The sequence below is a fragment of the Tunturiibacter empetritectus genome, assembly GCF_013410875.1.
Classification (GTDB): Bacteria; Acidobacteriota; Terriglobia; order Terriglobales; family Acidobacteriaceae; genus Edaphobacter; species Edaphobacter empetritectus.
Genome location: NZ_JACCCU010000001.1, coordinates 229918 through 342392, shown reverse-complemented (window position 1 = coordinate 342392; position 112475 = coordinate 229918). Strand labels below are relative to the sequence as shown.

Sequence of the window (112475 nt, the reverse complement as noted above, 5' to 3'; positions counted from 1 at the left end):
CCCCTGTGCAGACTGGATGGCTCGATATGCGAGACGTCTTGCTTCGGCGCGCACGCCCGAGATAAAGCCGGGGGCCTCGGCAGGCGGTCTTTTTCCAGCGGTGTGATAGGGCTGACGAAGTTCATAAGTGAAGGTTTTGACGAGGTGAGGGTGCTCACGCAGAAGCACCAGCGGAGAGCCGTCTTCAAGCGATATCGCGACAAGAGCGGTCCATCCGGAGTGGACGCGAAGACCAAGGACGGCGTGCTTCATAGAACTCCCGCCAGACCAATCCGAGTACGCGGCGAAAATAACACGCAGGACTCACAACAGCAAAGGAGAGAGATCACTTGATGGAAGATCGCCAATTAGCGGATACAAGAACGAAAGGCGGATACCGGTCATCCACTTCCGGATGGTCGGCAAAGGGGAGTGACCCGATTATCTCCGGTTAGACGTCACTTGCCCGGAATCTGGGGGGCTTTTGAATCACGACCCCTCAAAGACGCTCCTATCTTAAGACGCTCATCCCTTGAGAAACGCGAGTAGATCTGCGTTGATCGTCTCCGCATTGGTAGTAGGCATACCGTGCGGGAATCCTGGATAGAACTTCGACTTAGAGTTTTTGAGCAGCTTCGCTGAGAGGGGACCGGCGTCGGCGAATGGCACAATCTGATCGTCTTCGCCGTGCATCACCAGCACTGGTACCGTGATCTTCTTCAGGTCCTCGGTGAAGTCGGTTTGGGAGAAGGCGACGATGCCGTCGTAGTGCGCCTTGGCGCCGCCCATCATGCCCTGGCGCCACCAGTTGTCGATGACCGCCTCGGAGGATTTCGCGCCGGGGCGGTTGTAGCCGTAGAAGGGACCGGCGGCGATGTCGCGATAGAACTGCGAACGATTGGCGGCGAGCTGGGCCTGAAATCCGTCGAAGACCTCCTTGGGAAGGCCTCCCGGATTGGCCGCTGTCTTGACCATGAGCGGCGGCACCGCGCTGATGATCGCAGCCTTGGCCACGCGGCTCTCTCCGTGCCGTCCCAGATAGCGCACTACTTCGCCGCCGCCGGTGGAGTGTCCGACGTGGATGGCGTTCTTCAGATCGAGATGGGCGGTCAGCGCTGCAAGATCGTCGGCGTAGTGATCCATGTCGTGGCCGTCGGCTCCCTGGCTGGAGCGTCCGTGGCCGCGGCGGTCATGGGCGATGACGCGATAGCCGTGATTGAGGAAGAACATCATCTGGGTGTCCCAGTCGTCGGCGGAGAGGGGCCAGCCATGGCTAAATACGATGGGCTGTCCAGTGCCCCAGTCCTTGAAGTAAATCGATGTTCCGTCTTTGGTCCTGATCTCGCTCATGGGAGTTGCTCCTTGATTTATGCGAAGCGTGTGCTGAACAGAGTTGTGATGCGATGATCTTTGGAAAGGTGGCATTTTTACTGTTCCGGTCCGAGAGATTATCAGAGCCGAAAGATGTGCTGTCTCAACCCTTGAAGTAGACAGAAGCGATGGCTGTTGCAAACAGGCACAGACGGCAAAATCAGAGGCGAGTGGCATGGTGGCGGTGGGGAATGCCGAGGGCTTTTTGCTGACACTGATGCATTGGAAGCTTCAAGGAGTCGCGGGCATCGGCGTGGGTGGGGGTTGTACTTTGTAAGCCTTGCTGAAACGGACGCGGACGAGCCAATAGATCATCAATGGGAAGGGCAGGACGGCGAGGATGGTGAGGAAGGTAGAGCCGCGCAGGAAAGCGGGAAAGACCTGTTGCTGGCCGAGGAAGAAAGAGCCAGTGGCGATAAAGAGTCCAAAGCACATGCGCCAGAGGTGACGCGTGATGCGCTGTCGCCCGGCGATTCCGCCTCGAGTGAGCATACGGATGTCTCCGGCGGCAGCAAGCAGGAGGACGACGCCGAAGAAGAAGCACATGCCTGCGGGGGCGTTTTTGTCGGGGTGGTGGCGGGTAAGGACGCCGAGCGTGATGACGGCGGCTGCTCCACCGAGGCCGACGAAGAGCGCGGCCCAATCAGGCTGGCCTATGTTTCTGCGACGGCCGGCAAGCCATGCGGTGGTAATCATGTAAAAGGTGACGATGCTGCCGATGATGTTGCCACGCTGCGATTTGAGTATAGCGAGACAGAAGCCGCTCGACGCCAAGGTCAGCATCGCGATGGTGAAGACGTTTCCCGAGGCACGATGTAGTCGGCTGCCTTTGCGGACGGCAATGGCAAAGGTGCCGGACAGCAAGCCAATGCTGCCACCGAGGATGTGCAGAATTAAAAGCGGGAGTCGCATGCTTCACCGCGTTTCAGCGCCTGCGAATGCAAAGATCGCCTGTGAAGAGAGTCTACGCGGTTTGTGGCGGAGACGTAGTTTGGCTGATCGGGTTACTCGTAGGAGAGGGCGTCGATGGGGTCTTTGCTGGCGGCTTTTAGGGCTGGGTAGAGTGCGCCCAGCAGAGCTCCTATGAAGGCTATAAGGGTGGCCTTCCAGACGTAGGGGACGTTGATGACGAAGTCGAGTGTGGGGAAGCGGGACTCGAGCGCGGCACTGAGAGCAAAGCTGGCTGCGATGCCGATCACGATACCGATGGTGGCGAGGACGCCGGTCTCGCGGAGAACGATGCCTACGATGTAGGAGCGGGAGGCTCCCATGGATTTGAGGATGCCGATCTCGCGGGTGCGCTCCATGACGGCGGTGTACATGGACTGAAAGATGACGAGGAAGCCGATGATGACGGCGATGCCGATGACGACCTGGAGGCCGATGTTGAAGCCGGGGAGGCGGTCGGGTGAGATGGAGGAGAGGTACTCTTCGGCGGTGGCGACGTTGTAGGTGCTCATGCCGGGGGTGGCAAGGATGTCTTTGCGGACTTCGTCCTGGTACTTCGGCTGGTCCTCGGTGCGGAGGTAGAACATGGTGGCTTTGCCCTCGGTGCCGGTGAGTGCGCCCATGGTGTCGATGGGGACGAACTTGCGGCCGCCTTTGCCGTGGGCGACGATGCCGCAGATGCGGAAGGGGTGGTTGAGGATGCTGATGGGGTCGCCGACCTTTTTGCCGGCGGCGGCGTAGTCGTCGAGGATGACGTCGTCGGGGCCCTGGAAGGGGGTGCCGGAGAGAAAGACGAAGGGGAGAAGGGCGTCGAAGCTCTTGAAGTCGATGCCGTAGATGGTGTCGAGGGAGCTGTTGATCTGGACGTTGACGGGGGCGGAGACGATGACGTGGGGGACTTTGGCGAGGATGTCAGCGACCTTGATGGAGGCTCCGGCGGGGCTCATGCCGATGAGGTTGCTGGCGGTGTTGGGGCGGACGAACATGTCCATGCCGATGCCGTTCTGGCGGGTCTTGAAGCCGTTGAGTTTGCCCATGAGGATTGCGGTGATGGAGAGGATCATGATGACCTCGATGGCGATGGCGAGGCAGCTGATGAGCGAGCGGAGGGGGCGATGGACCAGATTGCCGACGACTAATTTGTTCATGCTTGTACCAGTGTATGGGAATGTCCTGCCGGACGGGCCTCCCGCGCAGGGATCCCGTCCGGCAGGACAGATGTCAAGAGGCGGGATTCTGATCCGGCTTTGGCGGCGGCGGGAGGAGCAGCCGGCCGGCGATGCTTCGAATCGAGGCTCCGCGGCGGAGTTCGATGCCCTCGGGTCCGATAAAGAGGGTCCCGATAAGAGGAGCAATGTAGGCGCCGACAACCGCGGCAAAGACGATACCGAAGGCCGCGTAGGTTGCTGTGTAGACCATGTTGCCGATGTCGCCTTCTGGAGCGGTGTGGGTGTAGAGGACCAGGACCAGAAGTCCCCATGGGGTCTCTCGCGTATCTCCGCAGAGGGATTCGAAGACGAAGAAGAGGAGGAACCAGATGGCCGGTGCGAGGAGGAAGATGCCCTTCCATCCGATGAGATGGAAGGCGGTGGCGGTGGAGGAGAACGATACGCCGGTGGATTCGTCGTTTTCGCCTAGAAGGCCAACCTCGTGGGCGTAGATATTTCCGGCCAGCAATGCGGGTTTATTGGGCCAGATAAAGTGGGGGACGAGATTCTCGAAGGCTTCAACGATGGGGTAGATGCCAAAGTTTCCGAACTGCGCTGTGTGGTTGATGAGAGCGTCGTCGATCGAGATCATCTCAAGGCGGTCAAAGAATCCCTGGGAGTTGTTGTAGTAGCCGAGGATGCGTTCATCGTAGGAGCCGGCGGAGGTCAGGAGGTATTGTTCGCGGACGTACCCGAGATTGGAAAGGAGAGAGAACACTGTGGAGATGCTGACGCCGCCATTTTCTTCTCGATAGGTTCTTCCATATTGGGCATAGGGGACCAGGTACCGGAAGATAAAGATGGTGACGAGAATTCCGCCGAGAATCTGCGCTCGATTGAGTTTGTACTTCTGAGAAGCTATCGCCAGGAGCCAGCAGGCAAAGGGGGATAACATGCCTTCTTTGGAAAAGCCCAGGACGCCGAAGGCGAACATGAAAGATCCGGCGAGCAGAACCGGCAGATTGACGCTGCGCTTTCCGCCGCTGCGGCGGATGGTGTTGATGACCCCCAGGACGACCGCCAGGGACCAGAAACGATTGAGCTGGTTGAGAGCGCTGAGGACCGATCCGCTGCCGGCGGGGAAGACGACAAAGGCGATTTGGAGCAGGACGCCCGCGATGAGACTGCCGACGGTGGCTGTCTGCATCTTGGCGTCGGAGACCATCTTTCCCAGGAGCGCATGCCGTGGGGCGGATCTTTTGGTGAAGTAGACGGCGACCAGCATCATGCACATGCCGGCGAGTAGAACCCGGATGGTGAGCTCGGGGTCAAAGAGATTGGAGTCTGCCGCTTCGTCGAGGTACGCCTTCATGCAAAGGCCGACGATGACGCCGAGGACGGAGTTGAAGAAGATGAAGGCTCCGGAGGTTCGGGTGAATCCTCCTGCGACGTTGAAGGCATGCGTAGCGACGAGAATATAGAAGAAGCAGCAGAGCACGAAGGTAGGGCTGGTGCCTTGAGCGAGCTGGATGACCATGAGGGTCACCGCAAAGAAGAATACGGGGACGATCGGAATGCGTTCAGGAAATGGGAGGCGCACTCATTCTCTTTCTCAATCGGGTCGATTCCGCGAGGCGTGTGCTGGCAGGTGCGAAGCGTGCGGGTGATCGTCAAAAAGCTTTGGAAGAACTGGATCGAGGCTTCACCAGCGATGATAGCGATTGGCCGGGGGATCGTCAAAGCTATCCCACTTAAGGGGAGTATGGGGGATCACCGGGAAGTAACCGTTCTAAGTACCATGGTTCCAATGGGGTAGGCGAGTAGAGCATCCCCCAAAAGTGGCTTTGACTTTGACAAATGCTCAGGTCTATTCTTCGATCAATTAACGTGCGTTGGACTGGAGTTGTGGCGGTTCGCGCCGATTAGGGTTAGACGGAAGCCAAATGGAACGATTCGGCGTCGAGCTACGAAGGGAGCGCGAGAGACGGCAGGTCTCGATGGAGCGGGTCTCCACGGAGACCAAGGTTTCGCTGCGCCATCTGGAGGCGCTGGAGGCCGGGGAGTATGGCGAGCTGCCTGGTGGGGTCTTCCGAAAAGGTATTGTTCGCGGCTATCTGACGGCGGTGGGACTGGAGGAGTCGCCGTGGATGGAACGATTCGAGGCTAGTCTGCGGGAGAGCGGAGCAGATAGCCAAAATACCGACTGGACGGAGTTTGCTGAGAATGTACGGCGAAACCGAAGCGGCGGCGGGCAAAAGACGAACATGCGCTGGATGGGCGTTGGCTCCATGGTGACGATGCTGGGGGTTCTGGGCTGGGCGGTGTGGAAGTTCGCTCTGCATGGACGATTGATCCCGTAGCGCGATTCCTTTAGCTCGATCCAGAAGAGTTGCGGGAAGCTTGCATTCAGTTTCGGGTCTGGGTGGGCAGGATGAGTGTTTCGTGGAGTTCCCTACGATAAACGGGCGCGGCGTTGCCGCCTGATGCTGACCGCTTGATGCAGAATATGGCCGTTGAATGATCGTCCGACGCCGATGGATGTGTCTCTTTGCCCGGTTGACCTTTGCGCGGGTAAAATGAAGGGATGCATGCTGCTCCGGGCTAAGTGTCCGGGCAGGTACTCTTTGGAGGAGTTTTGGCTAAACGCGACCGTTTTCTGTTTACGAGTGAGTCTGTCACTGAGGGGCATCCGGATAAGATTGCCGATCAGATCTCCGATGCGATTCTGGACGCCTGTCTGGCGCAGGATCCCTATAGCCGCGTGGCGTGCGAGACGCTGACCTGTACGGGTCTGGTGGTGATCGCCGGGGAGATTACGACGAAGGCTTATGTCGATTTTCAGAGCCTGGTGCGGGGCACGGTTGCCGCGATTGGGTATGACAATGCGCTGTATGGGTTCGACTCGAATACCTGCTCGGTGATCTCGACGATCAATAAGCAGTCGGGCGATATCGCGATGGGCGTGGATACGGGCGGAGCGGGCGACCAGGGCATGATGTTCGGGTATGCGACGAACGAGACGCCGGAGCTGATGCCGACGCCGATCTCCCTGGCGCACAAGCTGGCGTACCGGTTGAGCGAGGTTCGCAAGAATGGCCTGATGGCTTACCTGCGGCCCGATGGCAAGAGCCAGGTGACGGTGGAGTATGACGCGGACAATAAGCCGAAGCGGGTGGATGCGGTTGTGATCTCGACCCAGCATGCTGAGAACGTTGGGAACGAAGAGCTGCGCGGGGATATTTTGAAGCACGTGATTCAGGCTGTGATTCCTGCGGCGCTGCTGGACCAGGATACGAAGTACCACATCAATCCGACGGGGCGGTTTGTGGTCGGCGGACCGATGGGCGATACGGGTTTGACGGGCCGGAAGATCATCGTGGACACGTATGGCGGCATGGGACGGCATGGCGGCGGAGCGTTCAGCGGTAAGGATGCGACGAAGGTGGACCGTTCGGCGGCTTATATGGCGCGGTATGTGGCGAAGAACATCGTCGCAGCTGGGCTGGCGGATCGCTGCGAGGTGCAACTGGCCTACGCGATTGGTGTGGCTGAGCCGGTGAGCGTGTTGGTGGATACGTTTGGCACGGGCAAGATTGACGAGTCGAAGTTGGAGGATCTGGTGCGGAAGAACTTCTCGCTGACGCCGAAGGGCATCATCGAAGGGCTCGATCTGCGCAAGCCGATCTTCAAGGCGACGGCTGCGTATGGTCACTTCGGCCGCAAGGGAGAGGGCTTTACGTGGGAGAAGACCGATAAGGCCGCTGCGCTGGCGGAGCAGGCTGGGGTGAAGCAGTTGGCTTCCCACTAGATTTTCTTCTGGATGGATTTGGAAAAGATGGCGGGTCTTCGGGCCTGCCCTTTTTTCTTGTCGTAGTCCTTGTTGTGGTCTAGTTTGAGGTTGGCCACGCCAACATCGCTACAGCGGCGACAGAGGACAGCTTTTCCCGATTGGAACCGTCGCGAGCCAAGGTGGACATGCCTTGAATGACGGCCATGATGTGACCGGCCAGGGCGTCTGCGTCGATCTTTGGCGTCAGCTTTCCTACTCTCTGATCTTGAAGTATTTTGTCTCGAAGACGCTTCTCGATGCGGATTCGAATCCGGGACAGAGCCTTCTGCACATCGGCCGCGACAGGCGAGCAGCTGATGGCCGAACTTGCCAGCAGACATCCTGCAGGAGTGGCTTCGTCCGTGAAGCCGATCGTGGCAGCATGCAGCAAACCGGCTGCCGCCGCCCGTGCCGTAGGGGCTTCCTCGATGATCGACTTTGAAGTCACCGGGCCGGAGACATAGCGATGAACGGCATCCAGGAAGAGTTGCTTCTTGTCACCGAAGGCGGTGTAGAGGGAGGGCGGGGTGATCCCCATAGCTTTGGTCAGATCGTTCACAGAGGTTGCTTCATATCCGTGCTGCCAGAAGAGCAGCATCGCCTGGTGCAACGCTGCTTCGCGATCAAACCCCAACGGCCTTCCAGGCTTGCGCCTAGCTGTTTGCTGAAGCGTTTTCATAGTTATTACTATTAAACACCTTGACATCATCTTGCAAGCGGAGTGTACTTATTTTCATAGCGAACACTAAGGAAACCATTATGCCTTTTACGAACTATCGCACTCTTGGCCGTTCCGGCCTCGTCGTCAGCCCAATCGCTCTTGGCACCATGACCTTCGGCACCGCACGGTGGGGGATGGATGAAGCTGGATCGAGCGCTGTGTTTAACGCCTATGTGGAGGCGGGCGGCAACTTCGTCGACACGGCGGATGTGTACGCTGGGGGCCGCAGTGAAGAGATGCTCGGTGGCTTCCTCGCTGAGCGGAAGTTGCGTGATCAGATCGTGGTCGCGACTAAGGCCGGGTTTGCGGCAGGCCAGGGTGTCCACGTGGGCGGGAATGGCGCGAAGCATCTCCACGCCGCTCTCGAAGGCTCGCTGAGACGGCTGCGAACCGACTACGTTGACTTGTTCTGGATTCACGTCTGGGACTCGGTTACGCCTGCCGAGGAGTTGCTCGAAAGCATGACCGCGCTGGTACGAGCGGGCAAGATCCGTTACTGGGGGATGTCGAATGCGCCTGCCTGGTATGTCGCGAAACTCGCGACGCTTGCCACGGTTCGGGGGCTTCCGGGTCCTATCGCCCTGCAGTATTTCTACTCTTTAGTAAATCGCGACCTAGAGGATGAGCATGTGCCGCTTGCGAAGGAGTTCGGGATGGGAGTTGTGCCCTGGAGCCCGCTTGCCTATGGACTGCTAACGGGCAAGTACGACCGCGCGACCGTTGAGGCGGCAGCGCCACGAGCGGGTGGGTTGCCACGAGATGCGGCTACAGGGAACGCGAAACGTCCTGATGGCGACAAGCGGCTTGATGGAGCAAATCCTTTCGGCAATTCGCTGTTTACGGAACGCAACTGGAAGATTGTGGAGGAGCTGAAGCGGGTTGCCGGAGAGGCTGGCCAGAGCCCTGCTCGCATGGCGCTGGCCTGGGTTTGCGGGAGGCCGGGCGTCACATCGACTCTGATGGGAGTGAGCCGGGCCGAGCAGGTGACCGACAATGGTGTGGCTTTGGACATCGTTCTTTCACCGGAACATCGCGCTGCACTGGATGCAGTGAGTGCACATGCCGATCCGAAGCTCTATAGTCTCTTCACACCCGCAGTGCGCCAACAGGTTGTGTTCGGTGGGAGTGCTGTCACGGCTTGGACATAAAGTCACGGCCTGAACATAGACCCGATGGGTTGGCGCGAAGTTCAAGTCCACAAAAGCGCATCGTTGCGCCTATGGGTTTGAGCCTGCCGGTTGATCTGCTTTTTGGTGGTGGGGTATTGGGGGAGATGCAGTAGACTGCTGGCTATCGCTTAATTTGCATCACACTTTAATACCAACCCCAGTAGAAAAGAGGGTATTGATGCTCGTTAAGTCTGAATACGATATTCAATTTCATCTTCCTATGCCTACGCCGATGGTGGCTATGCTGCATCTGCACCCTTCACTGAAGTCCCAGGTGAGGGCGGGCAATGAGCTGAAAGTTGAACACATTAACGGAGAGACTAAAAGCGATGTTCCGGTGTCGGAGTATCACGAGACTGATGTTCCGGTGTTGGAGTATCACGATGTGTTTGGGAACCGTTGCACGCGTTTTATGGCGCCGGCTGGTGGCATCCGATTGAGCGGGACCAGTGTTGTTGAGATGGAGGGGTTGGCGGACCCGATCAATGCGTATGCCCAGCAGGCTGCGGTGGAGGATCTGCCTTCGGAGGTGCTGCAGTTTCTGCTGGCGAGCCGGTACTGCGAGGTGGATAAGTTTGGGCCGATCGCGCAGGATCTGTTTGGGTGGATGACGCCGGGATGGACGAAGGCTTCGGCGATTCGCGACTGGGTGCACGAGAAGGTGATGTTCAACTACAAGACGGCACGGCCGACGAAGACGGCGATGGATGTGTTTACGGAGCGGGTGGGGGTGTGCCGGGACTATCAGCACCTGGCGATTACGCTGTCGCGTTGCCAGAATATTCCGGCTCGTTATGTGACAGGGTATCTGGGGGATATTCGCGCGCCGTTTAGCGGGCCGGGGGATTTCAGCGCGTGGTACGAGGTGTTTCTCGATGGGCGCTGGATGACGATGGATGCGCGACATAACGAACCGAGGATTGGACGGGTGTTGATGGCGGCGGGGCGGGATGCGGCGGATGTGGCGATTACGACTTCGTTCGGGAATGCGATTCTGACGAACTTTTATGTGGACAGCTACGAGGTGCTCGAGGATGGGACGACGGTGCCGAGTCTGCCGGGCACGATTGCGCAGGAGCCTATCGTGACTTCGTCGAATCGCGGCTCGGCGGGGGCGGTTCAGGGCTTCAGCGAGTAGCTCAGGGCTTCGCGGAGTAGAAGGTGTAGGTGGCGGTGTAGGGTACGCGGGCTACGGCGTCTGCGTGGCATTCATCACAGCCGGTGGTGGGGGCGATGCCGCCGTGGGTGTCGGAGCGACGGATAAAGTCGACTTTAGTGAGGATGCCGGTGCGGGCGGGGTTGACTGCTTTGAGAAGGAGCCAGGGAATGGAGGCAGGGTCGGGCGATGGGACTTTGACCTGGACGATGCCCTGGATGGAGCTGCTGTCCTGATAGTTCCAGACGGGGCCGTCGCCGTGGGTGGCGACTTCGTTGCCGGCGTCGTTGAAGAGGCGGGCAGCGGGTGCGGTGAAGAGCCATTGGTAGGAGTTTTCGTTGCGCTGACAGAGGTAGATCTGGGAGCCCTTCGCGTGGAGGGTAAGGATCGGCTGCTGGGGTAGCGGGGGGATGGTCTTGTCTTGGGCCCTTGCGGTGAGGGAGAGGGCAGAAAAAGTTGTGGCGAGAGTGACAGTTCGAATCATGCTTCGCATGAATTGAGTTTAGCTTGGACCGCGCGCGCGATTGAAGTGATCTGCATGATGTGAGTTTGGGTGACCGAAACGGAGTGTGCAGATTTGGCGGGGATGGGAGGATACTGGAATGACAGAGACCATGATGATGACCAGTGCAGCGAAGAGCGATGTGACGGTTCCGAGTTACTTTCCCGGGAAGCAGTGGCAGCAGGTGCTGGGGCGGGATAGGAGTGCGGATGGGCAGTTTGTGTATGCCGTGAAGTCTACGAAGGTTTATTGCAAGCCGAGCTGTGCGAGCCGGCGGCCTTCGCGGAAGAATGTGACGTTCTTCCCTACCCCGGCCCTGGCTGAGGCTGCTGGGTATCGTGCTTGCTTGCGGTGTGAGCCTGACCGGACCGAGGCGAAGGCCGATCCGCAGGCGGATGCGATTGCGGCGGTGACGGAGTATATGCGGGAGAATGCGGGCTCGGAGACGCGGACGCGATTGGCGGATGTGGCGAAGGCTACGGGCGTGGGCCGGTTGACGATTCTGCGCGGGTTCAAGCGGGTGCTGGGGGTGAGTCCGGGACAGTATGCGAAGGAGGCTCGGCTGGAGCGGTTCAAGACTAAGGTGAGAGAGCCGAAGAAGGTGAAGGCTCCAATTACGGATGCGATCTATGAAGCGGGGTTTGGGTCGAGCAGCAGGCTGTATGAGAAGAGTGCGGCGACGCTGGGGATGACTCCGCGGGTGATGCGGGAGGGTGGGGCTGGGCTGCTGATTCGATACTGCACGGCAGCTAGTCCGCTGGGACGGATGCTGGTGGCGACGACGGATGTGGGGATCTGCTCGATTGCTTTTGGGAAGGATGACAAGGAGTTAGTTGCTGGCTTGCGGGAGCAGTTCTCGAAGGCGCAGTTGGTGGTGGCTAAGGGAAATACTGGTTGGCTTGCGGATGCTGTGGCGTTCGTGTCGAGTCAGTTGGGGGAGCATCCGCTGGCGGCTACGTTTCCGTTGGACGTGAGGGCTACGGCGTTTCAGCAGCGGGTTTGGAAGGCACTACAGGCGATTCCGCGGGGAGAGACGCGGAGCTACTCGGAGGTGGCGTTGCAGCTTGGTGCGCCGACGGCTTCGCGTGCGGTGGCTGGGGCTTGCGGGGCGAATCCGATTGCGATTGCGGTGCCTTGCCATCGCGTGGTGGGCAAAGATGGGGCTATCACTGGATATCGTTGGGGCGTGGAGCGGAAGCGGCGGCTGCTGGAGGCGGAGCGAGCGTGATGAGCGTGGTAGGCTGCATAGAGTTGGATAGGGTCCACTGATGAGCGCGGTGATGAGTAAAGCGATACCGGATGGCGCGAAGAAGTGGCTTGTGGCGTTTCTTGGTGTGCTGCTCTTCTCTTTGCTTTTGGTGTTGGGAGATATTGTTGCGGCGTTCGTCTACTTTGCGGATAAAAGCAATCCGCTTTGGGTGACGTTGTTGGGTGTCGCGGGGGCATTTGGAGTTGCGGTTGGCTTCGGCGGATTTTTTCTGCTGATGGCAATCGCGGGTTGGCAGTCGCTTCGCGAGGCGCGGCGCGTGCAGGTGATTCCTCCTGTTCATCACGGCGGATCGACGAGTTAGTACGAAGAGGATCGGATGGAATCGACGGCTGCGGTGGATGGGCGGGCGCTTTACTCGAAGATTACGTGGCGGCTGATTCCTTATATTTTTCTGCTTTACATTGTGGCTTATCTGGATCGGGTGAATGTGGGGTTTGCTGCTTATGACCTGCAGCGGGATCTGCACTTCAGCAATACGGTGTATGGGACGGGCGCGGGGATTTTTTTTCTGGGGTCGGTGCTGTTCGATCTGCCTAGCAATTTGATGTTGACGCGCGTGGGGGCGCGGATGTGGATTGCGCGGATCATGATCTCGTGGGGCGTGATCTCGACCTGCATGATGTTTATGCACTCGAAGGAGTCGTTCTATGTGCTGCGGTTTTTGCTGGGGGTGAGTGAGGCGGGATTTTTTCCGGGGATGATTATCTATCTGACGTACTGGTTTCCTACGCAGGAGCGGGCGCGAGCGGTGGCGAAGTTTATGACGGCGACGTCGCTGGCGGGAGTGGTGGGTGGGCCGCTGTCGAGTTATCTGCTGAAGCTGGATGGTGTGGGTGGGTTGGCGGGGTGGCAGTGGTTGTTTGTGTCGGAGGGAGTTCCTACGGTACTGCTGGGGATTTCGGTTTTGTTTGTGCTAAAGGATGGACCGGCGAATGCGGGTTGGCTGCGGCCTGAAGAGCGCACATGGCTTGAGGGGGAGTTGCAGCGGGATAAGGAGCTGTCTGGTGCTTCGACACACCATCGGCTGCTCGATGCGTTTCGGCTGCCAGCTTTGTGGGTGCTGGCGGGTGTTTATTTTGTGAGCCAGGTGGGCGTGTATATCGTGAACCTTTGGATGCCGCTTATTCTGCAGAGCTTTTCGCATGGTGGGGACAGGGATGCAATTTTGATCGCGCGGTATGCGACGTTTCCTTATCTTGCTGCGGCGGCGATGACGGTGGTGGTGGGGTGGAGTTCGGATAAGCGGAAGGAGCGACGATGGCATATCGCTGGGTGCCTGACGTTGTCGGCGGTGGGGTTTGCTTGGGCGGCTTGGGCACATGCGCTGGTTGTGGCTTTGTGTGCAATGACGCTGGCGGCTATTGGGCTCTGGAGCATGATGGGGCCGTTCTGGACGCTGGCGACAAGCATGTTGAGTGGGACAGCGGCGGCTGGGGCTGTGGCGATTCTGCAGATGGTGGGTGGCGTAGGCGGATTTGCGGGCCCCTATATGACCGGGCGGCTGAGGGATGCTACGCAGAGCTTTACCGGCGGCCTTTATTTGATTAGTGCCATGGCTCTTGGTGCGGCGGGGCTGGCTTTGGTGGCTAGGAATCGACAGACGCCGATTGTTAATACGACTGCGCAATGATCGCTAAGCATTCCTGCCTTATGAGTTTTGTTGCTCATTGATTGCCGAAATTCTGGGTGACAAGTCCAGGCCTGGTCATCTCACTGAAAAGACTCAGGAAGAGTTCGATAGGGCAAATCGCTACTGCGCCTATTTCACGAGGGAGAAAAGCTGCGATGGTATTCTGGAGTAAGTAAAAATTCAGCATTTTGAGGTTTTTAGACATGGCGACAGCGACAGTCGATAAGGCAGCAGCAGGGGCGGATTACAAGGTAGCCGACATTTCTCTGGCGGATTTTGGCCGGAAGGAGATTGAGATCGCCGAGCAGGAGATGCCCGGGTTGATGTCGATCCGCAACAAGTATGCCGCGGGAAAGCCGCTGGCTGGCGTTCGCGTGACCGGCTCGCTGCATATGACGATCCAGACGGCTGTGCTGATTGAGACGATGGTAGCCCTGGGCGCGAAGGTTCGCTGGGCGAGCTGCAATATCTTCTCGACCCAGGACCATGCAGCGGCTGCGATTGCGGCGGCGGGTGTGGCGGTGTTTGCCTGGAAGGGCGAGACACTGGAGGAGTTCTGGTGGTGCACGAATGAGTCGCTGAAGTTTCCTGACAGTAAGGGCGGATTGCTCGGACCGCAGCTTGTGATCGACGATGGCGGCGATGTGACGCTGCTGATCCACAAGGGCGTTGATATGGAGAAGGGCGATAAATGGATTGATTCGCCTTCGAGCTCGACCGAAGAGGATGTGATCAAAGCTCTGTTGAAGAAGGTGCATGCGGAGACTCCGACACGTTGGCAGGATGTAGCGAAGGAGTGGCGCGGCGTTTCGGAAGAGACGACGACGGGCGTTCACCGGTTGTACAAGATGCTGGAGAAGGGCACGCTGCTGGTTCCTGCGATCAACGTCAATGATTCGGTGACAAAGTCGAAGTTCGATAACCTGTATGGCTGCCGCGAGTCGCTGGTGGATGGCATTAAGCGCGCGACCGATGTGATGGTTGCGGGCAAGGTCGCTGTGGTTTGCGGATATGGCGATGTAGGCAAGGGCTCGGCGGCTTCGCTGCGTGGTCTGGGGGCGCGAGTGATTGTGACGGAGATCGATCCGATCAATGCGCTGCAGGCTGCGATGGAGGGCTACGAGGTCACGACGATTGAGGAGACTCTTGGTCGTGGCGATATCTACGTGACCTGCACGGGGAATGTGGACATTATCACGGTGGAACACATGAAGCTGATGAAGGACCAGGCGATTGTGTGCAACATCGGCCACTTCGACAACGAGATTCAGATGGAGCCGCTGAATGCGCTGAAGGGCGTGAAGAAGCTGAACATCAAACCGCAGGTAGACAAGTACACGTTCGAGAACGGCAACAGCATCTTCGTTCTTGCTGAGGGACGGCTGGTGAACCTGGGCTGTGCGACCGGGCATCCGAGCTTTGTGATGTCGAATAGCTTTGCGAACCAGACGCTAGCGCAGCTTGATCTGTGGAAGAACAAAGATACGTACAAGATCGGAATCTACATTTTGCCGAAGAAGCTGGACGAAGAGGTTGCACGGCTGCACCTGGAGAAGATCGGCGTGAAGCTGACGACGCTCTCCAAGAAGCAGGCAGATTACCTGAGCGTTCCGGTGGAAGGACCTTACAAGGCGGATCACTACCGGTACTAAACTTCAAGACGAAACAAAGGGCCGCTGAGGAGTTCCTCGGCGGCCCTTTTGTTTTGCTGCATGGAGAGAACTAGGCAGATTGATTCAGTGTTCAGGTTTTCAGTTGAAGTTGCACCGTATTAGCGGGCCTTGTTGTTGTGCTTGTCGCGGTAGATGCGGCGGGACTCCTGATTCTGCTGGTGGTGGAGGGTCTGGCGATCGGATTTGGTGAGGTGGCCGTTGTCCTGGGCGCGCATGCCGCGCTCTTCCCGGTTGATGCCGGCTTCCTGATGCTCGAGGTGCGAGGTTTCGCCGGCAGTGAGTTGGCCGCTCTGAACACCCTGACCGATGCGCTGCTGCTGGTCGCCTTTGCGCTGGTTGATGTTGTAGTCGTTCTGGCCGGGGGTTGGAGTCTGCGCGAATATGGCAGCGGGGGCGAGAGTGAGAGTGGCGATGAGGGCAAGTTTGGTAAAGCTCATATTGGCGCTCCTGTGATCTTCCTGCGGCGGCTTCGATCTTGCTGCTGCCGCCTACGGAGGGAATAGACACAGGGGTTTTGCGGGTGTTGTGGTGAGTCGGAGAAGTATATTTTTTTTAAATGCCGCGACTTTAGAGCTTTCTGAGGGTATGCGCGAGGCTTATAGGGGGTCGTTCGGTACTGGTCCGGGGCTAATTGGCGGCGGGATCAAAGTCGCTGGCCGTGATGACCTGGAGGCCAGGTGCGGAAGGCTGCTGCGGGTCGATAAGGATGATGGTGCGGGCGGCACCTGAGGGATAGGTGACCTGAGGGCCGCTGTAGATCGCGAGAGACGGCGTGGGTGGAATGGTTCCGGCGGGCATCGCGACCAAGGAGTAGGCGCCCGCCGGGAGGTTGAGGTAGCCGGTGTTGGCTCCGAAGAGAGTGTTGGCGACGGTGGGGGCGACTGCGACGAGTCTCTGGCCGGCGGGGACGAGGTAGATGTCGATGGGGCCGGAGTGGGTGGCCTGGTTGAGGAAACGGAGTGCGATCTGGCCGGCGGGTGCGGGCTGGCTCTGGTCGGTGAGGGTGAGCTGCTGCAGGCTGGCGGCGGTGCTGCCGATCAAAACCGTGTACTGGCCGGAGGTCGCGAAGTTCGCCTTGGATGCGGAGAGGACCTGCCTGGTTCCGGCGGTGTTGGCGGCGATTGTTTCGTTGCCGGGCGAAAGGGGAATGTAGGAGGTGACGGTGCCGAAGCCGAGATTGTGAGCGAGTGCGTTGGGGCCCTGGTAGATATCGAGTCTAGGAGCGTCGGGTGAGGCCGTGACGACGCGCAGCTGGGGCACGGGGGTACTGCTGATGATGGCGCCGCAACCGGTAAGTGCGAGCAAGAGCGCTGCGGCTCCAACGACACGGGTGATGGGACGGACGAGTGAAGTGATGTTGAACATAGATCGTCGAACCATTTAAATCCAGAAGGACATCAGGGGACATCGGTGCTGTGTCGGTTGAACTTTGGCTGCCCTGCCTTCACTCTACTTGATTTCGTCGCGCCGGCGAAGGCAGAGTGAAGGGCGGTTATGACCCATCTGTGGGATTACGAAGGATTTATCGATTTTTATTGATGGCGTCTTTTTTGCGGCCGGACTAAGCGTGGGTGCGGCCGATGGTGCAGACGAGGAGAGTCATGTCGTCGTGTTGAGGAGCTCCGTCGGTGAACTTATCGGCGGCGTCGAAGATGCAGGTGAGGAGTTGGTCAGCGGTTGTGGTGCAGTCGGGGCGGGAGAGGAGGTGTCTGGCGGAGGCAAGCATGTTGTCTTCGCCCCACTCTTCGTCGCTGTGGTTCATGGCTTCGGAGATGCCGTCGGTGAAGGCGAGGAGAACATCGCCGGGATGTAGTTGGAGGGTGGCCTGGGAGTATTCGGAGTGAGCGAGAAGGCCTACTACCGTTCCGGTGGCTTCGAGAGCGATGGTTTCGGCGCCACGGAGGACGTAGGGCGGGTTGTGTCCGGCGTTGACGTAGGTGAGGAGATGGTTGACGGGATCATATTCGGCGTAGAAGAAGGTGGCGTAGCGGCTGGCGGTGGAGGACTCATAGACCATGTCGTTGACGCGGGAGATCAGAGTACCCAGATCACCCTGCCGCAGGCCGGCGATGCTGCGAAGGCTGGCGCGGAGGCTAGCCATGACAAGAGAGGCGGAGATGCCCTTGCCTGAGATGTCGCCGAGTGCGAGAGCGAGAGGAGCTTCGTCTGCGGAGGTTGAGGGAAGGAGAAAAAAGTCGTAGTAGTCGCCGCCGACGACCTGCGCTGGACGACAGAAGCCAGCGAGGTCGACGCCGGAGACTTTGGGACAAGTCTGCGGAAAGAGGCGCTCCTGAACCTCACGGGCGATCTCGAGCTCGCGGGAGATGCGTTCGCGATGAGTGACCTCTGTGGTGAGGTTTTCAAATAGCTCGGCGTTTTCAAGAGCGAGGCCGGTTTGGGAGGCGATGGTCTGGAGAAGCTGGCGGTCGGTTTTGCTGTACGGCTCCTGGGAACTCTTGGGGCCGAGAGCGATGACTCCGGCGAGACGGGTGCGGCCGGGCAGAGGGACGAGAAGTTCGGTGGAGAGATCGTTGAGGGCGTTGCGTTCGGCGTCGGTGGCGTCGATGAGCCAGCTGGAGGGGTCGTCGCGATAGACGTTGGCGGGGGCTTTGGCGCGGCTGAGTGTGGTGATGGTGGTTGAGGCCGCCGGGAGTGAGAAGATCTGGGCTGCGCCGGCGACCATGGGCATTCCGGTGGCTAGCTCGAGATGATAGGTATCACCGGAGCGAAGGAAGACGGCGATGCGGTCGATGTGGAGGGTGGAGCCCAGGCGGCGTGTGATGGTTTCGAGGAGCGGGGTGACTTCAGTGAAGTTGCGGGCTTCGTCGGAGAGCTCGGAGAGGAGCTGCTCGGTGGAGTAGGCCTCGCGGAAGAAGCGCTGGTCAATCATCTTTTGCAGGCGATTCGAGAGGAGAAAACGGAAGGCGAAGAAGACTCCGATGATGAGGAAGATGCGGATGATGTCGTTGCGCTGATGATCCGGGTGTCTGAAGAAGTCGTTGAGGGAGAAGGCCATCCAGATAGCAAGCGCAACTCTTATCATCGTGAGAGATTCGCGGGCGAAGGCGTAGCGGGTTCCCTGGCGGATGATGATGCGAAGGTCCATTGCACGTTGTACGACGACAACGTAAGCAAGAGAGAGCGGGAACAGAAGAAGAATGAAGAATACAGCGATATTGACCCACTCAGGTATGCCCTGACCGAAGTCGGTTCGTTTGTAGAGGCAGTACAGGAGAACGAGAAAGAACGGCGTGAGACCGATAGAAGCCCCAAAGTAGAGGATGCGGAGGCGGCGGCGGGCATCTCCGGTAGCCTGCCCGATCTTTGGACCCAGATTAAAGAAGAACCAACTGATTGCCAGGGCGCTGAGGATATTTTCAGCTATGTTGATGTCGAAGATATAAGGCGCTATCCACGAGATCGAAGCAAAGCTCCACATGTCGCCGTAGTTGGCGATGAAATCCGTGGAGGTCAGGAGCATGAGCGGAATCGCTATGAACCATTTGACCCAGGGCAGTTTGATATCGAGTTGTGAACGCTCGGGAAAGTAGACCCCGAAGAACATGAGGCAGATTGGCATGGCAGATTGAGCCACGATGTTCCAGATCAAAGCGACGACCAGAAGATAGGGTCCGGTGATCAGGGTCGGGTTGATGATGAGAGCGTTGAAGTAGCCGAGAACGCCCAGAATCAGCCAAGCGTTTAGATTTCTCGGACGAGCAAAGACCACCCACATACCCAGGAGAAGACAGAAGAAGGGCAGTACGGGGACCACCACGTTGATTGCGTTTTCGAGGGGCGACCGCTTCCTGTACTGGACCGCAGCCAGCCGAATGCTCGTCGATCTGATTGCTGCGTCGGCGCCGCGGCGATAGGTAATGGACATTGTGTCGCCCGGCGAAGTGCTACGAATTTGACCGAGAAGCATACTGCGGCTGGTGTACGGCTGGCCGTTGATTGTGAGCACGGTATCGAAGGGTTTGAGGCCGGCGGCAAGAGCCTCTTCGCGGAGGTTGGTCGTTGTGGCCAAACGCATGCCACTTTCGAATGGGGCTTGCACAATGGACTGGCCATGTACCAGGACGTCGAAATCGCGAATTCCAGCACCGTAGGCATGAAGGAGCGCGAACGCGGCTACCAGGGCGAGAAAGAAGTATTGGAGGCGTGCGGATCTCTGGGGCATAGGCCAGTTGGAGAGATGGTAGCAGCGATGTCAAGGGTTGAAGAGGGTTAAAAGAGACAGGCATCCTTGCCTGGATGCCCGTCCGTGTAGCGTTCTACGTGCGCCTATTTCTTGGGGTGGCTGGCGATGATCTGGTCCTTGATCTTGTTGTAGGTGGCCTGCGGGAGGACGCCCTTGGTGACGAGCTGATTCTTTGCGGTGTAGGGGCGGCCGTCGATGATGCGCTTGGAGTAGGCATCGCCAATACCCGGGAAGGCCTTGAGTTGGTCGGCGGTGGCGGTGTTGATGTCCAGCGGTGCCGTGGCTGCGGCTGCGGCGGGTGTGCCTGCTTTGGATCCCTGGGCGACCGAGAAAATCGGGGCGACGGAGAGCAATAGTGCTGCGGCGAGAAGTTTGTGGCGCAGATTGAGCATCTTGGAATCTCCTACTTTGGGCTGAATGCTTTACAGCGGAAGAGTACGAGAGTGTACGGGCTGCGTCAACGGACAAGTTTCGGGACTGCTGACTTTAAAGCTACGGTCGGGCTGGTGCGGTTTGACTTCTCCAAGGTTTGACTTCTCTGGGCTTGAACGCTACCCTGAATGGGAGATGAGCAGGTTGCACCTCCATCACGGCCATTCGCATCATCACGCAGAGAGCGTGTTGGCGGCTATGTCCGGAGTGGCGAAGTAACGAACGCTTACTAAGGATTTCGAAAGGCCCGCTGACGCGCATACCGCGAGCGGGCTTTTTTGTTGCGTGGCGCGGCCAGGGAATGCATCAAGGAAGACAGAAAGGATCGATACCGTGACGATAGATTTTGCAAAGATGGATGGGCTGGTTCCGGGGATTGTTCAGGATGCGAAGACCGGGGAGATGCTAATGCTCGGTTTTTTGAATGAGATGAGCTACGTGAAGACGCTTGAGAGCGGGTTTGTCACATTCTGGAGCCGGACTCGGCAGAAGCTTTGGATGAAGGGCGAGACGAGCGGCAATCGGCTGCGGGTGATTGAAGCCTCGACCGACTGTGACAACGATGCGCTGCTATTCAAGGTGCAAGTGGAAGGGGATGGGCTGGTTTGTCACGAGGGTACGGTGAGCTGCTTTACGAAGAATATTGCAATGGAGGCGAAGTGAGCGAGACGAAGCGACTGAAGCTGGGAGTTCCGAAGGGCAGTTTGCAGGATGCGACGATTGCCCTGTTTGAGCGGGCTGGTTGGCGGATCTTCGCGAACGGGAGGAGCTACTTCCCTTCTATCGACGACGCGGAGATTGAGTGCATGCTGGTGCGGGCACAGGAGATGGCGCGGTACGTGGAGCATGGGGCGCTCGATGCTGGACTGACGGGCAACGACTGGGTGCTTGAGAATGAGACCGACGTGAAGTATGTCACGAGTCTGACGTACTCGAAGCAAAGCCGGCAGAAGGTGAAGTGGGTGCTGGCGGTGCCAGAGGATTCGCCGTTCCAGAAGCCGGAGGATCTGGCGGGCAAGATTATTGCTACGGAGCTGGTTGAGTTTACGAAGCGGTACTTTGCCGGAAAGAAGATACCGGTGACGGTGGAGTTTAGCTGGGGGGCGACGGAAGTGAAGCCTCCTACGCTAGCGGATGCAATTGTGGAGGTGACAGAGACGGGTTCGTCGCTGCGGGCGAACCGGCTGAGGATTATCGAGACGCTGATGGAGAGCGAGACGCAGTTGATTGCTAATAAGACGGCGTACAAAGATGCGTGGAAGCGGGAGAAGATTGAGAATATCTCGCTGATGCTGAATGCAGCGATTGCTGCGCAGGGACGGGTCGGTTTGATGCTGAATGCGCGAAAGGCTGATCTGGAGAAGATCGTAGGTGAATTACCTGCGTTGAATTCGCCGACTGTGTCGCAGCTGAGCGATCAGGAGTGGGTTGCGCTGAATACGATTTTGGATGAAGCGTTGGTTCGCGAGGTGATTCCGAAGCTGAAGGCTGCGGGAGCTACTGGAATTGTTGAGTATCCGCTGAGTAAGGTTGTGTTGTAGAAGATCGTTTCTGGATTCGGTAGTGATTTGTCTCTGGAGTTGCGGGATGAAGATGGTAAAGACCTTTGGCCGTGGCAAAGCAGCGGCGGATGCGTTGATTGAGTCGCTGGAGCGGCGAGGCGCGATGAACACGGCGCGCGTGGAGCCGGTGGTGCGACGCATTCTCGCAGCGGTGCGTAGGGGGGGCGATCGAGCTTTACTGAAGTACGCTGCGGAGTTTGATGGGCTTGCAAAGGGTCAGTCGCTGCTGGTGTCTCGTGATGAGATGAAGGCTGCATGGGATTCGACTGCGCCAGCGCTGCAAGCGGCGATGATGGTGGCGCGGGGAAATATTCTGGCGTTCGCCGAGGCGCAGTTGCCCCGGGAGTGGACGATCTCTCCAGTAGATGGAGTCAGGACGGGACAGATTGTGCGGCCACTGGGCAGCGTTGGCTGCTATGTGCCGGGAGGACGCTATCCGCTGCCTTCAACGTTGTTAATGACGGTGATCCCCTCGCAGGTCGCAGGGGTGGAACGGATTGTGGTGTGCTCGCCGAAGCCTGCAAAAGAGACGATGGCTGCGGCTTGGTTGGCTGGGGTGACGGAACTTTATCGAGTTGGCGGGGCGCAGGCGATTGCGGCGATGGCGTATGGCACGGCTACGATTGAGCGAGTCGACAAGATCGTTGGTCCGGGAAATCTGTATGTGACGGCGGCGAAGGTGTTGGTTTCGGATGAGTGCGGGATCGATATGCCGGCGGGCCCAACGGAAATTGTAGTGACGAGTGAATCTGGGGACGCAGAGGGGATCGCGGCAGATCTGGTTGCTCAGGCAGAGCACGACCCGGAGACGCTGGCGGTTTTGATTACGAGTAAAGAAGCTTTGGCCAAAAGCGTTGCAGCTGAGGTGAAGCTGCGAGCGCGCAGCAATTCCATCGCAAGGCAGTCCTTGGCGGCGCGGGGATGCATATTTGTAACATCTTCGGTTCGCGATGCGCAAGAGCTGACAAATCGGCTCGCACCGGAACATCTGAGTGTTGACTCGGAGACTGATCTGAAGTGGGTTCGCAACGCTGGGTCCATCTTTGTTGGCGAGTACACGCCGCAATCGATGGGAGATTATGTCTCTGGCCCTAATCATGTGTTACCTACAGGACGCTACGGACGAATCCGGGGAGGCTTGAGCGTGATGGATCTTGTAAAAGTGATTACGGTTCAGCAGTACACGAAAGCGGGGTTAAAGAAGATGGGACCCCATGCAGTTACGCTAGCTGAAGCTGAGGGACTGAAAGGGCATGCAGAGAGCGTGCTGGTGAGGATGAGATGAGTCTTGTTACCGATATGGTTACAGGTAAAAATATTGTGCAGCCGCGTAAAGCAGTATTAGAGATGCCGGAGTATTACCCGCCGCTCGCTGGACGGGATGCTTTACGCCTGGACTTTAACGAGAACACATTCGCTCCCTCGCCGCGTGTGATGGAGACGTTGTTGGCGCTGACGGCGGAGGGACTGACGAAGTATCCCGAAAGGGAACCGGTGGAGAGAATTGTCGCAACGCACTTCGGATTGAAGACAGAACAGGTGCTGCTGACGAACGGCGTCGATGAAGCGATTCACCTGATGTGTGTGGCGTTTCTCGAGGCGGATGACGAAGCGCTGATTGCCACTCCAACGTTTTTTATGTATGACGTGAGCGTCAAAATGATGACGCCTCACCTGCGAAAGGTACAGGCGGATGCGACGATGGAGTTTCCATTCGAACGCTTCATGTCTGCGATTACGGAGAAGACAAAGCTGATCATCATTGCTTCTCCGAACAACCCGACGGGTGCTGCAGTGAGCAGGGAGAACCTACTGGCGATCGCCGCTGCGGCGCCTCAGGCTGTAGTGATGGTTGATGAGGCTTACTATCACTTTCACGGCGAATCGACGATGGAAGATCTGGCGACGGTGCCGAATCTGATCGTGGCCAGGACGTTTTCAAAGGCTTATGGACTTGCGAATCTGCGCGTTGGCATGTTGGCTGGGAATGCAGAGCTTCTGAAGAGTGTGCGGAAGGTGTCTTCTCCGTACAACGTGAATGGAGTAGCGCTGGCTTGTCTGCCAGCTGCGATTGCCGACGAGGGATACCTTTCCTGGTATACCGAGCAGGTTCGTGCTGGCCGAGAGCGCATGATGGAAGGGCTGCGAGAGCTGGGGGTTCCCTTCTTTCCCAGTCATGCGAACTTTGTCTTGATGAATATTGGGCCAAGGCATGCGGTGCTGGTGGACACGATGAGAAGGCACGGTGTTCTATTGCGCGATCGATCTACTGATCCTGGATGTGTGGGTTTTGTGCGTATCACTATCGGGGTCGAAGACCACGTAACGCTTGGACTGGCGGCGCTGAAGGCCTCGCTGCGGGAGATTGGATGGAAGAAGGAGCAGGCGAGCGAGTCGGCGAGTCAGCAAGTCGGCAGTGAAGATAGGGAGTTTGAGTGATGGCGGAGCGCATTCGGACGGCGACGGTAAAACGAGATACGAACGAGACGCAGATTGCGTTGGAGCTCGTCGTCGATGGACAGGGCGTGTACAAGGTGTCGACAGGGATTCGTTTTTTTGACCACATGCTGGAGTTATTTACACGCCATGGGGGGTTCGACCTGACGCTAAAGTGCACCGGCGATCTCGATGTCGACCAGCATCATACCGTGGAAGATGTGGGGATTGCTTTGGGGGAGGCTTTTGGCAAAGCACTGGGCGATAAGAAAGGCATCATGCGCGCCGGATACTTTGTGATGGCTATGGATGAGACGCTAGCTGTCGCGGCGGTGGATCTTAGTGGACGAGTTGCTTATGTTGTCGACGATAAAGTGAAAGTTCGTTTAGTCGGAGATTTCCAGAGCGAGTTGCTGGCCGATTTCTTTGATGGATTCGCTCGTGGGGCGAAGGCAAACGTTCATGTGAAGACGATGTATGGACGCAGCAATCATCACAAGATCGAGGCGATCTTTAAAGCGTTCGCACGGGCGTTGCGCGGAGCTTGTTCGCGAGATGAGCGGATGAGAGAGATGTTACCGAGTACCAAGGGACTGCTTTGATTTTGTGTTTACCCATGAGAAATGGGCAAGTAAGGCTCTGTCATGATTGCGATTATCGATTACAAAGCGGGAAACCTGGCCAGCGTGGTGAAGACGCTGAACTACCTTGGCGCGCGCGACATGGTGGTGACTCAGGATCCTGCAGTGGTGCGCGGAGCGGCAAAGGTGATACTGCCAGGGGTCGGACACTTTCAGGCTACTTCCCTGTTGCGCGAACTTGGATTGAAAGACGCGGTGCGGGACAGGATTGCTAAAGGTGCGTGGTTCCTGGGGATATGTGTTGGGTTGCAGTGGCTGTTTGAGGGATCAACCGAGGCTCCGGGGGCGGCTGGGTTGGGACACTTTGCGGGGATGTGTGAGCGGTTCCCTCCTCAGTTTGAGGGTGTTGAGTTGAAGTCGCCGCATGTTGGGTGGAACTCGCTGGAGAGGTTGAGCGCTGGTTCAAGATTGCTGCGCGGGGTTGAGCGTGGTGGTTTTGTTTACTACACTCACTCGTGGCGTGCTCCAGTGATTCATGCAACTGCTGCAGTTACAGAATATGGCGGGACGTTTACGGCGGTGGTCGAAAAAGACAATGTGATGGGCGTGCAGTTTCATCCCGAGAAGTCTAGCGCAGTGGGATTACAGGTTTTGAAGAACTTTGTGGAGTTGTGAATTATGCCTTTTTTGTATGAGTTGAAGATTGCGGCGGAAGAACCTTCTTATACGTTTGTGCAGCAGCTGGTGCCGGCGGGATCGCTTGTCGGGACGGGACAGGCGGTTTGTACTCTGACGGATGGGGGTATGGAGTTCCATGTGCCCGCGCCGCGGCAGGGTTTGCTGGTGGAGTGGTTTGTGGAGCATGGTGCGGTGATCGAGAATGGGGACTCATTGGCCAGGATCGTTTGTGAGGGCGAGTTGGTGGCGGTGCCAGCGGCTGCGCCGATGAGGTTGGGATAGACGATGCTGACGAAGCGGATTATTGCTTGTCTCGATGTGCGCGACGGACGCGTAGTGAAGGGTGTGCAGTTTGTGGACATCGTCGATGCGGGGGACCCAGCGGAGCTGGCGCATCGTCATGCTGCGGCGGGAGCGGATGAGATTGTGCTGCTGGATATTACGGCGACGCATGAGGGGCGAGGGACACTGCTCGATACGGTAAAGCGGACGGCTGCGGCGCTGTTTGTGCCGTTTACGGTCGGTGGCGGGATTCGAAGTGCGGAGGATGCTGCGGCGGTGTTCGATGCGGGTGCGGACAAGGTGAGTATCAATTCCAGCGCTATCGCGCGGCCGGAGTTGATTGGGGAGATTGGCGGGAGCTTTGGAGCGCAGGCGGTGATTGTGGCTGTTGACGCTCGTCGCATCGAAGGCGCTGGCATTGAGCAGGCAGAAGTTTTTGTGAGTGGCGGGCGGAAGGCGACGGGGCGGCGGGTCTTGGATTGGGTTCGTGAGGCTGAGTCGCGGGGTGCGGGGGAGATTTTGCTAACTTCGATGAATACCGATGGGATGCGGGGTGGGTTCGATTGTGAGTTGACCGCGATGGTGAGTGGGGCGGTGCAGATTCCGGTGATTGCGAGTGGTGGGGCGGGGACTGCGGGGCACTTTGTTGAGGTGTTCGGGCGAGGGCGGGCAGATGCGGCGCTTGCCGCTAGTATCTTTCATTTCGGGGTGACCGATTCGCGGGAGTTGAAGGCGGAGTTGCAGCGGGCTGGGGCTCCGGTTCGGCTCCCTTGCTAGGGAATACCTCTTCTGTCCTGCCGGACGGCCCACTACGCTCAGTCACCCCACAAACGAAGACCTGTTTGTGGGGACCCCGATTCGGCGCCCACTTCGTGGGATGTGTACCTTGCGTTGCCCGGGTGGTCGCTTGGTCCTCCCGTTGGTCGGATGATGATTGCTATGCTTCCATCGCGCCGGAGTAGACGGCCATTCCGGCTACTGCGTCTACTCCCATGGCGTCTAAGGCTTCGATTTCGCTCTGTTCTTTGATGCCTCCGGCTACGATTAACTGTTTGGCGGTGCACGCTCTGAGGATCGCGGCTACGTCCAGGGGGAAGCCCTGCATGGTGCCTTCGGTGTCTACGTGGGTGTAGAGAAAGGCGGCGCAGTAGTCTTCGAGCCAGGTGATGGCTTCTTCGGGGGTGAGGTCTACCGAGTCTTTCCAGCCTTTGACGGCGACTCTTCCGGCCTTGGTGTCTACGCTGAAGACAAGGGCTTCTTCGCCGAGGGCGGACTTGAGGCCTTCGGCAAACTCGAGATAGATGAGCTTGTGGCGGCGGATGTGGTCGGGTTCAGCCGGGCGGAAGAGGCTGGAGCCGTAGATGACTCGTTTGGCTCCGGCTTCGAGGAGGAGCTTGCCGTCTTCGGCGGTTTTGAGGCCGCCTCCTACCTGACAGGGCAGGCGCTTGGCGATCATCTCGATTAGGGCGCGGTTGTTGCCCAGACGCATGGCGGCGTCTAGGTCGATGAGTTGGACCAGAGGGTACTTTCGGAAGCGCTCGATCCAGTACTCGAAGTCGTCGAAGGCTAGTTTGAGCTTTTCGCCTTGGACTAGCTGGACGATGCGGCCGCCCATGAGGTCGATTGAAGGTATCAGCATTCTTTCTTCTTTCTTTTTCTCTACATGTTCTGCCCGGACGGGCGTACTACTATGTCCTGCCGGACGGGCCCACTGCGCGTGGGGCGGTCACTTCGTGACGTGTGTACCCCTCCCGTTGGTCGGGAGTTTCATGACTAACTGAAGCCTACGACTGGGTGGGGGATGTAGGGTTCTTCGAGGGAGGTAATCTCTTCCGGCGTGAGTTTGACTTCGAGGGCGGCTGCGGCGTCAGTGAGGTGGTTCGGCTTGGTGGCTCCTACGATGGGCGAGGTGATGTAGGGCTTGCTGAGCATCCAGGCGAGGGCCAGGGTGGCGCGGGAGATGCCTCGTTTCTCGGCGAGTTCTCCCAGGCGGTCGATCACCTTTTTGTCGGCTTCTTCGGTTGGGGTGTAGATGGCTTTGGCGAACTGGTCGGTGTCGTTCCGTTTAGTGGTCTCGGCGTTCCAGGCTCGGGCTAGACGGCCTCGTGCCAGCGGGCTCCAGGGGATGACGCCGATGCCTTCGGCCTGGCAGAGGCTCATCATCTCGCGCTCCTCTTCGCGGTAGAGCAGGTTGTAGTGGTTCTGCATGGAGACAAAGCGGGTCCAGCCGTGGAGGTCGGCGATGTAGAGGGCCTTGGCGAACTGCCAGGAGTACATGGAGGAGGCTCCGATGTAGCGGACCTTGCCGGACTTGACGCAATCGTGGAGGGCTTCCATGGTCTCTTCGATGGGGGTGTCGTAGTCCCAGCGGTGGATCTGGTAGAGGTCGACGTAGTCGGTGCCGAGGCGCTGGAGGCTCTGGTCGAGCTCGTAGAAGATCTGCTTGCGGGAGAGACCCTTCGCGTTGGGGTCGTCGCGCATGGCGTTGAAGAGCTTGGTGGCGATGACGGTGTCTTCGCGTTTGGTGTTGGCCTTGAGGAAGCGGCCGAGGAGCTCTTCGGAGGAGCCTACGGTGTAGATGTTGGCGGTGTCGAAGAAGTTGATGCCGAGGTCGAGGGCCTGCTTGAAGAAGGGCTGGCTTTCGGCTTCATTGAGGGCCCAGGCGTGGCTGCCGGGGCGCAACGGTCCGGCGGGAGGAACTCCGTAGGACATGCAACCGAGGGTGATGCGGGAGACTTTGAGGCCGGTCTTTCCTAGATTTACGTAGTCCACATTGGCTCCTTGGTTCGGGGGGTACCCCCCTCCCCTGTGGGGTATTTTGGGCGGAAAATACTTGTATTCAATGATTTACAGAGGGGTGGGGTCTGCAAAGTATTCAATACAAAACGGTTATGCACAAAATACTTGTTGTCAATAAGTTAGGAGTTGGCTGTCGCGCTTTGCCTTCTGCTCTTTCTCTCTGTATTCAGTATAGCGGTTGGGAGCTAACAAAATGCCATGCGAATGTCATTGATTTGTAAGGAGTTGCGTGGTTATGGGGCTTGACATGCGATTTTTGGGCGGAAAATCGCGAAAAAAAGCAGCGCAAATTAGTTTCGGGTTTGAGGGGCACCCGAAGTACGTCTACGTGCTCTCCGTTGCGGATGCGTTTGAGTTGGCGGTTGAGCTGGGCGGCGGGGTCGTCTGGGTCGCCGTCTTCGGCTTCGGTCTGGCGTTGATCTAAAGCGGTTCACCCACAGCGCGACCGATGTGAAACTGGTCCGGCTTCGTCCAAGTTCAGCGACAAACGCAGATCCCCTTCGGGGATGACAACCAAAAGGACAGACAACAACAACGGCAACGACGAAATACGGGGATCCTTCGACTGCGTGGCTCACACGGTGCCGTGAGCCACTTCGCTCAGGATGACGGTGGTGGTGAGGGGTAGGAGCGTTCAGTAGAACGCGGAGGGCAAAAAGCAGATCCCTGCGGGATGACAAACAAGATGACAAACAAAAAGGACAACCAAGGGAGCAGCAACGGCAAGGACACAAGAACAAAGATGGGCCGGGAACTTAGTCGTCTTTGCCGAGGGCGTCGGCTATGGCGTAGTAGCCTTTGCGGGCCTGAATCTTTTGGCCGGGCTGGCAGGTTATGTTGAGGGTGCGGAAGGTGCCGTCGATCTTGGTGTTGGTGGGGGTGAAGCTGGCGAGGTACTGGGTGCGAAGCTCGTCCTGAATCTGGTCGAAGGCCTCTTCGAGCTTCTTGCCGTTGTTGCCTACGTTGATGACGCGGCCTCCGGTGTCGGTCGCCATCTTCTCCATGTCGCGAGCGCCGGTGTCGCCGAGGTTGATGCCGAAGCCTCCGCCGTAGAAGCCGCGGTCGGCGATGAGGATGACGTAGACGATGGCGTTGGCTTTTTGTGCGGCCTCGGTGGCGGTCTTTAGAGTCTCCTGCGAGCCCTGGTCGCCTCCGTCGGTGAGGAGGACGAGGATCTTGCGGCCGGCCTCCTGGCGGAGCTTGTCGTGGGCGGCTAGGTAGACCGCATCGAAGAGCAACGTTCCGCGGGCGGTGCCGTTGCCTGTAACCGAGCCGGTGCCGGCGCCAGTGTTGATCTCGGCGGAGTCGATCGAGTGTTTGATCTCGCGGGGACTGTTGGTGTAGTCGGAGAGGAGGTTGACGTTAATGTCGAAGGAGATGAGGAAGGCTTCGTCCTTGGGGGTGAGGACATCTTTGAGGAACTCGGCTCCGGACTGCTGTTCGAGGGGGAGTACGTTCTTCTGGCTGCCGCTGGTATCGAGCAGGATGCCGATGGTGAGGGGGAGGTTTTTTTCCTGGGTGAAGTTCTTGGTCTTCTGGAGGCCCTTGTCCTCGTAGATGCTGCAGTCGTCTTTGTGGAGGTTGGTGATGAAGCCGCTCTTGTCGCGGACGGAGAAGTAGACGTTGACGAGGTTGACGTTGACTTTAAGGGTCTGGGTGTCGCCGATGTCGACGGGCTGGGCGGCGGCGTCGCTGGCGGGGGGTGGGCCGCCGGGGGAGGGTGCCTCCTGCGCGTGGAGGGCGGGGGTGAGACTGAGAGCGAGGGCGACGGCGGCGAGGCTGAGGGGGCGCATACCGTATTAGACGACGAAGTTGGGGTGAGTTTGAGGAAAATGTGCAGAAGCTGACCGCGGATTGGCACGGATGATACGGATTTGTAGTGATTTTAGGAACGGCGACGGCTGAGAACAAGCAACTGCCAAAAAAAAATGCGGGGGTTCTTCGCTGCGCTCAGAATGACCAGCTTTGTTCGTGGTCGTTTTGACAAGCAATCAGTTCGGTCAAAGCAATCGCTTCAGTCAAGATGATGCTTCTTTAGGCGTTTGGGGAGGGATGGCGACCTGGGCGCAACGTTGTGAGGGGATGAGGCGTCCAAAGGCATGGCGGTGCGACTGGGGTCCTGCGGGATGGGGATGGCGGCGGGGATGTTGCGCTGATAGTCTGTTAGTTCGTGAAGCTTTGGGTTATGAAGGCCCGGCTGGAAGAGATGGGGGATTTTCGCTTGGTTAGGAACGGTATATTGGCGGGAGCTTTGGCGTGCATGATGGCTGGACAGCCGGCACTGACGCAGGCGCAGCAGGATGCAGCACAGCAACAGCCGATCTCACAGGCGATTCCTGATGGGCCGAAGCCACAGGCGATTCCGGATGCTCCGAGGCCGCAGGGGCTGCCGGTTGGGCCGGTGACGCCCGGTGCTGGGACGACGCCAGAGTCGGCTGGAGATAACTCGGCTCCCACGCAGGATGGCGGTGTGCCTAGCAGGCTGCCGGAGACCGCAGCGCAGAAGCAGGATGATGGACCGCCGCCTGAGATTCCTGCTGCGGGGCAGGGGCCGGGGGAGTTTACGCTGCGGGTGCAGACCAACTTTGTGGAAGTGCCGTTTACGGTGAAGGACAACAAGCAGCGGCTGGTGCCGGGGCTGACGTGGCGGGATGTGCGGGTGTATGAGAACAACCTGCGGCAGAAGCTGGATCTGTTTACGGTCGATCCGTTTCCTCTGTCGGTAGCACTGGTGATCGACCAGAGTATGACCTACGACAATATGGCGAAGGTGAATAACTCGCTGTCTGCGCTGCAGGGGGCGTTTACGCCGTATGACGAGGTCTCGGTGTTTACGTATAACAACGGGCCGAAGATGCAGACGGACTTTACCGGGGCGCAGAGTGCGCGTCTGGAGGCGGTGCTGGAGCGGTCGAAGGTGACGGGGCGCGAGCCGATCTACTACGACACGACGGGGCCGCTGGGGCAGAACATCAGCATCAACGGCGGGCAGGATAGCCATACCGATCCGAACACGAATGCAACTCATGGAACGAGCATCCTGGGAATTCAGAACGTTCCGCGGGATGTACATACGCTGAACGATGCGATTCTGGCGGCGGCGACGGCGTTGTCGAAGACCAAGACCGGTCGGCGGCGGATTATTTATGTAATCAGCGATGGACGGGAGTATGGAAGCACGGCGAAGTTTTCGCAGGTGGTGAAGTATCTGAACACGAACAAGATTGCGGTGTATGGAACGCTGGTTGGCGATTCGTCGCTGCCGGTGATTGGATTCCTGGATCGGATCCATCTGCCGTTGACGATGCGGGATAATATTCTGCCGGCGTATGCGAATGCTACGGGCGGAAACTTTGATGGCGAGTTCCGGCAGAAGGGTATCGAGACGAGCTTTGCGAAGATCGCGGAAGAGGTGCGGACGCAATACACGGTCGGCTACTACACGCATGAGCCGTTTATCGATGGCAAGTACCGGACGCTTGAGGTGAAGGTGATGCGGCCGAACCTGACGGTGATCGCGAAGAAGGGCTACTACCCGACGGCGGGCGACTCGCGGCCTGCGGGGATTGTGTCGGTCAAGTAAGACGCGTGGCCTGATCGGAATCTGATGGAGATGATGGTGCATGGAAATGCGCTGCTGGCGCTGGCTGCCGCAGTGCTGTGGGGTGGTGGGGATTTTGCGGGCGGCATGGGCGTGAAGCGGGCCGGCGGCTCGATGGGTGCGGCGTTGCGGGTGATTTTGCTGAGTCACTGCGCGAGCATCAGCTTGCTGGTGCTGGCGGCGTGGGCGCGGGGAGATGCGTTTCCGCATGGAGCTGCGCTGCTGTGGGGAGTGGTGGCAGGCGTGACTGCTGGGGTTGCGTTGGCTTGCTTTTACATTGCGCTGTCGCGCGGGGCGATGGGGGCTTCGGCGGCGTTGAGCGGGTTGCTGGCGGCGACGATTCCGGCGGCGTTTTCTGCGGCGTGGGAGGGGTCGCCGGGGATGTTGCAGCTGGCTGGATTTCTGGTGGCTGGGGTTTCGATCTGGCTGATTGCTGCGGGGGAGAATGCTGAGGCGAAGCCGGCAGACCGGAGTACCTTCTGGCTGGCGGTGATCGGCGGCGTGGGGTTTGGGATTTACTTCACGGCGCTGAAGGTGGCGGCGGCGAAGACGGGTGTGATCTGGCCGCTGGCTACCTCCAGGATGGGGAGTATTGGGGTTTGTGCGCTGATGCTGGCGGGGATGTCGCTTCGGTCGAAGAAAGGCGAGGGGCAGGTGCGGGTGACGCGGCCGGTGGTGTTGTGGGCGATGGCTACGGCGCTGCTGGATACTTCGGGGAATCTGTTTTATGTTGCGGCGACGCGGGCGGGACGGCTGGATGTGGCGGCGGTGTTGGCTTCGCTTTATCCGGCTTCGACGATTTTGCTGGCGGCTTGGACGTTGAGGGAGCGGCCCACGCGGAGGCAGGCTTGGGGGATGGCTGTGGCGGCGGCGGCGGTGGTGATGGTTACGGTTTAGTAGATTTAGCTGGGTGGGGTTAATTAGGCTGATAGGGAGATAAGAACAAGCAACGGCAAAGGCAATATTTTGTCGCTTCGCCCCTTCGGGCTTCGCTCCGGCCTTCGGCAGAGAGGAGGCCGCTTCGCGGCGGGATTAGACGCAGGCCTGAAGCCCTGCTCTACCTCAGAAGCAACAGCAAGTGCAACGGTAACAGCAAGAACATCGGTAACAGCAAGAACATCGGTAACAGCAAGAACATCGGCAACAGCAAGAACATCGGCAACAGCAAGAACAACAGAAAGTGCAGCGGCAACTGCAACTGCAAAAACGAACAGCAGATCCCTACGGGATGACAAACAAGAGGACAGACAACAGCAATAACACCAGCAACAGCAACAACAGCAATGAAAGCCGCGACAGCGACAGCGGTTAGAGCTTGATGGTGGAGGCGTCTATGGTGGGCTCAGGGAATTTGAGTTTCAGGCTTTGCATGACGTCTACGAGGATGGTAGAGATGGCGATGTTGCGATACCACTTGTTATCGGCGGGGATGACGAACCAGGGGGCGTGTTTGGGGCTGGTGGTGGAGAGGATGTGGTCGTAGGCGTCGATGTACTGGGGCCAGAACTTGCGTTCGTGGAGGTCGGCCTCGGAGAGCTTCCACCGCTTTTTTGAGGCGTCGATGCGGGATTGGAGGCGCGCGGTCTGCTCGTCTCGTGAGATGTGGAGATAAAACTTGAGGATGAGGACGTCACTGTCGACGAGCATGCTCTCGAAGGTGTTGATGTTGTCGAGGCGGCGACGAACGGTCTTTTCGGAGATGAGCTTGTGAACCCGTGGGGAGAGGACGTCTTCGTAGTGGGAGCGATTGAAGATGCCGATCATGCCGCGCGGCGGAACCTGGGCGTGGACTCGCCATAGAAAGTCGTGACGGGCTTCAAGCGGGGTGGGGACTTTGAAGGAGGCGACGTCGCAGCCTTGGGGATTGATGCCGGAGAAGATGTGGTTGATGGTGCCGTCTTTGCCGGCGGTGTCCATGCCTTGCAGGACGATGAGGAGGGCTTTGGTCTGGCTGGCGTAGAAGACGTCCTGCAGGGCGGCGAGCTGGGTGCGGTGCTTGACCAGGACGGCTGCAGCGGCTTCCTCGGACTTGTAGTTGCCGGTGTCTAAGGTGGATTTTTTGGTGAGCCGGATGTGCGCGTTTGGCTTGATGAGGTAGGGGGATTTGATCTTCATTCGGATGGTTCCCTCGTTTTGTCCTGCCGGACGGGCGCCCTGCGCGGGCAACGGTCACTTCGTGACTTGTTTACCGCTTCGCTTGGCGCTTCCGTTGGTCGCAAGCTGAATTCTACGCCGACCAACGGGAGGACCTGTGCCGCTCATTCCGCCAAGACCGGTATACAAGTCACGAAGTGACCGCCGTCCGCGCAGGACGCTCGTCCGGCAGGACACAGGACTTAGCTTTTAGCAAGAGGAGTTGTATCGCGGGAGGAGGTTGCGTTATTTGACCGATTCTTCAGGCTTGGGAGTGACGGCGTGGGTTGTCTCGGTCGGCTTGTTGACCTCGTCGTTGACGCCCTTCATCCCGTCCTTGAAGCCGCGGAGACCTTCGCCGAGGCCTTTGCCGAGCTCAGGCAGCTTCTTGCCACCGAAGAGGACCAGGACAACTACGGCGATAACGATGAGATGTGTTGGTGTAAATAGTTCGCCCATACTGTTTCTCCCTGCAGCCTGGCACATGCACCGACTGCCACCCACTATTGTCGCACAGGTGCGCGCTATGGATAGATACGCCGCAGCGGCCGAAGCAGATGTTGGCTGAACGTTATATCTTGGTATGTGTACACAGGGTAAGTGCACGAAGAAAACTGAAAGAAGTGCAGTTGCAGATGCTGGAAGAGATGCGGAGACGGATGTTGCGATTGAAGACGAGTGGTGCATGGAAGTTGACCGGGGCGCGGAGGACAGGGCAACGCGCCTTCTTTGGAGTGTTGGCGGCGGGTTTACTGATGACGGGCGGGACGCAGAGCCGGGCGCAGGCTACTTCGTCTTCGGCGACACAGCCGACGCAGAACACGGTGCCGATCACGAATACGAAGATCGCTCTTGCGGCGCCGGCGACCTACGACAACAAGTATGAGATCTACGGCGGCCTGAACTTTATGAACTTCCAGGCTGGGCAGTCTTTGCCCAACCGTATGAACCTGGGCGGCGGCGAGGTGCTGGGCACGTACTGGCTGCCGGGAGATCACTGGTTTACGCGGGCTATCGGAGTAGGGGTTGACTACCGGATCGATGCGGGAACGACACCTGTGTTCGCGAACTCGGGAATTACCCGGCCGACGAGTACGACGGGCGGTACCGGCATCAACAACCGGCCACTGGTTTACCTGAATACGATCATGGCAGGCGCGCAGTATCGCACCAAGTACAGGAACCATTATGCCGCGTTGAACTTCCATGGCTACGGCGGCGTGTCTCACGGAACCTTTGACTACAGCTTTAAGGATCTGGTGGTGTCGAAGGCCGAGGCGTACGCGGCTACGGGCCTCTACTCCAACCGTACGAAGCCGATTGCGGCGCTGGGAGCGAGCATCGACTTCAATCGCTCGAAGAACTGGGCGATCCGGATTTCGCCGGATCTGATCCTGGAGCACTTCGGGACCGAGACGCGGGAGTTCTTTTCGGTCTCCGGCGGCGTGGTGTATCGGATTGGCAAGCAGTAGGTTGTCGCTAAGTTGAGCGTAAGAGAAGCGGGTCGCCTTATTGGGCGGCCTGTTTTTTGCTTCTTTGAGTGCGCCAAATAGCAGCCACCTGTCCTGCCGGACGGGCCCACTTCGCGTGGGGCGGTCACTTCGTGACTTGTATACCTTGTCTTGATTGATTGGCGTAGGTTGTCCTCCCGTTGGTCGGGAATGAGACTGCCTCTTATTCTGCTAGGCCTACGTTTACGGGCTTGCCTGGGACGTCGCGGTTGAGGAACTCCGGGGAGACTGGGTTTTCGTAGACGGAATAATCGCGAGTGACGACGGTAAGGCCGCTCTGGGAGACGAAGTAGTTTTTCTTGTCCTCGTTGGGGTCGTAGCCAATGACGGTGCCGTCGGGGATGTGGACGTCGCGGTCGATGATGGCGTGGCGAATGCGGCAGTGGCGGCCGATGTTGACGTGGGAGAAGACGATTGAGGAGTCGACGTCGGCGTAGGAGTTGACGCGAACGTCTTGCGAGACGACGGAGTTGCGGACAACTGCGCCCGAGACGATGGAGCCGGCAGCGACGATGGAGTTGATGGCCATGCCGGTGCGGCCAGGCTCGCCGAAGACGAACTTGGCGGGCGGGTACTGGTAGGGCCGGGTGCGCATGGGCCAGGACTTGTCGTAGAGGTTGAAGGTAGGGGTGACGCCGGCGACGTCCATGTTGGCCTCGTAGTAGGCCTCGAGGGTACCGACGTCGCGCCAGTAGAGGGCCTTCTGCTTGTTCTCGTCGACGAAGTTGTAGGCGTGCATTTTGACGCGGCCGAGGATGTTGGGCAGGATGTTGTGGCCGAAGTCGTGCTTGGAGTCTGGGTCTTCGGCGTCTCTGATGAGTTCGGGGAGAAGGATGTCGGTGTTGAAGATGTAGATGCCCATGGAGGCGTCGACCATGTCGGGGTTAAAGGGCGAGCGAAGCTTGGTTTCTTTTGGCTTCTCTTCAAAGCCGGTGACCTCTCCGTTGCGCGCGACTTCGACGACGCCGAAGGAAGATACCTCTTCCGGCTTGATGGGAAGGGTTGCGATGGTGACGTCGGCGCCTGAGTCGGCGTGCTGCTGCATCATAAGGGCGTAGTTCATCTTGTAGATGTGGTCGCCGGAGAGGATGAGGACGTATTTGGGCTCTTCGGAGCCGATGGAGTAGATGTTCTGGTAGACGGCGTCGGCGGTGCCCTGGTACCAGGACTTGGAGACGCGCTGCATGGGAGGGAGAATCTCGATGAACTCGCCTAGCTCGTTGGCTACGACGGTGCCCCAGCCCTCGCGGATGTGGCGGTTGAGGGAGAGCGCCTTGTACTGGGTGAGGATATAGACGTGGCGGAGGTCGGAGTTGATGCAGTTGGAGAGGGTGATGTCGATGATGCGGTACTGGCCGGCGAAGGGGACAGCAGGCTTTGCGCGATCGCGGGTGAGGGGAAAGAGCCGTTCGCCTGCACCACCAGCGAGTAGAACACCAAGGGTATCTCTCATAATCTTACGGACTCCGAGTTCTGCGTTAGGCGGCTGAGCTTCGTACCACGTCAGTCAGATGCACAAAGCGACCCACGTGTTACAGGGAAACGCGAGTCTACCATGCAGAGATTGACTTTGGAATGTGGGTGGGCCGGAGGCTTCGGGAAGGGATGTTTTGGTGGCTGGGGTCTCGGGCGAACGCGGGTGTGCGCTGTCTCGAATCTGAGACAGCGGCTTTCGTGACTTATCGCCACTCTACTCGACGAGGAGGTTGCTCTAAGTTCTAGTCACCGTCTTCAGGTGCAGTTCGCGCATCTGCTGATCGCTGACCGGCGTGGGCGCGTCCACCATCAGGTCGATCGCCTTGGCCGTCTTGGGGAAGGCAATGACCTCGCGCAGGCTGGTTGCGCCTGCGAGGATCATCACGATGCGGTCGAGGCCAAGCGCGATGCCGCCATGCGGGGGGGTGCCGTACTCGAGTGCATCGAGGAAGAAGCCAAAGCGCTGCTTCGCCTCGGCGTCCGACATGCCGAGCGAGCGGAAGATCTCGGCCTGCACATCCTGGCGGTGAATACGGATCGAGCCTGAGCCAAGTTCGGTGCCGTTCAGAACGATGTCGTAGGCGAGGGCTCGCACTGCGCCCTTATCGTTGGTGAGGCGGCCGGCTTTGATGTCCTCTTCATGGGGTGAGGTGAAGGGATGATGTGCGGCGTTCCATACTTTGGTCTCCTCATCCCACTCGTACATGGGGAAGTCGGTGACCCAGAGAAATTTGTAGTCAGCTTCGGTGCCGGTCTTTTCGAAGAGCTTGTGTTTGTCGGCGAATTTGGCCGCAAGCTGCAGGCGCAATGCGCCTACGCGCTTGTAGATCCACTGCGGATCGTGGTTCCACTTTGCGGGCGTGCCGAGTTTGGGGGTGATTACGATGACCAGATCGGCAGCGTCCACCTGCTTCGTGGCTGCTTCAAAGCGAGTCTGTTCGTCTGAGAGCTTCGCTTCGATGGACGCAGCCAGCGAAGCGAAGGCCTCGTTGGTCTTCAGCCGCGCCACGTCGAGAAAGTCGAGACCACTGTCGCCGAAGGTTGCGCGGATCTCCTCCACCAGCGCGCGCTTCTGCGTTCCACTGAGCGTGCCCGCCTTGGGAATCACGAATCCAAGTACCGGCAGGTCCTTCTCGATCTTCAGCGAATCGCGCAGCTCTGGCGTCAGCACGTCGGTCAGAGAAACCATCGCGGGCAGTCGCATGTCCGGCTTGTCGATGCCGTAGTTGCGAATCGCGTCGTCGTAGGTCATCTGCACAAAAGGTGTCGTCAGAGAGATGGAAGCTGTCTTGAACGCGGCGGTGAGAAATCCTTCGACTACGCGAAAGACCTTCTCCTGCTGGGGGAAGCTCATCTCGAGGTCGATCTGGGTGAACTCGGGCTGGCGGTCGGCGCGAAGATCTTCATCGCGGAAGCAGCGCGCGATCTGGAAGTACTTGTCGAAGCCGGAGATCATCAGAATCTGCTTGAAGATCTGCGGCGACTGCGGCAATGCGTAGAAGCTTCCCGCATGCACGCGGCTGGGGACGAGGTAGTCGCGTGCGCCTTCGGGAGTCGATCGTGTCATGAAGGGCGTCTCAATTTCGAGAAAGCCCTGGTCGACTAGGTAGTTGCGGATCGCCATTGCGACTTTGCTGCGCAGCTCGAAGTTGTGCTGCATCTGTGGCCGCCGCAGGTCGAGATAGCGATACTTCAACCGGACCTCTTCGTTCGCAATCGCATCTTCGGCGGGCGAGAACGGAGGAGTTTTGGCCTCGTTGAGCAGCAGCAGTTCGCTGGCGACGACCTCGATCGCGCCGGTCGGCATGTTGGGATTCTTGAGCCCTGCACCGCGCCGGCGAACCTTGCCCTTGACCGCGACCACGTACTCGGATCGCGCAGCCTCGGCCTTGGCGTGCGCCTCGGTGGAGACCTCTTTATCGAGCACGACCTGGGTGATACCGCTGCGGTCACGTACGTCGAGAAAGATGAGGTTGCCGTGGTCGCGGCGGCGGTTGACCCACCCCATGAGGACGATCTCATGACCGTCCTGTTCGATACGAAGTTCACCGCACATAAGTGTGCGCTGCAGAGTGCCTAAAAAGTCGAGTGTCACGATGTTCCTATTGTACGGAGTTCTTGCGATCTAAATAACGAAGAAGTCTTTGCCATGGCCGATCTGATAAGCCTCAAATCGCGGGTTGTCGTCCAGGACCCTCAACTTTCCGTGCGTCGGGAAAGTGAGTGTCAGGGTTCCATCTACAACCCATTCGACATGCTCTACAGTGCCACCAATAAATTTAGTCAACTGATTGGCGAATTGATGAATGTTCCGTTCACCGGACTCAGGACCAACGACATATTTTTCAAAGACTCCGTCAGCCTGCTCGAACTCGAAGGACGACTCGACGGAGATATAAGTACTCTCTTCATGAAAATGAAGTTGAACCTGAAATTCTCCGAAACAGATCTGGGTCAGCAACTTTCCCTTTAGAAAGCTGAGATCTGCATCTGCTGCCAATCCGTGCATGACCTATCCTCGCAACACTTCGGCCAAATCTGCTCTAGGAACCTTTGTCTGTTCGCCGGCGCTGAAGTCTTTGACCGTCAGGATACCCGAGGAAACCTCGTCTTCGCCGACAATCACCATCCGCCGTGCGAGCTTGTCGGCGGCTTCGAAGGACTTCTTCAATCGAAAGGTTCCGTCTCCCACCTCAACGGCGAGTCCAGATCGACGAAGCTCCTGCGCCAGCGCGAGTGCGGCGGCGTTCTGCGCGACTCCCATTGGAGCGAGAAACGCATCGAGCTTCTGCGCAACAGCAGCCGATTCCTGGGCCTGCAACGTTAGGATCAGCCGGTCTTCTCCGATGGCGAAGCCTATTCCAGGGGCCTTTGGTCCGCCGAGCATCTCGGAGAGTCCATCGTAGCGACCGCCTCCTAACAGAGCGTTCTGTGTCCCGAGTCCACTTCCATCAGGGACGGTGAACTCGAAGGTGGTTCGGGTGTAGTAGTCCAGGCCGCGAACCAGGCGCGGGTTGATGGTATAGGCAACGCCGCAGGCATCGAGTGCGGCAAGCACTTGGGCGAAGTGCTCCTTGCTGGCGTCATCGAGGAAGTCCGCGATCTTCGGGAGGCTGTTGATGATCTCCTGATCGCCAGCATCCTTCGAGTCGAGCACGCGCAGCGGATTGGTCTCGGCTCTGCGCTGATTGTCCGCGCTCATTCGATCCTTCACGGGAGCCAACGCCTTTCGCAGAGCCGCGATGTACCTGGGCCGGTCGGTCGAGGAACCCACCGAGTTGACTTCGAGCTTCCAGCCCTTTACGCCGAGCTCGTTCAGGAAGGTCGAGAGCATCTCGAGAACTTCTGCGTCGCGCAGTGCGCTGTCAGCGCCTGACCATGCTGGTCCGAGGACCTCTGCGCCGATCTGCCAGAACTGCCGATAGCGTCCGCGCTGTGGGCGCTCGCGCCGGAACTGGGGGCCAATGTAGAAGAGCTTCTGCAGCATGCCTGTGTCTGCGAGCTTGTGCTCGATGTAGGCACGTACTACGCCGGCGGTGTTTTCGGGTCGGAGCGTCAGGCTCTGCGCGCTGTCGCTGTCGGCTCGCGTGCGATCCTCCCAGGTGTACATCTCTTTGGAGACGATGTCGGTCTCCTCGCCTACCCCGCGCGCGAACAGCGCAGTATCCTCGAAGATCGGGGTGCGAATCTCCCCAAATCCGTAGCGTGCAAAGACGGCTCTCGCCGTAGCCTCCACATAGTTCCAAAGCGCCGTCTCGGGAGGCAACAAGTCCCGAGTCCCGCGTACTGCCTTCAAAGTAGCCATCTCTCTCAGTGTAGCGAAGATGGAGCCGCTAGTTACGTTCCGGAGGCTTCTGCCAGGTAGATCGCGGTGTAGTCGAGGTAGTTCTGCGCGTACTTGAGGATTAGCTCGCGGTCCATATCGCCGAGTGTTCGCCGCACCTTGCCGGGAACACCTGCAACGAGTGAGTTGGGTGGAACCACTGTTTGCTCTGGGATCACGGCACCTGCGGCGATGATCGATCCCTCGCCGATCTTTGCGTTGTTGAGGATGGTCGCGCCGATGCCAACTAGAACCATGTCTTCCAAGACGCATCCGTGCACGGTGGCATTGTGTCCGATGGTCACCAGTTCGCCTACGATTACCGGATAGAGATAGCGCATGCCGTGAAGGACGGCGCAGTCCTGCACGTTGCTTTTCGCGCCGATGCGGATCGAATTTACGTCGCCACGGACGACTGCGTTCATCCAGATACTGGCTTGTTCGCCGAGGGTAACGTCACCGATGACTTGAGCCGACTGGTCGACATAGCAGCTGGCAGGAATTTCCGGTGTGTGTGCCTGATAAGTGCGAATCATGTAACAAATTCTACCTTTGGAATGCAAAAGATTTCAGAGTGGTATCCGGCCTCGAATTACCAACGATTTATGTGATTTTCTTGACGAAACGGCGTATTCTTGATGTATCCCCATTGGGAGTGGTTGGAGGTGTATTTTTCTTGGCAGAGGTTCGAGTACAAGAAGGCGAACCCCTTGAGAATGCCCTGCGGCGCTTTAAGCGCAAGGTGCAGACAGAAGACATTATCAAGGAAGTCAAGCGTCACTCTTTTTATCTGAAACCAGGTGAGAAGAAGCGTGTGAAAGAAGCGCTTGCACGTAAGCGCAATCGCAAGAAGGTCCGTAAGGAGCAGGATTAGTCAGCTCCACAACCAGGATGTGCCGCCTCTTCCTCGATCAGAGAGTTTGAAGAGGCGGCCATTTGAACCGCTAGAGGTGGACTCCCGCCATCGACTAGCCCCGGCAGATAGAACCTGTTTCCTGGGTTCGCATTGACCGGCAAATCGTAGCAAATTCCACGAACTCGCAGTTTCGGGCCCCCTTCAAAATCCAAAGCGTAATGGTCATCAGTAAAGGTAAACCCCTTGCGGTGTTGCCACGATCAGGCCCCTCGGGTGTTCTTCCTTTCCGTAGGACGGGAGAAGCGGCATGGAATTTCTGGATCGGCTATTAACCTGCGCAGATTGCGGTGGCGAGTTCATCTTCACCGCCGGGGAACAACTCTTTTTCTTCGACAAACAATTCAAGAATGACCCGAAGCGGTGTAAGCCTTGCAAGTCCAAACGGTCCGGGGTGGGACTGAAGGCAGGGGCGGGGCCGGCGGCGGCGGGTCTGTCGCGCACGGAGACGCGTACGGAATGCTCGGAGTGCGGGGTGGAGACCACGGTGCCGTTCAAGCCGACACAGGGGCGACCGGTGCTCTGCCGGCAGTGCTTCCAGAGCAAGCGTGCTCCTACGACGGGGGCGCTGGTGACTGCGGCCGAGACAGCGGGGATGGTTGCGGGTGCTCCTGGGGAGCACGTTGCGGCCAGCGTCGAGCTGCTGGCGGCTTCGCGGGTCTAACTCTTACCCTTTGCCTGTCTCCCTCACAGTAGGATGTGGGTGAGGGATCTATGGGCGTTGGTGACGGGATTGGGCTGCGCGATGCGGCTGAGGAGCTGGTTCGGGCGCGGACTGAGGTTGGGGAGTTCGAGCTCATCGTATGCACGGATGGGACCTATAAGCTCGATGGCGGCGCCATGTTCGGTGTGGTGCCGAAGCCGTTGTGGGAGAAGCGGGCCCCGGCGGATGAGCAGAACCGTATTCTGCTGGGGCTGAATACAGTGGTGGTGCGGACTGGTAAGCATACGGTGGTGATTGAGACCGGAGTCGGCAATAAGCAGCCGGCGAAGATGCGGGAGATCCAGTGCAACCAGGAGCTTCTGCCGCAGTCTCTTGCCGCGGCTGGGGTGAGGGTTGAGGAGGTGGATGTGGTGGTGAACACTCACCTCCACTTCGACCACTGCGGGTGGAATACTACGCTGCATCCGGATGGCTCGGTGACTCCGACGTTCCCGAATGCGCGGTACTTTGCGCATCGTGGCGAGGTGGAACATGGACATCTGCAGCTGGATCGGGATCGGGTCAGTTATCTCTCACCGAACTATGATCCGCTGGTGGAGTCGGGACAGATGACGCTGCTGGACGAGGCTGGAATCAGGGTGAATCCGGAGATCTGTCCGGGCGTGAGCGTGGAGGTTTTTCCCGGTCATACGGCGCAGTTGATGGCGGTTCACGTGGAGTCGAAGGGACAACAAGCCTGCTATATCTCGGATTTAATTCCGACCAGCGCGCACCTGGATCCGACGTGGGTGATGGGGTATGACCTGGACCCGGTGGAGACAATTGCGCAGCGGAAGCGGTTCTACTCGCGGGCGATTCCGGAGAAGTGGCTGGTGCTGTTTACGCATGACCATGAGACGCCGATGGGGCGGATCGGGTTTAATGAGAAGGGCAAGCCTGTTCTGGTGGCGGGCGTTCACACGCCTTTTTGAAGCTTCGCGTGATCCTCCCGTTGGTCGGAATCAACTTCGTTTGCGACCATCGGGAGCGCCAACCAAAGGGGTATACACGTCACGAAGTGACCGCCGCCCGCGCAGGGAGCCCGTCCGGCAGGACAGTTTCTGAAATAGAAAACCCTGCACTTGGGCAGGGTTCTCAGGTGCAGATTGTGGTGACTTGCTGGTGACTTGTGGCCAGTAGCTGGTGACTTGTGGCGACTAGACAGGAACGGAGGTAAGCTCGGCTGGGTCGACGTTGACGAAGCGACCCTGCTGTCCCTTGTCCTGGAAGCGGACTATGCCGTTGACCTTGGCGAAGAGGGTGTCGTCTTTGCCGCGACCGACGTTGGCGCCGGGCTTGAGCGGGGTGCCACGCTGACGGACAATGATGCCGCCGCCGAGGATGGTCTGGCCGCCGAATACTTTGACTCCGAGCCGCTGGGCGTTTGAGTCGCGGCCGTTTTTGGAAGAACCTAATCCTTTTTTATGTGCCATTCGATTGCCTCTTTCGCGCTGCCCTCTGGGCTCTGGCGCTTATTAAAATTTGCCGGGAAGCTTTACTTTGCTGCTTCTTCCTTGAAGCTCTTGCCGTTGACGAGGATCTCATTGATCTTGACCTCGACGAAGTTCTGGCGGTGGCCCTGCATCTTCTTGTACTGCTTCTTGCGCTTGAGCTTGAAGACGAGGATCTTTTCGCCGCGGCCTTCGCCGACGACGGAGGCAAGCACCTTGGCGCCGGTGAGGTCGGACTCGAACTTGCCAGCTTCGCCACTGACGGCAAGGATGTCGGAGAACTCGATGTTGCCGTTCTCGTGGGCGGTGGTTTCAATCTTCAACTTCTCGCCAGGGGAGACCAGATACTGTTTGCCGCCGGTGCGGATGACTGCGTACATGACTAGAACCTCAAGCGAGTCGCGTGATGCTGACCGCTTTCTTCAGAAAATAGATTGTGCTGCATGGGCGCATACAGGAGCACTACAGTAAGCCAACCGGTCAAGCCATCGCAGTCTCGGGTTTCCAGTGACCGCCGGGCCTAAGCCTGTCGTCCCTGCAACCCTCGAGATCATCTTGAGATGAAGACAGACGGGCTGCAGCGCCAAACTTAATGAGTGTATCGCGTTCCTAGATGGGGGTCAACGATGTTCCCTTCTGACTCCTGGCTCCTTGCTTGCCGTGTATGACCCCCTCCCCCCTGGTAGTTGGGTATTTTGGGAGTAAGTCTAATGCTTGCATAGGTTTACGGTGAGGGTATGGCTGCAAGCTGTTGATTGTAGGAGGCTTGTGCGCAAAATATTTATTTTGTTGCAGTTGCCTTTGCCTCCTGCCTGATTGGGTTTTGCCTCTTCTTTAATTGTACTGGTTTGAGCTGGGGAATACGCCACGCGAAAAGCCGCGGCTGGAGCGGGTTTTGTAGTGGTTGGGGGTTGACATGGGTTTTCACGGGCAAAAAGGCAAATGCAACAGCAACAGCAACAGCAAAGACAAATACGGGGATCCTTCGACTGCGTTGCTCACAAAGTGCCGTGAGCAACTTCGCTCAGGATGACGTGGCTTTTCATGGGGCTGATAGGAAAGGTGACGGCAACGGCGACGGCAACAGCGACAGCGACAGCGATGGCACAGACACCGGCGACGGCAACAACAATATAGGCAGCAACGATGGCGGTCCGACTGCATCTGGCAGAGTTCAAGGATGCGAAGGGGTAAGCGCGGTTTGCGGCTTTGCTATGTGAAGTGAATCATGCGGCGGAGTTCTGCTTTGATCTCTTTGCGGAGATTGGGCGGTGCAATAGCTGCAGCGCGAGAGCCGAGGCCCAGAATGACGAAGCGGGCTTGCTGGTAGCTTTCAAACTCGACGTGAAAGAGATGCCAGCCCTTAGGCAGGGTGCGTGATGCGCGATGGTTGAGTGCGGGAACCATAGGACACCAACGCTCGATGGAGGCGACGCCTTCGTCTGAGAGTGCGAGGATCGTGGCGACGGTCTGTTGGCGGTCTTTGAGTGCTGCGGTGCTTTGTTTCCAGTAGGCGGCGAGATCGAAGCCGGACGGTCTGAGGAATGGGAGTGCGAGGACTACGACCTCGCGCATACGAGAGATGCGGTAGGTGCGAGTGCCCGCCGAGGATTGCGCGATGAGATACCAGACGGTTTGTTTGCAGACGATGCCGAGTGGATCGACGGTGCGGGAGCTGGATTCGCCGTCGGCGCGGGTGTAGAGGAAGGTGAGCTTGCAGTCGCGGGCGAGGGCATCCTGCACAAGGGGGAGCATGGAGAGGTCTTCGGGGGTGGGTCTCCAGCCGGTAGGGTCGATGTGCAGGCGAGCCTGAATGGAGTGGGCCTGAAGGCGCATGGCGGTGGGCATGGAGGCCATGAGTTTGTCGAAGGCGCGCTGGGCGGCGGCGGTGAGTTTGCGGTCGCCGAGAGCGCTGGGCTGGGCCATGAGGAGGGCCTGGAGTTCGGCGTCGTCGAGGCCGGGGACCTTGGTGCGCCAGCCTCTTTGCAGCTCCCAGCCGCCGGTTGCGCCGCGATGGGCGATGAGGGGAATGCCCGCTGTACATAAGGCTTCCATATCGCGATGGGCGGTGCGCTGGGAGATCTCGAGCCGCTCGGCTACCTCGCGGGTGGAGAGACGGCCGTGGGCCTGAAGGAGCATGAGGGTGGAGAGGAGGCGATCGGACTTCATGGATTTGTCTGCCCTCCTTTCCTTTCAAATAAAGTTATTTCTTTAATATGACACTAGATGTCATATATAGGAGACTAACTTTCGAAGTGAAAGCCCGAGGCTTTCCAAGGAGGAAGTGCGATGGAGTTCAGGAGATATTTTCTGGAGCAGTTGGAGAGCGAAGCTGAGGCGTCAAGAAAGGCGATTGAGCGGGTGCCTGAGGGGCAGAACTCGTGGAAGCCGCATGAGAAGTCGATGGAGTTGGGAAAGCTGGCGGCGCTGGTGGCGACGATGCCTGGCTGGGTGGCGCTGATGATCGATCACGATGAGCTGGATTTGAATGGGAATGGAAGGAATTTTCAGACAAAGGCGGTGGAGACGCGGACGGAGTTGGCTTCGCTGCTTGAGGAGGGACTCAAAACTTCGCGAAGGGCGCTGGAGAATACGACCGAAGAGCATCTGATGAAGACCTGGAAGCTGAAGATGGGGGATCAGGTGCTTTCTGAGGGGCCGAGGTATGTCACGATTTCGAATGGCGCGCTGAGCCACCTGGCACATCATCGCGGACAGCTTACAGTTTATCTGCGGCTGAATGATGCGAAGGTGCCGGCGATCTATGGGCCGAGCGCGGATGAGTTTCACTAAAGAATGGGGCAGATAGCAGGTCGAACTCCTGCTATCTGTCTTCAGGCGGCTTCTCTGTTCGGTGTGACGATTGGTTCGGCACGAGGAGATTCCTTGGGATCAAGCTTCAAGCTTGAATGGCCAGACTTATGGACCGTGGATGGAAGCTGGCAGAGTTGCGGATGAGGAAGAGATAGCGGTCAAGTTTATCCTTACCCCTCTGGCCATAAAGATCTACAGATCCCATGACTACTTTGTGCGAGTCTGAAATTTGACGCGTTGGCGGTCTTGTTGCATAAAGGAGAGCAAAAGGAGGAGTCCATGGACGTCAAAGAGAAGATGACCTCGATTGGCCCACCAGTGCCGGAGTTGCCGGTCGCTGATGTTGAACGCGCACAACAGCGTTACAGAGATGTACTGGGCTTTGAGATTGGATGGCTTGAACCGGATAAAGGGATTGGAGCCGTGTCCCGCGGTAAGGCGGCGATCTTCTTTCGGAAGAGGAAGCTGCCGTTCGACCCTGCGGTGCACTGGATGTTCGCTAACGATATCGATGCGACATACCAGGAGTTGAAGTCGTCAGGTGCGAAGATCGTCGATCCTCTGGAAAAAAAGCCGTGGGGATTGCGACAGTTCACTGTCATGGATCTGGACGGGAACCTCTTCTACTTCCACCATGACTAACGTCGCATGACTTCGGCTGGACCGACCAAGCCAAGACACGACAGAAGCCGTGGACCACGGTCGCATGAGAGGGCTACCTGGACTTCTGTGATCAGCCGTTCGTGGTCAAGTCTTCTGTGTGTCAGCCTTCGGTACAACTGCGGTGCTTAGGCTTCGGTGGTGTCGGTGGAATCGGTATCGTCTGTCGACTCGTCTTCAGTGAGGCTGATGCGCAAGGACTTCAGAAAGGATACGTCGTTTGAGGTGAATGGGCCCGTGGTGCCTTCTTCGGCGCCTTCAGTGGCCTCGTCGGCTTCTGCCTCAACCTCGTTGAGACCGATGGTGGCCTCAAGCATGAGGAGGACATCAAAACCCTGTTCGCGGATGTTTTTGACGACGCCTGCTATATCCTCCGACTCCGAGACGGACTCGTGGATCGCTTCGCCAAGTTTCTGTATCAGGTTTTTGACCTTCTGATTCAATGCCACCTCCGGGCTGCCCTATCGTTCGAACTACTCCACGCATCGGGTATTCCCAGCGAAGGTGACCGGCGGGAACGGCATTGCGGGTATGTCGGCGTCACTGGCTTCTGGTTAAAGAATACGCCCATGGCGGTGGCCGCCGCAACGGCATTTCTTCAGGGACCGGGTGATGACTCTAAGTGGTTTCAACAACAGTGTGATGGTCGGCCCAGGCGTCTTCTAAGCGGTGAGCGAGAAGCTCTACGGCTGGGGTGCGGCGGCATCCCAGGACCAGAAAGCCAGCGGCGGCGGCACAGAACCCGCCGATCATCCAGAGCGTGCTCTTCATTATGGGGCTCCTCTGTTTGCTCTGATTCCAATGCCGGGAAAAACGATGCGTTGTGGGAGTCGAAATTCTAGGGAAAGTGGCGGATGCGGTGATCGTGGGAATGATTTCGCCGAGTGATGAGGAACGGCTACACTCTTGGGTATGGATTCGGTTCGGTTCGGTCGCACGCTTGGGATTGGGGCTCGGCTGGCGGCTAAGACGCTGGTGACGGCGGTGGATGCGGCTACGGCGCCGAATCCTTCTGTCGCGGGGAAGGCTCCGAGTGCTTCGGCTGCGGGGGCTGAGACTTCTGCGGCGAACGCTGCCCGGAGTAAGGCGGAAGTGTCGGGCGCTCGGCTGGGGGGAAAGACAGCGCGAACGACGGCTCAGGTGGTCGAGACGGGCAAGGGGCTAAAGCGCGGCGGGAAGCGGTTTGGCGAGGCGGTGTGGGGGCCGTTTGCAAAGGCTTCGAGTCAGCTCTGGCTGGAGTTTACCGGGGTCTTCTTCGGGATCTTCGCGGCGTTTGCGGTGAGCAATGCGTGGAAGATGCGCGGGGAGCTGCATGAGACGGCGGGGAACCATGAGGCGCATGGACATCTGCTGCTGGCGGTGGCGATGGCGGTGGTGTTTGGGTACTTCTGCGTGAGCAGCTTTGTGAAGGCGAACCGCAGGGGTAAGCGGAGCTAACGCTTCTTCGGTGTTGATGTGATGCGAACAATGTCGCTTCCCACTCTTCGCAAAGAGCGCGAAGGATAGGGCACCCGGTCATCACAGTCTCTTTGAAACTGCGCTGACTGCAGCAGCAGTGTGCGGACGGGTACACTTGTTCGGCATGTCTGACGAGAAGAAAAACAACTTGAAACAAGCGGACTCGAAGCAGCCGGAGACGAGCTCCGGGATTCCGGTGGAGCTGGTGTATCGGGCGGAGGATCTTGCGGGCGTCGACGCGGCTTATGCGGTGGGGGAGCCGGGGGAGTATCCGTTTACGCGGGGGATTCAGCCGACGATGTATCGCGGACGGCTGTGGACGATGCGGCAGTATGCCGGGATGGGGGATGCGGAGGAGTCGAATAAACGGTATAAGTTTTTGCTGGCGCATGGGACGAAGGGGTTGAGTGTGGCGTTCGATCTGCCGACGCAGATTGGGTACGACTCGGACTCGCCGCTGGCGCTGGGGGAGGTGGGGAAGGTTGGGGTCGCGATCGATTCGATCGAGGATATGCAGCGGCTGTTCGATGGGATTCGGCTGGATACGATCTCGACGTCGATGACGATCAATGCGACGGCATCGATTTTGCTTGCGCTGTATGTTGCGGTGGCGAAGCGGACGGGGGCGAAGGTCAAAGGGCTGAACGGTACGATTCAGAACGATATTTTGAAGGAGTACATTGCGCGGGGGACGTATATCTATCCGGTGACGCATGCGATGCGGCTGGTGACGGACATCTTTGCGTGGGCGGCCGACGAGGTGCCGGAGTGGAATACGATCTCGATCTCGGGGTACCACATGCGCGAGGCTGGATGTACGGCGGTGCAGGAGGTGGCGTTTACGCTGGCCGATGGCATGACGTATGTGCAGGCCGCGATTGACGCGGGGCTGGAGGTGGATGCGTTTGCGCCGCGGCTGAGTTTTTTCTTCAACTCGCATAACAATCTGCTGGAAGAGGTGGCGAAGTTTCGTGCGGCGCGGAGGATGTGGGCGCGGATTATGCGGGAGCACTTTGGCGCGAAGAACCCGCGGAGCTGGATGCTGCGGTTTCATACGCAGACGGCTGGATCGACGCTGACGGCGCAGCAGCCGGAGAACAATATCGCACGGACGACGCTGCAGGCGCTGGCGGCCGTGCTGGGTGGGACGCAGAGTCTGCATACGAATGGGTTCGATGAGGCGTTGTCGCTGCCGACGGAGAATGCGGCGCGGATTGCTTTGCGGACGCAGCAGATTCTGGCGCATGAGAGTGGGGTGGCGCAGTCGGTGGATCCGCTGGCGGGGTCGTTTTATGTGGAGTCGCTGACCAATGAGATTGAGCGGCGGGCCGAGGAGTATTTGGCTACAATTGCGCGTTTCGATCTGGGCGGGAAGTATGGGATGCTGCGGGCGATCGACCAAGGATATGTGCAGCGGGAGATACAAAATGCGGCTTATGGGTATCAGCAGGCGGTGGATGCGAAGGAAGCGATTGTCGTTGGGGTGAATGAGTTCGCGAGTGAGCAGGAGGTTGCGGTGCCGATACAGCGGATCGATGAGGCACTGGAGGGACGGCAGGTGGAACGGGTTCGTGCGATGCGTCTGCGACGGGATGCAGGAGTGCATGCTGCGGCACTGCGGCGGGTGGAAGATGCGGCGCGGGGTGGAAGCAATCTGATGCCGCAGATACTTAACGCTATAGAGAGCTTTGCGACGGTGGGGGAGATTGCAGATGTGATGCGGAGGGTGTTTGGTGAATATCGCGAGTCGGTGACGGTCTAGGCGTGTTGGTCGTGACGAGGCTGCTTGGCTATGCGAAACATTTGTAACTTGTCGTGCGTCTGATGGAGTGCGTGGACGGATTGTGCTTTCGCGACACGGCACTCTCGGTTCGCAGGGAGAGGACACTACGATGATCCGGATTCGGTTGGTTGTGGGTTTTTGTGTTGCTTTGGTTCTGTTTCCGTTTGGGGTTTTTGCGTCCGGACAGGAGCCTGTGACTCCGGATGCGGCTCCGGTGCCGGCTTTGCTAGTGAATGCGAAGAAGGTGTTTATCTCGAATGCGGGGGCCGATAGCGGGCTATTCCCTCACCCGTTCAGTGGCGATCCGGATCGGGCTTATAACCAGTTTTATGCGGATATGTCGAGCTGGGGCCGGTATCAGTTGGTGAGCACGCCGAGTGAGGCAGACCTGGTCTTCGAGCTGCAATTGACGGCACCCAATGGTCCACAGAACGCGAACAAGCAAAATGGAGCCTCCGATCCGCTGCCGATGTTCCGGCTAGTGATCTACGACAGGGCGACGCACTTTGTGCTTTGGGCGCTGACCGAATCGGTGGCTCCTGCGGCGCTGCAGAAGACGCATGATCACAACTTCGACGAGGCGCTGGCTGAACTTGTGCTAGATGCGGGAAGACTTACGAAGTCGCTGCCGAGCGGAATGCACTGAGAAGCTGCACGATAAAGCTGGTGGATGAAGTTTCATCGGATCGTATCGATTTGAGGGCCAAAAAGAGGTTGAGAGGCGGGTGACTCTAGACTGAGTCTATGGGTTGGAGAGCGAAGCGTCCTATCAGCCGCAATCTGTCGTTGGCGCTGCTGGCGGTAACCGGACTGATGATCGTTCCTTGTGCTTCGGCGGAGCGGATCCCGGAGGTTCGTGGCACCTCGTTTGCGAATCAGGCGGTGAATCTACCTGCGGCGTTGCAGGGGAAGACGGCTGGGATTCTGGTCATCGGATTCAGTCGCGGCTCCCGAGAGGAAGTGACGGGCTGGGCGCGAAGGATTGCGGCGGACTATCGGACCTCGCCTGTCGTGGCGTACTACGAGTTGCCGGTGGTGGCTGCAGTGCCGGGATTTGTCCGGGGGGTTGTGCTGCGGTCGATCAAGTCGTCGACGCCGGAGCGGGCGCAGCCTCGAGTTGTGCCGGTTGCTAACAATGAGGCCGGATGGAAGGCTATAACGCACTACAGTCAACCGGACGATGCTTATCTTTTGGTCGTTGATAATCAAGGGAACGTGGTGTGGCAGACACAGGGGCAGCCTACCGATACAGCCTATGCTGCTCTGAAGCAACAGGTTGAATCTTTGAAGACGCGCATGATGCCCTGAATTAGCAGCAGTTGCGATTACGTCTGCCTACGTTTGTTAAGACGTGGGTGCAGAGAGAGCGTCCGACGCGTCTGGGGCTTTGGAGTCGATGGTGAAATCAAAGACGACAGTGGAGAAGGTGTTCGCAGCCTTCGGCACGGGCTGGAGTGCATATTCGCCGGGAGCTAATGGCTCTTTGGGAACGATCTTGAACCAACCGTCATCAAGCTTTTCGATACTCGCATCTACCTGGAAGGCATTTCTCTTAGCGTTTCCCGTAAGTTGCGTGAAGTTGACCTGGGAAAGGATGCGGCGATCTTTATCGATGCTGGCGCGAACGATGGCCCAGTTGGCGGCAGACGCGGACGAGTCGCCGCCGGGATCATCCATGACGTGGACATAAAAGACAGGTTTATCTGTATGAAGAGCAACCCTGGCGTGTGCGCCGTTTACCTCTGTCGTCATCTTGGGCTTATAGAAGACGCTTCCAGCGAGCGAGCCGGCGACGTTTGCCCCTTTGTGATTGTTGACCTCGACGCTCGTGTGATGGATCGGCACGATCTGTTGTCTGCCTTCGTAAAGATCAAGGGCCCATGGGATGCTGCCATTAGGTATCCGAACGCCCGGAATAGGCTCAGGTGAGCTTTGAGCATGCACGAACGGTGTTACGGACAGGAGAGAAGCAAATATGGCAAGGACACGAAGAGATTGCAACGAAGCCTCCAAATGGTGACGAGTCAATGAAGGATGGCACAGTCTTATTATCCTGACAATCCCCCGCGTTGACCTTGAGGTGTCCGCACTCTACGATAACGATTGGAGACGATTATCTTGTCAGAACTGCAAATACCACTTCGTAAGACGGCATTGAACGCGGTGCACCGGGCGGCTAAGTCCAAGATGGTCGACTTCGGCGGATGGGATATGCCGGTGGATTGCTGCGGTTTGATTGCTGAACATATGGCGGTGCGGACGGCGGTGGGCGTGTTCGACGTGTCGCACATGGGAGACATTCAGCTGCGCGGGCCGGGATCGCTGGCGGCGGTGCAGCAGCTTTGCATGAACGATGCTTCGAAGCTGGCGGTGGGACAGGCGCACTATTCGGCGATGCTGTATCCGAATGGCACATTTGTGGATGACGTCATTGTGCATAAGCTTTCCGACAACGACTACCTGATCGTGATCAATGCCGGCACGCGGGAGAAGGATGTCGAGTGGGTGCGGAAGACGATCGGGCATATGCCGGGCGTGCATGTGAACGACTTCAGCGACTACTACACGCAGCTTGCGATCCAGGGGCCGAGAGCCGCGGAGACGCTGCAGAAGCTGACCTCGACGGATTTGAGCACGATCAAGAACTACTGGTTTACGTGGGGGCAGGTGTGTGGTCTGCATAACGTGATGATCGCTCGGACGGGGTATACGGGCGAGGATGGGTTTGAGATTTATATTCCGTCGGACGAGCCGACGAGTGCGCGGGTATGGGGCGAGGTGCTGGAGGCGGGCGCGGAGTTCGGGATTCTGGCGTGTGGGCTGGGGGCACGGAATACGCTGCGGCTCGAGGCTGGGATGGCGCTCTATGGGCATGAGATTTCGGACACGATCAACGTGCTGGAGGCTGGGCTGGGGCGATATGCGAAGCTCGAGAAGCCGGAGTTTGTGGGGCGCGCCGCGTTGGTGGCGATAGAAGCCGCGGGTGGGCCGGGCCGCAAGCTGGTGGGGCTGGAGATGATCGAGCGCGGGATTGGGCGGGATGGGTATACGGTGTTTTCGGTTGAAGGAAAGCGGCTTGGCGAGATTACCAGCGGATCGCCTTCGCCGTTTCTGAAGAAGAATATTGCGATGGCTTATGTGCCAGTGGAGTACACCGCGCTTGATACCGAGGTTGCGGTGGAGATTCGCGGCCAGATGGTGAAGGCCAAGGTTGTTCCGCTTCCCTTCTATAAACGGGCGAAGAAAACCGCGTAGCCCGAGCATCTACAATTGAGTCACACACACTTTCTCTGGAGAACGATGAATGGCTTACCCTGCGGACTATCGCTACACGAAGGAACACGAGTGGATCAAGGTCGACGGCAACATTGGAACCGTCGGCATCACGGACTACGCGCAGAACTCGCTGGGTGACATTGTGTTTGTCGACCTGCCGAAGGTGGGCGATTCGGTAGAGGCGTCAAAGAGCTTCGGTTCGGTGGAGTCGGTGAAGGCGGTGTCGGACCTGTTTGCGCCGGTGTCGGGCAAGGTGACGGCGATCAATGAAGAGTTGAAGGACGCTCCGGAGAAGATCAACACGGATGCGAATACGACCTGGCTGCTGAAGGTTGAGCTTGCGGATGCGAAGCAGGTCGATGGGCTTTTGACCGCGGCCGATTACGAGAAATTTACTGCTGAAGAGACCGGACACTAAGAGATGCGCTATTTGCCGAAGTCCCCCGTGGATCGCGAGGAGATGCTTGCCGAGATTGGCGTGGCGTCGATCGACGATCTGTTTTCTACGATTCCAGCGGAGTTTCAACTGAAGCGCGATCTGAAGATTCCACGGCAGCATGGGGAGTCGGAGATTCTGGATCGCTTTCGCGAGTTTGCGGACAATAACGCGGTTGGTTATTCGAGCTTTCTGGGCGCGGGTGTTTATCGGCACTATCGGCCCGTGATTATCGATTCGCTGGTGCAGCGTGGTGAGTTTCTGACGAGCTATACGCCGTATCAGCCGGAGATCTCGCAAGGAACGCTTCAGGCGATGTTCGAGTTCCAGACGATGATCTGCGAGCTGACGGGGATGGAGATTGCGAACGCGTCGATGTATGACGGCTCGACCGGCGCGGCTGAGGCGATCATGATGGCGGTGCGCGTGACCGGGCGCGATGGCGCGGTGATTGCGCGGACGGTGCATCCGGAGTATCGCGAGGTGATTGCGACGTATGCGCAGCACCAGGAGATTCCTACGGTTGAAGTTGGATACTCGGCGAATGGGCGCGTGGATCTGGCGGCGCTCGATGCTGCGATCACGAAGGATACGGCTTGCGTGTTGATTCAGTCGCCGAATTTCTTTGGCACGATTGAGGATGTTGCGGCGATTGCTGAGATTGCTCATGCGAAGGGCGCGCTGCTGATCGTTTCGATTGCGGAGGCGGTGTCGCTGGGGATCGTACGACCGCCGGCTGAGGCGGATATTGTTTCGCTGGAGGCGCAGTCGTATGGCGTGGCGGTTGGATATGGCGGGCCTTACTGCGGCGTGATTGCCTGCAAGGAGAAGTTTCTGCGGCAGATGCCGGGAAGGCTGATCGGCGAGACGAAGGATAAGGATGGCAAGCGCGGGTTTGTGCTGACGCTGTCGACTCGTGAGCAACATATTCGGCGGGAGAAGGCGACCTCGAACATCTGCACGAATCAGGCGCTGGTTGCGATGATGACGACGATCTTCTTGAGCGTGTACGGCAAGCAGGGGATGAAGGATTTGGCAGAGCAGAATTTGGCCAAGGCGGCTTATTTGCAGAGCGTGCTTGGTTCTTCTGCTGGCGCGAAGGTGCTGTTTGATGGGGCGCCGCGGTTTCATGAGTTTGTGTTGGAGCTGCCGAAGAGTGCTGAGGAGACCAACGCTGCTCTCCTTGGAGACAAGATCATTGGTGGATTGCCGCTACAGAAGTGGTATCCCGAGCTTGGGCCGAATGCGAGCCTGTGGTGCGCAACCGAGCTGACGACGCGGAAGCAGATGGATGCGGTTGCGGCGTCGCTTGCAGGCAAGAAGGCTTAACGATGGATGTGTCGGCGATTGTTGGCGAAGAGTTGAAGGCGGTTGAGTTCGTCGAGGATTTCCTGCAGCTTCGGTTTGAGGCTCCTCTGCTGACGTTGCATGCGTGGCCGCATGTTTTGTTTCCGGAGTTTTCGGTGGCTTATGGTGAGCCGGAGTATCGGAATGCTTTGTGCGCGCAGATCAATGACAAGGTTGTGCAGGCTACGCTTGAAGAGGGCGACGCGCTGACGATTGAGTTTGAGAATGGCACGGTGTTTGGGCTTTCTTTGCGGGAAGAAGATTTGGATGGGCCGGAGTCGGGGAGCTACTCGGAGACCGGAAGCGCAGCGGATGCGCAGGAGTTCTAGGTCATGAAATTAGAACGCGTTTTAAGTTTCACTATCGCGATGCTTGCAACGGCACACCTAATGCTTGCCTTTCTATGGAAAAGCTCCTCAGGCCTTCACGCAACTTTACGAATCGTCATCGATTTGCTCATTATGGCCATAAGTTTCTTCTGGTTTACAAAAACCCGTCAAGCAAAACAGCAGACATTAGCAGAGAGGCGCAAAACAAATGGCAGATAAGTTTGTAGGGACGCCGAAGAAGGCTACGACGCACACGAATCAGAACGAAGACCTGATGTTCGAGAAGTCTTCGCCGGGGAAGAAGGCTTATCGGCTGGCGGAGCTGGATGTGCCGGCGGTGGATTCGGTGGCGCTGCTCGGGGATTCCGTGCGGACGGATCTCGGCGTGATGCCGGAGTTGAGCGAGATCGAGATCATTCGGCACTTCACACGGCTTTCGACGTGGAACTATGCGATCGATCTGGGGATGTATCCGCTGGGAAGCTGCACGATGAAGTACAACCCGCGCGTGAATGAGGCCGTGGCGCGGCTGGAGGGGATTGCGGAGGCGCATCCCTATCAGCCGGAGTCGCTGTCGCAGGGCTGCCTGGGGATTATGAAGACGCTGTCCGATGCGCTGATTGAGATTACCGGCATGGACACGATTACGCTGCAGCCGGCGGCTGGCGCACATGGTGAGTTTACGGGCATCCTGCTGGTGCGGGCATATCACGAGTCGAAGGGAAATCCGCGGAAGAAGATTCTGATTCCAGACTCGGCGCATGGGACAAATCCGGCTACTGCTGCCGTATGCGGATACGAGGTTGCCAATCTGAAGTCGAATGCTCAAGGCATGGTGGATGTGGCTGAGTTGGAGCGGATGGTCGATGAAGATACCGCTGCGCTGATGCTGACGAATCCTTCGACGATTGGTGTGTTCGAGAGCGACATTCATAAGATTGCGGACATTCTGCATGCGAAGGGCGCGCTGCTGTATATGGACGGCGCGAATATGAACGCGCTGGTGGGCAAGACGCGGCCGGGAGATTTTGGCGTCGATGTGATGCATCTGAATCTGCACAAGACGTTTTCTACGCCGCATGGTGGCGGTGGTCCGGGGTCGGGGCCGGTCGCTTGCAAAAAGATTCTGGAGCCGTTTCTGCCTACGCCGATTGTGGTGACGAAGGCTGATGGAAAGCTGGGGCTGGAGTACAACCGGCCGCAGAGTGTGGGGCGCGTGCGGATGTTCTACGGCAACTTCGGGATGTTTGTGCGGGCGCTGGCGTACATTCTGGCCAATGGGCCGGATGGGCTGCGGCAGACGACTGAGGATGCCGTGCTGAATGCGAACTACATTCGTGCGAAGCTGGAGGGCACGTTTGAGCTGCCGTACAAAACGCGGTCGCTGCATGAGGTTGTGTTCTCGGACAAGCTGCAGGCGAAGAACGGCGTGAAGACGGGCGATATGGGCAAGCGCCTGATCGACTACGGCTTCCATGCGTATACGGTTTCGTTCCCGCTGGTGGTCAACGGCGCGATGATGATTGAGCCGACCGAGAGCGAGAGCCGCGAGGAGCTGGATCTGCTGATCGATGCGCTGAAGCAGATTGCGCGGGAGGCGGAAGAGAATCCTGAGCTGGTGCAGACGGCGCCGCATACGACGCGGCTGCAGCGGCTGGATGAGACGACGGCGGCGAGGAAGCCGATTCTGCGCTGGAAGGCTCCTGTGGCTGCGGAGCCGGTGCTGGTCGATACGGCCGCGAAGGAGTGGTAGCGTGTCTGTCTTCTATGATCGGCAGGATGAGCTGGAGAAGTATGAGTTCATGATGGGAGAGGCGCGCGGACGGCTGGCGGTGACGCTGGATGTGCTGACCGATGCGCTGGTCCTGATTGGGCAGCATGGGGTTTACTGCGCGAGCACGCGGAATCCTGCGGTTCCGGCGCTGGATCTGCAGGCAGTGTTGATGAATTTGAATGGAGCGAAGGAGCTGGTCGCTTCGGTGATGGAGCGGTTACGGCTGGATCGGCTCGAACTGGAGAAGGAAGCGGCGAAGTAGGTTTTCTGTTTCGCGCTTCGACTTCTCCGGCCGGCCTTGCTTGGCTGAGCTGACTTACTCGGCTGGCTTACTGGGCTTTAACAGTTACATATTCGTCGGTGGTGGCCCATTTGACGTGGAGTTCCGTGGTGGCTCCTTTGGTGTGTTCGAAGGAGATGGACATGTTCTCCTGCGATGCTGGAAGGGTTTTGCTCGTCATGGGGGTGCGGCCGAGGTCCTGGGCTTCGGAGTATTCGGTGCCCCACTGGCCGGTCTGCTTGTTGACGATGAGGAGCCACTGGCTGGCGCTGGGCAGGGTGTAGAGGGTGTAGGTGCCGGCCGGGACGTCGAGGGTGCCGATCTTCAGGTTTGTCGCGGTGATGAAGGTGGTGGCGGGGTTGGCTCCGGTGCGCCAGACCTGACCGTAGGGGACGATGGTGGTGCCGATGGTGCGGCCTTTGAGGCGGGGGGAGTTGTACTTGATGGTGAGTTGCTTGCCGTTGAGGCTGGCCTCGGCGGTGGCGGCTGGGCTGGCGAGGGGCTTGGCATCTTGAGCGGTGATCTGGAGCGTGGTTGCGGTGGTCATGAGAGTGCAACAGGCGGCTAAGGCTAGGGAGCGGAGGTGCATACTTGGTCTCTCTTTCGTGATGCGCTGGGCTGCGGTTGGGAAGGCTTTTCAGTGCTGGAGATGATGCTCCACCGAAGGGCCGCGGGCTGTCAACCGGAAGCGATCGTGCTAGGCTAGAGGTATGCGCCCGTAGCTCAGCTGGATAGAGCGGCAGCCTCCGAAGCTGTAGGTCAGAAGTTCGAATCTTCTCGGGCGCACCATTCCCCCCACATCAAAAGAGATGGTCTGTAGTTTCGGAAAAACGAACACTGGAAGCACTACGGATTACTAATGGGTTGCGCTTTACTGGGCCGCGATATTCTTGAGAGCAGAATTACTTCTTGTATCCGGCCATCGGACATCGGTCAATTCTTCTGAGACATCCCAAAGTCGTGTGGCAGTGGCAGGATCCTTCGCTTTGCCGGAGACAATCGCTGGCCCGACTGCTCCCTTGAGCTCGAACAGTCCTTTCGGGCCGTAATAGCTCATCGGTTTCGCGTCGGGTGAGGTTGCCGCATAAAGGGTTGGCAGTGCGCCCGCAGCGGCGGAGTGACCTATCAAAGACACAAATTTCATGTTGAGCGGCTTGTCCATTCCGGCGCCATTTGAAATGAGGTCGGTGGTCGCCGCGCCGGGATGTGCTGCGTTGGAGATTAAACCCCACCCATTCGCGTTACTTCGCCGCTGCAGTTCGAAGGTGAATAGAAGATTGGCCAGCTTCGATTGCGCATAAGCCGCATTTGGCTTGTACCGGCTCGTCCACTGCAGGTCGTCGAAATGGATGTCACCGCCCATCCGGTGCATGAGGCTGCTTACTGTGACGACGCGGGGTTGATCGCAACGGAGCATCAGCGGCAGCAGGCGTCCAGTGAGAGCGAAGTGGCCCAGGTGATTGGTGCCAAACTGCAACTCAAATCCATCGATGGTGGACCCCCGCTTTGGGGGCGCCATCACTCCAGCGTTATTGATCAGAATATCTATGGGTCGGCCCTGATTGAGCATCCGGCTTGCAAACGCCTTGATCGATTCGAGACTGCCCAGGTCTGCATCTTCAAAATGCACCTTTGCCGAGGCTACCTGCTGCCGTATACGTTGTGTCGCAACGCTGCCCTTCTCCTTGTTGCGACCTGCAAGGATGACCTCTGCGCCCGCCCGCGCAAGTTCCAACGCGGTCTCGAATCCCAATCCCCCCATCGCTCCAGTCACGATAACTAATTTGCCGGTCTGTGATGCAATGTCCGCCGCCGTCCATGTTTGCATAGAAGATCCTCGGTGTATTTTCTCGAAATACGTGCTTTTTAGTATTCACAGCCCATTTAGTAGATGGGTCTACCACTAAGATAGTAGACCCATCTACTATTGTCAACGGTCTACACGCCTCGACTTATCCGCAAGGATCTGCCGGAGAATGCTACTGAACCGGCGCGAGCAGCTTTCCTGCAATACGGCGGAAGTCGTCGACGTCTCGACTATCGAGCGTGCGGGCGAGACGCTCGATGACCTGATTACGCATCTTCCCTAACTCCTTCACCAGCTTGCGGCCAGCCGGAGCGAGGGAGAGGACATACGCTCGTGCGTCTTCGCTACTGCGTTCTCTAAGGAGCCAACCTCGATCGATCAGTGTTTGCAGCGCCCTGCCCGTCAACGCTTTGTCCGTGTCAGTCGCCTTCGCGAGCTGCGATTGTGACACTCCATTGTGTTCGGCGAGATATTCAAGCAGGCGAACCTGGGTAGGGCCCAGTTCCCAGGGCGCATACATCTGCGTCTCGGCCCAGCCTTTTGCTCGCTTGACGGACGAAAAGAGGTCGAGCATCTCGGATGCCTTGGCGCGACTGATCATAACTTGTATCCAGTCTATCGAAGGATGTTATTGGCAAATAGGCTCGTTGTCATCGACACGCTGTAAAACAGCACCGAGAGTCCCGGGTCGTCGGCGATCCGGAAACGAACCTAGCTGTGGTTGCTTGTTTATTCTTAAACTTCCCGCAAAAACTGCTAAGCAGGCTGGTAACGTTAGAAAAATATTACGTCGATCGGCCTTAGGAGGAGATTGAGTTTATTCGGCGCAGCTTTGCATGGAAAGAACGTAGCTAGTGGAGTTGGCTGGGGATGACGGCGTATTGGATGAGGAGTTCGAAGGGGACGATCTTCAGGGTGTTCTCGTGGGTGGCTTCGAGGATGATGGGGCAGGCTGCTCCGGCTTGCTGGACTTGCAGCCAGCGAGCGGCACAGACGCACCAGCGGTCGCCGGGTTTCAGGCCCTCAAAGCCAAACTGCGGCATGGGCGTGCTGAGGTCGTTGCCAAGGGCCTTGGAGGCTTCGAGGAAGAGTGCGTCGACGACGCAGCAGATGGTGTGGACGCCGTGGTCGTCAGGGCCGGTCTCGCAACAGCCGGTGCGGTAGAAGCCGGTCATGGGCTCGCAGCCGCAGAGGTCGAGGGGTTGGCCGAGGACGTTTTTGCCGCGATTTTTGATGGGTTCTACGGTGGGCATGAGACTTCTAGTATCCCACTTTTTGGGAAGGATATGTCCTGCCGGATGGGCGCCCTGCGCGGGCGGCGGTCACTTCGTGACTTGTATACCCCTTCGGCTGGTCCTCCCGTTGGTCGGGGGAGAGATTGATCTTCGACCAACGGGAGGACCGTGGAGGTTCATCTTGCCGGGACCGGTATACGCGTCACGAAGTGACCGCTCGGATCGGGGCCCCCGCGAACAGGTCTTCGTTCGAGGGGTGGCAAGCGTAGCGGGCCCGTCCGGCAGGACCTTATTTTGCGACGATGGCGAGCTGCTGCTGATACTCCTCGTAAGGGCCTTTGTGGTCGGTGATGTGGAAGTCGGTGGGGCCGCCCTCGAAGTGCCAGATGCGCGTCCCGGCCTCTTCGATGAGATCCTGGTCGTGAGTGACGAGGAAGACTGTGCCTTCGTACTTCTGGATCGCCTGATTGAGCGCGTTGATGGCTTCGAGGTCAAGGTGATTGGTGGGCTCGTCGAGGACGAGGACGTTGGGCTTCTGCAGCATGATCTTGCAGAAGAGCAGACGGGCAGCTTCGCCTCCGGAGAGAGCGTCGGTCTTCTTGAGACCCTCTTCTCCCTTGAAGAGCATCTGGCCGAGGATGCCGCGAATGTCTTCCTTGGTGGCCTGGGGATCGAACTGGTGGAGCCAGTCGCTGGCTGTCATGCCGAGCTGGATGGAGCCTTTGTGGTCTTGGGCGAAGTAGCCAATGGAGACTTCGTGGCCCCATTTGACGGTGCCGGAGTCGATTGAGACAGATTTGTCTTCGAAGCCTAGCTCGTCAATGCCGGGGCCGTTGGCCAACAGAGCTTTGAGGAGGGTGGTTTTGCCCTGGCCGTTGCGGCCCATGAGGATGACTTTGTCGCCGCGTGTGACCGAGGCGGTGAAGTTGTTGATGACGTGCTCGGTCTTGCCGTCCTTCTGGACGTAGGACTTGTTGACCTGCTCGAACTCGAGGACGTTTTTGCCGGAGGGTCGCTCCATCTTGAAGCTGATGAAGGGGCGGGCGATGTTGGAGCGGGCGAGTTCGCTGGTCGCGAGGCGTTCGACTTCTTTCTTGCGGGAGTTCACCTGCGAGGAGCGTGTGCCGGCGGAGAAGCGGGCGATGAAGTCGTTGAGTTGAGCGATCTTCTTTTCGCGCTGCTCGTTCTGGCTCTCGATGCGGGTGCGGACGCTGGTCTTCTGGAAGACCATGTCGTCGTAGCCGCCGTTGTAGGTGATGATGGTCTCGTAGTCGATGTCGGCGATGTGGGTGCAGACGTTGTTGAGGAAGTGCCGGTCGTGCGAGATGGTAATGACGGTGCCGTTGTAGCGGATGAGGAAGTCCTGAAGCCAGTGAATGGACTCGAGGTCGAGATAGTTGGTGGGCTCGTCGAGGAGCAAGGCCTGAGGATTGCCGAAGAGGGCTTGCGCGAGGAGCACGCGGACCTTCTGGCCGCCCTGTAGCTCGGACATCTTGCGCTCGTGGAGCTCGTCGGGAATGTCGAGGCCCTGAAGGAGGACGGCGGCGTTGGACTCTGCCTCGTAGCCGTCTTCGTCGCCGACGATGCCTTCGAGTTCGCCGAGGCGGGAGCCGTCTTCGTCGGTCATCTCGGGCTTGGCGTAGATGATCTCGCGCTCTTCAAGAGCGGCCCAGAGGCCCTTGTTGCCCATGATGACGGTGTCGACCACGCGGTAAGCGTCGAATTCATACTGATCTTGTTTCAGAACGCCCAACTTCTTTGGGCGTACGACGGTTCCCTTTTGAGGGTCGATCTCGCCGGTGAGGCACTTCATGAAGGTGGATTTGCCGGCGCCGTTGGGTCCGGTGAGGCCGTAGCGTCGGCCGGTAGTGAAGGTGACTGAAACATCCTCGAAGAGGAGCTTCGAGCCATAGCGCATAGTGACGTTGGATACTGAGATCATGGTATTACTTTCATTTTAGCTGGGGTGTACATCAATTTTCTCGTTTTGGGTGTGAATATTCGCCGCTTTTGGTGTTCCCTTGCGGAGGTGCTGGGTCAGGACTGGCCGATGAGAACGCCAGCGGCGAAGACCAGACCACCACCTACGATGACCTGAAGGCAGGAGAGCGCGAAGCTGGTCTTGAAGTAGCGATGGCGGATGAGAGCGATGACGACGAGTTCAACGCCGACAACTCCGTACGCCCACGTAAGGGCCGTGTGAACGTTGGGGATGAGAAACGGTAGCGTGTGAAGAAAGCCGCCGATGAAGGTCATCAGGCCGGTGACGATACCGCGAAAGATGGGATTGCCGCGCCCGGTGAGTTCGCCGTCGTCGGAGAGGCCTTCGGAGAAGGCCATGGAGATACCAGCGCCGACCGCGGAGGCCGCGCCGATGAGGAAGACGGTGCGCGAGTTGTGCGTGGCGAAGGCAGTGGCGAAGATGGGCGCGAGGGTAGAGACGGAGCCGTCCATAAGCCCGGCCAGACCAGGTTGAACGATGCGCAGGACAAAGTTCTTGTCGTTGGCGACGATTTCGCTGAACTCGGTCAGGTTAGGGAGGTTTTCCGACATAATTTTGATCTCAATGAAGTTTGATGAATCTAACCGATGGCCGGCGTCGGCTTTTACGAGGGCTGTTTCACGCAGTCATAAAGAGACCGCTAGAGTTTGCCAGTTCTCTGATAGCGGGCCTCAATAAAGCGCCGTGTGCGGAAAGACGGACGCTCCACTCTGCGGCTGGTTGGCTGGCAGAGCGGAGCGTCTTTGTGTCTGAGTGCCGGAGTTACTGGCCGCGGCGAGCTGGGCCGGAGCGGCTGCTGCCGGGGCGGCTGTTGCTGTTGGGACGGCCACCGGGGCCACGGCCACCGGAGTTGCGTCCGCCAGAGAAGCCGCCGCCACCGTTGCGGCTGCGGAAGCCACTCTTGTTGCCGCCATAGTTGGCGTTGGGCGTCGTCATCGGTGTGACGGGATCGTTGCCCTTCCAGGAGCGGGTTTCAAGCTGCATGAGGTCCTGTCCCTGAGCTGTTGTGTCGAGGGGTGCGTTGCGGACTTCCTTCTCAAGGTTCTTATCGGCTTCGCGCCACTCAAACTTTATCTTCAGTTCGCGCTCGAGCTTGCGGGCGTCGTGACGCTCCTGAGGCATCACGAAGGTGGTGGCTACGCCCTTCTTGCCGGCGCGGCCAGTGCGGCCGATGCGGTGGACGAAGTCGTCCGAGGCATTGGGCAGGTCGTAGTTGACGACGTGTGCGATGTCCTGCACGTCGATGCCGCGAGCGGCTACGTCGGTTGCAACCAGGACGCGGTGACGGCCGGTGGCAAAGCCCTTGAGAGCAGCGGTGCGCTGCGACTGGCTGCGGTCGCCGTGGATGACGTCGGCATCGTGGCCCAGCTTCTCGAGCTTCTTCGAGATGCGGTCAGCACCATGCTTGGTGCGTGAGAAGACGAGGAAGGTTCCCTCCTCCTGGCGCAGCATCTGGTCGAGCAGGCCAAGCTTCTGGTCCTGCATGACGGTGTAGACGCGGAGTTCGACACGGTCGGACGGCTTTGAGGTCTGGCCGATCTCGACGCGGACGGGCTTGTTGACGTAGTCGCGGACGATCTCGCGGATGTTCGCGTCAAGGGTGGCGGAGTAGCACATGGTCTGGCGGGTCTTCGGCAGCGCGCCGACGATGCGGCGGATGGCGGGAAGGAAGCCCATGTCGAGCATGCGATCGACTTCATCAAGCACGAGCATCTCGACGGAGTTGATGTTGATCTCGCGACGGCGGAGGAAGTCTTCGAGGCGGCCAGGGGTCGCGACGACGAGACGGGGGCCGCGGTCGAGCTGATCGAGCTGGTTGTTCTCGGAGAGGCCGCCGCAGACGAGCACAGCGTCGCTCTTCGAGCCGGGGACGAGCTTCCAATAGGCCTCGAGGACCTGCATGGCGAGTTCGCGCGTCGGCAGCAGGATGAGGGAACGGATGGGACCGCGCTTGCCCTTGGTGCTGGGGACGGAGTTTGCGTCCATGCGCTGGATCATCGGGATGAGGAAGCTGAGGGTCTTGCCGGTGCCGGTGGAGGCAGTGGCGAGGATGTCGTTGCCTTCGAGCGCGGGCGGGATGGCCTTGGCCTGCACCGGGGTCGGCATGGTGAAGCCGGCGTTGGTGAGGCGGGTCTTAAGCGAATCCGAGATGTTGAAGTCGGTGAAGCGAACATCCTCAACGAGAGGGAGGCCTGCGGGATTCGCGACGGCTGTGCTGGCTTCCGGGGCGGAGTGCTGGTGTTTCGAAGTGATCTCATTATTCTGTTCTGTTGCGTCTAGAGTTGCGGAGTTCAAAGTTTTTCCTGTCTGGTGGCCCGGATAGAGGGCGTTATAGAGCGGCATAGGGGTGCAGAGATGCCAGCGTGGCATCATGGATTTCAATTAGTCAGCATTGCTGTCGGGAATCGAAGCGCTGCTGCTGCACGGCGAGACTCGTCCATTGACGAGCCTTCCAGCCAGAGCAACCAGCGCGGCTTCCAACGTTCGGGAAGGTATGCGGTGGGAAGAGGCGAATCGCAGTCTCTGGCCAAACTCCGAAGTCCATGAAGAGTCTTTGCCTGCGATGCCCGTACTCCTTTTAGTCAGAGTACAAAATAAGTATACCACAGTGGCAGTGCGGTTGACGATGGAGGTTGTGCCGGACGTAACGGATCAGTTTTGGAGTGCATGATGAGGCTGCTGACAACCCAACTTTCTGGGGACTGCGAATCAGAGATATAGGCGGCACCGGTAAACGAAAGCGCGCTTATCAGGACTTCCTCATAATGCAGTCGGCATGCGAGAAACATTCGGTTACTTCGTAGCGTCTGGCTCCAGCGGGAACAGGAATGTAACCGCGGGACCGAAGCGTTCTCCCCAGTATCTGGGCTGATGCTGCCCACCCGGCTCGACCGTCAACTTTACCTTCGGATGGTTCATCAAGCTCTTCTTCACGTTCTCGGCGAGCGTCCGGCTCATCGCGACGAAGGCAACATCGAAATCAGGAAATCCATGCGCAGCAGCTTCCGCTGGTGGCACCTCCGTCGTACCCACTCCGATGGAGACGCGAGACGGTCCTTGCACGATCGTCGAGGTATCTTGCAGCATTCTGCCATTCCCAACTTGCAGTGAAGTGCTCTCAAGCAAGCCCAGGCCGAACGTATCTGGCTGGTCCAGCAGAAGACTCAACGCGGCGACTGAACCCAGCGATGAACCACCCACACCCCGGTGAGTCCGGTCCGCAATCGTCCTGTAACGCCCATCGATCAGCGGCAGGACTTCTCGCGTCATAAACGCCGACAGCTTTTGCGGTGCGTCTGCCATCGCGCCATACCTAGAGTATTCTTCCTCACGGCGGCCCGGGCCAGCGTTGTCGATTCCGACCACAATCAATGGCATCACAGTTCTGTTCGCGATCAAATCCGTCAGGGCTTCGTCGACGTGCCACTCATCTGGAAACGGCTGAGAGGTGCAGCGGTCAAAAAGGAACTGCCCGTCAAAGAGGTAAAGCACTGGGTACCGCTTCGCGGGAGCCGTAGAGCCGGAATAGCCGCTGGGCAGCCACACCCGCAGAAGACGTTTATCCCCATACACCTTGCTCTCTAACGGAACCACTTCAAGTGTCCCGGTGACAGTGCTCTTACAAGGCGGCGGCGGTGACTGCGCCGTCAACTCGGGTGCGCTCGTTAGAACCAGAACCAGTAGGCTGATGGAAGCTATAAGACGAAAAATCATGGTGCCCTCCCACAAGCTGGACCTAATTAGGCAGGCTGCTCCCGAGAAATATAGAACACAACATAGGATGCCGGGATAAAGACCTCGGTCATGCGACACTCCGATGACGAGAGGAAGGCCCATGCTCCACCGGTTCGCTGGGCCACGCTGATTCGCTCTGTCTTCTCTATGAACCGTCGAACAGAAAGCGATGCTCTGCGCATTCGTAACGAGAAGTCGGCTTCCCATCTGTGATCCCGAACTGACTCGACATTCGGTGAAAACAGGTTTTCGGTAACCTGTTGTCGTGAATCTCAAACTAACCCATGCCGGCCTATGAATTCGTTGAGGTCGCGTCCGCAAATGAACAGGCGGCTCCATGGATGAACAGCTCTTGAAGTAGGTGAAGTCAGACGCTCCTTTATTTGTAATGGGTTGGGCGTGCACAGGATTGGTAGTTTAACTGCTGTGTGCTTAACTGCAAGCTCACCGAAGCAGCGTGTCACTCGTTTTTCGGGGAAAGGCAGAGATGAACTCCTTCTTGCAGGACCTTCGCTTTTCGCTTCGCCAGATCCGCCGGTCGCCGGGATTTATGGTGACCGCTGTACTGACCCTTGCGCTGGGCGTGGGTGCGAATACGGCGATCTTTTCGCTGCTGGACCAGGCGTTGCTGCGCTCGCTACCTGTGCGCGCGCCGGAGCAACTGGTGGTTCTCGAGGGAACTGGAAAGGTTTGGGAGGGTCATTTCAGTAATCACGGAGGAGACGAGGAGGCCTATTTCTCTTATCCGATGTACAACGACTTGCGGGATCAGAATCAGGTGTTCGACGGAATGCTGGCTACGGCTCCGGCAGACATTGGATTCGTCTACAACGGCGACCCGCAACATGGCAGAGCGGAGCTTGTCAGTGGAAACTACTTCACTCTGCTCGGCGTCAGGCCGGCGGTGGGTCGACTCCTGACGCAAAGCGACGATATGAAGCCTGATGCGAATCCTGTTGCAGTCGTTAGCTTTGATCTCTGGAAGAACCGTTTTGGTGCAGACCCTGCAATCGTCGGCGCCACTGCGTTGATCAATGATCATCCTTTTCAGATCGTGGGAGTTTCGGCACCGGGCTTCCGAAGCGCTATCTGGGGCGAGACGCCGGATGTCTTTGTGCCTATGTCGATGCTTGACCAGGTTATGCCAGGCAAAGGGACGCGACTAGCCAATCACAAAGATCGATGGATCAACATTCTTGGCAGGCTCAAGCCAGGAGTATCGCGCACTCACGCCGAAGCTTCGATGAACCCGCTATGGCACTCCCTTCGCGCGGAGGAGTTGAAGGCACTGGGCACACAGTCGCAGCACTTCACCGATGAGTTTCTGACAAACAGTCGCATGAAGTTGTTGCCGGGATCTAGAGGCTTTTCCTACCAACGGGATTACTATCGAAGACCGCTCTTCGCAGTGATGGGAATGGCGTTGTTGGTTCTGTTGATGGCTGCGGCCAATGTTGCAAGTCTGCTTCTAGTCCGCTCGGCGGTGCGCGCCCGGGAGTTTTCTGTGCGGAAGGCTCTCGGCGCTGGATCGCTTCGTATTCTGAGGCAGCTTCTCCTCGAAGGACTTCTGATTGGACTTCCCGGAGGCCTGCTTGGAATGTTGGTCGCCCCCTTTGCCATGCGCGCGCTCATCCATCAACTCGCCGGGGATACTGCATATATTGCCTTTGCCTCGTCGGTAGACACGCGTTTGCTTGGCTTCAATCTCGCCATCGCAGTTACGGCAAGCATCTTCTTCAGTCTTGCTCCCGCGCTTCAACTTCGCCGGTCTGACCTGACCAGCGAGCTGCGGCAACAGAGCGCCACAGGCACAGGAAGCAGGCTCGGCTTTCGGCGCTCGGTAGTGTGTCTCCAGGTTGGCCTCAGCGTTATTCTGCTGGTCGGCGCGGGCCTCTTCGTACGCACCATGCAAAACCTTCGGCATGTCGATGTCGGTTTTACTACCGGGCACCTGGTCACATTCGGTATAAACCCGGTGCTTGCAGGCTATGCCCCATCGTCGGTTGCAGCTTTACATCAGCGTGTCATGGATAAGTTGTCGACATTGCCCGGCGTTCGGTCTGTTGCGGCAACAACTGACGCCGAGCTTGCAGGCGACGATACGATGGCCAACGTTTCGGTCTCTGGATACACAGCGCCACCTGATGATGACTTTCAAGTAGAGAGTTCATTTGTCACTCCATCGTACTTCTCAACGCTGGAGATTCCTGTAATCGAAGGACGATCCTTTACTGAAGAGGATGACCTCGCTCATCCATCGGTGGCGATCGTAAACGAGTCCTTCGCAAAGCACTTCTGCGGCAACACCAAAAGCTGCCTCGGACGACAGATGGCTGGCGGCGGTGGAAATAAGGCAAAGCTGGATACCGAGATCGTCGGAGTCGTTCGGGATGCAAAGCACGAAGGCATTCGCGATGCAGTGGCCCCAACCCGTTTTCGCCCATTGAAACAGAACCCCACTCCTGCAATTCTCTTCCTCTACTTGAGGATGTTCGGCGATCCGGCGCAGGAACTCCCAACAATCCGACGCTCCATTCAGCAGCTCGATCCGAAACTCGCGATCGTATCGCTACGTACGATGGACGCGCAGATCGACGACGATCTCTCCGACGAGAGAATGATCTCTTTGCTGGCAGTATCCTTTGGAGCTCTGGCGACATTACTGGCAGCGGTTGGTTTGTACGGGGTACTGGCGTACTCAACGGCACAGCGCACACGGGAGATCGGCATTCGCATCGCGCTTGGGTCAACGCGGTTGGGAGTATCGCGTCTGGTGCTGGCCGATGTGCTGCGTCTGGCGGGAATTGGGATCGTGTTGGCGATTCCCTGCTCAGTGCTGCTGGCTTGGCTGCTGCGGAGTCAGCTCTACGGCGTGTCATCCGCAGATCCGCTTACGCTGGCCGGTGTGACTTTACTGATTGCCGTAGTCGCGATGATTGCGGCGATTGTGCCTGCGCGACGTGCGTCCTCGGTTGATCCAACGACTGCGCTGCGTGCGGAATAAGTTTCTCTGGCATGCCGGAGATAGAAAACGGCGGCAACGAATACATGGAATCGTTGCCGCCGTTTTTGATTGTGTTGAGACGAGGTTAGATGTGGCAGCTCACCATGCCACGCTTTTCGAGATATCTCTGGTGATACTCTTCCGCCTTCCAAAAATTGGTGGAAGGAACAACCTGGGTTGCGATTGGTTTGCGATAAGAGCCAGCGGCGCTGAGCTCGGCGATCTTGGCTCGGGCCTGGGCGAAGTGCTCGTTGGTGTGGGTAAAGATGACGCTGCGATACTGTGTGCCCCAGTCCGGACCCTGGCGATTCACCTGGGTGGGATCGTGCAGGGCGAAGAAGGCGTCCAACAACGTTTCGTATGAGACGCGGGATGGATCGTAGGTGACTTGAACGACCTCCGCATGGCCGGTGCGGTCGGTACAAACTTCTTTATAGGTTGGGTGTTCGAGGTCGCCGCCTTCGTATCCTACGACCGTGTCGATAACACCTGTGATCTCGCCAAAACGGGCTTCAACTCCCCAAAAACATCCTGCTCCAAATACTGCTTTTTCGATTGCCACTCTGCTGCTCCTTGACTACATCCTTGTTGCACCTATTGGATGCTCCCGGGTTGCGATTGTCATCACCCGAAAGGTTAATAGCGCGAGTATTCTGAGCGTGTCGAGAGAGGTGTGTCAAGCGATCAAATGTCGTAGAAAAACAGGGGTACCAACCAGGTACTTCGTTAGACAAACGTTCTCTGAATGTGGTTACGAAGGGGTGAATGTCGGATGGACAACAGGCTAATTTGGACGACGCGGACGACTTGCGGACTTGCTGCCGGTGGGCTGTCGGCGCGGCTTGGTAAACTTTTTCTTGGCAGGAGATTTAAGCTGCGCAAACTCGGGCGTCTTCTTTTTCGGGACAACCTTCTTGCCCTTCGCCGCGCGGTCGAGTGCCATCACTTCGCCGAGTGTGAGCTCGCGGAACTCGCCTGGCGGGACGTCGAGGCGTAGCGCACCGTAGCCGATGCGGCGGATCTTTTCGACGTGGTGGCCGATCTCTTCAAACATCTTTCTGATCTGGCGATTGCGACCTTCGATGAGAGTAAGCTCATACCAGGGGTTGTCGCCGCCGCGAACGAGTTCGACTTTTGCAGGCGAGGTGATGATGCGGTCGCGACGGCCGCTGCGGACCTCGTCGAGACGACCGCGGTCGATCATGATGCCGCTGCGGATCTGCTGGAGGCCGGACGCAGGTGGCGTGCCACTGATCTTTACGAGGTAAGTCTTCTCTACTCCGGCTGCGGCCTTTGAGAGCGCGTTGGCCAGGTTGCCATCGTTGGTCATCAGGATGAGGCCCTCGCTGAGATAGTCGAGACGGCCTACGGGGTAGAGGCGAACGTTGTCGCCATGGGGGCCGGACTTCTGCTTGGCCATCAACTGCATGACGGTCGGGCGCTTCTCAGGATCGTCGAGCGTGGTGACGTAGCCACGAGGCTTGTTGAGCATATAGTAGCGCTGCTGCTCGGGACCGTGGAGAAGCTTGCCATCTACGCGGATGTGATCTTTGAGTGCGTCGTGGCGGGTGCCAAGAGTGTTGACGATGACACCGTTGACCTGCACCCGGCCTTCAAGGATGATCTCCTCGGCTTTGCGTCGGCTGGCGATTCCCGCCTGCGCGAGGATCTTCTGAAGGCGGTCGCCTTTGGGTTCTTCGTTGGATTTGGAGTTGGCGTCGGGCTTTGCAGCGGAGGGGGACTTCGTCATGATGTTTCCGGCTTTCTGACTGCGGGGCTGCTCATCGCGGTCGGGTACTGCTGATCCGATTGTACCGCGCGGAGTTCGCAGTGGGTCTCGATCGGCCTTCTACTCTGTAGCATAGAGGCGGATGATGTAGGAGATCTGATAGAGGATCGACAAGGCAAGAAGCGTGAGCTGCGTGCGCCGATTTTTGGTGATCATCGCTATGACACAGAGGACGAGGTAGACACCGATTCGGATGGGATACTCGAGGCCGAAGGAGTGCAGGTAGGCTGCGCCTTTCAGGCTGGTGTCGATGATATCGGCGAGGAAGGTGGCAGCGAGAAAGCCGAAGAACCAGCGGCGCCGGGAGAGGAAGTAGTCTTCGTAGCCGGTGTAGTCCGCGAGGTCCGAGGGAAAGAGCAGAGTGCTGAGGAAGTAGAAGAGGATCGCGTAGAGGATGACGAAGAAGTAGATCGCGAAGGTCCACTGCTGCACCATGGCGAGACGAAACTCCCACCACCAGAAGTGAATGATCCAGAGCAGAAGCGATGCCGCCCAGCCGAGATGCAGGAGCGAGGCCCTGGCGCGTTTAGGATGCTGGACAAACTGCGCGAAGCCTTTGAGCAGGGTCGTGATCCCAAGGCCGACGATGATCGAGATGACGACTTTGACGTGCGAGTAGAGCTCGGGATTGGGTTGCGGAACGGCCGCGGTGGTCAGAGCGATCATGAAGTACCCGTGGGCGGGATTTGGATCGTGCGACAGACGAAGCGAGTCAGCGAGGAAGTAGCATCGCGCGAAGTTGGACTGGCAAGAGCAGCAACAGCGTAGCAGAGGCGTTTCGCGTCCAGCACTTTAGGCCGGGTTACTGCTTTGTTCGCTAGAGTTTGTTGGTGTTGATGAAGCGTGTCCTCTGCATGCCTTCGGGCGCTGGCTTGAGGGGAGCGTCGGGGAGGCCTTCGGCATCTCCCTCCGGGGTGGCAACGGTGTCAGGCTCGTTATCTTCCGGGCTGTCGGGAGAGTCGCGCGGATCGGGTTCCGGGTCAAGGTTGAAAGTGGTCATCGGTTTATCAGCCCTCCTCGGAGTGGTGGCGTTGTTCGCTCTGGATCTCGGCGTCGAGGGCGGGAGAGTCTTCGCCGTCGACGGTCTGGTCGGTGTCGTAGTTCGGCGGCAGACCGGAGAGCCGTCCGTCGACGATGGCCTCCTCGCCTGCGGTCTCGCTGTTCTCACCGCCATCATTGTCTCCACTGCTATTGCTGCCTTTGCCGCTGTCGTTGCCTCGTCCGCTGTCGCCATCGGCCTGGGGTTCGGTCTGGTTCTTCTCCCGTTCGAGGTCGCCTGCGGACTCGGGTGCGTGGTGTTCCATGGGAATCTCCTCCTGTTCGGCCAGCTCGCCGGCCATCTTCTCAAACTCTTCGATGCTGGGAAGCTCGTTGATGTCTTTGAGGCCAAAACGGAGGAGGAAGTCGCGGGTGGTCTTGTAGAGGATGGGGCGGCCGATGACCTGTTTGCGGCCGGCGGTGGCAACCAGTTTGCGCGTCATCAGGGAGCCAAGGACGCCTCCGGAGTCCACACCGCGAATCTCAGAGACCTCGGGGGCAGTGACGGGCTGCTTGTAGGCGACGACGGCGAGGGTTTCGAGGGCCTGGAGAGAGAGCTTCAGGGGTGGCTTGAGGGATTTGACGAAGCCGCGGACGGCGTCGTGATACTCGGGCTTGGTGGCGAGGCGGTAGCCGCCGGCGACCTCACGAATCTCAAGGCCGCGCTCGGAGGTGGCGTAGTCGGCGATGAGCTGGTCGAGGATGGTGCGGAAGTATTCGCGGAGGCGGCGCTCCTTCTCCCTGGCTTCGCGGGCAGGCTTTTTGTCGTCCTTGTTCGCGGACGCTGATTCGGCAGAGGGGTTGCTTTCCTGCTCGGTTGCGGCGGATGCTTCGGTGGCCTCGGCTTCTGAGACCGCGTCTGTGGGAAGGTCGGCCTTGGCTGGAGCTTCCTGGTCGGCTACCAGATCGGCGTCCAGATCGTCAGCGGTGCTCATGGCGGCGGCATCGGCTGCGGCGTGCTCGCGAAGGGCGCGGGCATGGGCTGCCTCCTGTGCGGCAGCCTCGTGCAGATGGCGATGGAGCTCTTCAGCGTGACGTGCGTCGAGTTCCTCCCCCTGCGGCTGCGATTCGGCGTCAGGCTCTGCTTGAGCATGAAACTCAACCTGGTTCGCGGCGGCTCCAGTGAGCACCTCGCTGTTGAGATCGTCTTCGTCCAGAGAGCGTGGCTCCAGCGAGGAGTCGGCTGCCTCGTCAAGCGCCAGGGAGTGCTGCGCGGAGTCGAGGTGGTCCAGCTCAGCCTGGGCTTCATGGCCGAGGAGACCGGCCAGCTGGGCCAGCGTTACTGGTTCTTCTGAGGCGTAGATGACGGCTTCGATCTTTGCTTTAAGGCTCATAGTCTCGTTGGTGTACTTCTAAGCATACCAACGCGAAGGCTCCCCTTCCCTACGACTCAGATAAGTCGTTGTAAAAGACCGTGTAGCCGGAGTTGGAGGCGTATCGGGGGGCCGGCTGCGAACGGGTTCGAGCGGCCAGCAAAAAAGAAGACCCGCTGCTTCGCGGGCCTCTCTTCACTGCGTATCCTAAAGAGTTATTTTGTGACCGTGTTGAAGAGCCAGAAGAGGCAGCCCGAGAGCAGCGCCGCAACCGGCAGGGTGAAGACCCAGGCCAGGGCGATGTCGCGCAGGGTGGACATCTGGAGGCCGCTCTTGTTCGCAGCCATGGTACCGGCGACGCCTGAAGAGAGCACATGCGTTGTGCTGACCGGCAGACCGTACTGGTCGGCGGCAAGAATGGTCAGCATGGCAACCAGCTCGGCGGAGAGCCCCTGCGCGTAGGTCAGGTGAGTCTTGCCGATCTTTTCGCCAACGGTGACGACGATGCGCTTCCAGCCGATCATGGTGCCCAGGCCAAGCGCGAGGGCAACCGCGACCTTCACCCACGGCGGAATGAACTTGGTCGAGTTGTCCAGCAGGCCCTTGTAGTTCTTGAAGATCTTTTGATCCGCATCGCTAACCTTGGGGCCGTACTTCGGCATCAGGCGCAGCGTCTCGCTGGTGAGATACATCTGGTTGCGAACGTTGGCCTGCATGTTCGACGGCACAGCGCCGAGCGACTTGTACTGCGTCGCCTCATTGCGGATATCGCCGACCATCTCCTGCAGCGCAAGCATGGTGTGCGGGGAGAACTTGTGGCTACTGACGAAGGCCTCGAGTTCGGGACCGCTGTCGGCCACCGTGGTGTTCGGATCAATATAGTTGCCGATCGCTCCGATTACCTGCTGCGAGACCGCCGCGAAGGTCTGAACCTGGTTGACACCGACGGTGTGATTCAGAGCGTAGGCCGTCGGAACCGTTCCGACCAGGATCAGCATGATGAGACCCATGCCCTTCTGGCCGTCGTTGGAGCCGTGAGCAAAGCTGACGCCGGTGCAGGTGAGCACCAGCAGCGCGCGGATGTAGAACGGCGGAGGAGCAGCTCCCTCCGGTGCTTTGTAGAGCCGCGGATCCTTCAACAGCGCTTTGAGCAGCAGGAAGACCAGAGCCGCGCAGCCGAAGCCGACCAGCGGAGAGATCAGCAGCGCCTTGAAGACCTTGGTGACCTGCTCCCAGTCGACGCCGCTGACACCGCTGGTACCGTGCATCAGCTGGTTGGCGACACCGACCCCGATGATCGAACCGATCATGGTGTGAGAGCTCGACGCAGGCAGACCCTTCCACCAGGTGGCTAGATTCCAGAGGATGGCCGCGATCAGCAGCGCGAAGACCATCGCAAAACCTGAACCTTTGCTCACCTTCAGGATCAGCTCAACCGGCAGCAGGGAGATGATCGCAAAGGCCACGGCGCCGGAGCTGGTGAGCACGCCGATGAAGTTCCACAGGCCCGACCAGACCACCGCAACATGGGGTTCAAGCGCGTGGGTGTAGATGACGGTCGCGACCGCGTTGGCAGTGTCGTGGAAGCCATTCACAAACTCAAACCCGAGCGCGATGAACAACGCCAGACCGAGGAGCAGGTAGGGGAAGATCGAACCCTCGTGAACGGGCAGCAGATCGGAGTAAAGGCGGTTGGCGATGTAGCCGAGACCGCCGATCAGCAGGACGCCGAAGATAATGCCGCCGATCTTGCCGGGGGACGACTTTCCCATCTTCTGGTCGAGTAATGATCCGGTGGGGTGTATTACAGGAGTGGCCATTATGGTTTCGCCTAGGATTCAAGATGAGTGCGTGAGGCTGACGATAGGCCCGCTATGCGAATGGAGTGTTACAAAAAGGTGAAACATGCGTTCTTTTGATCTCCTGAAGATTCGTGGTCAGACCGCGACGTGCAGCCACGGTAAAGGACGATCTCCGATTGTTTGCAAGACCTTGCAGCATGAGCAACGTCTGACGAAGGGTCTACAGGCGCTACGGAATGGCAGGCCATAAGCATTCGGGTTGTAACGGAATCGCTGTAATCAGCACTATTCCCTCCAAACGGCGGTACACCTCCTTTTAGCCGAGGCACCGAGCTACAACTATCGTTCGTCGCCGCATCCAAAGACCGACACTATAATTCAACTTTTCGAGGGTCATTTCTATGAAACGTCCTGCACACTCGCTTCGTGCCTCGGCCGCCCTTCTCGTAGCAGCCACGGTTTTTGTCTGCCCAAAACCGGCAGCCGCGGATACATACACGATCTACGATCTGGGCAACGCCAACGGACGGGGCATCTATGGCATCGATACCGCTGGAGATGTGGTGGTCTCCCAGACCTATGGGTGCGGCCTCGCGAGCTTTACCTGTTACGTGACCTATGTGGACGGCGTAGCGGGAACCCCGAGCTCCTCTCTCCCGGACATGGTCTATGACGATGGCACACCGTGCAGTTCGACCCCGTCGGGCTTTGACGCCTTAAAGAATGTCTGTAACCAGGGCGTGGTTGGACTGGGAACGGTGTACAACCCGAATGGCAGCAGAAACGGGACCTATATCGGATCAGGGAATAATATGCAATTTCTCAGCGGCGGTTCGGCTGACCAGGCGTTTCTCAACTCTGTGGGGGACTTCGCCTGGACTGATGGGCAGGGTGAAGAGATCTTCGAGGCGATTGATACCTCTGCTACAGCGGTTTCACCAATCCCTGAGCCCGGAAGCCTGTTGCTGGTAGGGACTGGTCTGCTATGGTTCACCGCTGCTGTTCGGCGCCGGGCGAATCGCTAAAGTGCGCCCTGCGCGGGCAGCGGTCACTTCGTGACTTGTATACCCCTTCGGTTGGCGCTCCCGTTGGTCGCGAAGGGAGATCATGCCGACCAACGGGAGGACCACGCGAAGCTATAAAAAGGCGTGTGAACGCCCGCCCCACGCGCAGTGAGCCCGTCCGGCAGGACCGTTCTTACCGCCAGTCGTCCCGAGCCTGAGCCTGATCGGTAAAGACCTGGTCGAAGTTTTCCGTCTTCTTGATGAGAATGTCGCCTTGCGCATCCGGCTGATGGAGCAGCACGGCCTGCAGCCGCACGAGTTCTAACATCGCAAGGAACATGCAAATCAGAGCACGCTCGGTGTGGGTGTTATGGAGCAGCCGCTTGAGGCTGATCGGCTTGTCTTCCATCAACAGACGGCGTTTGACATAGTCGATCATCTGCGCGACCGTGACCGACTCTTCGTCAACGTTGAGGATGGGGCGCTCGCGCAGACGGAGGAGGATGTCCTGAAAGACGCGGACCAGATCAACGGTGTCGGCGTCGATCTCGCGGTCTTCGTCGAGCGTGGGAGCACCGGCTTCACCAATATCCTTGCGAAAGTTTCTGAGGCCGGAGTTGGTCCAGGTCGCCTCTTCGATCTGCTGTTTCTGCAAGAGCATCTGGGCGGCAGCTTTAAAGCGCTCGTGTTCGAGGAGCCGCTCGACCAGTTCGCGGCGCGGGTCTTCGGGGTCGCCGCTGAGGACGTCAGAGGGATCGCGCGGGAGCAGTGTCTTCGACTTGATGTGGATCAGCAGCGAGGCCATGTAGATGAACTCGCCTGCGGCGTCGACGTCGACCTGTTTGAGGTGATGGGTGTACTCGAGAAACTGGCTGGTGATGCGCGCGATGGGGATGTCGTAGATGTCGATATTCTGCTTGCGGATCAGGTCGAGGAGAAGATCGAGCGGACCGTCGTAGACCTGGCCGACGGTGACGGAGAAGGGCGACTGTGAGGCCTCCTCTTTTTCCTTGTCCTTCTCCCTGGCGACGCGCTTGGGGTCAGGCGCCGGGGGTGGGACAGGCGGATGCTGGAGCGCGAAGGGTTCGCTGGCCCCTGAAGTCGCCGGTTCCGTCCCGCCGGTAGAAGAAGCTGCCGGGGTGCTGTCCGGGGCGTCGGAGACAACATTCTCCGACACGGCCTCTTCAGCTGCGGCTATCCGCTCGTTGGGCTTTGCCTCTTCTGTCACGAATTGGGGAGGTAGAGTTTCGTCGGGCATGGTCGTTACTCGAGGCCGATAGCCTGCCGGACGTGCTGCAGGGTCTGAATGGCGCGTTGGCGGGCGCGGGCGGAGCCATCCCATAAGATGGCGTCGACCTGGCCGGGGTCGGCTTCGAGGGCGCGCCGACGCTCCTGGATCGGGGCGATCTCGCGGACGATCGCATCTGCAACCCAGCCCTTGCACTCGATGCAGCCGATGCCTGCCGTCGTGCAGCCCTCGCGAACCGCAGCCCGCGTCTCCTCCGTGGAGAAGACCTTGTGCAGATCGAAGACGGGACAGATATCGGGATTACCGGGGTCGGTGCGGCGGATGCGCGCCGGGTCAGTGACCATGGTCTTCAGCTTGGCGCGGAGATCGGCCTCAGGCTCGGAGAGCATGATGGTGTTTCCGTAGCTCTTGGACATCTTGCGGCCATCGAGACCAGGGAGCTTGGGCGACGGGGTCAGCAAAACCTTCGGCTCGGGCAGGATGCCGTCTACGACGGTGTTGGCGGAGAGCTCAGCGGCGAGAATCTCCCGGTCGGAGTGGTCTTCGCGAGCCTTCTCGATGGCGGGGGTTGGCTGCGAGCAGTAAAGCGCATTGAAGCGGCGGGCAACCTCGCGGGTCAACTCCACGTGCGCGACCTGATCCTGTCCTACGGGGACAAAGTCGGGCTGGTAGAGGAGGATATCGGCGGCCTGAAGCAGGGGATAGCCAAGGAAGCCGTAGGTGTTCAGGTCCTTCTCGCGGAGCTGCTCCTGCTGGTCCTTATAGGTAGGGACGCGCTCGAGCCAGGGCAGCGGCGTGAACATGCTGAAGAGCGTGAACAGCTCAGCGTGCTGGGGAACATGGGACTGGATGAAGATGGTGCTCTGCTCCGGGTCAAGACCGGCGGACAGGAAGTCCAGGGCCACGTCGCGGATGCTCTGACGGAGGGTAGTCGGGTCGGCGTAGTCGGTGGTGAGAGCGTGGAGGTCCGCGATGAAGAAGTAGCAGTCGTACTGGCGCTGGAGCTGGACCCAGTTGTAGAGCGCGCCCATGTAGTTGCCCAGGTGGAGACGGCCGGTGGGCCGCATGCCGCTAAGGACGCGGGGACGTGAAGATGGCTGTAAAGATGTCTGTGAAGATTTCAAGGAGTCGTTGTTTTTTTCAGTCATTGCGATCAAGTGCTAAGGGTAAATGATTCGGGCCGACAATGGCGCCAGCGCCCCGCGTAGGGAGGACCTTCCGGCAAAAGAAGGCAGAAAAAAGGGACGACCTACTTCGGTAAAAAGCAGCAGCGAAAAATAGTTGAGATTCGTGGCGTATTTTTTCAGCGTCGGAAGACGACGGTCAAGCCACCACGTCTACCACGCACTCCACCACGATCTCACCACAAAAAAACCACGTCGAAACACCCGCTTTTTCCAAAACACCCCTCAAAAACTCCAGAAAATCAACGGAAAACCCGTCCGGTGCGGCTCCACTTTTTTTCCGCAAACATCCGCTCTACAAGGTGAACAGAATGTGGTTGAAGGTGTTCAAAAGCGGAGTAAAGAAGACGCCGAAGATGAAGCTTCCACCCACCAGAAACAGAAGGATCATGCCGAACATGGCGAAGCGGTCATAGACCTGAAGGACCCTGTAAGGCAGAAAGTGCCGTAGAACGTGGCTTCCGTCGAGCGGCGGGATCGGGATGAGGTTGAAGACGAAGAGCAGCAGATTGATCAGGATGACAAAGTAGAGAAAGAGCGCGATGGGAAAGAGCGCCGGAAGATTGTCGGTAGCGATGCCGGGGATGTGCGAAGCCAGCGCCATCGCGGTGCCGATCGCGAGAACTCCGCCAGGGACAAGGTGTTTGATGAGCACAAGAAGAAGGAGCGCGACGGTAGCCGAAAGCAGGTTGCTGACAGGGCCTGCGAGGGTGACGAGGATGTCGTCGCGTCGGTAGTTCTTGAAGTTGCGCGCGGTCACCGGAGTCGGCTTGGCCCAGCCGATGAGCGGCCAGTGATAGACCAGGGCCAGCAGCGGCATGAGGACAGAGCCGAAGGGGTCAAGATGCTTGAGGGGGTTGAGCGTGACGCGTCCGAGCATCTTGGCGGTGGGATCGCCGAGACGCCAGGCGGTCCAGGCGTGGGCCGACTCGTGGATGCTGAACGCCAGGACCAGAACGACGACCTGAAAGACGATGAGGACAACTTCCTGATTCATACAGGCTCGAGTTTACTGAAGTTCGCGTGAGGAGACCGTAAAGATGCTGTGCCGCATTCAAGCCGTCCTCTCTCGCAAAAATCTGCGAGAGAGGACTAAGGTGCTTTGCAGGCGGCAAATCTGCAGGCAGCCTCTAGGACTAAAGCGTTTCGGCGGCGAGTTGGGTAGCCTGCTTGCGGGTCTTTGCCTTGGCAGGGATGCCGACCGAGACGGTCTCCTGTGGCACGGGTTTGGTGGCGAGCGCCATGGCTCCGAGCATGCCGTCTTCGCCGATGTTGGCTCCGGCGAGGACGGTGGCGTGATAGGTGACACGGGCGCGGGGGCCGAGTTCGGTCACCTTATTGGTGATGTTCGATTGATTGTTGATGTCGTGGGTGTGCGAGTAGACGTTGGCGTAGTCGGAGACGCTGGTGCCCTCATGCAGGATGATCTCGCCGCGGTCGTCGAGCAGGACGTTCTTGTGGATGGTGCAGGAGTCCTCGATGGTGAGGTTGTAGCCGTAGGTGAACTCGACGTTGTGAAAGATTTTGACGTGCTTGCCGAGGTGCCGGAAGATATGGCGGCCAAGCATGCAGCGGAAGCGGAAGCCCAGCCAGTGGTTGAGGCCAAGGGGGGAACGATCGAACATCTGCCAGAACCAGATGAGCGGCTTGCGGATGGCGTACTGCTCGGCGTCGATGTCGCCGTAGTACTCGGGTTCGAGCGTAATGTTGCGGGGGTCGAAGCTCTCGGAGAGGCAGTACATGGCGAGTTCGCTGTTGAGGACCGCCTTGATGTGCCCGCCGTGGGGCCGGCCGAAGTAGATCTGGTAGAGCTCGTCGCGGACGACCTCGGAGCGGCGGTCGGGCGATTGCTGCCGGGTGAACTCGTCGTTAAGCTTGGCGAGCCAGCGACGATAGAGGGCCTCAGCTTCGGGAGTGGGTTTGAGTTCGCGGTACGTATGGATTGGCATGGTTCCCTCGCTGTCTTTCGTCCGATGCCGGACTGGCGAATCTTTGGTTCGCCTATTCTATGGCGAAGACGGCATAGACGGTTGCTGTTTTTTCGATCTGACGTGGGTTGATGGCCAGGGGCGCTACGTCGGTCTTGGCCATGGGAGCAGCAGCCATGGCTCGCATGAGGGGACGCGGTGGCTCCGCCTGGGTTTCATTGCTGGCGTAGAGGAGTGTGCCAAGTTTTGCGTTCAGGCCCTTCGCCATCTCTTCAGCGACGATACGCGCGCGCTGGAGCGCTTTGGTGGCAGCTTCGGACTGCGGGGCGTTCTCGTCCTTGAGGCTCCAGTCGATCTGTCCGGATTGGTTGGCCCCGGCTTTCACCGCGAGGTCGAGGACTTTGGCGGCATCATTTGCGCTGGTCCGGACGGTCCAGCTCTGCGTGACCTGGAACTTGCGCTGGGCCTTCTCGGCTGGTGTGAGCTTGTCGATCTGGTACTCCTGCACCGGGGAGACGTTTTGATTTTCGCTCTCGATGGAGTCGTTGGGGACGCCGGCGGAGGTGAGCGCCTTGACGATGGCGTTGGAGGTGCGGGAGCCGACGGCGTAGGCTGAGTCGCTGTCCGGGCCGTAGGCGATGAAGCCGATGTGGAGCGTCGCGACGTCGGCGAGAACGAGAACCTTGTCGGTGGCTGTAATTGCGATAGTGCGGTTGTCTTTGCTGACCTGAATGGTTTGAGCGTGGACTGTCATGGCGAAAAAGGTAGCACAGAGGGCAAACGGAGCGAGGCGGGGGATGGTCATTGATCTTCTCCTGTGGAGTTGAGCAGGTCGGCCAGGGTTGGCTTGTGTTTGGGACTGGCGGCCAGCTTTTGTTTGGGGTCGGGAAGGACACGCTCTGGGGGCGGAGTGCCGACGCGCTCGCGGGCGTTGGCTTTGACGGCCTTGATCTTGGAGAAGACCTGCTTTTTGGGCTTGCTCATCCGTCTTCCTTCCTCGAGTTTGGTTCCGGGCTCGGAAGCCCCTCGTGATTATGCATGACTCTTGCTTGTCAGGGGGCATCTAAGGCAGGATTGCAGAAGAGATTCGACCTCAGGTTGGGGTCGAGGATCGGATGAGGTGCTGGATGGAAGAGCGGGACTTTTTTGATGAGCGGGCGGAGCAGCGGACGCATGTGATGACCTGCCCCCACTGCGGGCAACAGGGGGAGTACCAGATCGAATGGGTGGTGCGAAGGAAGAAGGCGCAGCTTCCGCGGGGTGCCGACGATCGCGACCGGGCTCGTTTTGCCAAGGCTCAGAGTTATATGGTTCGCCGCGATGATCCGATGGGATGCAAAAATATCCGGTGCCGTAAGCGGTTCGATGTGGTGGGGATTCAGTCAGTCGCATTTATTTAGTCGATCGCGGGACGGCTGGATGCTGATTTGGGCCCTCCGGCAAAGAGTTTTTACACCGGCTCGGTCGATCCGGGCAGGCTGTGATTTAATACAAACTTAGGCCGATGCTTCGGAGACTTTGCCCGGCTCGGGCTGTGATAAACAGGAAAGACCAGGGAGACCAAGAACGCGATGGCGAATGCACTGCTTCCAATCGAAGAACGCAACTTGACGCCGGATGAGGTGGAACGACTGGATAAACGCCGACGTCGCGGCCAACTCTTCCTGGTGCTCAGCTTTCAGAGCCTGATCGTGGCTACGCTGCTGACGTTGTGGAGCGGACAGGACCTGACTTTGTCGCCGGGCTGGGCGCATCCGGTCGTTTATTGGAACGCGATCACCTTCACGGCTGCGCTGGTCTTCGCCATCGTAGGGGTTCGATTGAAGCGCGGTAGCAACGAGTTTCTCAGCTACTGAAGTGACAGAACGCCCTACCCTTGAGGGTCTACATGACTTAGGAGTTGGGCGTTTATAAATGCTGTTGCCAATCGTCGTGATGCTGATATTCTTCGCGTTAGGGTCAGGCGACGCTGATGCCAGAGATGCAACAGCGTTTTCTGCTTAGAGGAATCCCGGTTGCTGAGCGATTCTGTGGCAGCACATCCGTATTGCGCCAAAAGATGAAATCACAAAAGTAGCCCCACGATCGGGTGCGGCTTGAGCATAGCCGTCTGATCCACTGATTCTGCAGAGATTCCGGCTTTATTTAGCTTCGCTTTTTGAGCCATTTGCATCTAAAGTTTGTAGATATTGGCAGTTGGCATCCGGGTACGTTTTCTTGATGATTAACGATGGAAATACCGCGATTCTGGAGCTGGAAGAGCAGGCGTTTCAGGTTCCGGCCAGACTGCGAGACAAGTTTGGCAGGTGCATTACCGACCTGCGTGTCTCGGTGACTGACCGCTGCAACTACAAGTGCGTCTATTGCCGGACTGGTAATGAAGGAGCCCAATTCGCCGAACTTCCGATTGAAGACTATCTGAGGATGGTGCGGGTCTTCGTCTCACTGGGAGTGGAGAAGGTGAGGCTGACCGGAGGGGAACCTCTACTGCGGTCGGGCCTGATCGAGATGGTTCGCGAGCTGTCCGAGATGCGGACGGCATTTCTACCCGATGGAAGCCCGGCAGGCAATCAGGGTGATCCGTTGGATATCGCCCTTACCACGAACGGTCATCTGCTGAAGGGACTTGCTCAGCCGCTGAAGGATGCAGGGCTGAATCGTGTCACGGTCAGCATGGATGCGGTGGATGCGGAGACGTTCGGTGCGATCACACGCGTTCCGCAGAGCTATGAAAGGGTGCTGGCGGGAGTTCGTGAGGCTCAATCGGTGGGGCTGGGACCGGTGAAGGTGAACTGCGTGCTGCTGCGCGGGTTCAACGATGGACAGATTGAGCAGTTCGCGGAGTTCTCGCGGCGTGAGGGAGTGATCGTTCGGTTCATCGAATGGATGCCTCTGGAAGAAGACCGAAGCTGGAAGAGGGAGTCTGTCGTCTCATTGGACGAGATCGTGGAGCGGCTGAATGCGTACCGCCCCCTGGTGGAGATGGCTCCGCACGCAGCCAGCGAAACAGCGAAGCGGTTCACCTTTGATGATGGGCTGGGAGAGATCGGGATTATTGCGCCGGTGTCGCGTCCATTCTGCGGGCACTGTAGCCGAGTGAGGCTGACCTCGGATGGGAAGATACGGACTTGTCTGTTTTCGCAGAGCGACCACGACCTCTATGGCGAGATGGTGCGAGGCGGAACGGATGAGGAGCTGGCTGCGTATATTCGCAGGATCGTGATGCGGAAGGAAGCGCGCCATCACATTGGCGAACCGGGTTTTGAAAAGCCATCGCGAAGTATGGTTCATATCGGTGGGTGAGCAACGCAGTCACTATGTCGTCTCTGCCGTGGACTGTTGAATTATGGCGAGAGCTATGAGAGGCTGATATGTGATATGTGCAAAAAAATGCACATATGCATGAGGACAGCGATTGAAGGATCGACGGCAGTTTGAAGTGATCGAAAGTCGTCAAATGGACCACCTTCGAGTGTTCCACGACGTGGCACGTGCGCTGACTTCGAGTCTCGAACTGGAAGAGATTCTGGGGGCCATCATGAACAAGATGGCGCAGTTCTTCGGACCCGAGCGGTGGTCGCTATTGATGGTGGATGATAAATCGGGCGAGCTGTACTATGCGATCGCGGTGGGAGAGAATGCGGAGACTTTGAAGGGGCTGCGGGTCCCGATGGGGGAAGGAGTTGCCGGATGGGTAGCGGCGACGGGGAACCCATTGGTGGTTCCGGACGTGGCGCTTGATCCGCACTGGTCTGCATTTGCGAATAAGCATCCTGATCTGAAGATCCAATCGATTGCCTGCGTGCCGGTACGATCGGGCGATAAAACACTGGGCGTGATTCAGTTACTGAACAGCAAGCTCGACCTGCTATCTGAACATTCGATCTCGTTTCTGCGGATTCTTTGCGACTACGCTGCAATCGCGATTCAGAACGCACGGTCGATGACACTGATTCAAGAATTGACCATTACGGACGACGTGACGGGACTTTTTAATGCTCGGCACCTATACACCATGCTGGAGGAAGAGGTGAGGCGCGGGCAGGTCTTCAGTTTGATGTTCGTCGATTTGGATCACTTCAAGTCGGTTAATGATACCCACGGCCATCTGATTGGGAGTCGGCTATTGGCGGAGGTCGGCGGGTTGATGAGACGCAGCCTGGGGCCGAACAATGCGGCTTTTCGTTATGGGGGGGATGAGTTTGTCGCACTCCTGCCGGGGATAGGGAAAGCTGCGGCGAGCGGGACCACGATGGCGCTGTGCGAGGACTTGCGGTCGGCGCGCTTTCTGGAGGGTGCAGGGCTTGCGCTCGGCCTCTCGGGAAGCTTTGGGCTGGCGAGCTTTCCCGAGGACGGGAATACGGTTCAGACGATTCTGCGGGCCGCCGATACGATGATGTATGAGGCCAAGTTGACGCGGGACAACGTCGCGGTGGCGGGTAAGGGTACGATCGGACGCGCAGGGTCGGCCAATCTCAGCGGTTCGCGCAGAGAAGTCTCGGGAATGTTTCTTGAGCGCGACTCCATTCCCCGTCAATAGGCAGCTTCTCTACTGAATTTACTGACAGTTTCTAGTTTTGGCTGGGGCCGCGGTGTTCTAGCGTGACTCCCCGACGGGGTTCGGGCTTTTGGACATCGCGGTTTTCAGGGGAGACAGGGTGGACGCCAAAGTCCCAGACGCCGAGGTTGACGGCCTTGTCGGAGAGAACCTCCATGAGGGCGAACTCGCCGAAGTCGAGGGGTTCCTTTGGACTTATTTTTAGCCAGTGCCCCCCCGGCAGCAGCTCGGTGGTAGTTTCGACGACGTCTTCCTGGCGTTGGACCCCGCCGAGGAGGCCGATGCGGAAGCTGGCGATGACCCGGGCCCCCCGGCGGACGTCGGCGCGGACGATGACGTAGCGGCTGGTGGCGGAGCCGCCGGTGGGGTCGTTTCCGGCTCGGGTGGTGGCGCCGTGGGTGTCGACGGTCAGGGGCGTGCCGGCGGTTGCGCCTACGCTCTCGTCACCGATGCGGAGGTAAAGGACGGGGTCTTTGACGTGGAGTTGGATGGGCGAGGATTCGCCTTTGATCTCGACGATCTGGTGGGAGGCCGAGAGGGGGTTGACGGCGGCTTTGAGGAGATTGTGGCCGGTGTTTCGATTAAGGTCGCTGTCGGTCTGGGCGAGGGGGACCAGTTCGGGGGTGCCGTGGTAGGTGTCTAGGGCGAGAGTGCTGTCCTGTTCGGGGAGGCGGAGGTCCTTGGCGACCTCGGGGGTGAGAGCGGCGCGGTCGGCTTCTTCTTTTAGCAGTTCGGGGTCGATGGCGGGGGGCTGGGGGTTGTCGGGGTTGGCGACGGGCTGGGAGTGCTGACGGTCCCAGCGTTTGGTGGCGTCAAGGTCTACAAGGGAGAGGGGGATCTCCTCTTCGGCTCCGCCGCGTTCGGCGCTGATGTAGTGAACTACGTTGCCGGCGATTCGGTAGCTCATGATGACCTGGTAGCTGCCGTCCTTGAGGATGAGGCGAGTGCGGTGCGGAGCCCCATCATCAGGCTGCAGCGCTGTGGTGTGTTGCAGCACAGCGTGGACATATTGTGGCGCGCTGATGGTGGCAGCAAGGAGAACTGCGGCGAGTTTTGCGGAGCGGCGTGGATGTTCCATCAGGTGATTCCACAGTTTAGACGCAGGTTCGAGTTTGGCAGAGTAGAGCTACCCCCTCCCCCCTGAGGTTGGGGGTATTTTGCAGCGATGTCTATTCTTTTGTTTGGCTTGCGGGAGGCCGGCGTCCGCAAAATATTCCATCGAAAGGACTTGCTTGCAAAATATTCAAAAGAAAAGAGTTGTACGGCTTGGATAAAGAAGCCCCGGAGTTCTTCCCCGAGGCATGTCTTTTGTGTTCCTTTACTACCTTACTTTCCATTATAGCGGCCGGAACAGGGTGAATGCGCCAAGCGAATCTGCCCGTCTGGAGCGGGTTTCGAGCGATCAGGGGCTTGACAGCTTTTCCGCCCTCGCCTATTCGGTGCGCAGCGCGATCATTGGGTCCACCTTCGAGGCGCGACGAGCGGGGATCAGACAGCCGAGCACGGCGACGGCGAGGAGCAGTACGGCGATGGCGATGAAGGTGCTCGGGTCGTCCGGTTTGATTCCGAACAGCATTGTTGCCAAGACGCGAGTCGCGAAGGCAGCGGCCAGCGAGCCCATTGCAAGGCCAATCAGCACGGGGAGCAGGCCGCGGGTCAACACGTTGCGCAGTATGTTCTGCCTGGTTGCTCCCAGAGCGATGCGAATTCCGATCTCCTTGGATCGTCGAGCCACAGAGAGCGCGAGCGTTCCGCTGACACCGACAATGGTGATGAAGAGAGCAACAGCCGCGAAGAGGCTGAGAAGCACGCTGGTCACACGGGGAGTGCCAAGCTGTGCACTGCGAATCTGCTCAATGGTCCGAACATCGGCGACGGGTTGTTGCGGATCGATCTTGTGAATGATCTTCTCGATCTGAGCGGCCAGATACATCGGGCTGCCCGAGGTTCGGACTAAGAGCGAGCCGTTGGACATTCCAGCCTGGTCAGGGGCAAAGTAGATCGTCTCCGTGGGTGCCTTGTCCAGCCCGTACTCACGAATATCACTGGTGACGCCAACCACAGTCGCCCACTTCCTTTCCTTCTCTGATCCGAAGGCGACACGACGTCCGATGGGATTCTCATGCGGCCAGTAACGGCGAGCCATCCGGTCGTTGACGATAACCACTGGTGGGGCATCGACTGCATCACTTGCCAGGAAGGGACGACCTGCGAGCAGAGGAGTTCCGAGTACGCGGAAGTAGTCAGGACTGACGATCGCGAAGTCGATCTGCGGCAGGGGTTCGTCCGGGTGCACGGGCTGCCCTTCGATCAGGACACCTGCCTTCATCGGGCCCATATCGCTGTTCAGCGGAACCGCCATGCTTACTGCGGCGCCCTGCACTCCCGGCAACACCTGAACCCGTTCGAGTGCCTGATGGAAGAAGGCTCTGGAGGTCTCGCTCTTCTGATACTTCGTCCAATTCAAGGACAACCGCATCGAGAGCACATTCGCGGTTTTGAAGCCGGGATCGACCGACAGCAGGTTGTAGAGGCTGTGCAGCATAAGGCCAGCACAGAGGAGGAGTACGAACGAGATTGTGACCTGCGACGCGACGAGTATGCTGCGCATCCTTGTGCCGGTACCGCTTCCCGTAGTGCGCTCCCCAGAGTCGCTCAAGCTTGTCAGTCGAACCCGGCTGGCAACGTATCCGGGGAGAACTCCAAACAGCAGACCTGCCAGCAGCGACAGGCCAAGGTCGAACAACAGAACGCGCCCATCCACGTGAATTCCGTCCGCCAGCGTGGTCATACGTGCGGCGTAGTCGATCAGGAGCCTGGAGCCGATTGCTGCGATGCCTATACCCAGCACCCCGCCGGCCAGCGCAATCAATAGACTCTCGGTGAGCAGTTGAGAGAACAGGTTCCATTGGCTGGCTCCTGTCGCCATGCGAATGGCCATCTCGCGCGACCGCTGCATCTGCCGCGATAGGGCGATGTTGGCGAGATTGGCGCAGGCGAGCAGGAGAACAAGGCCGGAGGCTCCCAGCAGAATTAGAAAAGTTGGCCGCGCCGCGTGTGTCAGTTCGCTCTCGACGGCTGCAGTCAGCGGAGCGATGCCTGCAGAGGCGGGATACGACTTCGGATACTGAAGAGCAAGCCGCTGGGTGAGTGCGGCAAGATCAGAGTTCGCCTGGGCCAGGGTGACTCCGGGCTTCAACGTTGCGTAGCTGGTGACCATTCGCCCATCGCGATTCGCAATCGTCGCCGGCGCGGAACGGAACGGGCACGACGTCGTGGGCATGTAGACATCATTGGCGTCGGGATACTCCGGTAGTGGCGGAAGCACGCCGACGACTGTATGGACACGATCGTTCATCTCGAAGGTGCGTCCGATGATGTTTCGATCGCCGTTAAACTCCTTCTTCCAGTAGGCGTAGCTCAGCATTAAAACTGGAGGAGCGGTTTGACTTTCGTCGGAGGCAACGATGAGGCGTCCCAGTAGCGGCTTCACTCCGAGGACGGTGAAGTAGTTTCCGGAGACGACGCCAGTCGCCACCCGCTCCGGTTCCTTCGCTCCGAGCAGGGTGAAGGTCATCGCGTGGTATTCGGCGAGGTCAGAAAAGACGTGGTTCTGCTCCCGGAAGTCTCTTACTTCCTGAACGGAGAGCAGGAGAGGATCAGGGCCAAGCTTCGCCGAAGTTAAATCCACGTGGACCAGTTGCGCCGCATTGGCGTAGGGCAGAGGCCGCAGCAGAACACCATTGATGACGGTGAAGATGGCTGTATTAGCACCGATGCCGAGGCCAAGCGTAAGGATGGCTAGAAACGCGTAGCCGGGATTTCGCGCCAGCATGCGTCCTGCAAAGCGCACGTTTCGAAGTAGAGTCTCAAGCGGTGCAATGCTGTTGCGAGTCCATGCCTGCTCACGAACCTTCGTGGGGCTTCCGAACTTCACATAAGCTCTTCGCGACGCCTCTTGAGGGGGTATGCCTCGTGCGACGTTTTCGTCGATCTCCTCGGCCAGATGAAGGTTGATCTCCTGAACTAACTCTGCATCCGCCGGACGGCGGCGAAAAAATCTGCGCCAACTCATTCGTTTCCTCCTTCGGACGGCATCTCCCCCATGACCAGAGCGATAGCCCGGGCCATCTGACGCCACCGGCTTGTCTCCGACGTAAGTTGCTTCCTGCCCACAGCGGTTAGCCGGTAAAACTTTGCTTTGCGGTTGTTCTCGCTGACACCCCAATGGGAGGAGACCCAGCGCCTGTCCTCCAGCCGATGAAGCGCGGGATAGAGCGAGCCCTGTTCGACCTCGAGCATGTCTTCTGAGGTCCGCTCGATGACTTTGGCAATGGTATGGCCGTGAGCATCGCCCGCAACGAGAGTGCGGAGGATCATCATGTCCAGCGTTCCTTTCAGCATCTCATTGTTGTCACGCTTTATCTTTGCCACGTTTCCCGCTCTCCACTAGAAATTCTATGCAAGACAGATCATAGACCACTCGAATTTCTATGGGAAGACAGAAATCAAGTTTTTTTGCTGGATCGAGAGAGGACAGTCTGAGTGGAAGAGTTGACTTGACTAGACGACCAGTCTATTATTAGTGGGTTATGAGCACTGCTCTCTCAACCCGCGACCATCTGCTTGCGGTGGGCTTGGAGCGGCTTCGTTCGACCGGATATACCGCGACCGGAGTGAAGGAGGTGCTCGATCTGGCGCTGGTACCGAAGGGCTCGTTCTATCACTACTTTCCGAGCAAAGAAGAGTTTGCCGTGGAGGTGTTTCACCTTTACGCGCACGGTGAGGCGGAGCGGTCGGAGCGAGTACTTGGAGATCGCAAGGTTGCTCCCTTGAAGCGGCTGCGCCGGTACTTCGAGGAGTTGATCTCGGTCTATGGGCAGTCCGGGGAGATTAGTGGATGTTTGATGGGGAGCCTGAGTCTGGAGGTGGCGGACCACAGCCCCAGGATGCGGTCGGAGCTGCAGGGGGTCTTTGCGGTATGGCAGCAGGGTATTGCAGATGTGCTGCAGGAGGCGATTCAGCGGGGAGATTTGGTGAAGTCGATGCGGCCGGATGCGCTCGCGCAGTTTCTTTTGAACAGCTATGAGGGGGCGCTGATACGGATGAAGGCGGAGAAGAGTGATAAGCCGCTGGAGAATTTCCTCCATTTCGCGTTTGACGTGTTGTTGAAGAAGTAGCAGGTGTGCGCGGTTGAGTTTGGAGATGGACTCGGCTTCTGCTGGGCTATGATCGAGTCGGCCGTTGGCGGCGGATATCCTCTCCAAGAGTGACTATGATGCGAACCCGGATGCGAACTCGCTTCACCTCGTTTGTTTTGGCTTGTGCCCTGCTATCGGCAGTGGGTTTTGCCCAAGCTGAGCATCACGGCTCTTCAGAAAAGCTGGGGACGGTTAACTTTAAGACATCGTGCGATAGTGCTACGCAACCGCAGTTCAATCGGGCGGTGGCGCTGATGCACTCGTTTCAGTTTGCGAGTGCGATTGAAGCGTTCCATGCGATTCTTGAGAGCGATCCGGCGTGCTCGATGGCTTACTGGGGCATTGCATTGAGCGACTGGGGCAATCCCTTTGCTACGGGGCTGAAGTCGCAGACTCAGCTTGATGCGGGTCTGAAGACAGTCGAACAGGGTCGGAGGTTGCCTGCTAAGACGGAACGTGAGCGCGCTTATCTCGAAGCTGTTGCGCATCTCTATACGGATAGCGCAACCACCGATCAGCGCTCCCGGAAGCTGGCCTATGAGAGCGCGATGGCTGCGGTGAGCGCTGCTTACCCTGAGGATACGGAGGCGGCCATCTTCTATGCGCTGGCTGTGTCGGCCGCCGCAGATCCGGCTGATAAGACTTATGCCCGGCAACTGAAGGCTGGCGCGATTTTGGATCGCCTGTACGTTCAGTATCCCGATCATCCTGGGCTGGCGCACTACATCATCCACACGTATGACGTTCCGCCACTTGCGGCACGGGCGGCTGGGGCGGCACAGCACTACAGCGAGATTGCACCATCGACTCCTCACGCGCTGCATATGCCGTCGCATACGTTTACTCGAGTGGGCGACTGGCAGGCTTCGATTGACGCGAATGTAGCTTCAGTGGCTGCTGCACGCAGCGCGGGACAGCCGGCGGACGAGCTGCATGCCAGCGATTATCTGGAGTACGCCTATCTGCAGACGGCACAGGACAACGCTTCGAAGGGAGTTGTGGAGTCGGCCGATCAGATTTTTTCGCGTTTTGATCCGAAGATGCTGATTGGTGGAGCGGGCGGGGCGACGGCGGCCTACTTTGCGAGGGCGGCGATTCCTGCTCGGTATGATCTGGAACGGCGGGATTGGGCTAGCGCGGTAAAGCTCCAGCCGCTGGCGAGTCCGTTTCCTTATACAGAGGCCATGACTTACTTTGCCCGGGGTCTGGGGGCTGCACATTTGAAGGCTGGGGTGGGGGCACGGGCTGCAATCGACTCATTGGCGCAGTGTCGCGACCGGCTGAACACTATGAAAGAAGGTTTCTGGGCGAACCAGGTGGAGATTCAGCGGCTGGAAGTGGTTGCATGGCTGGCGTCTTCGCAGGGGCAAACCGAGGACGCATTGGCCGGGATGCGCAGAGCTGCCGAGATGGAGGACGCGACCGAAAAGAGTGTGGTTACGCCGGGGCCGCTCGCTCCCGCTCGCGAGTTGCTGGCGGAGCTTTTGCTGGAGTCGAAGCGGCCCGCTGAAGCGCTTTTGGAGTTTGAAGCGACGCTCAAGAGGGAGCCAAATCGCTTCTGGTCACTCTATGGGGCGGCGGAGGCAGCGAAGGGGATCGGCGATCAAGAGAGGGCGAAGAAGTACTTCAACGAGCTGGTCCGGGTTGCTGAGCGAGCCGACCGGCCTGGACGGCGGGAGCTGATCGAAGCGCGGGGTAGTTTGTCCGGGCAGGATTAGAAGAGGAACGGCGTGGGAAGAGAACTTTGTTTAGGGAGAGTATTTTTGAATCTACTAACCAACCGGTCTACTCTAAGTAAGCGAATCAGTTTTCTGGTTCACACTTTTCGCAGGACGGAGATTTTTATGACTACCTCAGCTACTTCTTCAAAAGGCACTGCTCTTGGCACTGCTCTTATTACTGGCGCATCGACAGGAATCGGTGCAGTTTATGCGGATCGGTTAGCACGCCGAGGCTATGACCTGATCCTGGTGGCTCGCAATGGCGAGAAGCTGAAGGAGCTGGCGGCTTCGTTGAGTTCGGCTACTGGCCGTTCGGTTGATGTTGTTGCCGCGGACCTTACAAACAAGGCGGATCTGCGCAGGGTTGAGGAGCGGTTGCGCTCGGATGAGTCGATTACGACGCTGGTAAACAATGCTGGCTTCGGCGGGACGACTTCGCTGGTGGACTCGAAGATCGACGAGTTGGAGAACATGATTGAGCTGAATGTGACGGCGCTGACGCGACTGACCTATGCTGTGTTGCCGGGGTTTCTGGCGAGGACCAAGGGCGCGATCATCAACATCTCTTCGATTGTGGCGGTCGCTCCAGAGCTGCTGAACGGCGTGTACAGCGGTACGAAGGCTTATGTGCTGAATCTTACGCAGTCGCTTCATAAAGAGGTGGCTAGTAAGGGGATTCAGGTGCAGGCGGTGCTGCCGGGCGCTACGGCGTCGGAGTTCTGGGACCGCGCGGGGATTGGCGGGCATCAGAATCTGCCGTCGGAGATTGTGATGAGCTCGGAGGAGATGGTGGACGCTTCTCTCGCGGCGTTCGATAGCGGCGAGTTGGTTACGATTCCGGCGCTGCCTGATGTTGCGGATTGGGAGAAGGTCAATGCGGCGCGTGTGGCGCTGGGGCCAAACCTTTCGCATAAGCATTCGGCTAGGCGGTATGGCGTACGGGTGTAAAGCACACTGTCCTGCCGGACGGGCTCCCTGCGCGGGAGGCGGTCACTTCGTGACGCGTCTACCGGTCTTGACAACACAACAGCATAGGCCCTCCCGTTGGTCGGAATCATCTTCCTTCGCGACCAACGGGAGCGCCGAGCGAAGCGGTATACAAGTCACGAAGTGACCGCCTCCCGCGCAGGGAGCCCGTCCGGCAGGACCGTTCGTTTAGGCTTTTGCGGCCAGAGTGATGCACTCCTCAAGGATGTCGAGGGCGATGTCCGCTTCCTGCTGGTTGACGATGAGTGGGGGGCAGAGGCGGATGGTGGTTTCGCCGCAGCCAAGAATGAGAAGGCCGCGCTCGAAGGCTAGATCGACGATCTTGTCGCGCATAGAGCCTACGGGTGTGCGCGATTGTTGATCCTTCACGATCTCTACGCCGATCATGAGTCCGCGACCGCGAACATCACCTACCGTGGGGTGTTTGGCGACCCAGGGACGGAGACGGTCAAGCATCTTTTCGCCTATGGTGGCGGCGTTCTGGAGACCTTCGCGTTCGAGGATGTCCATGGTGGCGAGGGCCGCGGCGATGCAGATGGGGTTGCCGCCGAAGGTGCTGGCATGCGAGCCGGGTACCCAGTCCATGACGTCGGCCTTCGCCATGCAGATGCCTAGCGGCATGCCGGAGGCGATGCCTTTGGCGATGCAGACGATATCGGGCTGGACGCCGGAGTGTTCGATGGCCCACCACTTCCCTGTTCTTGCGGCGCCGGACTGGACTTCATCGGCGATGAGGAGGATGCCGTGGCGGTCGCAGATGCGGCGAATTTCCTCAAGGAAGTTGGTCGGCGCGACCACATAGCCGCCTTCGCCCTGGATAGGCTCGAGGATGATGGCAGCGACCTCTTCGGGCGGGAGGATGGTCTTGAAGAGCTTCTCTTCGATGTAGCGGGCGCAGCCGAGGGCGAAGGCTTCCTCTGCCTGCGGTCCGCCACTACAACCACGGTAGGCGTAGGGGTAGCGGACGTGGTGGACGCCGGGGACGAAGGGGGCGAAGCGGCGCTTCTGCTGGGGCTTCGAGCCGGTGAGCGAGAGCGCGCCCATGGTGCGGCCGTGGAAGGCACCGAAGAAGCTGATGATGTTCTGCCGGCCGGTGTGGTAGCGGGCGAGCTTCATGGCACACTCAACTGCCTCTGCGCCGGAGTTGCCGTAGTAGAACTTATGCGGGCCGGGCATAGGCGCGATAGCGGAGAGGCGCTCGGCGAGGGTGGTCATGTTCTGGTAGTAGAAGTCGGTGCCGGACATGTGGATGAGTTCGGCGGCTTGATCTTGAATGGCCTTCACTACTTCGGGATGGCAGTGGCCGGTGGAGTTGACGGCGATGCCGGCGGCGAAGTCGATGAACTCGTTGCCGTCGACGTCGGTGACGCGGATACCGCGGCCGGACTTGGCGACCATGGGGTAGCTGCGGGTGTAGCTGGGGGAGATGAGGCGGTCATCATCAGCGACGATCTTTTTGGCATTGGGGCCGGGGAGCGCGGTTTTGAGCTTGGGGCCGAACTCGGCGTAGTGCTTGGAGCGGATGGCTTCGCCGGCGGCGGGAGTGACTCCTTGCGCGGAGTTTTGCTTGAGGTCTTGCAGGGTGTTTTCAGTGAGGGTCTTTTCGGTCAGGGTGGACATGCGAATCTCTCCTTAGGGGCAGCGGTGCGTTTGGTCTTTCCGTTCGTGCTCGACTCCGTTCCAGGTGTGGACGGCGGCGCTCTGTGGTTGCAGAGAGAACGGTTTGCGCTGGTGGCGAGGACTTCGCCGGCTGGAGGGGTGGTGCGCTTAGTCGCCGGCGAAGAGACTAGGTCGCGTGAGGCTGGGCAGGACGCGGAGATGGCGGCGCGGCATCTGGTGGCGCGGCATCTGGTGGTGTCCAGAGCGGCACTGGAAGGCTGCGCTGCGATTGGTCCGGGCTGTGTCGAACAGCGATCTCATGGGGAGTCTGCCTTTGGCGGTGAGTATACCTTATCGGGATAACGCTCGAAAACCTAGTTTGTAAACCGCTACGGGTCAATCAGTTTGAAGTTGGTTGTTTCGGCCAGGTCCATGCGTGCCAGACGATTAGTGCGGTCAAAGTCATCTCTATCAGCCCATAGAGAATGTAGAAATGCCAGGTGCCTTTAATCGCGAGCACCATAATCGCGGTGTATATGGCGCCGAAGACGATGTTCATCCAGCGGTTGGCTTTTGCGGGCAGGAGCAGGGACAGAAGAGGCATGAGACTCGGAGCGATCATGATCGCTGACATACCCATTAAATTCCCTTGAGAGACGGGGCCGAATGGAGTTCTGCCGGCGATCATGTCCCGCAGTTTGCTGGGTTGATAAAGCTCGAAGTAGTCTCCGTAGATGTAAAAGAACATCACAGAGGACCACAACGCGAAGAGCTTGAACCTCACATTGACCTTGATGTCCTCGAATACAAAAGCACTTTTGCGGGGCATTTTTGCTCCTCAAGTCCTTAGCAAAGATCACTCAGGCTGAATTCTCTGTTCACAATAACTCTCCTTGACAGCTTAGGGAAGTGGGTTTAGCCTCCTAATCATCTTAGGGGGACACTTGACCACCCAGGCCCAATTACTTCCCGGCACACTTGATCTTCTGATTCTGCGCGCGGTCTCGCTTGGGCCGTTGCATGGGTATGGCGTGCTTTTGCGCATCGAGCAGATCTCGGGTGGGGCGTTGCTGATTGAGCAGGGTGCTCTGTATCCGGGGTTGTTTCGTCTGCTGCGCCAGGGTCTGCTGAAGGCGGACTGGGGGACTTCGGAGAACAACCGCAGGGCCAAGTTTTACGAACTGACTGCAGTGGGCCTTAAGCGCCTGCAGGAAGAGACGGACAGCTGGAATCGTCTGGCCACAGCGATCGCCAGCGCACTTGCACCGCAACCGGAGGAAATATGAGACTCTTCCATTCTCTTCGCTCCTTTGCTTCGAGTTTCTTTCATCGCTCAGAGACCGATCGTGAGATCGACGAGGAGCTTCGCTCGCACATTCAGCATCGTGCCGATGATCTCGAGAGTGCTGGTCTTCCGCGCGCAAAGGCAGAGAGACGTGCGCGGATCGAGTTTGGTGGTTATCAACGGCTGAAAGACGAGAGCCGCGATGCGCTGGGCGGGCAGCTCGGCGCGGGGCTGCTTCAGGATATTCGTTTCGCGGTACGCAGGATGGCCAAGAAGCCTGGCTTTGCGGTTGTTGCGATTTTGACACTGGCGTTTGCGATTGGGGCGAATGCAGTGGTGTTTGCTGTTTTGAATGCGTTTATCCTGCGGCCGCTGAATGTTCCCCAAGCGGAGAGCCTCTACGGATTGTGGCGCCTGTCCAGCAACGACATGTCCGAGTCTTATCCGGACTATCTCGATCTTCGGGACCGCAACCACAGCTTTGAGAGTGTGGCGGCTTACAACGTAGAGCAGGCGGCGCTCGACACGGGTAACGATCCCTCACGCGCCTGGATCGATGAGGCCAGCGGAAATTACTTCGATGCTTTGGGGCTGAAGCCGTACCTGGGCCGGTTCTTTCATGGCTCCGATGAACATGGACCGAACAGCGCACCCTACATCGTGCTTACGTACGACTACTGGCGCAGCCACTTTCAGGGTGATCCCGGCGTCATCGGTCGCGTGGTTCGGCTGAACAAATTTCCGTACAGCATCATCGGGGTAGCGCCGCCTGAGTTTCATGGCACTCTGATGTTCTTCAACCCGGATTTCTTTGTGCCGATTGTGAATCATGCGCAGTTTGATGAGAACGATCTGAACAACCGCGGAGATCGCTGGGTCTTTATGACGTTGGGACACCTGAAGGCGGGAGTGACTCCGGCACAGGCGATTGCGGATCTGAACGCTGTGGGAGCTTCTCTGGAGCGGGCCTATCCCAAAGACGATCCCAAGATGAGCTTCAAACTGGCGCGACCGGGGCTTTATGGCGACTACATCGGCCGCCCCATGCGGACGTTTATGACTGCGCTCATGCTGTTGGCGGGGTTGATTCTGCTGGCCGCGTGCGCAAATCTTGGCAGCTTGTTTGCCGCGCGAGCTTCGGATCGATCGCGTGAGATCGCTCTGCGGCTGGCGCTGGGGTCGAGCCGCAAACGGATTCTGCGTGGGCTCTTTGCCGAGGCTCTACTGATTTCGCTGATGGGCGGGGCGGTTGGGCTGGCAGGCAGCGTGGTGCTGTTGCGGGCATTGAGCGTGTGGCAGCCTATCTCCCGCTGGCCGATTCATATGTCTGTGAATCCGGACGTAAAGGTGTATGCAGTTGCTTTGTTTCTGGCGTTGGCGAGCGGATTCCTGTTTGGCGCGGTGCCGGTGGGGCAGGTGCTTCGCACCAATCCGTATGAGGCCGTCAAGGGTGGCGCGGTCGAGACAAGACGCGGCAGGTTTGGTCTGCGGATGAGCTTCCGCGATCTGCTGCTTGTGGTGCAGATTGCAATCTGCGCGGTGCTGGTCACTTCTTCGATCGTCGCGGTGCGTGGATTGGCGAATTCGCTGCACAACAACTTCGGCTTTGAGCTGCAGAACACGATGCTGGTAGAGACGGACTTGAATATGGCGGGCTATCGCGGCGACAAGGTGCCGCCGATGCAAAAACGCATGATTGATGCGGTGTCGGCGATTCCTGGCGTTGAGTCCGTAGGCCTGGCCGATCAGGTGCCTTTGGGAGATGCGCAACCGGACTCGAACGTCTTCGCCGACAGCACGGCGGATCTGAGGCCTGCAAATGCTGCGTCAAACGCAATGATGTTCAAGGTCTCGCCGGAATACTTCCACGCGGCGGGGACAGCGCTGGTGTCGGGAAGAGCTTTCACCTGGCAGGAGAACAAAGACACACCACGCGTCGCGGTGGTGAATCGACAGTTTGCGCGGAAGATCTTCGGCTCCGAGGCAAAGGCGATGGGCGCGTACTTCAAGTTGCCGGATGGGGCGCGTCTTCAGGTTGTGGGGATTGCGGAGGATGGAAAGTATGGAAGCCTCACGGAAGATCCGCAGCCGGTGATGTTTCTTCCCATTCTGCAATCGCCCTCGAACTCGGCCTATCTTGTGGTGAGGTCAAGCCGGGATCCGGAGCAGCTGTCACAAACTATCAGAGATACGTTGCGGAATATGGATGCCGGACTGCCAGTTTATATCCAGACGCGCTACAAGGCTCTCGATGCATTTCTGTTTGGTCCACGAATGGCGACGATCTCGCTTGGGGTACTCGGGGTAATGGGCGCGATGCTGTCGGTCGTTGGGATCTTCGGCATGGCGTCATACTCAGTGAGCAAGAGGCTACGGGAGTTTGGGATTCGCATTGCATTAGGGGCGCAAAAGAAAGAGTTGTTACAGGCGGCATTGGGACGCACCTTCCGACTCCTGGCGTTCGGCTCGGCTATCGGAATGTTGCTGGGTCTTGCGGCAGGAAAGGTAATTGCTTTTATCGTGTCTCAGGCTACGCCGTGGGATCCGGTTGTGCTGGGTGGCGTGGTGGCGACGATGCTTTTGCTGGGGTTGATGGCTGGCTGGATCCCGGCGCGGCGTGCGCTGGCTACTAATCCTCTCCTGCTGCTTCGCGAGGATTAAAACGTGCGGGTGCTATTGTCCCCGTTGCTCAACACCATGCATGAGCTCTAACGGATGACGCTGCCGGGGACCAGAGGCTGCGGCGTGTCGTTGTCGAACTGCAGGCTGAAGGCAAACAGGAGATGGTAGAGGTCGTTGTGCAGGGTGGTGAAGTCGAAGCAGAGAACGTGACGGGTGGGATCGACCGGGTCGGACTTCTTCTTCGCCTTGACGGGGATGTTGCCGAGGAAGCAGGCCTTCGCGGCGTAGGTGGTCTGTGGGACTTTGCCGGGCGTGGCCGGCATGGGGACTGAAGCCAGAACGATGGCTGCGGGATGGCCATCGATGGAGTAGCGGGTGGCTTCCTGGGTAACGGTGGGTTCGCCGTACTGCTTGAGCTGGCGGATGATCTGCTCGCGGATGAAGGGGCCCAGCGTGGTAGCGCCGCGGAGGACGTTGGGGCAGGCGTTGTCGATGGTGGAGAGGACAAAGGATGAGGTGTCGATTGGGGTGACCGAGTTGGCGAAGAAGGTGGAGTGGGCACACTTCGGCGTCGCGGTGGTGGTTGAGCTGGAGGATGCTGGGGCGGTTCTCTCGCCGACGCTCGCGGGGTCGGGAACGAAGCGGCCGGGATAGAAGTAGGTGATGTTCAGATCCTGATCATGGAAGCTCCGCGGCAGGTTGGAGTTGGGCTGAGCGGAGCCCTGGTCGGGCGTTTGAGCGAGTGCAGAGACACAGACGAGAAGAAGGAGAAATGAGGCAGCCGGACGAAGCACCATCTCCTTATCGTAGCACTGGGAGGGCTTTACCTGCAGGCGCGGAGGCTGGTGGCAAAGGCGCGATACCATTGAGGAATGCCCGTCAATTCTGCGCCAAATCGAACGCGGATTCTGCTGTGCTTTGCGTGCGTGTATCTCTTCTGGGGATCGACGTATCTGGCGATGCGGTATGGGGTGGAGGTGCTACCGCCGTTTGTGCTGGGGAGCGTGCGCTTTCTGATGGCGGGTGTGCTGATGCTGGGGGCGGCGGCTGTGCTGAAGAAGAAGATGTGGCCGAACCGGCAGGAGTTGGTGCGGCTGGTCATCATCGGTGTGCTGATGCTTGGGTGCGGGAATACGTCGGTGATCTGGGCGGAGCAGTATCTTCCGACGGGGCTGGCGGCGCTGTTGGTGGCGGTAGTCCCTTTGTATGCGGCGCTGATCGAGATTGTGTTGCCCAGGGGTGAAGGGTTGAGAGCGAAGGGGTGGGTTGGGATCTGCATCGGGTTCGCGGGCATTGTGTTTCTGTTGTGGCCCGGGTTGCGGGAGGGGTTGCGTGGCGATTCGCGGCAGATCGTCGCAGCGGGAGTGACGCTGGGGGGAGCGATGTGCTGGACAAGCGCGTCGGTGATCTCGCGTCGGTCGACGTTTCGGATTAGCGGGTTCGCGGCGGCGGGGTGGGAGATGCTGTTTGGCGGCTTGTTCAACGCGCTGATGATGGTGGCAACGAAGGGATACCACGGGGCGCAGTGGGGGTTCCAGGCCTGGGCTTCGACACTGTACCTTGTGGCGTTCGGATCGATTCTTACCTACAGCGCATATGTCTACTTGCTGGATCATGTGGCGGTTTCGAAGGTGGCGACTTATGCATATGTGAATCCGGTGATCGCGGTGATTCTTGGGGTGATCCTGCTGAAAGAGCGTTTTGTTGCGGTGGAGTATGTAGGGATGGCGGCGATCCTGGTGGCGGTGTTTCTGGTGACCAGCTCGAAGATGAAGAGTGGCGCGGCGACCGCGGTGGACGAGGATGTCGCCGCTGGGCTGGAGGCTTAGTGCGCTGGTTCGCGTCTGCTAGTCTGCGGGCATGAGGCGATTTTTACTCGCGGCGATATGTGTGGCGGGGATGGGCGTATTGCAGGCTGCGACTCCTGCCGCGACCGATGCGCGGGCGAAGGAGTTGATTCGCACGCTGAAGTTGTCGCTGCTGCCGAAGGAGTCGGGGTATCTCGGGATCATCGGCGTTTCAGCGCTGAGAGTGAATATCGGCGGTCGCATGCTTGCGGTACAGAGCCAGAACTACTACATGCTTACGCGGGAGAAGCCGATCAATTATCTGCATTGGCTGGAGCCGGATGATACCCACATTCTGGTGGAGGGAGGTCCAGTGGACTACTTCATCTTTCATCCGAATGGGCAGGTCGAGAAGGTGACATTAGGGTTTGATTATGCGGCAGGACAGAGGCCGGTGGTTGCTGTGCCGGGTGGTTGCTGGAAGGCGTTGCGGCTACACGATGGAGCGAGATACGCGCTGATGGTGAATACACTTTCGCCTGAATTTACTCCGGATCGCGTGAGGATTGGCGAGGGCGCAGCGTGGTTGAAGCGGTTTGCTGGTGCGGCGCCGTGGGCTACGCCAGAAAAGCTGCGGGAGTTTATTGGACCGAACTGGATTCCATGAGAGTTAGGACATGCCAGTGATCTCACCTGCTGCATCGACGTTGATGTCCATCGCGCGGGAGGATTTGGGCAGGCCAGGCATCAGCATCATGGAGCCGGAGATGACGACGAGAAAGCCTGCGCCTGCGGAGAGAACGACGTCGGAGATGTGGAGGGTCCAGCCGGTGGGGGCCCCCATCAGTTTTGGGTCGTCGGTGAGGGAGTACTGCGTCTTGGCGATGCAGACGGGAAGCGCGCCGTAACCCCACTTTGTGAAGCGGGCGAGTTTTTCCTCGGCTTGGGACGAGAGTTCTACATTCGCTGCGCCGTACACTTTTTGCGCGACGGCGGTGATCTTCTCGAGCGGTGAGGCGTTAGACGTGTAGGTGCTGGTTGGCGAGACGTTGGGGTTTGCAGCGATGACGCTGACAACCTTCTCGGCGAGGGCGGCGGCTCCGGGTCCGCCTTTGGTGAAGGCTTCCGAAAGCGCGAAGGCTGCGCCCTGCGCCTCGCAGTATTTCTCGAGGAACTTCAACTCTTCGTCGGTGTCGTTTGGGAATCGGTTGATAGCTACGATGGCGGGGAGGTTGAAGCCGCGCACGATGGCGATGTGTTTCTTCAAGTTTTCGAAGCCGGCTTCGAGGTCGCCTGCGCCCTGGTTGCGAACCGACTGCACCGTGGTGACCAGAACGGCGGCGGAGGGCTTGATGCCGGACGACGGCATGACAATGTCCATGTACTTTTCGAAGCCGAGGTCAGAGGCGAAGCCGGTTTCGTTGACGACGTAGTCTGCGAGGCGGAGACCCATCTGCTGGGAGAGGACGGAGCTGGTGCCGTGAGCGATATTGGCGAAGGGGCCGCAATGCACGAGGGCAGGCGTCCCTTCGGTGGTCTGGACGAGGTTCGGCAGGATGGCTTCGTTGAGGAGCGCCATCATGGGGCCTGTGGCTTTAAGGTCTTCGGCGAGGACGGGTTTGCCGGAGCGAGTGGCGCCGATGACGATACGGCCGAGACGGGTGCGGAGATCTTCTCGGCTGGAGGCCAGCGTCATGATGGCCATGATCTCGCTGGCGGCGGTGATGAGAAAGCCGGTGTGACGGTTGGCTCCGTCGCGCTTTCCGCCTGCCTGCACGATGATGTGGCGAAGGGCCCGGTCGTTCATATCGAGCGTGCGCGGCCAGGTGATGGCATCGGGATCGAGGTCGAGATCGTTGCCGTGGAAGAGGTGCGAGTCGATGAGCGCCGCGAGGAGATTGTGCGCGGAGGTGATGGCGTGGAAGTCGCCGTGGAAGTGGAGATTGATCTTTTCGGCTGGCTCCACCTGCGAGCGGCCGCCGCCTGCTGCTCCACCCTTCATGCCGAAGACGGGACCGAGGGAGGGTTCGCGCGAGGTGATGATGGCTTTCTTGCCGATCTTTTCGAGACCCTGCACGAGACCGATGGAGGTGACGGTCTTGCCTTCGCCTGAGAGCGTGGGTGTGGTCGCAGTGACAAGGATGAACTTGCCGCGTACGGGGAAGGCGGGGTCGTCGAGGAGATCGAGCGTGAGCTTTGCACCGTAGCGGCCGAGGCGTTCGACGTACTTCTCGGGCAGATTGAGTTTTTTGACGATGGCTTCGATGGGGAGAAGATCTTTGGTCATTGGTCTCGGCGTGTTCGGGTTAAAGAAAGCTAGGGGGCAGCGGTGCCCATGGGAACTGGATAGAGCGGCGCAGCCTCGGCGCGGCCGAAGCGGACGGTGGTCTTGGTGATGCGATTGAGTGTGTCGATGTTGTTCGAAGAGAAGTACCAGACGAGGAGATGGCTGTTCCAGTTTGTGGAGAGGCCCATGGTGTAGAGCGACTGCGGAACAGTGGGCTGGTTTGCGGAGTCGGTGGTTGGGGCCTGCGGCTGCGCTGGACCTTGCGCTGGGCCTTGCGCGGCGGCCATGTGGACCTTCTGCCAGCCGACGTTGTACCAGGAGGGTTTCACGATCGCCTTCATGCCGGGGACCTTGGTGACGATCTCGGCGAGGTCGCCGAGCAGGGTGGTGCTGCTGCTCTCGTGCTCGGCGTTGACGCAGTCGACGTCGAGTTCGGCTAGCAGGATGGTCGCGGTGATGGCGGGCGTGATGGTGACCTGCGTGCCGCCGTCCGCGGTGGGTTGAGTGCTTGTGGTTTGCGCGGGGCCGGACTGGGGGAGTTCGAGCAGGAGTGCCGGGCGCAGGCAGTGGGTCTCGGCGGCGAGTTTTGGGTTGTCGACGTTGAAGAGGGTGAGGTGGCCGTCGTGAAGGACTTTTTCGGGATCCGCCTTGACGAGGTCGGAGGGATAGAAGAGGCGCAGCTTGAGAGCTTCGTTCTCCCACTCGGTTGTGCCGGGCGCAGGGGCTTGTGCGGCCGCAGCGACTGACAGAGCGGCGAGGACGAATGTGGCGAAGGTGCGGGGTGCGAAGGTCATCGATTCCGCTCCGGCGGGTTTATTTCTGTTGCAGCGAGTTTACTTTCTCTTCCAGCGAACGCCATCTTTGGAGTCTTCAATTAGGATGCCCTTTTGGAGCAGGTCGTTGCGGATGGCGTCGGCGCGGGCGAAGTTACGGGTCTTTTTGGCCTGAGTGCGTTCGGCGACGAGGGCGTCGATGGCGGCGTCGGAGAAGGCCAGAGTGGCGACGAGCTCAGGAGCGGCCTCGTCGATGCGACCCTCGGCTTCGGCCCAGGTGAGCGCGGCGCGAGTGATGGCGGCGTCGCGGTCTTCGAGGACGGCGAAGACTCCGTCGAAGAGTTCAAGGAGCTGAATGATCTCTGTCGCATTTTCGTTGCGCAGCGTTCCATTGTCCGCGGCCGTGTTGGCTGCACGAACGAGGTCGAAGATGGCGGCGCGGGCTTCGGCGGTATTGAGGTCGTTCGCGAGGGCGATGGTGTAGGCCATCCTTGCCTCGTCGGTGAGCAGCGAGAGGGCCTGATCGCATCCCTGTGGGAAGCCGCCCTTCACCATGCGCTGGTGGAAGGTGCGCAGGCGGTCGATGGCGTTGGTCGATTCGATGAGGCTGTCGAAGGTGAAGTTCATCTGGTGGCGGTAGGGCACGGAGATGAGAAGGAAGCGGATGGCAGAGGCGCGGTAGCCTTTGAGGAGCAGGTCGCGCAGAGTGTAGAAGTTGCCCTCGGACTTGGACATCTTCTTGCCTTCGACGAGCAGGAAGCGGACGTGCATCCAGTGGCGGACGAAGGGTTTGCCGGAGGCGGATTCGGACTGGGCAATCTCGTTCTCGTGGTGCGGGAACATGAGGTCTTCGCCGCCGGTGTGGAGGTCGATGTTGTCGCCGAGGAACTTGGTGGCCATGGCGGAGCATTCGATGTGCCAGCCGGGGCGGCCGATGCCGAGGGCTGTGTCCCAGGATTGTTCCTGGATTCCGTTGATGGCGGGTTTTACTGCCTTCCAGAGGGCAAAGTCGCGGGCTGCGTCTTTCTCGTACTCGTCGATGTCGACGCGGGCTCCGTCTTCGATACCGTCAAAGTCTTTTTTGGAGAGCTTGCCGTAGTCCGGGAAGCGGGCGATGCGGAAGTACCAGCTGCCGTCTTCGGCCTGATAGGCGATGTCTTTGGCGGCGAGCTGCTCGATGAGACCCACCATGTCGGGAATGCAGGCGGTGGCGTGGGAGATGTGCTCGGGGCGCTGGATGCCGAGGGCGTCGAGGTCCTCGAAGAACGCATCCTCGAACTTCTTGGTGTACTGGGCGATGGGGACGCCGGCGGCTGCGGCGTTGCGGATGATCTTGTCGTCTACGTCGGTGATGTTCATGACGTGCTCGACGGGGATACCCTGCTGGCGAATGACGCGGCGCAGGACGTCTACGTGGAGGAAGGTGCGGAAGTTGCCGATGTGGCCGTAGTCGTAGACGGTGGGGCCGCAGCAGTACATTCGCAGAGCTTTTTGGTCGACGGGGGCGAGGGTTTCGATCTTTCCGCCGAGGGTGTTGAAGAGTTCTATGGTTGCCACGTTGCTCTAGTATCCTGCCGCAGCCGGCTCGTGGCGCGGTGCAGACTGCTCTCGCTTGAGATTCCCTGATGATTTTAGCTGATATCGCGGGGCAAATTGTGCCGGGTTGGGTTACTGCTGGCCGAGGCGGAGCTGAGGGGCTGCGCCGAGGTCTTCGGTGGCAAAGTCTCGGGCGACCAGCTTTGGCCAGGCGGCGGCGGCGATCATGGCGGCGTTGTCGGTGGAGAGGGCCAGAGACGGGAAGGCGATAGGGAGGTTGCGGCGGTCGGCTTCGGCCTGGAGGCGGCGGCGCAGTTCGCTGTTGGCGGCGACTCCGCCGGAGACGACGATCGATCGCGCCCCCAAAGATTCAGCAGCTGAAAACGCCTGGCGTTGGAGGTTGCCGACGACGGCGTACTGGAAGGAGGCGATGAGGTCGAGGGTCTGCTGGTCGCAGAGGTTTACTATGGCTTCGGACTTAGGCGTTAGCGTGGGATTGGCTGCGAGGGTGGTTCGGCGGACTTCAATGCTGTCGCGCATGTTGTGGGTTTCGACGTAGCGAAGGACTGCGGTTTTGATGCCGCTAAAAGAGAAGTCGAAGTGCGGGCCTGCGTTGCTGGCGGGGGCTTTTTTGTTGGTAACTCCGGGGCGCGGGGCGCGATGTTTGATCTCGCCGAAGTTGAAGGGGACGGCGCGTGGATTGCCGTGTGGGGCGAGAGCGTCGATCCAGGGGCCGCCCGGGTAGCCGAGGCCGAGGAGCTTGGCAACCTTGTCGTAGGCTTCGCCGGCGGCGTCGTCTACGGTGCGGCCTACGTTGTGGTAAGTCCACGTTTCGCTTCCCTGCTCGTGCGTGGCGAGATAGAGGTGCGTGTGGCCACCGGAGACGACGAGCGCGAGTAAGGGAAGTTCCATGGGGATCTCGCTTCGCTGGCGCGTCTCCATAAGGACGGCGTGGATGTGGCCTTCGAGATGGTTGACGGAGATGAGTGGCTTGTCGAGGCCGAAGGTCAGGGCCTTCGCGTAAGTGATGCCGACGAGGAGCGCTCCGGCGAGGCCTGGGCCGGCGGTGACGGCTACGGCGTCCAGGTCGGCGAAGGTGATTGGATGGCCGGCCGCAACGCTGGCGCGGGCTATGGCTTCGCGGACAACGGGAACTATGTTGCGGAGATGTTCGCGGGAGGCAAGCTCGGGGACGACGCCGCCGTAGTTTGCGTGGAGCGATATCTGCGAGGCGACGACGTTGGACAGGGCTTCGCTGCCGGCGCGGACCACGGCGGCCGCAGTCTCGTCGCAGGAGCTTTCGATGCCGAGGATGAGGCCAGTGCCGAGGCCTGTGCCGAGGACTGTCCTTTCGCCAGTTGTTTGGCCGTTCGTCTGGCCACCGTGGGGGCTTTCGCGCATCTCTCTATGATATGGGAAGCAAAGGCGAGCATAGGGGAAGCATGAGCGAGCATTGGGGCGATAACGCGAGGTACAGGGCGGCGCGAGGGATCGTGATGTCTCTGCGCGATGCGGGATATACGGCTTACTTTGCTGGCGGATGCGTGCGCGACCTGCTGCTTGGCGTTGAGGCGAAGGACTTCGATGTGGCGACCAGCGCGACGCCGGATGTGGTGATGGGGATGTTTGCGAAGACGTATTCCGTGGGGGCGCACTTTGGCGTGGTGCTGGTTTGCTCGCCGGATGAAGATGGCAGTGAGATTGCTACCGAGGTCGCTACATTTCGGCATGATGGGGCTTACAGCGATGGTCGAAGGCCGGATGCGGTGCGTTTTTCGACGGACCCGCGTGAGGATGTTCAGCGGCGCGACTTCACGATCAATGGAATGCTGTTCGATCCGCTGGTTGGGCCCGGCGAAGAGGCGATTCTCGATTTTGTGGGTGGACGTGAGGACCTGACGAAGCATCAGGTGCGGACGATTGGCGTCGCGAAGGATCGGTTTGCTGAAGACAAGCTGCGGATGCTGCGGGCGGTGCGGTTTGCGGCTCGGCTGGAGTTCGAAGTCGACTCTGCGACGGCTGCGGCGATCAAGGAGCTGTCAGGAGAGATCATGCAGGTCAGCCTGGAGCGGATTCGCGATGAGTTGACGCTGATGTTGACGGAGGGACATGCGCGGCGGGCGTTCGAGATGCTGTACGAGTTCGGACTGTTGCAGCATATTCTGCCGGAGGCGGTGAAGATGCGCGGGGTGCAGCAGCCGCCGCAGTTTCATCCGGAGGGCGATGTATGGGTTCACACGATGCTGCTGCTGGAGAAACTGACGCCGGGCGTGTCGCCGACGCTAGCCTGGGGCGCACTTCTGCACGACATAGGCAAGCCTGCTACGTTTCGTCCGCCTAATCCTAAGAAGCCGGGGGACCGCATCCGCTTCGATGGGCATGTTGAGGTGGGAGTTCGCATCGCCGAGACGATTCTTGCGCGGCTGCGATTTTCGAATGAGGAGACCGAACAGATCGTGGCGCTAGTGAAGAACCATATGCGCTTTGGAGATATTCTGCAGATGCGCGAATCGACGCTGAAACGGTTTCTTCGGCTGCCGAAGTTCGATGAACACCTTGGGCTGCACTGGATGGATTGCATGTCGGCGCATGGGGATTTGCGGCTGTACGACTTCGCGAAGGAACGCTATGAAGCGGCCCCGGTCGAAGAGATGCGGCCGAAGCTGCTGGTCACTGGGCGGGATCTGATTGCTGCGGGATATCGCCCGAGCCCGCAGTTCAAGGAGATGCTCGAGGCTGCGGAAGATGCTCAGCTTGAGGGCGTCGTGATGACCACCGAAGAGGGGTTGGCGTTGGTGAGGGAGCGGTGGGGTGAGCCCTCGTGATGTTGCCTGACTAAACAACAGTCTGCGATCCGCTTCTTTGGTTGAGAGCCTTGGATGCGTCGCGGAGGCTCGACGGGTGCACTTTTTTGTCACGATTTTGTCAGTGTGCGTTAGGTGTAATGTGGTGAGAGATGGGAGTGGTCAGACCGAGCATCGCCTGCTACTCTGCTTTGCATCTTAGAGGGCTTATGGCAACTACGAAATCGCTGTTGAATACCCCCGCCGAGCATACTCCGAATACACAGTTGACCATTGATGGACTGCAGGTACCTGGCCGCTCCGGGGAGCTGTTGATCGACCTTCTGAATCGGCGTACCGCGGTGAACGCGCAGAAGCCTGTGCCGCAGGTTTGTTATATGAAGCAGATGGGGCCGATCGAGAGCTGCGATACCTGCCTGATGAAGGTGAATGGCGAGCTGGCTCGGGCGTGCTCGACCAGAGTCGTCGCAGGGATGAAGGTGGAGACCGCAGGCGAGACGGTCGATATTGCGCAGCGCGAGGCCTTCGACCGCATCCTCGAGAACCACATGCTGTACTGCACGGTGTGCGACAACAACAATCAGAACTGCACGATCCACAATACGACGGCGGTTCTCGATGTGAAGCACCAGCACCGCGAGTACAGAGGGAAGCCGTATGAGAAAGATATGTCGAACCCGTTCTACCGCTACGACCCGGACCAGTGCATTCTGTGCGGGCGTTGCGTGGAGTCGTGCCAGAACGTGCAGGTGAATGAGACGCTTTCAATCGACTGGGAGAGTGCCAACCCTCGTGTACTGTGGGATGGCGGAACGCAGATCGAAGGTTCCAGCTGCGTCTCATGCGGACACTGCGTCACAGTCTGTCCCTGCAACGCGTTGATGGAGAAGTCGATGCTGGGCGAGGCGGGTTACCTGACCGACCTGCCGGCGGCGACGCTGAACAACATGATCGACGTGGTGAAGGGGGTCGAGCCGCCGATTGGGTATGGCCCGATCCTATCGCTCTCCGAGATGGAGTCGGAGATGCGCAACGAGCGCACGAAACGCACCAAGACTGTGTGTACCTACTGCGCGGTGGGATGCAGCTTTGAGGTGTGGACGAAGGAACGTCACATTCTGAAGATAGAGCCGACGCATGGACCGGCGAATGGAATCTCTACCTGTGTGAAGGGCAAGTTTGCGTGGGGCCATATCAACGCCGACGATCGGCTGGTGAAGCCGCTGCTGCGCGATGGAGAGAGCTTTCGCGAGATCGAGTGGAGCGAGGCGCTCGACATTATCGAGCACACGTTCAAGCGGATCAAGAACGAGCACGGGGCGGATGCGCTGGCGTTTATCGCCTCATCCAAGTGCACCAATGAAGAGAGCTTCGTGATGCAGAAGCTGGCGCGCGCGGTGATCGGGACCAACAACATCGACAACTGCGCTCGCTACTGCCAGAACCCTGCGACGATGGGGCTGCAGCGCACTGTGGGTTATGGCGGCGACTCGGGTTCGATTGCGGATATCGAAAAAGCCGGGTTGGTGTTGATCGTTGGGGCGAATCCCGCGGAGAATCATCCGGTGCTCTGCACGCGTGTAAAGCGGTCGCATAAGCATCGTGGGCAACGGCTGATCGTCGCCGACCTGCGCAAGCACGAGATGGCCGAACGCGCGGACATCTTCTTCCGGCCGAACCCTTCGACGGACGCAGTGTGGATGTGCGCGGTGTCGAAGTACATCATCGACAGTGGCTTGGCGAAGATGGACTTCGTCAACAAGTGGGTGAACCACTTTGACGAGTTCAAGAAGTCGCTTGAGCCATTCACATTGGAATATGCCGAGAAGATTACCGGCGTTCCCGCTGCAACATTGACCACGGTAGCGCATGAGATTGCGGCGGCGGATGGAACGTGCATCCTGTTTGCGATGGGCGTGACGCAACATTGTGGTGGGTCGGACACCGCGACGGCGATCTCGAATCTGCTGCTGGTCACTGGCAACTACATGCGGCCTGGGGCGGGTGCTTATCCGTTGCGCGGCCACAATAATGTGCAGGGAGCGAGCGACTATGGCTCGATGCCGAATGTCTTCAGCGGATACCAGCATGTGGACGACCCGGAGGTTCGCGCGAAGTTCGAAGCAGACTGGGGCGTTACGCTGCCGACAACGACGGGCAAAGACAATCACCAGATGATTGAGGCAATTCTGGCCGGGACGTTGAAATCGCTATATATCAAGGGCGAGGACACGATCACTTCGGACTCGAATGCGAACTTTGTCGGGAGCGCGTTGGAGAAGCTCGAGTTTCTGATCGTCCAGGACATTAACTTCTCAGAGACTTGCCGCTTTGCGGACCTGATCCTGCCCGCAGCGACCTCGCTCGAGAAGGACGGGACCTTCACCAGTACGGAGCGTCGCATTCAACGCATCTACAAGGCGATGGAGCCGCTGGGCGAGTCGAAGGCCGATTGGGAGATTATTCAGCTGATCGCGAACCGCATGGGCGGCAATTGGAACTACAAACATCCCTCCGAGATTATGGATGAGGTGGCGCGTCTGACTCCGCTGTTTGCCGGCGTGAGTTACACGCGGCTGGAGGGCTTCGACAGCCAGCAGTGGCCGGTACACGCAGACGGAACCGACTCGCCGCTCTTGTTTACTGAGGGCTTTCCTTTCCCTGACAAAAAGGCGCGATTTTTCCCGATCGAGTACATTCCGCCCTCGGAGGAGACGAGCTCGGTCTACGATCTGCACCTCAACAATGGCCGATTGCTGGAGCACTTCGAGCAGGGCAGCATGACTTACCGCACCCCCGGGATCAGGGAGATTACACCGAACAGCTGGATTGAAGTTTCGCCGGAGTTGGCGGCGGAGCGCGGCGTGACGACAGGCCGATTTGTGCAGGTGACCTCGCCGCACGGCAAGGCTCGGGTGCAGGTGCTGGTGTCGGAGCGCGTGAAGGGCAAGCAACTCTACATGACGCTGAACTCGGTGGAGGAGCCGGTGAACAGACTGACCAGCAGCTTTACTGATCGCGCGACGCATACGCCTGCCTTCAAGGAGACGGCGGTGAGCATGACGGTGCTGCCTGAGCAGGGGGAGAATCCTTTGCCGCGCCGAAACTTCCGCTATGGCACGCGAACGCCTCAGCCCGGTCTCGAGATTGAACGCAAGTGGGCGCGCAAGGACTACCACCTGCCGGGAACCGCTGCCGCCGACAAGCTCGTTCAGATTACTTCCACTACTGTTTAGTTTTTCGACCTCTTTTTCGACTTCAGGAGCTGCTATGGCCAAGCCAATTGCTTTCAAACCGATCACTGTCGACTTCAAGGCGGATCTCGCCCGCAAGCTTGAGAAGGCTCCAGAGGAGCATGCCGAGGCGCTGCTGCTGGCCTACGATGTGCTCGAAGAGGCACACCGGAAGGGCCTGCTAAGCCTGCTGCATGGCGCGATCGGCGCGAAGGATACGATCTTCAACACGTTGTCGAAGTATGCGGCGCAGCCGGAAGGGATTGCGGCGATCCGTAATCTTTTGACCGCCGCGAAGATACTTACCGAACTCGATCCGGAGGTGCTGGATCAGCTCTCGAAGGTGATGGCTCATGCGACCAAGGAGCATCAGGCGGAGCGAGAGGCGCCGAGCCTGTGGCAGCTTGCCAGTCGGGCTACGAGTGAAGACAGCCGCCGCGGACTTTCGTTCATGACGCTGGTGCTCTCCGGACTGGGCCGGTCACTGAAAAACTGAGCGACACGATCTCAGGTTCAGACGCGGGGTCATGGGCTATGGTCAAATAAACGTTGTGACTCATTCCTTCGACATTGGCAGTGCACCTCATCGAGTTCCGGTAGGCCGGGGCAAGCTTTTTCTCATCGCTGGACCGTGTGTGATCGAGTCCGAGAGCCATGCGCGCAGGATGGCCGATGCGATTCAGCGCGTCACCTCCGACCTTAGCGTTCCTTACATCTTCAAGGCCAGCTACGATAAGGCCAATCGCACCTCGATCAAGAGCTTTCGCGGCCCCGGACTGGTGGAGGGCTGCCGCATTCTTCGCGCAGTCGGCGAAAGCACGGGTCTTCCTGTATTGACCGATGTTCATACCGCG

General features: G+C 58.8%; 111 protein-coding genes and 1 tRNA gene (2 of these 112 only partly in view). 55 read left to right on the top strand and 57 right to left on the bottom strand.

Translation table 11 applies throughout. From position 1 onward, the window contains the following. The 5 genes from HDF08_RS01450 to HDF08_RS01430 all read right to left on the bottom strand — a co-directional run. On the bottom strand, positions 1–252 hold the 5' end (the start) of the coding sequence (locus HDF08_RS01450; protein WP_179636669.1) for a hypothetical protein. It extends 339 nt beyond the left edge of the window; 252 of the gene's 591 nt are visible here — the first part of the coding sequence; the start codon lies at positions 250–252; its stop codon lies off the left edge, out of view. 252 nt (positions 253–504) lie between these two features. After that, entirely contained in the window at positions 505–1329 is an 825-nt protein-coding gene (locus tag HDF08_RS01445; protein ID WP_179636668.1) for an alpha/beta fold hydrolase, read from the bottom strand. Positions 1330–1581: 252 nt separating this feature from the next. Further along, a complete protein-coding gene (locus HDF08_RS01440; protein ID WP_179636667.1) occupies positions 1582–2262 on the bottom strand; it encodes a DUF2306 domain-containing protein in 681 nt (226 codons plus the stop codon). Between the two features lie 92 nt (positions 2263–2354). After that, the gene (locus HDF08_RS01435) at positions 2355–3446 is read right to left on the bottom strand and encodes an ABC transporter permease (protein WP_179636666.1); all 1092 of its coding nucleotides are present in this window, start codon (positions 3444–3446) and stop codon (positions 2355–2357) included. Between the two features lie 73 nt (positions 3447–3519). Then, positions 3520–5046 carry a hypothetical protein gene (locus HDF08_RS01430; protein ID WP_179636665.1) on the bottom strand — a complete coding sequence of 509 codons (1527 nt, stop codon included), beginning with the start codon at positions 5044–5046 and terminating at the stop codon, positions 3520–3522. 343 nt (positions 5047–5389) lie between these two features. Here HDF08_RS01430 and HDF08_RS01425 point away from each other — a divergent pair, with 343 nt between their 5' ends. Together HDF08_RS01425 and metK are read left to right on the top strand one after the other, a co-directional pair. Beyond that, positions 5390–5806, top strand: coding sequence for a helix-turn-helix domain-containing protein (locus HDF08_RS01425; RefSeq protein ID WP_179636664.1), 417 nt, complete (start codon positions 5390–5392; stop codon positions 5804–5806). A gap of 275 nt (positions 5807–6081) precedes the next feature. Then, positions 6082–7254: a methionine adenosyltransferase gene (gene metK / locus HDF08_RS01420; RefSeq protein ID WP_179636663.1), complete on the top strand. Its 1173-nt coding sequence runs from the start codon at positions 6082–6084 to the stop codon at positions 7252–7254. A gap of 79 nt (positions 7255–7333) precedes the next feature. On the opposite strand, the gene HDF08_RS01415 is transcribed toward metK, so the two are convergent. Beyond that, positions 7334–7954: a TetR/AcrR family transcriptional regulator gene (locus tag HDF08_RS01415; protein ID WP_179636662.1), complete on the bottom strand. Its 621-nt coding sequence runs from the start codon at positions 7952–7954 to the stop codon at positions 7334–7336. A gap of 80 nt (positions 7955–8034) precedes the next feature. Between HDF08_RS01415 and HDF08_RS01410 the strand changes: the two genes are divergently transcribed. Both HDF08_RS01410 and HDF08_RS01405 read left to right on the top strand, forming a co-directional pair. Further along, the gene (locus tag HDF08_RS01410) at positions 8035–9144 is read left to right on the top strand and encodes an aldo/keto reductase (RefSeq protein ID WP_179636661.1); all 1110 of its coding nucleotides are present in this window, start codon (positions 8035–8037) and stop codon (positions 9142–9144) included. A gap of 199 nt (positions 9145–9343) precedes the next feature. After that, on the top strand, positions 9344–10303 hold the full coding sequence (locus HDF08_RS01405; protein WP_179636660.1) for a transglutaminase-like domain-containing protein: 960 nt from the start codon (positions 9344–9346) through the stop codon (positions 10301–10303). A 1-nt stretch (position 10304) separates the two neighbouring features. Here the strand turns inward: HDF08_RS01405 and HDF08_RS01400 are convergent, their stop codons facing one another. Further along, positions 10305–10805, bottom strand: a complete 501-nt coding sequence (locus HDF08_RS01400; protein ID WP_179636659.1) for a DUF3455 domain-containing protein — start codon at positions 10803–10805, stop codon at positions 10305–10307. Positions 10806–10923: 118 nt separating this feature from the next. On the opposite strand from HDF08_RS01400, the gene HDF08_RS01395 reads away from it, so the two are divergent. The 4 genes from HDF08_RS01395 to ahcY all read left to right on the top strand — a co-directional run bounded on the left by HDF08_RS01395 (position 10924) and on the right by ahcY (position 15375). Continuing rightward, positions 10924–12051 (top strand): bifunctional transcriptional activator/DNA repair enzyme AdaA, encoded by a 1128-nt coding sequence (locus HDF08_RS01395; RefSeq protein WP_306459654.1) that lies wholly within the window; start codon positions 10924–10926, stop codon positions 12049–12051. 52 nt (positions 12052–12103) lie between these two features. After that, positions 12104–12394 (top strand): hypothetical protein, encoded by a 291-nt coding sequence (locus HDF08_RS01390; RefSeq protein WP_179636658.1) that lies wholly within the window; start codon positions 12104–12106, stop codon positions 12392–12394. Between the two features lie 15 nt (positions 12395–12409). Beyond that, positions 12410–13723: an MFS transporter gene (locus tag HDF08_RS01385; protein WP_179636657.1), complete on the top strand. Its 1314-nt coding sequence runs from the start codon at positions 12410–12412 to the stop codon at positions 13721–13723. A 203-nt stretch (positions 13724–13926) separates the two neighbouring features. Then, on the top strand, positions 13927–15375 hold the full coding sequence (ahcY, locus tag HDF08_RS01380; protein ID WP_179636656.1) for an adenosylhomocysteinase: 1449 nt from the start codon (positions 13927–13929) through the stop codon (positions 15373–15375). A 119-nt stretch (positions 15376–15494) separates the two neighbouring features. Here ahcY and HDF08_RS01375 read toward each other — a convergent pair whose 3' ends face one another. From HDF08_RS01375 to HDF08_RS01360, 4 genes are all read right to left on the bottom strand, one after another. Then, positions 15495–15833 carry a hypothetical protein gene (locus tag HDF08_RS01375; protein ID WP_179636655.1) on the bottom strand — a complete coding sequence of 113 codons (339 nt, stop codon included), beginning with the start codon at positions 15831–15833 and terminating at the stop codon, positions 15495–15497. Positions 15834–16023: 190 nt separating this feature from the next. Then, entirely contained in the window at positions 16024–16776 is a 753-nt protein-coding gene (locus tag HDF08_RS01370; protein ID WP_257030823.1) for a DUF4397 domain-containing protein, read from the bottom strand. Between the two features lie 181 nt (positions 16777–16957). Next, on the bottom strand, positions 16958–19432 hold the full coding sequence (locus tag HDF08_RS01365; protein ID WP_179636654.1) for a PP2C family protein-serine/threonine phosphatase: 2475 nt from the start codon (positions 19430–19432) through the stop codon (positions 16958–16960). Between the two features lie 251 nt (positions 19433–19683). Next, positions 19684–19992: a ComEA family DNA-binding protein gene (locus tag HDF08_RS01360; RefSeq protein ID WP_179636653.1), complete on the bottom strand. Its 309-nt coding sequence runs from the start codon at positions 19990–19992 to the stop codon at positions 19684–19686. Positions 19993–20356: 364 nt separating this feature from the next. On the opposite strand from HDF08_RS01360, the gene hisI reads away from it, so the two are divergent. Genes hisI through hisF form a run of 8 tightly spaced genes read left to right on the top strand, consistent with a single transcriptional unit; the run spans position 20357 to position 26348 of the window. After that, complete coding sequence (gene hisI, locus HDF08_RS01355) at positions 20357–20695, top strand: phosphoribosyl-AMP cyclohydrolase (protein ID WP_179638717.1); 339 nt, start codon at positions 20357–20359, stop codon at positions 20693–20695. Beyond that, complete coding sequence (gene hisG, locus HDF08_RS01350; protein WP_179636652.1) at positions 20692–21573, top strand: ATP phosphoribosyltransferase; 882 nt, start codon at positions 20692–20694, stop codon at positions 21571–21573. Before hisI ends, hisG begins: the two co-directional genes overlap by 4 nt. A 46-nt stretch (positions 21574–21619) precedes the next feature. Continuing rightward, complete coding sequence (hisD, locus tag HDF08_RS01345; RefSeq protein WP_179636651.1) at positions 21620–22879, top strand: histidinol dehydrogenase; 1260 nt, start codon at positions 21620–21622, stop codon at positions 22877–22879. After that, complete coding sequence (gene hisC / locus HDF08_RS01340; RefSeq protein WP_179636650.1) at positions 22876–24033, top strand: histidinol-phosphate transaminase; 1158 nt, start codon at positions 22876–22878, stop codon at positions 24031–24033. The genes hisD and hisC overlap by 4 nt, the downstream gene beginning before the upstream one ends. Continuing rightward, the gene (gene hisB, locus HDF08_RS01335; protein ID WP_179636649.1) at positions 24033–24632 is read left to right on the top strand and encodes an imidazoleglycerol-phosphate dehydratase HisB; all 600 of its coding nucleotides are present in this window, start codon (positions 24033–24035) and stop codon (positions 24630–24632) included. Before hisC ends, hisB begins: the two co-directional genes overlap by 1 nt. A gap of 42 nt (positions 24633–24674) precedes the next feature. Beyond that, a complete protein-coding gene (gene hisH / locus HDF08_RS01330; RefSeq protein ID WP_179636648.1) occupies positions 24675–25286 on the top strand; it encodes an imidazole glycerol phosphate synthase subunit HisH in 612 nt (203 codons plus the stop codon). A gap of 3 nt (positions 25287–25289) precedes the next feature. Next, positions 25290–25571 (top strand): biotin/lipoyl-containing protein, encoded by a 282-nt coding sequence (locus HDF08_RS01325; protein ID WP_179636647.1) that lies wholly within the window; start codon positions 25290–25292, stop codon positions 25569–25571. Positions 25572–25574: 3 nt separating this feature from the next. Continuing rightward, the gene (gene hisF / locus HDF08_RS01320) at positions 25575–26348 is read left to right on the top strand and encodes an imidazole glycerol phosphate synthase subunit HisF (RefSeq protein ID WP_179636646.1); all 774 of its coding nucleotides are present in this window, start codon (positions 25575–25577) and stop codon (positions 26346–26348) included. A 160-nt stretch (positions 26349–26508) separates the two neighbouring features. On the opposite strand, the gene HDF08_RS01315 is transcribed toward hisF, so the two are convergent. Together HDF08_RS01315 and HDF08_RS01310 are read right to left on the bottom strand one after the other, a co-directional pair. Then, positions 26509–27210: a 1-(5-phosphoribosyl)-5-[(5-phosphoribosylamino)methylideneamino]imidazole-4-carboxamide isomerase gene (locus tag HDF08_RS01315; RefSeq protein ID WP_179636645.1), complete on the bottom strand. Its 702-nt coding sequence runs from the start codon at positions 27208–27210 to the stop codon at positions 26509–26511. A gap of 134 nt (positions 27211–27344) precedes the next feature. Further along, the gene (locus HDF08_RS01310) at positions 27345–28343 is read right to left on the bottom strand and encodes an aldo/keto reductase (RefSeq protein WP_179636644.1); all 999 of its coding nucleotides are present in this window, start codon (positions 28341–28343) and stop codon (positions 27345–27347) included. Between the two features lie 262 nt (positions 28344–28605). Between HDF08_RS01310 and HDF08_RS01305 the strand changes: the two genes are divergently transcribed. After that, a complete protein-coding gene (locus tag HDF08_RS01305) occupies positions 28606–28794 on the top strand; it encodes a hypothetical protein (protein ID WP_179636643.1) in 189 nt (62 codons plus the stop codon). 331 nt (positions 28795–29125) lie between these two features. Here HDF08_RS01305 and HDF08_RS01300 read toward each other — a convergent pair whose 3' ends face one another. Further along, a complete protein-coding gene (locus HDF08_RS01300) occupies positions 29126–30163 on the bottom strand; it encodes a VWA domain-containing protein (protein ID WP_179636642.1) in 1038 nt (345 codons plus the stop codon). 467 nt (positions 30164–30630) lie between these two features. On the opposite strand from HDF08_RS01300, the gene HDF08_RS01295 reads away from it, so the two are divergent. Beyond that, on the top strand, positions 30631–31953 hold the full coding sequence (locus HDF08_RS01295; protein WP_179636641.1) for a VWA domain-containing protein: 1323 nt from the start codon (positions 30631–30633) through the stop codon (positions 31951–31953). A gap of 24 nt (positions 31954–31977) precedes the next feature. Continuing rightward, positions 31978–32868 carry an EamA family transporter gene (locus HDF08_RS01290; protein ID WP_179636640.1) on the top strand — a complete coding sequence of 297 codons (891 nt, stop codon included), beginning with the start codon at positions 31978–31980 and terminating at the stop codon, positions 32866–32868. 411 nt (positions 32869–33279) lie between these two features. Here HDF08_RS01290 and HDF08_RS01285 read toward each other — a convergent pair whose 3' ends face one another. Then, positions 33280–34086 (bottom strand): PPK2 family polyphosphate kinase, encoded by an 807-nt coding sequence (locus tag HDF08_RS01285; RefSeq protein ID WP_179636639.1) that lies wholly within the window; start codon positions 34084–34086, stop codon positions 33280–33282. 264 nt (positions 34087–34350) lie between these two features. Continuing rightward, complete coding sequence (locus tag HDF08_RS01280; RefSeq protein WP_179636638.1) at positions 34351–34563, bottom strand: Sec-independent protein translocase subunit TatA/TatB; 213 nt, start codon at positions 34561–34563, stop codon at positions 34351–34353. A 176-nt stretch (positions 34564–34739) separates the two neighbouring features. On the opposite strand from HDF08_RS01280, the gene HDF08_RS01275 reads away from it, so the two are divergent. Beyond that, positions 34740–35576, top strand: a complete 837-nt coding sequence (locus tag HDF08_RS01275; protein ID WP_257031010.1) for a hypothetical protein — start codon at positions 34740–34742, stop codon at positions 35574–35576. 202 nt (positions 35577–35778) lie between these two features. On the opposite strand, the gene glgC is transcribed toward HDF08_RS01275, so the two are convergent. The 5 genes from glgC to HDF08_RS01250 all read right to left on the bottom strand — a co-directional run bounded on the left by glgC (position 35779) and on the right by HDF08_RS01250 (position 41450). Continuing rightward, entirely contained in the window at positions 35779–37071 is a 1293-nt protein-coding gene (glgC, locus tag HDF08_RS01270) for a glucose-1-phosphate adenylyltransferase (protein ID WP_353070381.1), read from the bottom strand. Positions 37072–37326: 255 nt separating this feature from the next. Beyond that, the gene (gene aspS, locus HDF08_RS01265; RefSeq protein WP_179636636.1) at positions 37327–39147 is read right to left on the bottom strand and encodes an aspartate--tRNA ligase; all 1821 of its coding nucleotides are present in this window, start codon (positions 39145–39147) and stop codon (positions 37327–37329) included. 69 nt (positions 39148–39216) lie between these two features. Then, on the bottom strand, positions 39217–39600 hold the full coding sequence (locus tag HDF08_RS01260; protein WP_179636635.1) for a DUF6188 family protein: 384 nt from the start codon (positions 39598–39600) through the stop codon (positions 39217–39219). 3 nt (positions 39601–39603) lie between these two features. After that, complete coding sequence (gene hisS / locus HDF08_RS01255) at positions 39604–40896, bottom strand: histidine--tRNA ligase (RefSeq protein ID WP_179636634.1); 1293 nt, start codon at positions 40894–40896, stop codon at positions 39604–39606. Between the two features lie 32 nt (positions 40897–40928). Next, positions 40929–41450, bottom strand: coding sequence for a gamma carbonic anhydrase family protein (locus HDF08_RS01250; RefSeq protein ID WP_179636633.1), 522 nt, complete (start codon positions 41448–41450; stop codon positions 40929–40931). A 140-nt stretch (positions 41451–41590) separates the two neighbouring features. Here HDF08_RS01250 and rpsU point away from each other — a divergent pair, with 140 nt between their 5' ends. From rpsU to HDF08_RS01235, 3 genes are all read left to right on the top strand, one after another. After that, entirely contained in the window at positions 41591–41788 is a 198-nt protein-coding gene (gene rpsU, locus HDF08_RS01245; RefSeq protein WP_014267628.1) for a 30S ribosomal protein S21, read from the top strand. Positions 41789–42077: 289 nt separating this feature from the next. Then, positions 42078–42491, top strand: coding sequence for a zinc-ribbon domain containing protein (locus HDF08_RS01240; protein WP_179636632.1), 414 nt, complete (start codon positions 42078–42080; stop codon positions 42489–42491). Between the two features lie 50 nt (positions 42492–42541). After that, complete coding sequence (locus tag HDF08_RS01235) at positions 42542–43462, top strand: MBL fold metallo-hydrolase (RefSeq protein WP_179636631.1); 921 nt, start codon at positions 42542–42544, stop codon at positions 43460–43462. Between the two features lie 225 nt (positions 43463–43687). On the opposite strand, the gene rpmA is transcribed toward HDF08_RS01235, so the two are convergent. From rpmA to HDF08_RS01220, 3 genes are all read right to left on the bottom strand, one after another. Then, positions 43688–43963: a 50S ribosomal protein L27 gene (rpmA, locus tag HDF08_RS01230; protein ID WP_158942398.1), complete on the bottom strand. Its 276-nt coding sequence runs from the start codon at positions 43961–43963 to the stop codon at positions 43688–43690. 62 nt (positions 43964–44025) lie between these two features. After that, positions 44026–44361 (bottom strand): 50S ribosomal protein L21, encoded by a 336-nt coding sequence (gene rplU, locus HDF08_RS01225; RefSeq protein ID WP_179636630.1) that lies wholly within the window; start codon positions 44359–44361, stop codon positions 44026–44028. A gap of 832 nt (positions 44362–45193) precedes the next feature. Further along, positions 45194–46150 carry a helix-turn-helix transcriptional regulator gene (locus tag HDF08_RS01220; protein ID WP_179636629.1) on the bottom strand — a complete coding sequence of 319 codons (957 nt, stop codon included), beginning with the start codon at positions 46148–46150 and terminating at the stop codon, positions 45194–45196. A 120-nt stretch (positions 46151–46270) separates the two neighbouring features. Here HDF08_RS01220 and HDF08_RS01215 point away from each other — a divergent pair, with 120 nt between their 5' ends. Both HDF08_RS01215 and HDF08_RS01210 read left to right on the top strand, forming a co-directional pair. Next, complete coding sequence (locus HDF08_RS01215) at positions 46271–46774, top strand: DinB family protein (RefSeq protein WP_179636628.1); 504 nt, start codon at positions 46271–46273, stop codon at positions 46772–46774. 300 nt (positions 46775–47074) lie between these two features. After that, positions 47075–47437, top strand: a complete 363-nt coding sequence (locus tag HDF08_RS01210) for a VOC family protein (RefSeq protein ID WP_218884469.1) — start codon at positions 47075–47077, stop codon at positions 47435–47437. 146 nt (positions 47438–47583) lie between these two features. On the opposite strand, the gene HDF08_RS01205 is transcribed toward HDF08_RS01210, so the two are convergent. Together HDF08_RS01205 and HDF08_RS01200 are read right to left on the bottom strand one after the other, a co-directional pair. Continuing rightward, the gene (locus tag HDF08_RS01205) at positions 47584–47904 is read right to left on the bottom strand and encodes a hypothetical protein (protein ID WP_373563096.1); all 321 of its coding nucleotides are present in this window, start codon (positions 47902–47904) and stop codon (positions 47584–47586) included. A gap of 169 nt (positions 47905–48073) precedes the next feature. After that, entirely contained in the window at positions 48074–48226 is a 153-nt protein-coding gene (locus HDF08_RS01200; RefSeq protein WP_179636415.1) for a hypothetical protein, read from the bottom strand. A gap of 135 nt (positions 48227–48361) precedes the next feature. Here HDF08_RS01200 and HDF08_RS01195 point away from each other — a divergent pair, with 135 nt between their 5' ends. From HDF08_RS01195 to HDF08_RS01180, 4 genes are all read left to right on the top strand, one after another. Then, complete coding sequence (locus tag HDF08_RS01195; protein WP_179636626.1) at positions 48362–48892, top strand: hypothetical protein; 531 nt, start codon at positions 48362–48364, stop codon at positions 48890–48892. Between the two features lie 169 nt (positions 48893–49061). Beyond that, positions 49062–50675, top strand: coding sequence for an acyl-CoA mutase large subunit family protein (locus tag HDF08_RS01190; RefSeq protein WP_257030822.1), 1614 nt, complete (start codon positions 49062–49064; stop codon positions 50673–50675). Positions 50676–50805: 130 nt separating this feature from the next. After that, positions 50806–51342 carry a hypothetical protein gene (locus HDF08_RS01185; protein ID WP_179636624.1) on the top strand — a complete coding sequence of 179 codons (537 nt, stop codon included), beginning with the start codon at positions 50806–50808 and terminating at the stop codon, positions 51340–51342. 98 nt (positions 51343–51440) lie between these two features. Continuing rightward, positions 51441–52004 carry a hypothetical protein gene (locus tag HDF08_RS01180; protein ID WP_179636623.1) on the top strand — a complete coding sequence of 188 codons (564 nt, stop codon included), beginning with the start codon at positions 51441–51443 and terminating at the stop codon, positions 52002–52004. A gap of 36 nt (positions 52005–52040) precedes the next feature. Here the strand turns inward: HDF08_RS01180 and HDF08_RS01175 are convergent, their stop codons facing one another. Continuing rightward, a complete protein-coding gene (locus HDF08_RS01175; protein ID WP_179636622.1) occupies positions 52041–52541 on the bottom strand; it encodes a hypothetical protein in 501 nt (166 codons plus the stop codon). Between the two features lie 270 nt (positions 52542–52811). Here HDF08_RS01175 and gcvT point away from each other — a divergent pair, with 270 nt between their 5' ends. From gcvT to HDF08_RS01140, 7 genes are read left to right on the top strand one after another with little or no spacing between them, the layout of a single operon-like run. After that, complete coding sequence (gene gcvT, locus HDF08_RS01170; RefSeq protein WP_373563164.1) at positions 52812–53951, top strand: glycine cleavage system aminomethyltransferase GcvT; 1140 nt, start codon at positions 52812–52814, stop codon at positions 53949–53951. Positions 53952–54000: 49 nt separating this feature from the next. After that, on the top strand, positions 54001–54390 hold the full coding sequence (gene gcvH / locus HDF08_RS01165; protein ID WP_179636620.1) for a glycine cleavage system protein GcvH: 390 nt from the start codon (positions 54001–54003) through the stop codon (positions 54388–54390). Positions 54391–54393: 3 nt separating this feature from the next. Then, the gene (gene gcvPA, locus HDF08_RS01160; RefSeq protein WP_179636619.1) at positions 54394–55737 is read left to right on the top strand and encodes an aminomethyl-transferring glycine dehydrogenase subunit GcvPA; all 1344 of its coding nucleotides are present in this window, start codon (positions 54394–54396) and stop codon (positions 55735–55737) included. Between the two features lie 2 nt (positions 55738–55739). Beyond that, entirely contained in the window at positions 55740–56084 is a 345-nt protein-coding gene (locus tag HDF08_RS01155; RefSeq protein ID WP_179636618.1) for a hypothetical protein, read from the top strand. A 3-nt stretch (positions 56085–56087) separates the two neighbouring features. Beyond that, positions 56088–56303 carry a hypothetical protein gene (locus HDF08_RS01150; protein WP_179636617.1) on the top strand — a complete coding sequence of 72 codons (216 nt, stop codon included), beginning with the start codon at positions 56088–56090 and terminating at the stop codon, positions 56301–56303. After that, on the top strand, positions 56293–57837 hold the full coding sequence (gene gcvPB, locus HDF08_RS01145) for an aminomethyl-transferring glycine dehydrogenase subunit GcvPB (RefSeq protein ID WP_179636616.1): 1545 nt from the start codon (positions 56293–56295) through the stop codon (positions 57835–57837). The genes HDF08_RS01150 and gcvPB overlap by 11 nt, the downstream gene beginning before the upstream one ends. 1 nt (position 57838) lies before the next feature. Further along, a complete protein-coding gene (locus HDF08_RS01140) occupies positions 57839–58120 on the top strand; it encodes a hypothetical protein (RefSeq protein ID WP_179636615.1) in 282 nt (93 codons plus the stop codon). Positions 58121–58187: 67 nt separating this feature from the next. Here the strand turns inward: HDF08_RS01140 and HDF08_RS01135 are convergent, their stop codons facing one another. Next, the gene (locus HDF08_RS01135) at positions 58188–58727 is read right to left on the bottom strand and encodes a DUF2911 domain-containing protein (protein ID WP_179636614.1); all 540 of its coding nucleotides are present in this window, start codon (positions 58725–58727) and stop codon (positions 58188–58190) included. Positions 58728–58850: 123 nt separating this feature from the next. On the opposite strand from HDF08_RS01135, the gene HDF08_RS01130 reads away from it, so the two are divergent. Next, positions 58851–58927: transfer RNA gene (locus HDF08_RS01130), tRNA-Arg, on the top strand. An 82-nt stretch (positions 58928–59009) separates the two neighbouring features. On the opposite strand, the gene HDF08_RS01125 is transcribed toward HDF08_RS01130, so the two are convergent. The 7 genes from HDF08_RS01125 to HDF08_RS01095 all read right to left on the bottom strand — a co-directional run bounded on the left by HDF08_RS01125 (position 59010) and on the right by HDF08_RS01095 (position 66896). Continuing rightward, the gene (locus tag HDF08_RS01125) at positions 59010–59966 is read right to left on the bottom strand and encodes an oxidoreductase (protein WP_179636613.1); all 957 of its coding nucleotides are present in this window, start codon (positions 59964–59966) and stop codon (positions 59010–59012) included. Positions 59967–60117: 151 nt separating this feature from the next. Continuing rightward, positions 60118–60546: a MarR family winged helix-turn-helix transcriptional regulator gene (locus tag HDF08_RS01120; protein ID WP_179636612.1), complete on the bottom strand. Its 429-nt coding sequence runs from the start codon at positions 60544–60546 to the stop codon at positions 60118–60120. Between the two features lie 250 nt (positions 60547–60796). Then, on the bottom strand, positions 60797–61198 hold the full coding sequence (locus tag HDF08_RS01115; RefSeq protein ID WP_179636611.1) for a DUF2237 family protein: 402 nt from the start codon (positions 61196–61198) through the stop codon (positions 60797–60799). 271 nt (positions 61199–61469) lie between these two features. Continuing rightward, positions 61470–63122: an ABC-F family ATP-binding cassette domain-containing protein gene (locus HDF08_RS01110; RefSeq protein ID WP_179636610.1), complete on the bottom strand. Its 1653-nt coding sequence runs from the start codon at positions 63120–63122 to the stop codon at positions 61470–61472. Positions 63123–63217: 95 nt separating this feature from the next. After that, positions 63218–63733 carry a VIT1/CCC1 transporter family protein gene (locus HDF08_RS01105; protein ID WP_179636609.1) on the bottom strand — a complete coding sequence of 172 codons (516 nt, stop codon included), beginning with the start codon at positions 63731–63733 and terminating at the stop codon, positions 63218–63220. 211 nt (positions 63734–63944) lie between these two features. Next, the gene (locus HDF08_RS01100) at positions 63945–65555 is read right to left on the bottom strand and encodes a DEAD/DEAH box helicase (protein WP_257030821.1); all 1611 of its coding nucleotides are present in this window, start codon (positions 65553–65555) and stop codon (positions 63945–63947) included. A 420-nt stretch (positions 65556–65975) separates the two neighbouring features. Then, entirely contained in the window at positions 65976–66896 is a 921-nt protein-coding gene (locus HDF08_RS01095; protein ID WP_179636608.1) for an alpha/beta hydrolase, read from the bottom strand. Between the two features lie 508 nt (positions 66897–67404). Here HDF08_RS01095 and HDF08_RS01090 point away from each other — a divergent pair. Next, positions 67405–69921 carry an ABC transporter permease gene (locus HDF08_RS01090; protein WP_179636607.1) on the top strand — a complete coding sequence of 839 codons (2517 nt, stop codon included), beginning with the start codon at positions 67405–67407 and terminating at the stop codon, positions 69919–69921. 85 nt (positions 69922–70006) lie between these two features. Here the strand turns inward: HDF08_RS01090 and msrA are convergent, their stop codons facing one another. The 6 genes from msrA to HDF08_RS01060 all read right to left on the bottom strand — a co-directional run bounded on the left by msrA (position 70007) and on the right by HDF08_RS01060 (position 75881). Further along, the gene (gene msrA / locus HDF08_RS01085; protein ID WP_179636606.1) at positions 70007–70483 is read right to left on the bottom strand and encodes a peptide-methionine (S)-S-oxide reductase MsrA; all 477 of its coding nucleotides are present in this window, start codon (positions 70481–70483) and stop codon (positions 70007–70009) included. A gap of 222 nt (positions 70484–70705) precedes the next feature. Then, positions 70706–71671, bottom strand: coding sequence for a pseudouridine synthase (locus tag HDF08_RS01080; RefSeq protein ID WP_218884468.1), 966 nt, complete (start codon positions 71669–71671; stop codon positions 70706–70708). Between the two features lie 99 nt (positions 71672–71770). Continuing rightward, positions 71771–72376, bottom strand: coding sequence for a hypothetical protein (locus tag HDF08_RS01075; RefSeq protein ID WP_179636605.1), 606 nt, complete (start codon positions 72374–72376; stop codon positions 71771–71773). 151 nt (positions 72377–72527) lie between these two features. Then, the gene (locus HDF08_RS01070; RefSeq protein ID WP_179636604.1) at positions 72528–72710 is read right to left on the bottom strand and encodes a hypothetical protein; all 183 of its coding nucleotides are present in this window, start codon (positions 72708–72710) and stop codon (positions 72528–72530) included. 7 nt (positions 72711–72717) lie between these two features. Further along, positions 72718–74082: an SMC-Scp complex subunit ScpB gene (scpB, locus tag HDF08_RS01065; RefSeq protein WP_179636603.1), complete on the bottom strand. Its 1365-nt coding sequence runs from the start codon at positions 74080–74082 to the stop codon at positions 72718–72720. A 194-nt stretch (positions 74083–74276) separates the two neighbouring features. Next, positions 74277–75881 carry an inorganic phosphate transporter gene (locus HDF08_RS01060; protein ID WP_179636602.1) on the bottom strand — a complete coding sequence of 535 codons (1605 nt, stop codon included), beginning with the start codon at positions 75879–75881 and terminating at the stop codon, positions 74277–74279. A gap of 383 nt (positions 75882–76264) precedes the next feature. On the opposite strand from HDF08_RS01060, the gene HDF08_RS01055 reads away from it, so the two are divergent. Next, positions 76265–76888, top strand: a complete 624-nt coding sequence (locus tag HDF08_RS01055) for a PEP-CTERM sorting domain-containing protein (RefSeq protein WP_179636601.1) — start codon at positions 76265–76267, stop codon at positions 76886–76888. A 172-nt stretch (positions 76889–77060) separates the two neighbouring features. Here HDF08_RS01055 and HDF08_RS01050 read toward each other — a convergent pair whose 3' ends face one another. From HDF08_RS01050 to HDF08_RS01025, 6 genes are all read right to left on the bottom strand, one after another. Continuing rightward, positions 77061–78125, bottom strand: coding sequence for a segregation and condensation protein A (locus HDF08_RS01050; protein WP_179636600.1), 1065 nt, complete (start codon positions 78123–78125; stop codon positions 77061–77063). A gap of 5 nt (positions 78126–78130) precedes the next feature. Further along, entirely contained in the window at positions 78131–79183 is a 1053-nt protein-coding gene (gene trpS / locus HDF08_RS01045) for a tryptophan--tRNA ligase (protein WP_373563163.1), read from the bottom strand. A 412-nt stretch (positions 79184–79595) separates the two neighbouring features. Continuing rightward, on the bottom strand, positions 79596–80297 hold the full coding sequence (locus HDF08_RS01040; RefSeq protein ID WP_179636598.1) for a site-2 protease family protein: 702 nt from the start codon (positions 80295–80297) through the stop codon (positions 79596–79598). Positions 80298–80436: 139 nt separating this feature from the next. Beyond that, entirely contained in the window at positions 80437–81249 is an 813-nt protein-coding gene (locus HDF08_RS01035) for an acyltransferase (protein WP_179636597.1), read from the bottom strand. Positions 81250–81301: 52 nt separating this feature from the next. Then, on the bottom strand, positions 81302–82033 hold the full coding sequence (locus HDF08_RS01030) for an SIMPL domain-containing protein (protein WP_257030819.1): 732 nt from the start codon (positions 82031–82033) through the stop codon (positions 81302–81304). Then, entirely contained in the window at positions 82030–82212 is a 183-nt protein-coding gene (locus HDF08_RS01025; protein ID WP_179636596.1) for a hypothetical protein, read from the bottom strand. The genes HDF08_RS01030 and HDF08_RS01025 overlap by 4 nt, the downstream gene beginning before the upstream one ends. A 143-nt stretch (positions 82213–82355) precedes the next feature. On the opposite strand from HDF08_RS01025, the gene HDF08_RS01020 reads away from it, so the two are divergent. From HDF08_RS01020 to HDF08_RS01005, 4 genes are all read left to right on the top strand, one after another. After that, positions 82356–82628, top strand: coding sequence for a hypothetical protein (locus HDF08_RS01020; RefSeq protein WP_158945784.1), 273 nt, complete (start codon positions 82356–82358; stop codon positions 82626–82628). A 171-nt stretch (positions 82629–82799) separates the two neighbouring features. Further along, the gene (locus HDF08_RS01015; protein WP_179636595.1) at positions 82800–83084 is read left to right on the top strand and encodes a hypothetical protein; all 285 of its coding nucleotides are present in this window, start codon (positions 82800–82802) and stop codon (positions 83082–83084) included. Positions 83085–83448: 364 nt separating this feature from the next. Continuing rightward, a complete protein-coding gene (gene moaA / locus HDF08_RS01010) occupies positions 83449–84531 on the top strand; it encodes a GTP 3',8-cyclase MoaA (protein WP_179636594.1) in 1083 nt (360 codons plus the stop codon). A 154-nt stretch (positions 84532–84685) separates the two neighbouring features. Further along, positions 84686–85768, top strand: coding sequence for a GGDEF domain-containing protein (locus HDF08_RS01005; protein ID WP_179636593.1), 1083 nt, complete (start codon positions 84686–84688; stop codon positions 85766–85768). Between the two features lie 31 nt (positions 85769–85799). On the opposite strand, the gene HDF08_RS01000 is transcribed toward HDF08_RS01005, so the two are convergent. The 3 genes from HDF08_RS01000 to HDF08_RS00990 form a co-directional block, all read right to left on the bottom strand. Continuing rightward, entirely contained in the window at positions 85800–86864 is a 1065-nt protein-coding gene (locus HDF08_RS01000; RefSeq protein WP_257030818.1) for a hypothetical protein, read from the bottom strand. 354 nt (positions 86865–87218) lie between these two features. Beyond that, a complete protein-coding gene (locus HDF08_RS00995) occupies positions 87219–89861 on the bottom strand; it encodes an ABC transporter permease (protein ID WP_179636592.1) in 2643 nt (880 codons plus the stop codon). Next, positions 89858–90190, bottom strand: a complete 333-nt coding sequence (locus tag HDF08_RS00990) for a PadR family transcriptional regulator (protein ID WP_179638710.1) — start codon at positions 90188–90190, stop codon at positions 89858–89860. Before HDF08_RS00990 ends, HDF08_RS00995 begins: the two co-directional genes overlap by 4 nt. 188 nt (positions 90191–90378) lie before the next feature. On the opposite strand from HDF08_RS00990, the gene HDF08_RS00985 reads away from it, so the two are divergent. From HDF08_RS00985 to HDF08_RS00975, 3 genes are all read left to right on the top strand, one after another. Next, positions 90379–90966 carry a TetR/AcrR family transcriptional regulator gene (locus tag HDF08_RS00985; protein WP_179636591.1) on the top strand — a complete coding sequence of 196 codons (588 nt, stop codon included), beginning with the start codon at positions 90379–90381 and terminating at the stop codon, positions 90964–90966. 95 nt (positions 90967–91061) lie between these two features. Next, a complete protein-coding gene (locus HDF08_RS00980) occupies positions 91062–92705 on the top strand; it encodes a hypothetical protein (RefSeq protein WP_179636590.1) in 1644 nt (547 codons plus the stop codon). Positions 92706–92831: 126 nt separating this feature from the next. Next, positions 92832–93656, top strand: a complete 825-nt coding sequence (locus HDF08_RS00975; protein WP_179636589.1) for an SDR family NAD(P)-dependent oxidoreductase — start codon at positions 92832–92834, stop codon at positions 93654–93656. Between the two features lie 207 nt (positions 93657–93863). Here HDF08_RS00975 and HDF08_RS00970 read toward each other — a convergent pair whose 3' ends face one another. Next, complete coding sequence (locus tag HDF08_RS00970; RefSeq protein WP_179636588.1) at positions 93864–95315, bottom strand: acetyl ornithine aminotransferase family protein; 1452 nt, start codon at positions 95313–95315, stop codon at positions 93864–93866. Between the two features lie 24 nt (positions 95316–95339). Between HDF08_RS00970 and HDF08_RS00965 the strand changes: the two genes are divergently transcribed. After that, positions 95340–95657, top strand: coding sequence for a hypothetical protein (locus tag HDF08_RS00965; RefSeq protein ID WP_179636587.1), 318 nt, complete (start codon positions 95340–95342; stop codon positions 95655–95657). A 37-nt stretch (positions 95658–95694) separates the two neighbouring features. Here the strand turns inward: HDF08_RS00965 and HDF08_RS00960 are convergent, their stop codons facing one another. After that, positions 95695–96123: a DUF6326 family protein gene (locus HDF08_RS00960; RefSeq protein WP_179636586.1), complete on the bottom strand. Its 429-nt coding sequence runs from the start codon at positions 96121–96123 to the stop codon at positions 95695–95697. Between the two features lie 115 nt (positions 96124–96238). On the opposite strand from HDF08_RS00960, the gene HDF08_RS00955 reads away from it, so the two are divergent. Next, the gene (locus HDF08_RS00955; RefSeq protein WP_179636585.1) at positions 96239–96580 is read left to right on the top strand and encodes a PadR family transcriptional regulator; all 342 of its coding nucleotides are present in this window, start codon (positions 96239–96241) and stop codon (positions 96578–96580) included. Then, a complete protein-coding gene (locus HDF08_RS00950) occupies positions 96577–99240 on the top strand; it encodes an ABC transporter permease (RefSeq protein WP_179636584.1) in 2664 nt (887 codons plus the stop codon). Before HDF08_RS00955 ends, HDF08_RS00950 begins: the two co-directional genes overlap by 4 nt. A gap of 47 nt (positions 99241–99287) precedes the next feature. Here the strand turns inward: HDF08_RS00950 and HDF08_RS00945 are convergent, their stop codons facing one another. Beyond that, positions 99288–100067: a hypothetical protein gene (locus HDF08_RS00945; RefSeq protein ID WP_179636583.1), complete on the bottom strand. Its 780-nt coding sequence runs from the start codon at positions 100065–100067 to the stop codon at positions 99288–99290. A 6-nt stretch (positions 100068–100073) separates the two neighbouring features. Here HDF08_RS00945 and HDF08_RS00940 point away from each other — a divergent pair, with 6 nt between their 5' ends. Both HDF08_RS00940 and HDF08_RS00935 read left to right on the top strand, forming a co-directional pair. Further along, complete coding sequence (locus HDF08_RS00940; protein WP_179636582.1) at positions 100074–101030, top strand: EamA family transporter; 957 nt, start codon at positions 100074–100076, stop codon at positions 101028–101030. Positions 101031–101061: 31 nt separating this feature from the next. Continuing rightward, positions 101062–101655 carry a cupin domain-containing protein gene (locus HDF08_RS00935; protein ID WP_179636581.1) on the top strand — a complete coding sequence of 198 codons (594 nt, stop codon included), beginning with the start codon at positions 101062–101064 and terminating at the stop codon, positions 101653–101655. A gap of 3 nt (positions 101656–101658) precedes the next feature. On the opposite strand, the gene HDF08_RS00930 is transcribed toward HDF08_RS00935, so the two are convergent. From HDF08_RS00930 to tsaD, 4 genes are all read right to left on the bottom strand, one after another. Beyond that, positions 101659–103275 carry a formate--tetrahydrofolate ligase gene (locus tag HDF08_RS00930; protein ID WP_179636580.1) on the bottom strand — a complete coding sequence of 539 codons (1617 nt, stop codon included), beginning with the start codon at positions 103273–103275 and terminating at the stop codon, positions 101659–101661. A gap of 29 nt (positions 103276–103304) precedes the next feature. Next, the gene (locus HDF08_RS00925) at positions 103305–104069 is read right to left on the bottom strand and encodes a hypothetical protein (RefSeq protein ID WP_179636579.1); all 765 of its coding nucleotides are present in this window, start codon (positions 104067–104069) and stop codon (positions 103305–103307) included. 39 nt (positions 104070–104108) lie between these two features. Continuing rightward, positions 104109–105605, bottom strand: a complete 1497-nt coding sequence (gene cysS, locus HDF08_RS00920) for a cysteine--tRNA ligase (protein WP_179636578.1) — start codon at positions 105603–105605, stop codon at positions 104109–104111. 111 nt (positions 105606–105716) lie between these two features. Continuing rightward, positions 105717–106985 (bottom strand): tRNA (adenosine(37)-N6)-threonylcarbamoyltransferase complex transferase subunit TsaD, encoded by a 1269-nt coding sequence (gene tsaD / locus HDF08_RS00915; RefSeq protein WP_179636577.1) that lies wholly within the window; start codon positions 106983–106985, stop codon positions 105717–105719. A gap of 41 nt (positions 106986–107026) precedes the next feature. On the opposite strand from tsaD, the gene HDF08_RS00910 reads away from it, so the two are divergent. The 4 genes from HDF08_RS00910 to kdsA form a co-directional block, all read left to right on the top strand. Continuing rightward, entirely contained in the window at positions 107027–108409 is a 1383-nt protein-coding gene (locus HDF08_RS00910) for a CCA tRNA nucleotidyltransferase (RefSeq protein ID WP_179636576.1), read from the top strand. A 188-nt stretch (positions 108410–108597) separates the two neighbouring features. After that, on the top strand, positions 108598–111624 hold the full coding sequence (fdhF, locus tag HDF08_RS00905; protein ID WP_179636575.1) for a formate dehydrogenase subunit alpha: 3027 nt from the start codon (positions 108598–108600) through the stop codon (positions 111622–111624). Positions 111625–111658: 34 nt separating this feature from the next. After that, positions 111659–112117 carry a helical membrane plugin domain-containing protein gene (locus HDF08_RS00900; protein ID WP_179636574.1) on the top strand — a complete coding sequence of 153 codons (459 nt, stop codon included), beginning with the start codon at positions 111659–111661 and terminating at the stop codon, positions 112115–112117. Between the two features lie 31 nt (positions 112118–112148). Then, positions 112149–112475, top strand: the beginning of a protein-coding gene (kdsA, locus tag HDF08_RS00895) for a 3-deoxy-8-phosphooctulonate synthase (RefSeq protein ID WP_218884467.1). 534 nt of this gene lie beyond the right edge of the window; the window shows 327 of its 861 coding nt (coding positions 1–327); its start codon is at positions 112149–112151; its stop codon lies beyond the right edge, outside the window.

Bases quoted from the DNA above. Each gene is read 5' to 3' on its own strand.
- HDF08_RS01445 (WP_179636668.1), bottom strand. From the start codon at position 1,329: ATGAGCGAGATCAGGACCAAAGACGGAACATCGATTTACTTCAAGGAC.
- HDF08_RS01440 (WP_179636667.1), bottom strand. From the start codon at position 2,262: ATGCGACTCCCGCTTTTAATTCTGCACATCCTCGGTGGCAGCATTGGC.
- HDF08_RS01435 (WP_179636666.1), bottom strand. From the start codon at position 3,446: ATGAACAAATTAGTCGTCGGCAATCTGGTCCATCGCCCCCTCCGCTCG.
- HDF08_RS01425 (WP_179636664.1), top strand. From the start codon at position 5,390: ATGGAACGATTCGGCGTCGAGCTACGAAGGGAGCGCGAGAGACGGCAG.
- HDF08_RS01415 (WP_179636662.1), bottom strand. From the start codon at position 7,954: ATGAAAACGCTTCAGCAAACAGCTAGGCGCAAGCCTGGAAGGCCGTTG.
- HDF08_RS01410 (WP_179636661.1), top strand. From the start codon at position 8,035: ATGCCTTTTACGAACTATCGCACTCTTGGCCGTTCCGGCCTCGTCGTC.
- HDF08_RS01405 (WP_179636660.1), top strand. From the start codon at position 9,344: ATGCTCGTTAAGTCTGAATACGATATTCAATTTCATCTTCCTATGCCT.
- HDF08_RS01400 (WP_179636659.1), bottom strand. From the start codon at position 10,805: ATGATTCGAACTGTCACTCTCGCCACAACTTTTTCTGCCCTCTCCCTC.
- HDF08_RS01395 (WP_306459654.1), top strand. From the start codon at position 10,924: ATGACAGAGACCATGATGATGACCAGTGCAGCGAAGAGCGATGTGACG.
- HDF08_RS01390 (WP_179636658.1), top strand. From the start codon at position 12,104: ATGAGTAAAGCGATACCGGATGGCGCGAAGAAGTGGCTTGTGGCGTTT.
- HDF08_RS01385 (WP_179636657.1), top strand. From the start codon at position 12,410: ATGGAATCGACGGCTGCGGTGGATGGGCGGGCGCTTTACTCGAAGATT.
- ahcY (WP_179636656.1), top strand. From the start codon at position 13,927: ATGGCGACAGCGACAGTCGATAAGGCAGCAGCAGGGGCGGATTACAAG.
- HDF08_RS01375 (WP_179636655.1), bottom strand. From the start codon at position 15,833: ATGAGCTTTACCAAACTTGCCCTCATCGCCACTCTCACTCTCGCCCCC.
- HDF08_RS01370 (WP_257030823.1), bottom strand. From the start codon at position 16,776: ATGGTTCGACGATCTATGTTCAACATCACTTCACTCGTCCGTCCCATC.
- HDF08_RS01365 (WP_179636654.1), bottom strand. From the start codon at position 19,432: ATGCGTTTGGCCACAACGACCAACCTCCGCGAAGAGGCTCTTGCCGCC.
- HDF08_RS01360 (WP_179636653.1), bottom strand. From the start codon at position 19,992: ATGCTCAATCTGCGCCACAAACTTCTCGCCGCAGCACTATTGCTCTCC.
- hisD (WP_179636651.1), top strand. From the start codon at position 21,620: ATGAAGATGGTAAAGACCTTTGGCCGTGGCAAAGCAGCGGCGGATGCG.
- hisC (WP_179636650.1), top strand. From the start codon at position 22,876: ATGAGTCTTGTTACCGATATGGTTACAGGTAAAAATATTGTGCAGCCG.
- hisB (WP_179636649.1), top strand. From the start codon at position 24,033: ATGGCGGAGCGCATTCGGACGGCGACGGTAAAACGAGATACGAACGAG.
- hisH (WP_179636648.1), top strand. From the start codon at position 24,675: ATGATTGCGATTATCGATTACAAAGCGGGAAACCTGGCCAGCGTGGTG.
- HDF08_RS01325 (WP_179636647.1), top strand. From the start codon at position 25,290: ATGCCTTTTTTGTATGAGTTGAAGATTGCGGCGGAAGAACCTTCTTAT.
- hisF (WP_179636646.1), top strand. From the start codon at position 25,575: ATGCTGACGAAGCGGATTATTGCTTGTCTCGATGTGCGCGACGGACGC.
- HDF08_RS01315 (WP_179636645.1), bottom strand. From the start codon at position 27,210: ATGCTGATACCTTCAATCGACCTCATGGGCGGCCGCATCGTCCAGCTA.
- HDF08_RS01305 (WP_179636643.1), top strand. From the start codon at position 28,606: ATGGGGCTTGACATGCGATTTTTGGGCGGAAAATCGCGAAAAAAAGCA.
- HDF08_RS01300 (WP_179636642.1), bottom strand. From the start codon at position 30,163: ATGCGCCCCCTCAGCCTCGCCGCCGTCGCCCTCGCTCTCAGTCTCACC.
- HDF08_RS01295 (WP_179636641.1), top strand. From the start codon at position 30,631: ATGATGGCTGGACAGCCGGCACTGACGCAGGCGCAGCAGGATGCAGCA.
- HDF08_RS01290 (WP_179636640.1), top strand. From the start codon at position 31,978: ATGGAGATGATGGTGCATGGAAATGCGCTGCTGGCGCTGGCTGCCGCA.
- HDF08_RS01285 (WP_179636639.1), bottom strand. From the start codon at position 34,086: ATGAAGATCAAATCCCCCTACCTCATCAAGCCAAACGCGCACATCCGG.
- HDF08_RS01280 (WP_179636638.1), bottom strand. From the start codon at position 34,563: ATGGGCGAACTATTTACACCAACACATCTCATCGTTATCGCCGTAGTT.
- HDF08_RS01275 (WP_257031010.1), top strand. From the start codon at position 34,740: ATGCTGGAAGAGATGCGGAGACGGATGTTGCGATTGAAGACGAGTGGT.
- aspS (WP_179636636.1), bottom strand. From the start codon at position 39,147: ATGTGCGGTGAACTTCGTATCGAACAGGACGGTCATGAGATCGTCCTC.
- HDF08_RS01260 (WP_179636635.1), bottom strand. From the start codon at position 39,600: ATGCACGGATTGGCAGCAGATGCAGATCTCAGCTTTCTAAAGGGAAAG.
- hisS (WP_179636634.1), bottom strand. From the start codon at position 40,896: ATGGCTACTTTGAAGGCAGTACGCGGGACTCGGGACTTGTTGCCTCCC.
- HDF08_RS01250 (WP_179636633.1), bottom strand. From the start codon at position 41,450: ATGATTCGCACTTATCAGGCACACACACCGGAAATTCCTGCCAGCTGC.
- HDF08_RS01240 (WP_179636632.1), top strand. From the start codon at position 42,078: ATGGAATTTCTGGATCGGCTATTAACCTGCGCAGATTGCGGTGGCGAG.
- HDF08_RS01235 (WP_179636631.1), top strand. From the start codon at position 42,542: ATGGGCGTTGGTGACGGGATTGGGCTGCGCGATGCGGCTGAGGAGCTG.
- rpmA (WP_158942398.1), bottom strand. From the start codon at position 43,963: ATGGCACATAAAAAAGGATTAGGTTCTTCCAAAAACGGCCGCGACTCA.
- rplU (WP_179636630.1), bottom strand. From the start codon at position 44,361: ATGTACGCAGTCATCCGCACCGGCGGCAAACAGTATCTGGTCTCCCCT.
- HDF08_RS01220 (WP_179636629.1), bottom strand. From the start codon at position 46,150: ATGAAGTCCGATCGCCTCCTCTCCACCCTCATGCTCCTTCAGGCCCAC.
- HDF08_RS01215 (WP_179636628.1), top strand. From the start codon at position 46,271: ATGGAGTTCAGGAGATATTTTCTGGAGCAGTTGGAGAGCGAAGCTGAG.
- HDF08_RS01210 (WP_218884469.1), top strand. From the start codon at position 47,075: ATGGACGTCAAAGAGAAGATGACCTCGATTGGCCCACCAGTGCCGGAG.
- HDF08_RS01200 (WP_179636415.1), bottom strand. From the start codon at position 48,226: ATGAAGAGCACGCTCTGGATGATCGGCGGGTTCTGTGCCGCCGCCGCT.
- HDF08_RS01185 (WP_179636624.1), top strand. From the start codon at position 50,806: ATGATCCGGATTCGGTTGGTTGTGGGTTTTTGTGTTGCTTTGGTTCTG.
- HDF08_RS01180 (WP_179636623.1), top strand. From the start codon at position 51,441: ATGGGTTGGAGAGCGAAGCGTCCTATCAGCCGCAATCTGTCGTTGGCG.
- gcvH (WP_179636620.1), top strand. From the start codon at position 54,001: ATGGCTTACCCTGCGGACTATCGCTACACGAAGGAACACGAGTGGATC.
- gcvPA (WP_179636619.1), top strand. From the start codon at position 54,394: ATGCGCTATTTGCCGAAGTCCCCCGTGGATCGCGAGGAGATGCTTGCC.
- HDF08_RS01155 (WP_179636618.1), top strand. From the start codon at position 55,740: ATGGATGTGTCGGCGATTGTTGGCGAAGAGTTGAAGGCGGTTGAGTTC.
- HDF08_RS01150 (WP_179636617.1), top strand. From the start codon at position 56,088: ATGAAATTAGAACGCGTTTTAAGTTTCACTATCGCGATGCTTGCAACG.
- gcvPB (WP_179636616.1), top strand. From the start codon at position 56,293: ATGGCAGATAAGTTTGTAGGGACGCCGAAGAAGGCTACGACGCACACG.
- HDF08_RS01135 (WP_179636614.1), bottom strand. From the start codon at position 58,727: ATGCACCTCCGCTCCCTAGCCTTAGCCGCCTGTTGCACTCTCATGACC.
- HDF08_RS01125 (WP_179636613.1), bottom strand. From the start codon at position 59,966: ATGCAAACATGGACGGCGGCGGACATTGCATCACAGACCGGCAAATTA.
- HDF08_RS01120 (WP_179636612.1), bottom strand. From the start codon at position 60,546: ATGATCAGTCGCGCCAAGGCATCCGAGATGCTCGACCTCTTTTCGTCC.
- HDF08_RS01115 (WP_179636611.1), bottom strand. From the start codon at position 61,198: ATGCCCACCGTAGAACCCATCAAAAATCGCGGCAAAAACGTCCTCGGC.
- HDF08_RS01110 (WP_179636610.1), bottom strand. From the start codon at position 63,122: ATGATCTCAGTATCCAACGTCACTATGCGCTATGGCTCGAAGCTCCTC.
- HDF08_RS01105 (WP_179636609.1), bottom strand. From the start codon at position 63,733: ATGTCGGAAAACCTCCCTAACCTGACCGAGTTCAGCGAAATCGTCGCC.
- HDF08_RS01100 (WP_257030821.1), bottom strand. From the start codon at position 65,555: ATGATGCCACGCTGGCATCTCTGCACCCCTATGCCGCTCTATAACGCC.
- HDF08_RS01095 (WP_179636608.1), bottom strand. From the start codon at position 66,896: ATGATTTTTCGTCTTATAGCTTCCATCAGCCTACTGGTTCTGGTTCTA.
- HDF08_RS01090 (WP_179636607.1), top strand. From the start codon at position 67,405: ATGAACTCCTTCTTGCAGGACCTTCGCTTTTCGCTTCGCCAGATCCGC.
- HDF08_RS01080 (WP_218884468.1), bottom strand. From the start codon at position 71,671: ATGACGAAGTCCCCCTCCGCTGCAAAGCCCGACGCCAACTCCAAATCC.
- HDF08_RS01075 (WP_179636605.1), bottom strand. From the start codon at position 72,376: ATGATCGCTCTGACCACCGCGGCCGTTCCGCAACCCAATCCCGAGCTC.
- HDF08_RS01070 (WP_179636604.1), bottom strand. From the start codon at position 72,710: ATGACCACTTTCAACCTTGACCCGGAACCCGATCCGCGCGACTCTCCC.
- scpB (WP_179636603.1), bottom strand. From the start codon at position 74,082: ATGAGCCTTAAAGCAAAGATCGAAGCCGTCATCTACGCCTCAGAAGAA.
- HDF08_RS01060 (WP_179636602.1), bottom strand. From the start codon at position 75,881: ATGGCCACTCCTGTAATACACCCCACCGGATCATTACTCGACCAGAAG.
- HDF08_RS01055 (WP_179636601.1), top strand. From the start codon at position 76,265: ATGAAACGTCCTGCACACTCGCTTCGTGCCTCGGCCGCCCTTCTCGTA.
- HDF08_RS01050 (WP_179636600.1), bottom strand. From the start codon at position 78,125: ATGCCCGACGAAACTCTACCTCCCCAATTCGTGACAGAAGAGGCAAAG.
- trpS (WP_373563163.1), bottom strand. From the start codon at position 79,183: ATGCGGCCCACCGGCCGTCTCCACCTGGGCAACTACATGGGCGCGCTC.
- HDF08_RS01040 (WP_179636598.1), bottom strand. From the start codon at position 80,297: ATGAATCAGGAAGTTGTCCTCATCGTCTTTCAGGTCGTCGTTCTGGTC.
- HDF08_RS01035 (WP_179636597.1), bottom strand. From the start codon at position 81,249: ATGCCAATCCATACGTACCGCGAACTCAAACCCACTCCCGAAGCTGAG.
- HDF08_RS01030 (WP_257030819.1), bottom strand. From the start codon at position 82,033: ATGACCATCCCCCGCCTCGCTCCGTTTGCCCTCTGTGCTACCTTTTTC.
- HDF08_RS01025 (WP_179636596.1), bottom strand. From the start codon at position 82,212: ATGAGCAAGCCCAAAAAGCAGGTCTTCTCCAAGATCAAGGCCGTCAAA.
- HDF08_RS01020 (WP_158945784.1), top strand. From the start codon at position 82,356: ATGGAAGAGCGGGACTTTTTTGATGAGCGGGCGGAGCAGCGGACGCAT.
- HDF08_RS01015 (WP_179636595.1), top strand. From the start codon at position 82,800: ATGGCGAATGCACTGCTTCCAATCGAAGAACGCAACTTGACGCCGGAT.
- moaA (WP_179636594.1), top strand. From the start codon at position 83,449: ATGATTAACGATGGAAATACCGCGATTCTGGAGCTGGAAGAGCAGGCG.
- HDF08_RS01005 (WP_179636593.1), top strand. From the start codon at position 84,686: ATGGACCACCTTCGAGTGTTCCACGACGTGGCACGTGCGCTGACTTCG.
- HDF08_RS01000 (WP_257030818.1), bottom strand. From the start codon at position 86,864: ATGGAACATCCACGCCGCTCCGCAAAACTCGCCGCAGTTCTCCTTGCT.
- HDF08_RS00995 (WP_179636592.1), bottom strand. From the start codon at position 89,861: ATGAGTTGGCGCAGATTTTTTCGCCGCCGTCCGGCGGATGCAGAGTTA.
- HDF08_RS00990 (WP_179638710.1), bottom strand. From the start codon at position 90,190: ATGCTGAAAGGAACGCTGGACATGATGATCCTCCGCACTCTCGTTGCG.
- HDF08_RS00985 (WP_179636591.1), top strand. From the start codon at position 90,379: ATGAGCACTGCTCTCTCAACCCGCGACCATCTGCTTGCGGTGGGCTTG.
- HDF08_RS00980 (WP_179636590.1), top strand. From the start codon at position 91,062: ATGATGCGAACCCGGATGCGAACTCGCTTCACCTCGTTTGTTTTGGCT.
- HDF08_RS00975 (WP_179636589.1), top strand. From the start codon at position 92,832: ATGACTACCTCAGCTACTTCTTCAAAAGGCACTGCTCTTGGCACTGCT.
- HDF08_RS00970 (WP_179636588.1), bottom strand. From the start codon at position 95,315: ATGTCCACCCTGACCGAAAAGACCCTCACTGAAAACACCCTGCAAGAC.
- HDF08_RS00960 (WP_179636586.1), bottom strand. From the start codon at position 96,123: ATGCCCCGCAAAAGTGCTTTTGTATTCGAGGACATCAAGGTCAATGTG.
- HDF08_RS00950 (WP_179636584.1), top strand. From the start codon at position 96,577: ATGAGACTCTTCCATTCTCTTCGCTCCTTTGCTTCGAGTTTCTTTCAT.
- HDF08_RS00945 (WP_179636583.1), bottom strand. From the start codon at position 100,067: ATGGTATCGCGCCTTTGCCACCAGCCTCCGCGCCTGCAGGTAAAGCCC.
- HDF08_RS00940 (WP_179636582.1), top strand. From the start codon at position 100,074: ATGCCCGTCAATTCTGCGCCAAATCGAACGCGGATTCTGCTGTGCTTT.
- HDF08_RS00935 (WP_179636581.1), top strand. From the start codon at position 101,062: ATGAGGCGATTTTTACTCGCGGCGATATGTGTGGCGGGGATGGGCGTA.
- HDF08_RS00930 (WP_179636580.1), bottom strand. From the start codon at position 103,275: ATGACCAAAGATCTTCTCCCCATCGAAGCCATCGTCAAAAAACTCAAT.
- HDF08_RS00925 (WP_179636579.1), bottom strand. From the start codon at position 104,069: ATGACCTTCGCACCCCGCACCTTCGCCACATTCGTCCTCGCCGCTCTG.
- tsaD (WP_179636577.1), bottom strand. From the start codon at position 106,985: ATGCGCGAAAGCCCCCACGGTGGCCAGACGAACGGCCAAACAACTGGC.
- HDF08_RS00910 (WP_179636576.1), top strand. From the start codon at position 107,027: ATGAGCGAGCATTGGGGCGATAACGCGAGGTACAGGGCGGCGCGAGGG.
- fdhF (WP_179636575.1), top strand. From the start codon at position 108,598: ATGGCAACTACGAAATCGCTGTTGAATACCCCCGCCGAGCATACTCCG.
- HDF08_RS00900 (WP_179636574.1), top strand. From the start codon at position 111,659: ATGGCCAAGCCAATTGCTTTCAAACCGATCACTGTCGACTTCAAGGCG.